Source organism: Runella sp. R5_40 (genome assembly GCF_057652295.1).
Window position 1 is genome coordinate 57,672 of sequence record NZ_JBYFCH010000004.1, and the last position, 115,343, is coordinate 173,014.

General features: G+C 44.4%; 82 protein-coding genes (2 of these 82 cut by a window edge). 33 read left to right on the top strand and 49 right to left on the bottom strand.

All coding sequences use genetic code 11. The features are described 5' to 3' along the window. On the bottom strand, positions 1-1,805 hold the 5' portion of the coding sequence (locus tag AC23N5_RS09620) for a hypothetical protein (protein ID WP_487755395.1). 94 nt of this gene lie to the left of the window's left edge; only the first 1,805 of its 1,899 coding nucleotides appear in the window; the start codon lies at positions 1,803-1,805; its stop codon lies off the left edge, out of view. Positions 1,806-2,266: 461 nt separating this feature from the next. Here AC23N5_RS09620 and AC23N5_RS09625 point away from each other — a divergent pair, with 461 nt between their 5' ends. Both AC23N5_RS09625 and AC23N5_RS09630 read left to right on the top strand, forming a co-directional pair. Continuing rightward, a complete protein-coding gene (locus AC23N5_RS09625) occupies positions 2,267-2,554 on the top strand; it encodes a hypothetical protein (RefSeq protein ID WP_487755396.1) in 288 nt (95 codons plus the stop codon). A 114-nt stretch (positions 2,555-2,668) separates the two neighbouring features. Continuing rightward, positions 2,669-2,791: a hypothetical protein gene (locus AC23N5_RS09630; RefSeq protein ID WP_487755397.1), complete on the top strand. Its 123-nt coding sequence runs from the start codon at positions 2,669-2,671 to the stop codon at positions 2,789-2,791. Here AC23N5_RS09630 and cas6 read toward each other — a convergent pair. From cas6 to AC23N5_RS09660, 6 genes are all read right to left on the bottom strand, one after another. Next, on the bottom strand, positions 2,772-3,587 hold the full coding sequence (cas6, locus tag AC23N5_RS09635; protein ID WP_487755398.1) for a CRISPR-associated endoribonuclease Cas6: 816 nt from the start codon (positions 3,585-3,587) through the stop codon (positions 2,772-2,774). The two genes, AC23N5_RS09630 and cas6, sit on opposite strands and share 20 nt — an antisense overlap. 317 nt (positions 3,588-3,904) lie before the next feature. After that, positions 3,905-4,375, bottom strand: coding sequence for a hypothetical protein (locus AC23N5_RS09640; RefSeq protein WP_487755399.1), 471 nt, complete (start codon positions 4,373-4,375; stop codon positions 3,905-3,907). Positions 4,376-4,426: 51 nt separating this feature from the next. Then, complete coding sequence (locus AC23N5_RS09645; RefSeq protein WP_183972699.1) at positions 4,427-5,521, bottom strand: AEC family transporter; 1,095 nt, start codon at positions 5,519-5,521, stop codon at positions 4,427-4,429. Between the two features lie 75 nt (positions 5,522-5,596). Further along, on the bottom strand, positions 5,597-6,778 hold the full coding sequence (locus AC23N5_RS09650; protein ID WP_487755400.1) for a pyridoxal phosphate-dependent aminotransferase: 1,182 nt from the start codon (positions 6,776-6,778) through the stop codon (positions 5,597-5,599). Positions 6,779-6,926: 148 nt separating this feature from the next. After that, positions 6,927-8,387 (bottom strand): SusD/RagB family nutrient-binding outer membrane lipoprotein, encoded by a 1,461-nt coding sequence (locus AC23N5_RS09655; protein ID WP_472493228.1) that lies wholly within the window; start codon positions 8,385-8,387, stop codon positions 6,927-6,929. 13 nt (positions 8,388-8,400) lie between these two features. Continuing rightward, positions 8,401-11,592, bottom strand: a complete 3,192-nt coding sequence (locus AC23N5_RS09660; RefSeq protein WP_487755401.1) for a SusC/RagA family TonB-linked outer membrane protein — start codon at positions 11,590-11,592, stop codon at positions 8,401-8,403. An 865-nt stretch (positions 11,593-12,457) separates the two neighbouring features. Between AC23N5_RS09660 and AC23N5_RS09665 the strand changes: the two genes are divergently transcribed. Both AC23N5_RS09665 and AC23N5_RS09670 read left to right on the top strand, forming a co-directional pair. Beyond that, the gene (locus AC23N5_RS09665) at positions 12,458-13,642 is read left to right on the top strand and encodes a pyridoxal phosphate-dependent aminotransferase (protein ID WP_487755402.1); all 1,185 of its coding nucleotides are present in this window, start codon (positions 12,458-12,460) and stop codon (positions 13,640-13,642) included. 6 nt (positions 13,643-13,648) lie between these two features. Further along, on the top strand, positions 13,649-14,554 hold the full coding sequence (locus AC23N5_RS09670; protein ID WP_487755403.1) for a Hint domain-containing protein: 906 nt from the start codon (positions 13,649-13,651) through the stop codon (positions 14,552-14,554). A gap of 86 nt (positions 14,555-14,640) precedes the next feature. On the opposite strand, the gene AC23N5_RS09675 is transcribed toward AC23N5_RS09670, so the two are convergent. Both AC23N5_RS09675 and AC23N5_RS09680 read right to left on the bottom strand, forming a co-directional pair. After that, positions 14,641-15,492, bottom strand: coding sequence for a ChbG/HpnK family deacetylase (locus tag AC23N5_RS09675; protein WP_487755404.1), 852 nt, complete (start codon positions 15,490-15,492; stop codon positions 14,641-14,643). Positions 15,493-15,549: 57 nt separating this feature from the next. Next, positions 15,550-16,542: a cyanophycinase gene (locus tag AC23N5_RS09680; protein ID WP_487755405.1), complete on the bottom strand. Its 993-nt coding sequence runs from the start codon at positions 16,540-16,542 to the stop codon at positions 15,550-15,552. A gap of 256 nt (positions 16,543-16,798) precedes the next feature. On the opposite strand from AC23N5_RS09680, the gene AC23N5_RS09685 reads away from it, so the two are divergent. Further along, positions 16,799-17,776, top strand: a complete 978-nt coding sequence (locus tag AC23N5_RS09685; RefSeq protein ID WP_487755406.1) for a DNA/RNA non-specific endonuclease — start codon at positions 16,799-16,801, stop codon at positions 17,774-17,776. Positions 17,777-17,781: 5 nt separating this feature from the next. On the opposite strand, the gene AC23N5_RS09690 is transcribed toward AC23N5_RS09685, so the two are convergent. The 16 genes from AC23N5_RS09690 to AC23N5_RS09765 form a co-directional block, all read right to left on the bottom strand. Further along, entirely contained in the window at positions 17,782-18,204 is a 423-nt protein-coding gene (locus AC23N5_RS09690) for a secondary thiamine-phosphate synthase enzyme YjbQ (RefSeq protein ID WP_487755407.1), read from the bottom strand. 122 nt (positions 18,205-18,326) lie between these two features. After that, entirely contained in the window at positions 18,327-19,226 is a 900-nt protein-coding gene (locus AC23N5_RS09695; RefSeq protein WP_487755408.1) for a helix-turn-helix domain-containing protein, read from the bottom strand. Positions 19,227-19,259: 33 nt separating this feature from the next. Next, positions 19,260-20,273, bottom strand: coding sequence for an aldo/keto reductase (locus AC23N5_RS09700; protein WP_487755409.1), 1,014 nt, complete (start codon positions 20,271-20,273; stop codon positions 19,260-19,262). A 115-nt stretch (positions 20,274-20,388) separates the two neighbouring features. Then, on the bottom strand, positions 20,389-22,284 hold the full coding sequence (locus AC23N5_RS09705; RefSeq protein WP_487755410.1) for a CocE/NonD family hydrolase: 1,896 nt from the start codon (positions 22,282-22,284) through the stop codon (positions 20,389-20,391). Positions 22,285-22,325: 41 nt separating this feature from the next. Continuing rightward, a complete protein-coding gene (gene mnmE, locus AC23N5_RS09710) occupies positions 22,326-23,675 on the bottom strand; it encodes a tRNA uridine-5-carboxymethylaminomethyl(34) synthesis GTPase MnmE (RefSeq protein WP_487755411.1) in 1,350 nt (449 codons plus the stop codon). Further along, a complete protein-coding gene (locus AC23N5_RS09715) occupies positions 23,675-23,875 on the bottom strand; it encodes a DUF4177 domain-containing protein (protein ID WP_122930634.1) in 201 nt (66 codons plus the stop codon). The genes mnmE and AC23N5_RS09715 overlap by 1 nt, the downstream gene beginning before the upstream one ends. Positions 23,876-23,914: 39 nt before the next feature. Next, complete coding sequence (locus tag AC23N5_RS09720) at positions 23,915-24,628, bottom strand: hypothetical protein (RefSeq protein ID WP_487755412.1); 714 nt, start codon at positions 24,626-24,628, stop codon at positions 23,915-23,917. Between the two features lie 10 nt (positions 24,629-24,638). Next, complete coding sequence (locus AC23N5_RS09725; RefSeq protein ID WP_487755413.1) at positions 24,639-25,400, bottom strand: LVIVD repeat-containing protein; 762 nt, start codon at positions 25,398-25,400, stop codon at positions 24,639-24,641. Positions 25,401-25,409: 9 nt separating this feature from the next. Then, positions 25,410-25,955: an LVIVD repeat-containing protein gene (locus AC23N5_RS09730; RefSeq protein WP_487755414.1), complete on the bottom strand. Its 546-nt coding sequence runs from the start codon at positions 25,953-25,955 to the stop codon at positions 25,410-25,412. Between the two features lie 14 nt (positions 25,956-25,969). Further along, complete coding sequence (locus AC23N5_RS09735) at positions 25,970-27,151, bottom strand: metallophosphoesterase family protein (protein ID WP_487755415.1); 1,182 nt, start codon at positions 27,149-27,151, stop codon at positions 25,970-25,972. An 11-nt stretch (positions 27,152-27,162) separates the two neighbouring features. Continuing rightward, complete coding sequence (locus tag AC23N5_RS09740) at positions 27,163-29,184, bottom strand: OmpA family protein (RefSeq protein WP_487755416.1); 2,022 nt, start codon at positions 29,182-29,184, stop codon at positions 27,163-27,165. A 97-nt stretch (positions 29,185-29,281) separates the two neighbouring features. After that, positions 29,282-30,547 (bottom strand): glycoside hydrolase family 140 protein, encoded by a 1,266-nt coding sequence (locus AC23N5_RS09745; RefSeq protein WP_221225579.1) that lies wholly within the window; start codon positions 30,545-30,547, stop codon positions 29,282-29,284. Between the two features lie 167 nt (positions 30,548-30,714). After that, positions 30,715-34,080: a transcription-repair coupling factor gene (gene mfd / locus AC23N5_RS09750; RefSeq protein WP_487755417.1), complete on the bottom strand. Its 3,366-nt coding sequence runs from the start codon at positions 34,078-34,080 to the stop codon at positions 30,715-30,717. Between the two features lie 115 nt (positions 34,081-34,195). Next, entirely contained in the window at positions 34,196-34,975 is a 780-nt protein-coding gene (gene trpA / locus AC23N5_RS09755) for a tryptophan synthase subunit alpha (RefSeq protein WP_487755418.1), read from the bottom strand. 3 nt (positions 34,976-34,978) lie between these two features. Then, entirely contained in the window at positions 34,979-36,172 is a 1,194-nt protein-coding gene (trpB, locus tag AC23N5_RS09760; RefSeq protein ID WP_487755419.1) for a tryptophan synthase subunit beta, read from the bottom strand. A 312-nt stretch (positions 36,173-36,484) separates the two neighbouring features. Next, entirely contained in the window at positions 36,485-37,207 is a 723-nt protein-coding gene (locus tag AC23N5_RS09765) for a hypothetical protein (RefSeq protein ID WP_487755420.1), read from the bottom strand. 153 nt (positions 37,208-37,360) lie between these two features. Here AC23N5_RS09765 and AC23N5_RS09770 point away from each other — a divergent pair, with 153 nt between their 5' ends. Then, positions 37,361-38,206, top strand: coding sequence for an MBL fold metallo-hydrolase (locus AC23N5_RS09770; RefSeq protein WP_487755421.1), 846 nt, complete (start codon positions 37,361-37,363; stop codon positions 38,204-38,206). A 13-nt stretch (positions 38,207-38,219) separates the two neighbouring features. On the opposite strand, the gene AC23N5_RS09775 is transcribed toward AC23N5_RS09770, so the two are convergent. Then, positions 38,220-39,479, bottom strand: coding sequence for a metallophosphoesterase (locus AC23N5_RS09775; protein WP_487755422.1), 1,260 nt, complete (start codon positions 39,477-39,479; stop codon positions 38,220-38,222). A gap of 156 nt (positions 39,480-39,635) precedes the next feature. On the opposite strand from AC23N5_RS09775, the gene AC23N5_RS09780 reads away from it, so the two are divergent. Further along, complete coding sequence (locus AC23N5_RS09780; protein WP_487755423.1) at positions 39,636-40,052, top strand: molybdenum cofactor biosynthesis protein MoaE; 417 nt, start codon at positions 39,636-39,638, stop codon at positions 40,050-40,052. Between the two features lie 18 nt (positions 40,053-40,070). Here the strand turns inward: AC23N5_RS09780 and AC23N5_RS09785 are convergent, their stop codons facing one another. From AC23N5_RS09785 to AC23N5_RS09795, 3 genes are all read right to left on the bottom strand, one after another. Then, positions 40,071-40,748 carry an SGNH/GDSL hydrolase family protein gene (locus AC23N5_RS09785; RefSeq protein ID WP_487755424.1) on the bottom strand — a complete coding sequence of 226 codons (678 nt, stop codon included), beginning with the start codon at positions 40,746-40,748 and terminating at the stop codon, positions 40,071-40,073. Between the two features lie 227 nt (positions 40,749-40,975). Further along, positions 40,976-44,833 carry an SNF2-related protein gene (locus AC23N5_RS09790; RefSeq protein WP_487755425.1) on the bottom strand — a complete coding sequence of 1,286 codons (3,858 nt, stop codon included), beginning with the start codon at positions 44,831-44,833 and terminating at the stop codon, positions 40,976-40,978. A 36-nt stretch (positions 44,834-44,869) separates the two neighbouring features. Continuing rightward, on the bottom strand, positions 44,870-45,169 hold the full coding sequence (locus tag AC23N5_RS09795) for a hypothetical protein (protein ID WP_164489956.1): 300 nt from the start codon (positions 45,167-45,169) through the stop codon (positions 44,870-44,872). A gap of 89 nt (positions 45,170-45,258) precedes the next feature. Here AC23N5_RS09795 and AC23N5_RS09800 point away from each other — a divergent pair, with 89 nt between their 5' ends. Continuing rightward, entirely contained in the window at positions 45,259-46,101 is an 843-nt protein-coding gene (locus AC23N5_RS09800) for a hypothetical protein (RefSeq protein WP_487755426.1), read from the top strand. A 4-nt stretch (positions 46,102-46,105) separates the two neighbouring features. On the opposite strand, the gene eat is transcribed toward AC23N5_RS09800, so the two are convergent. After that, positions 46,106-47,419 (bottom strand): ethanolamine permease, encoded by a 1,314-nt coding sequence (eat, locus tag AC23N5_RS09805; RefSeq protein WP_487755427.1) that lies wholly within the window; start codon positions 47,417-47,419, stop codon positions 46,106-46,108. A 45-nt stretch (positions 47,420-47,464) separates the two neighbouring features. Beyond that, a complete protein-coding gene (locus tag AC23N5_RS09810) occupies positions 47,465-48,190 on the bottom strand; it encodes an LOG family protein (RefSeq protein ID WP_122930653.1) in 726 nt (241 codons plus the stop codon). A 98-nt stretch (positions 48,191-48,288) separates the two neighbouring features. Between AC23N5_RS09810 and rpiB the strand changes: the two genes are divergently transcribed. Further along, complete coding sequence (gene rpiB / locus AC23N5_RS09815; protein WP_028525691.1) at positions 48,289-48,723, top strand: ribose 5-phosphate isomerase B; 435 nt, start codon at positions 48,289-48,291, stop codon at positions 48,721-48,723. Between the two features lie 147 nt (positions 48,724-48,870). On the opposite strand, the gene AC23N5_RS09820 is transcribed toward rpiB, so the two are convergent. Both AC23N5_RS09820 and AC23N5_RS09825 read right to left on the bottom strand, forming a co-directional pair. Further along, positions 48,871-50,109, bottom strand: a complete 1,239-nt coding sequence (locus AC23N5_RS09820) for a nucleoside recognition domain-containing protein (RefSeq protein ID WP_487755428.1) — start codon at positions 50,107-50,109, stop codon at positions 48,871-48,873. A 34-nt stretch (positions 50,110-50,143) separates the two neighbouring features. Next, positions 50,144-51,169 carry a hypothetical protein gene (locus AC23N5_RS09825; RefSeq protein ID WP_487755429.1) on the bottom strand — a complete coding sequence of 342 codons (1,026 nt, stop codon included), beginning with the start codon at positions 51,167-51,169 and terminating at the stop codon, positions 50,144-50,146. A gap of 143 nt (positions 51,170-51,312) precedes the next feature. Between AC23N5_RS09825 and AC23N5_RS09830 the strand changes: the two genes are divergently transcribed. Both AC23N5_RS09830 and AC23N5_RS09835 read left to right on the top strand, forming a co-directional pair. Next, positions 51,313-52,056, top strand: a complete 744-nt coding sequence (locus AC23N5_RS09830; RefSeq protein ID WP_183972628.1) for a DUF4290 domain-containing protein — start codon at positions 51,313-51,315, stop codon at positions 52,054-52,056. A 50-nt stretch (positions 52,057-52,106) separates the two neighbouring features. Beyond that, positions 52,107-53,351, top strand: a complete 1,245-nt coding sequence (locus tag AC23N5_RS09835) for a pyridoxal phosphate-dependent aminotransferase (protein ID WP_183972626.1) — start codon at positions 52,107-52,109, stop codon at positions 53,349-53,351. Positions 53,352-53,824: 473 nt separating this feature from the next. Here AC23N5_RS09835 and AC23N5_RS09840 read toward each other — a convergent pair whose 3' ends face one another. From AC23N5_RS09840 to gltB, 4 genes are all read right to left on the bottom strand, one after another. Further along, the gene (locus AC23N5_RS09840; RefSeq protein WP_487755430.1) at positions 53,825-55,360 is read right to left on the bottom strand and encodes a glutamate synthase subunit beta; all 1,536 of its coding nucleotides are present in this window, start codon (positions 55,358-55,360) and stop codon (positions 53,825-53,827) included. A 3-nt stretch (positions 55,361-55,363) separates the two neighbouring features. After that, a complete protein-coding gene (locus AC23N5_RS09845; protein ID WP_487755647.1) occupies positions 55,364-55,579 on the bottom strand; it encodes a type II toxin-antitoxin system RelE/ParE family toxin in 216 nt (71 codons plus the stop codon). 50 nt (positions 55,580-55,629) lie between these two features. Then, the gene (locus AC23N5_RS09850; RefSeq protein WP_487755431.1) at positions 55,630-55,869 is read right to left on the bottom strand and encodes a hypothetical protein; all 240 of its coding nucleotides are present in this window, start codon (positions 55,867-55,869) and stop codon (positions 55,630-55,632) included. 102 nt (positions 55,870-55,971) lie between these two features. After that, positions 55,972-60,549, bottom strand: coding sequence for a glutamate synthase large subunit (gene gltB, locus AC23N5_RS09855; protein ID WP_487755432.1), 4,578 nt, complete (start codon positions 60,547-60,549; stop codon positions 55,972-55,974). Between the two features lie 522 nt (positions 60,550-61,071). Here gltB and purL point away from each other — a divergent pair. After that, complete coding sequence (gene purL / locus AC23N5_RS09860) at positions 61,072-63,321, top strand: phosphoribosylformylglycinamidine synthase subunit PurL (protein ID WP_183972620.1); 2,250 nt, start codon at positions 61,072-61,074, stop codon at positions 63,319-63,321. A gap of 274 nt (positions 63,322-63,595) precedes the next feature. On the opposite strand, the gene AC23N5_RS09865 is transcribed toward purL, so the two are convergent. The 6 genes from AC23N5_RS09865 to AC23N5_RS09890 all read right to left on the bottom strand — a co-directional run bounded on the left by AC23N5_RS09865 (position 63,596) and on the right by AC23N5_RS09890 (position 69,462). Then, a complete protein-coding gene (locus AC23N5_RS09865; RefSeq protein WP_487755433.1) occupies positions 63,596-63,781 on the bottom strand; it encodes a hypothetical protein in 186 nt (61 codons plus the stop codon). Positions 63,782-63,922: 141 nt separating this feature from the next. Beyond that, positions 63,923-65,980, bottom strand: coding sequence for a BatA domain-containing protein (locus AC23N5_RS09870; protein WP_487755434.1), 2,058 nt, complete (start codon positions 65,978-65,980; stop codon positions 63,923-63,925). Positions 65,981-66,057: 77 nt separating this feature from the next. Continuing rightward, positions 66,058-66,993 (bottom strand): sugar phosphate isomerase/epimerase family protein, encoded by a 936-nt coding sequence (locus tag AC23N5_RS09875; RefSeq protein ID WP_487755435.1) that lies wholly within the window; start codon positions 66,991-66,993, stop codon positions 66,058-66,060. Between the two features lie 107 nt (positions 66,994-67,100). Continuing rightward, positions 67,101-68,060, bottom strand: a complete 960-nt coding sequence (locus AC23N5_RS09880; protein ID WP_487755436.1) for an alpha/beta hydrolase — start codon at positions 68,058-68,060, stop codon at positions 67,101-67,103. Positions 68,061-68,154: 94 nt separating this feature from the next. Further along, positions 68,155-68,661, bottom strand: coding sequence for a DUF2911 domain-containing protein (locus AC23N5_RS09885; protein WP_487755437.1), 507 nt, complete (start codon positions 68,659-68,661; stop codon positions 68,155-68,157). Between the two features lie 66 nt (positions 68,662-68,727). Then, entirely contained in the window at positions 68,728-69,462 is a 735-nt protein-coding gene (locus AC23N5_RS09890) for a hypothetical protein (protein WP_487755438.1), read from the bottom strand. A 150-nt stretch (positions 69,463-69,612) separates the two neighbouring features. Between AC23N5_RS09890 and AC23N5_RS09895 the strand changes: the two genes are divergently transcribed. From AC23N5_RS09895 to AC23N5_RS09955, 13 genes are all read left to right on the top strand, one after another. Further along, positions 69,613-70,221 (top strand): RNA polymerase sigma factor, encoded by a 609-nt coding sequence (locus tag AC23N5_RS09895; RefSeq protein ID WP_487755439.1) that lies wholly within the window; start codon positions 69,613-69,615, stop codon positions 70,219-70,221. A gap of 200 nt (positions 70,222-70,421) precedes the next feature. Beyond that, positions 70,422-71,528 (top strand): FecR family protein, encoded by a 1,107-nt coding sequence (locus AC23N5_RS09900; RefSeq protein WP_487755440.1) that lies wholly within the window; start codon positions 70,422-70,424, stop codon positions 71,526-71,528. Between the two features lie 209 nt (positions 71,529-71,737). Next, positions 71,738-75,316 (top strand): TonB-dependent receptor, encoded by a 3,579-nt coding sequence (locus AC23N5_RS09905; protein WP_487755441.1) that lies wholly within the window; start codon positions 71,738-71,740, stop codon positions 75,314-75,316. A 135-nt stretch (positions 75,317-75,451) separates the two neighbouring features. Further along, a complete protein-coding gene (locus AC23N5_RS09910) occupies positions 75,452-77,182 on the top strand; it encodes a RagB/SusD family nutrient uptake outer membrane protein (RefSeq protein ID WP_487755442.1) in 1,731 nt (576 codons plus the stop codon). A gap of 74 nt (positions 77,183-77,256) precedes the next feature. Further along, positions 77,257-78,429 carry a glycoside hydrolase family 88 protein gene (locus AC23N5_RS09915; RefSeq protein WP_487755443.1) on the top strand — a complete coding sequence of 391 codons (1,173 nt, stop codon included), beginning with the start codon at positions 77,257-77,259 and terminating at the stop codon, positions 78,427-78,429. After that, positions 78,426-79,448: a LacI family DNA-binding transcriptional regulator gene (locus AC23N5_RS09920; protein WP_487755444.1), complete on the top strand. Its 1,023-nt coding sequence runs from the start codon at positions 78,426-78,428 to the stop codon at positions 79,446-79,448. The genes AC23N5_RS09915 and AC23N5_RS09920 overlap by 4 nt, the downstream gene beginning before the upstream one ends. Before the next feature lie 59 nt (positions 79,449-79,507). After that, complete coding sequence (locus AC23N5_RS09925; RefSeq protein ID WP_487755445.1) at positions 79,508-81,427, top strand: glycoside hydrolase family 97 protein; 1,920 nt, start codon at positions 79,508-79,510, stop codon at positions 81,425-81,427. Between the two features lie 100 nt (positions 81,428-81,527). Continuing rightward, positions 81,528-82,406 (top strand): ROK family protein, encoded by an 879-nt coding sequence (locus AC23N5_RS09930; RefSeq protein WP_487755446.1) that lies wholly within the window; start codon positions 81,528-81,530, stop codon positions 82,404-82,406. A 57-nt stretch (positions 82,407-82,463) separates the two neighbouring features. Further along, positions 82,464-84,854: a heparinase II/III domain-containing protein gene (locus AC23N5_RS09935; RefSeq protein ID WP_487755447.1), complete on the top strand. Its 2,391-nt coding sequence runs from the start codon at positions 82,464-82,466 to the stop codon at positions 84,852-84,854. Between the two features lie 298 nt (positions 84,855-85,152). After that, positions 85,153-85,617, top strand: coding sequence for an IS200/IS605 family transposase (gene tnpA, locus AC23N5_RS09940; RefSeq protein WP_487755448.1), 465 nt, complete (start codon positions 85,153-85,155; stop codon positions 85,615-85,617). Positions 85,618-85,662: 45 nt separating this feature from the next. Further along, positions 85,663-87,240, top strand: a complete 1,578-nt coding sequence (locus tag AC23N5_RS09945; RefSeq protein ID WP_487755449.1) for a hypothetical protein — start codon at positions 85,663-85,665, stop codon at positions 87,238-87,240. A gap of 92 nt (positions 87,241-87,332) precedes the next feature. Continuing rightward, positions 87,333-87,773 (top strand): MarR family winged helix-turn-helix transcriptional regulator, encoded by a 441-nt coding sequence (locus tag AC23N5_RS09950; protein ID WP_487755450.1) that lies wholly within the window; start codon positions 87,333-87,335, stop codon positions 87,771-87,773. Between the two features lies 1 nt (position 87,774). Further along, entirely contained in the window at positions 87,775-88,932 is a 1,158-nt protein-coding gene (locus AC23N5_RS09955; protein ID WP_487755451.1) for a homogentisate 1,2-dioxygenase, read from the top strand. A 261-nt stretch (positions 88,933-89,193) separates the two neighbouring features. On the opposite strand, the gene AC23N5_RS09960 is transcribed toward AC23N5_RS09955, so the two are convergent. After that, entirely contained in the window at positions 89,194-89,616 is a 423-nt protein-coding gene (locus AC23N5_RS09960) for a GxxExxY protein (RefSeq protein ID WP_183972581.1), read from the bottom strand. 250 nt (positions 89,617-89,866) lie between these two features. Between AC23N5_RS09960 and fahA the strand changes: the two genes are divergently transcribed. Beyond that, positions 89,867-91,063, top strand: coding sequence for a fumarylacetoacetase (fahA, locus tag AC23N5_RS09965; protein ID WP_487755452.1), 1,197 nt, complete (start codon positions 89,867-89,869; stop codon positions 91,061-91,063). A gap of 61 nt (positions 91,064-91,124) precedes the next feature. On the opposite strand, the gene AC23N5_RS09970 is transcribed toward fahA, so the two are convergent. The 3 genes from AC23N5_RS09970 to AC23N5_RS09980 all read right to left on the bottom strand — a co-directional run bounded on the left by AC23N5_RS09970 (position 91,125) and on the right by AC23N5_RS09980 (position 96,511). Next, positions 91,125-92,621: a DUF1593 domain-containing protein gene (locus AC23N5_RS09970; protein WP_487755453.1), complete on the bottom strand. Its 1,497-nt coding sequence runs from the start codon at positions 92,619-92,621 to the stop codon at positions 91,125-91,127. Positions 92,622-92,686: 65 nt separating this feature from the next. Continuing rightward, the gene (locus AC23N5_RS09975; RefSeq protein ID WP_487755454.1) at positions 92,687-93,964 is read right to left on the bottom strand and encodes a nucleoside hydrolase-like domain-containing protein; all 1,278 of its coding nucleotides are present in this window, start codon (positions 93,962-93,964) and stop codon (positions 92,687-92,689) included. 102 nt (positions 93,965-94,066) lie between these two features. After that, entirely contained in the window at positions 94,067-96,511 is a 2,445-nt protein-coding gene (locus tag AC23N5_RS09980) for an outer membrane beta-barrel protein (protein WP_487755455.1), read from the bottom strand. A gap of 251 nt (positions 96,512-96,762) precedes the next feature. On the opposite strand from AC23N5_RS09980, the gene AC23N5_RS09985 reads away from it, so the two are divergent. The 6 genes from AC23N5_RS09985 (at position 96,763) to AC23N5_RS10010 (ending at position 108,289) form a co-directional block, all read left to right on the top strand. Beyond that, positions 96,763-97,791, top strand: coding sequence for a sensor histidine kinase (locus tag AC23N5_RS09985; protein WP_487755456.1), 1,029 nt, complete (start codon positions 96,763-96,765; stop codon positions 97,789-97,791). 75 nt (positions 97,792-97,866) lie between these two features. Further along, the gene (locus AC23N5_RS09990; protein ID WP_487755457.1) at positions 97,867-98,589 is read left to right on the top strand and encodes a LytR/AlgR family response regulator transcription factor; all 723 of its coding nucleotides are present in this window, start codon (positions 97,867-97,869) and stop codon (positions 98,587-98,589) included. Between the two features lie 159 nt (positions 98,590-98,748). Continuing rightward, on the top strand, positions 98,749-102,150 hold the full coding sequence (locus tag AC23N5_RS09995) for a transglutaminase family protein (RefSeq protein WP_487755458.1): 3,402 nt from the start codon (positions 98,749-98,751) through the stop codon (positions 102,148-102,150). Between the two features lie 29 nt (positions 102,151-102,179). Continuing rightward, positions 102,180-104,747 carry a circularly permuted type 2 ATP-grasp protein gene (locus AC23N5_RS10000; RefSeq protein WP_487755459.1) on the top strand — a complete coding sequence of 856 codons (2,568 nt, stop codon included), beginning with the start codon at positions 102,180-102,182 and terminating at the stop codon, positions 104,745-104,747. After that, positions 104,737-105,612: a transglutaminase family protein gene (locus tag AC23N5_RS10005; protein WP_183972561.1), complete on the top strand. Its 876-nt coding sequence runs from the start codon at positions 104,737-104,739 to the stop codon at positions 105,610-105,612. The genes AC23N5_RS10000 and AC23N5_RS10005 overlap by 11 nt, the downstream gene beginning before the upstream one ends. A 79-nt stretch (positions 105,613-105,691) precedes the next feature. Beyond that, the gene (locus AC23N5_RS10010) at positions 105,692-108,289 is read left to right on the top strand and encodes a transglycosylase domain-containing protein (RefSeq protein ID WP_487755460.1); all 2,598 of its coding nucleotides are present in this window, start codon (positions 105,692-105,694) and stop codon (positions 108,287-108,289) included. A gap of 88 nt (positions 108,290-108,377) precedes the next feature. Here AC23N5_RS10010 and AC23N5_RS10015 read toward each other — a convergent pair whose 3' ends face one another. After that, entirely contained in the window at positions 108,378-113,252 is a 4,875-nt protein-coding gene (locus tag AC23N5_RS10015) for a T9SS type A sorting domain-containing protein (RefSeq protein WP_487755461.1), read from the bottom strand. Between the two features lie 41 nt (positions 113,253-113,293). Next, on the bottom strand, positions 113,294-114,724 hold the full coding sequence (locus AC23N5_RS10020; protein ID WP_487755462.1) for a glycosyltransferase: 1,431 nt from the start codon (positions 114,722-114,724) through the stop codon (positions 113,294-113,296). A gap of 139 nt (positions 114,725-114,863) precedes the next feature. Here AC23N5_RS10020 and AC23N5_RS10025 point away from each other — a divergent pair, with 139 nt between their 5' ends. Then, a protein-coding gene (locus AC23N5_RS10025) for an aldose 1-epimerase family protein (RefSeq protein WP_487755463.1) crosses the window boundary here: on the top strand, positions 114,864-115,343 show its 5' portion. 393 nt of this gene lie beyond the right edge of the window; only the first 480 of its 873 coding nucleotides appear in the window; it begins with the start codon at positions 114,864-114,866; the stop codon falls past the right edge of the window.

The window sequence follows — 115,343 nt, forward strand, 5'->3', positions numbered from 1 at the left end:
GGTATCAAGTCACGGACATTGGTTCTAGTTTCATAGTCGAGCACTTCGGCAAAGGGTGTACGAAATTTCGTCGAAAAGTTTTCGTGTTTGTACGTATCAAATAATCGCGCAATTGCTTTATTCAATTCTTTGGACTGAACTTGCTGCATAAAAGGCTCTAAACGTTTGTAGCTGCGGTCAGCCGTCTTGCTTTTTCGTAGCAAGTAATAAATCACTTGCCCGACGGCAAAGGCGTATTGTTCGTCGTTTTCAATAGAGGCTTCTCCCTTGGCCAATTGCTTCATGTAAGCCCGATGAGCCTGTAATTTGCTTGCCATAGTTTCGGTAGTTAAAGTAAGTTGGTTAAAGTTTTCTGAAAGACTGAACCAGATATTTAGCTTCTGACGAATGCTAATATTCTGGCTATTAAGGTTATTTTTAAATTCATCCAAACGAATATCATCAAGAATGCTACTCAACATAATTTTATCAAATGTATGTTGGTTGATCGCTTCTCGTTTCGATTTATAGATAAAATCGTAGAACGCTTTCCGATAAGTCATTACCATAAGAAACGTAGCATCCGACTTACAGTATTTTGCATCTATATCATCAAAATAACGGTGTTGAAAGTCTCCTGTCTTGGTTTTAACAATCAGTGCATTGTTAAATACAGGTAGCAGGACGGCGTATTGAAAATCAAATACATTTTCAATGTGTCTCCGATAATTTATCTTAAATAGGTCTCTTATTTCCCAAGCAGCCCCTTTTTCGTCCTTCAGTTCATACTCAAACTTAGGGACAAAGTCAAAATCTTTAATTTCTCCCGCTTGATAGAAAAGCAGATAATAATTACCGAGTTGGTCTTTGTAATCTTTGTAGAGGTCTTCAATAATCTCTTTATAACCTCGCCGTTTTCCTAACGCTGCATCTTGCTTGAACAATGAAATAGAGGCATCTCGTATATTTTTCTTGCCTTCCGTTTTGAGTTCATCTTGATAGATAAAGATAGGAAGCGGACGCGGCAGAATATTACGTCCAATTAAGTCCTGAAACTCATACAAATGCTTCGCTTCCTGAGCTGAGATTCTACCCGCAATATCAAATACAGCCGATTGATGCGTTAAAAATGGCTTCTTAGTGGGATACCCATTAAAAAAATCGCTGGTACCAAAAGTTGTCTCTTCTACTATACGATTATATTCATTGGTATTGAACAACTTATCTGCCAAATAAACATCGTTCGCCTTTTGGTATTTGTCAACAGGTTCATCTAAATAAAAAATAACATATTCAGCATCTTTCATCTCAGAATAAACTGGAATATGGGCTAACCACGAGTGGAACGATTGCTCTGAATTCAATGCGTACTTAAATAATTCTACCCGCTGTTTATCTGTTTCATTTTGGAGCAAGTCCAACGCTTTACCAAAATATGCACTTATACGCTCATACACCTGAGATTTTTTCTCTCTGTGGTTTTTTACGTACTTTTCTCCGTTTACTAAGTTTTCCTTCTTAATAGCTAAACAATAAGGGGAACATGAGTGTATTGCTTTCGTCGGTAAGTCAAAACATTTATTTGTATTCACACACCAAGACAATTGAGCCAAAGAGGCACAACGTCCAAGCAGTACCTCTTCTTCTTGTTTTAGGTTTTTGCTCTTAGTATATACCCACCCCACCAAAGATGATTCATCCATAAATACACTATCCTCTTCTTGCCGAACTTTCAGCAGAACATGCAGCCCTTCTTTAGGCTTCACTCCTAGCCCCTTAAACTCAGAATCAAGGGCTTGTACAAATGTCGATAGTTCTTTAATCATGTGTTTTTAATTTTAATACAACAAAAATAATCATATTATATTAATTGTGAAGTACTGAACATTAATATTAGCCTTTTTATTTACAATTACTTGGTTTTGTCAGAGTTAACAACATATCTTTGTGATTAAGGTTGAACGCATTAAAACAAAAAGCTAGTACTTATTGCTCCAGAGGAGCTACATCTTAGTAGCAAAAATGAATCAGGTTTGCAATCAAGCCCCATCGGGGTGACCTCTTTCAGCGAGCATCGGTCGCCCTGAGGAGGGCTTAGAGATGGGTTTGTTTGCCTTTTTCTACTAAGATTTAGCCTCGCTGAGGCTATTTTGTTAATACGTTTAACCTGTTTGTGATTGAACTTGTTAGAAATAGGATTTGAAATTATTAAATTACCTGTGACGGACTGCGTCATACAATCGTACCACTTCTCAACAAGCTTTTTATTAACCAATAAAATATTCTTATGGAACAATTTGATTTTGAGTACGATTTTAACCAGTTGAAGATGCTGGAGCTGCAAAAAGACAAAATCAGCCATGCAGAAATCATCAGCGTTTTTGAAAATCATTATTCCTGTACATCTCCTATTAGTGGGTTTGAATTGCATGATTACTATTATTTTATGATTGGTTTTAGTAGTAAATCTCGCTTCTTGTGTTTAGCTTTGAATGTCGAAGACCATAAAATTATCTTTCTTCAAGTCAAAGTAGCCAATGAACAAGAAATCAGACAAGAGTACTGCGGTCAATAGCATCACAGGAAAAACCATCCAAGAAATGTCTTGGGAAGAAATTCGTGCCTTAAAAGGAAAATCGATAAAAAAAGACGAGTTCATAGCCAAAATAAAAAGTATCAAATAAGTTAAATGAATATATCTTTACCCAAACAACTTGGTCAATTTGCAACCATTGAGGAAGCATCACAGGCCAAAAACGCGGATTTACTTAAAACCCTCCAGCGCTTGAACATTAAGGTGGTGAAGCGCTAACCACCTCTACACACCCACATCCCATCGAACAATACTTCCCAAATCCTCCCAAATAGCCTACCTCGATGAGTTCGGGCGGGGCGGTTAGGGCAAACGTAAAATTGTGATAACCAATCACTTTTGTTTGCTTTTTCTCTTTGCCTTCTTTGGCCAGAAATCCTCGCTTTTTTATCCGTTCGGGGTCGCTTAACAACTCAAACTTGACCAGTTGCTCGGCAATCGCCGCATCCATTTCCATGGAAGGTTTCACCGAACGCAGTTTATCGACCAAATTCACCGCAAAAAATCGCCCAAAATCAGCGTCCGTTGGGGTTAAATATTGGTCCAAATCATCCACTTTTTGAGCCACAACCATCGGTGACAGCGTACGAAACGTCATCGAACTTTGCATCGCAGGCAAGGGGGCTGTCTCCACGCGTTCTACCACAAAATCGGCCCTACATTCTCGATTATAAATGCTCAGTTGCTGCTGTTGAAACAGCCCAACGATAAAATTTTCAGCCGCTTTGTCCACATAAAATGAAATATACAGCGTCAAAACACCCGAACGCAGCACCATATACGTATCTCCTTTCTTGATGGGTTCGATGATCGGTATTTGCAAAGCTGAAAAAGTAAAGTGCTTAAACGCCTTGCGACTCTCGGGCACTTGGTAGCCAAGTTCGTGCAGAAAACCCGCATACTCAGCGTCGGCATTGGCCAAGCGACCATAAATCCACGCTTGCAGGGGATATTGGTAGTTGAACAATAAACGCTGACGGTCTCGAACGGGGGTTAACGTGAGTTTGAATCGCATGAATTATGTCATTTAGAACGCTAATTTATGCCATAAGTTAGTTTAACGAGAACTTTACTTATGTTTTACTAAAAAAATAAAAAAACAACGCCGAGACGATTGCCTCGACGTTGTCAGTTCAATCATTGATTATTCAAACCCACCAATAATCTTTAAGTAGAGTGTAGTCAATAGTCCACGGTCGATGGTCAATAGTCCATGGTAGTTGAGTCATCCATAGTCCACCGTCGATAGTATCTGCTTTGATTAGACCATTGTCTATGGACTGTCAACTATCGACTGACAACTATGGACTGTGGACTGTCAACTATCCTCCACTAATTTGCTTGGAGACGCGCTAGTTTTGTGAACGCTTGCTCCTTGTATTTTCCAGTCAGTGTTAGTGATACAGTATTTCCAGATTTAGGGGCTGCTAGTCCAAATTCAGCCCACGTTTTTGTAATCGTTGCGCGGCCTTTGGCGTCGGTTGTCACGTCGGCAATTTTTGTTCCCGTGCGCGTCGTCAAGGCCAAACTCAACCCCGTAAGAGGAATAGAGTCAATGCCTTTTTTGTAATCCAAAATATTGGTTTTGTCCAATTCAAAAATTCGAACGCTGACCGTCGCTTGCGTACTTGTCGCTTTTGACGTGACGGTAGGCTCAGTTGTAAAACCTCCGCCATCGCCCACGGCATTGTCAAACACTAGCAATACGGGCGAAACAACTCTGTCCACAAAGGGGTCTTCTACTTTGCAAGATGCTGCTGCCAAGGCCGTAGCCACAAATAAGAATATTTTCAAAGTTTTCATTGGTTCATCAGTTTTGTTGAAACATTCATTGTAACAAGTGTTCGTCGTTTTTTATGCTTTCGACAAACGAACGGTTTTACGTCCCAAAAAAGTTGGAACAAAACCCACTAGCATCAAAACAATCCCCGAGATGGCAATGGTACTGGTATGGGCAAAAAACGTTCCCGTTGACAAAATCCCTAAAATAAGTAACGTAGAAAAAGGCAACGAAAAGGCCATGACCAACACCGCTAACTCGGCGTTAAACGTACGGCGTTCTTTTGGAATCTCCAGGGCTTCTTCGCGTGAGTTAAAAGCTGAAATGTGCGCAAATGGCCAAAAACTCGCCGAACTCAACGGAATGACGGTGGCCAACAAAATCATGGTTGGGTCATGAATGCCTAGCAGCGTAATAACAGCGGCGCTAAAAAGCATCGTTAGTCCTGCACGAAATACCAACAACGAAGCAATAAGTCTTTTTTTACGTTGTTTTAGTTGAACAGCTACCCCAATAAAAATCAACACCAACGGCGTCATCATCGCGCTTGTTTTGTCAAATACTTCCTGAACAATCATCGGAAGCGCTTTAAAATTTAAGCCTAGGCTCAACAAAACCGCCGCTGAAATAATGATGATGTTAATGGGTTCTTGAACGAGGTTCATCAAAAGACTTTTGATTTTTTCGCCCATTTTGGTTTCCTCCGATTTGGTATTTTTGAGGAACATGTTCATGGCGATAACGTACAAGAAAATCAATACAAAAAACTTGTTACCTACGTCGCCAAGCGCAGCCATGGCCACACTTTTTTCACCCAAAAATTCGGCAATAAACGGGAAACACGATAAGCCTGGTGCCAACGATGGCAATAACATCACCAACGTACGTCCCATCGAACTGTCTTTTTCGATACCAAAAAAAGGAAAGGCCAACGGTGCTGTGAAATACATAAAAAAGTTAAACAACAATGTTAACGCAGGAACTACAATCAGCTTGGCGTCCACGTCGATTTTCATCAAGGCAATAAAAATCGTAGCAGGAAGTGCCACCGAAAGCACCATTTCCTTGATTCCGTTGGTTTGTTCTTTGTTCTTAAACTTAGAACGTAATATAAGACCTAACCCAATCAACGCCAGAAGGGTTATGGCTTTTTGTAAAGCTTCACTCATAAGTAAATGTGGAAAAGTAACAATTCGTTGGGCGTAGGTAGGTTTGCTACCTACGCCGCTGTCCTTATTTCAAAATTAGCTTATCGCCTCAAGCGTACTTACAAACTGCTTGATTTCGTCCATCGTACCCATACTTACGCGGCACCAAGGCTTGCCCTGAATTTCGTATCCGCGTACCATGATACCTTTCGCCATCATTTTTTGGAGCAATTCTTTGGTCGGAATGTTGATGGGGAAAATCACGAAGTTGGTGTATGAAGGCACGTATTTGTAACCCAAACGATCCAAGTTTTTGCAAAGGTACATCTTCACTTCGTGGTTCAGTTTACGCGTTGTGTCTTGGAACTCTGCATCGTCCATACTTGCCACCGCTGCGGCAATCGACGTTTGGGTGATTCCCATTCCACCACGGGTGATTTTCTGAATTTTATCCAACGTTGCAGGGAGGGCCGCTACGTATCCTACGCGCAAACCTGCCATACCCATAATTTTAGAGAAAGTACGGGCGATGATAACGTTTTTCTTTTGTGCCAACAACGACACCATACTCTGAGTATCAGCACCTACGGCCAATTCGAGGTAGGCTTCGTCCACAAAAATGGGTACTTTTTCCGAAACACGCGAACAGAAATCCATCAACTCTTTGCCCGACGTGATGCTACCCATTGGGTTGTTAGGGTTACAGATATAAACAAGTTTTGTGTCCTTGTCGATGGCCGCTTCCATTGCTTTCAAGTCGTGCGACCAGTCACCTTTACACGGCACCGCCTTCCAAGTAGCTCCCGTCGCTTCGGCTACTTTTACCAATGACATATAAGTTGGGTCAGCCGAAACTACATTTCCACCTTTTTGGAAAAGTACGATGGCCACTTTTTCCAACAAATCCGACGAACCAGGCCCCATCATGATGTGGTCAGGAGTAACGCCTTCTTTTTTAGCGATTTTTCCAACAAGGTTTTCTAACTCTTTCCACGAATAACGGCTACCGCCCGCAACGGCATCAGCCACTGCCTTCCGAGCGCTCATTGGAGGGCCATAAGGGTTTTCGTTGGCATTGATACGCACGATGGTTGGGGGCGTTTTTGGCGGGTTTTCCAACACCGTTTCTCTGAGTAAAGGGCTATGAAATAAGTTACCGTTGGTGTCTATACGTGAAGGTACATTTGCGAAGGCACCTACTGCAGGCGCAGCGGCCATTCCTCCTAAGGTCATCAAACCTGATTTAAGTAAACTGCGGCGGTTGATAATCTGTGTCATGTGTTTGTGAGTTTTTTTTGAATTGGCGGTTTAGCTTGTGGCTTTTGTTGGTATTTTGTTATGGTGACTCTAAGTTAACTATTTTATTCACAACTACATAGCAAAATTGAAATTATGTATTTCTGTGAATAAAAATTTAACAAATGGGTTATTTTTCAACCCACCAAAGCTTGGTTTTCATGTTATCGGCACCGCCATTGAGGGCAATACCTTTTTCCAAACTAGCTTTGTTGAGTGAATATTCGGTACTTGGATACGGCAAACGCGTTGGCAACACACCATCATTTTCAAAAACGGCGCGTGGATCTTTGGCAGGCAATACGGGGAAACCTGTTCTGCGGTATTCGGTCCAAGCCTCTACCCCTACTCCGTAGAGTGCTATCCATTTTTGATCAAGTACTTTTTCGCGCGTTACGGCACCTACTTTGGTAAAATAATCGGCAGGCACTTTCAACCCGTATTGTTCAAAAGAAGCCGTAATCCCGTTTTCAAAGTACGTTTTGGCATCGCCTGTAATGTCTCCATCAATGGCAGCTTCGGCCAAAATCAGGTTCAATTCCGAAAGGGTCATAATCACACTTGGTGTTTCGGGGCGGGTGAAGTAGTTTCCAATCGTTGAGCTCGACGACAAGTAAGTCGTGGCAATGGCATCGGGCAAACCGTTGGGGTGTCCTACGTATTTTCCAGCTACTGGATTCGCATAAATCGTGATGCGGGTATCGCCCAAAGCGTTGAGCTTATCGGCCAAAGTGCTACTGATGTTCCAGTCAGTACGGCTACCGCGTACCATCACTTCGTGCCATTCGTTGTTGCTTGGGAGCGTTGCCGTATTTTTAATCAAGGCATTGTCATCGTTGCTCGTAAAAATGGGGTATTTTGTGGCATCGCCCAAAATTTCTCTCATAATCGCCCGCGACTCAGCCGACTTCTTCGCAGCCTGGCGATTGGCCAAACGCAAACGCAATGAATTAGCGAACTTCTTCCATTTCAGGATGTTACCTCCGTAAATAATATCCCCTTGAACGCCTGGCCCACCGACCACGAGTTTTTCGTTGGCAATTTTAAGGTCGTTCAGCAATCCTTCATAGATTTTATCTTGTGAATCATACGCAGGGGTATAGCTAGGCGACTCGGCTGTCCCTTTTAAGGCTTCCGAATACGGAATGGCACCCCAAAGATCCGTCGTCACCGAAAACAACCACGAACGCATTACCAAAGCCACACCTTCGTAGTTGGTGTTTGGCGCTTTGCCCGTTGGCGAACTATCAACAATGATTCGTTGGAAGTTCAACAAGCCATCGTTAAAGAAAGACGCCCAGTTATTGTTGTAAAATGCGGGTGAAAGTCCGTAGTTATCTCCTTCGTTTGAGTAAATATTTCGGGTAAAATACTGCATCCAAAGCATCATCCCGTCGATGTTCAAACGCTCAAAACGCGTGCTTCCTCCCCAGAATCTATCCACCGATTTTTCCATGGCGTAGGGCAGCAAATACTGCGGACCAATGGCCGTTGGGTTGTTGGGGTCGATGTTCATTTTGTCAAACTCTTTGGTACAAGAAGAACCCAAAAGAGCCGCCAACGTCAGCGAAAGTAATGTGTATTTTTTCATAGAGATAAGTCGTTTAGAATCCGAGAGATACGTTAAAACCAACACTACGAGAGTTAGGCAACTCGCCGTACGCAAACCCTTGACGGTTTCCACCGAAGCGGTCCACTTCTGGGTCGATGTGTGGTGTATTCTTGAACAAAATCGCAAGGTTACGTCCAACGATTGACACTTTGGCCGAGCGAATAAAAGAGCGTTTCAAGATGGCCTCAGGAACTGAATAACCGAAAGACATCTCGCGAAGTTTGACGTAACTTCCGTCATAAATAACGGCTTCATGATAACGACGTGGATTGTTGTACCCGTATAATTGATTGGCTGCCACAATGATGTCGTTTGGCGCATATACCGACGAGCCATCTGCATTGGTGCTTACCACTTTTACCCCTTTACCGATGATACCTTCTTCACGTCCAATCGCCGTTTCTTCGTACTGACCTGTCCAACGCGCCGTTCCCGTACCTTCATCGAAGAAATCGCCTCCTACGCGTACATCAATCAAAGCAGCCAAAGAGAAGCTCTTGTACGTGAAGGTGTTAGAGAAACCACCCGTCCAGTCAGGCTGGATATTTCCGAGCAAACGTGGTGTGGTTGAAACCACTGGCAAACCGTCTTTGTAGATAATTTGACCGTCAGGAGCTTTTTCAAAACCAATGCCGTACAAAGCACCATAAGGTTGGCCAACGCGAGCTTCCGAAGTCAATCCACGCTGAGTGTGTAACGTATAAGTAGTTAACCCTTCCGCAAGTGCGATTACTTTGTTGCGGTTGCGGGCAAAGTTAAAGCTCACATCCCACGTAAATCCGTTTACGGTTTTCAAAGGTGTCCCTGACAATACCACTTCAAGTCCTTTGTTGACAATTTCTCCCGCGTTTAAGATGCGACTATTGTAACCAGATGCTTTTGAGATTTCTACGCCAAGAATCTGGTTTTTAGACGATTGATTATAATACGTTACGTCCAATCCTAACTTACCACGAAGGAAACGCAAGTCTAAACCTAACTCAATTCCTGTTGTGATTTCGGGTTTAAGGCTAGAATTAGAGATGGTAGTATTTTCATAATACTCGGGCGTGCTACCATTCCAAGCACTGGCCGAGCGGAAGGTTTGAGCCAATTGATACGGTGAAGCATCGTTTCCTACTTGTGCCCAGCTAGCGCGCACTTTACCGAAAGTCAAAATAGAGCTTTGAAGATCCAACAAATCTGTCACTACTGCACTTGCCGAAACCGATGGATAGAAGTACGAGCGAGCATTGGAAGGCAACGTGCTAGACCAGTCGTTACGCGCTGTAAAATCCAAGAACAAGGCATTTTTCCAACCTACCTGTGCCGTTCCAAACACACTTTGCATTTCTGTTTTTTCGATGCGGCTCGACACGGTGTTCAAACTGGTTACGGAGTTTGATAAGTTATAAAGGCCATCTACCACCAACTCCCCAACTTGCGTGAAGTTACGTTTGAAATAATTGGTACGTTTGATAGCTCCCGCTTGAGCACTTACCGAAATGTTGTTGGTTACGTTTCTGTTGAAAGATAAAATGATGTCGCTGTTGGTTTCTTGGGCGCGTTGTACATCTTCCGAATATTGTCCAGGTGTACGGTTTCCGTTACGAACACGGTCGAAGTTGATGACGTTGATGCGCGTATCTGACCAATAGTCCGTTCCCGAACGGGCTAACACACTAAACGAAGGCGAAATTTTGTAGTTCAAGGCAATGTTTCCTACCAAACGGTCTTTTTCATTGGATGATGGCAGGTAGTCTTGCGTGTAGAATGGGTTGGTAAAAAACGTATGTTGCCAGTTAGGCGGGTCATTGTCTGGAAGGCGACCAGCCACTTTACGTTGAATATGCACCGCTGTGTAATCGGCATATTTTTTCAACATCGACCAATCGGTGTGGCGGTGTGCCCAAATAAACTGCTGACCTTCTTGGAAAGAACGGTTATCTGAGCCACTTTTTACGTATTCAGCTGATACTGTTGCGCTTAACTTTGAAGTGAAGTTGTAATTAGTATTCAATTTAAAGTTATTCCGCCAAAAGTCATTGTTGTACATAATCCCTTTTTGGTCCATCCGACCCATCGACAAGCGGAAGCTTCCTTTGTCGTTTCCTGCCGAAAGGGCTACGTTGTTGGTTGTAGTAGCACCCGTTTCCCAGTATCCTTCCCAGTTGTTGGGTTGAGGAGTAAGCGGCGCTACATCAGCTCCCGTGTACCAATGACGTACCAGACGGCCATCCAAAGGAGCACCCCAGCTTTCGTCCGTCCCTTCTGTTCCAGTCAAAGGTGCGTTAGGGCCATAGGCAGCGCGGTATTGTTGGATTTCGGTAGGATCAGTAATTGTACCCGACCAACCGTCATTATACCAAGTACGGTATCCGTTTCCTCCACCGTACATGTTTTGAAACTTTGGTTTGACCAATGGGCGCTCAAAAGTTGTATTGTGGTTAAACTCAATACCAATTCCTTTGGTACCCGCGCCATTTTTGGTGGTAATCAAAATAACCCCGTTGGCCGCGCGCGAACCATACAATGCTGCCGCGTTAGGGCCTTTTAGGATACTAATATCTTTGATGTTGTCGGGACTAATTTCCGACAAACCACCGCCGAATTGCTTTTCACCGCTGGTCATACGACTAGAGGTTGATTGGTCGATGGGGACACCGTCGATAACAACGAGCGGTTGGTTGTTCCCCGAAACCGACGAGCTTCCGCGAATCTGCACCGTAGAGCCACTTCCAGGCCCTCCGTTGCTCGCCACGCGCACCCCTGCCACGCGCCCCGAGAGACTATTGACAACGTTGTTGGAGCGAGATTCAGAAATTTGATTTCCTTTGATTTCTTGAACGGTGTAACCAAGGGCCTTTTTCTCTTTCTCAATACCAAACGCCGTTACTACTACCTCCTGAAGCGCTTTAATATCGGGTTGAAGCTCAATGTTAATGCTTGAACGCCCGCCTACGGGAATTTCCTGAATTGAATAACCAATAAAACTATAGACCAAAACCGCGTTATCGTCAGGAACGCTAATTTTGTAATTTCCTTCTGCATCCGTCACAACTCCAGCTCTCGTACTTTTTACGATTACGTTCACGCCAGGCAAAGCGCCTTCGTCTTTTGAAGTAACCGTACCCTTGACAAACCTTTGGGCATATCCAACCCACGCGATTGTCATTAATGCTGATAAAAGTAGATATTTTTTCATCTGGTAACAGTTTAGTTTTAGGTATTCGTGTGACTCCTTTCACGCATTGCACCGACTGAACAGTTGTTAATCTATACTGGCCGCATTAGCATAAACTAACCATCCGAACAGTCGGGCAAGCGTGGCCAAGCAAGAGGATTTTTCCTCCTTTATCTTTCGATTGAAAACAGCGAATGGAAAGAAGCTAAACTTCCCGTTCGGATTTCAATCTGATGCCATTTTGGAATTTCAAGTAACTGCGATACTCAGCGAGCAAACGTTCATAACCTCGTTTGCTTCCTTGCAAGAAATATGGTGGTCTGCACAGAGACCTTTCAATTTTTAGCGTTGAAACACCCCCTACAAGTGCGGCTCTGGAGCTATTCAACTAGAAGAAAATTGTACTATTCCTTAGTTTGTTGAATCGAAAGTATAGCATCATCTCCAAATTGCCAAATATATTTTAATAAATTTTGCAAAATATTTACATTTTACCGTTTTAATGCAATTATTTGTTGTTTTTTCATTATTTTATTCTATATTTTCAATCATTACCAAACAATTATTAACAACAAAATCACAAAAATAGCTTGTTTATCAAATACGTCATTTTGGTTACATTTTTGATTTTTTACCATTTTTTAGTTTAATTTTTGATGTATATACGCCAAAATTTTGATTTTTATCAAATTTTTGATTGCATATTTTTGAAATATGTATTGACATTAAATTATATTTTTCTAATTTTGCATCATCAAAGACGCAGTCACTTATTCACACCATTAGTATATATAGTAAGAATAAGTACTTCCGTTTTATCGCCGCCAAGCGAGAGTCCAGTTTTTCTTTTGGGAAACAAAACGAAAACCTTTTTACCGCTATCACTATGTCTTTTATTGTAAATCGTCGGGATTGGTTAAAGTCTGGGCTACTGGCCTCATCAGGACTTGCTTTGGGTTCAGCAACTACAGCTCAAGCGTCAACGGCTTATTCATCACTAGGAATTTTTGATGTATATGCCGAACGCGAACGAGAAATTGTTCAAGAGGCTCTGTTGGCAGCAGCACCCCAAGTACGGGCACGTTTGTCGTCCAATGAAAACCCTTGGGGCCCTGCGCCAACGGCGATTAAGGCCATTGCCGACAACGCACCAAAAGCCTTTTTGTACGCTGGTCCTGTAACGGCCGAACTCAAAAAGACGATTGCAGACATGCACGGCGTCACACCCGACCAAGTGATGCTGGGGGCAGGTTCTTCGGAATTGTTGATGGCAAGCCTTCTATTGGCCGCCACCAAAGGAAAAGTGATGATGGCCGAAACTTGCTACATCTCTGGACGCGATGCCCGCGAAGACGGCGCAACAATGAAAACGGAAAAAGTGCCTTTGACCAAAGACTATCAATACGATTTGGAAGCGATGGCAACGCGCGTAAATAGCGAAACTAGCATGATTTACGTGTGCAACCCCAACAACCCAACGGGTGTGATGTTGCCTTCGGCCAAATTAAAGTCGTTTTGTGATTCGGTTTCTCCCAAAGCAACGGTTTTGGTGGACGAAGCCTACATCGACTACGCTCCCAATCCCGCCACGGATAGCATGGTAGAATGTATTCGTAAAGGACAAAACGTGCTCATTTTGCGTACGCTTTCTAAGCTCCACGGTTTTGCAGGCTTGCGAATTGGCTACGCCTTGGGGCAACCAGCTTTGTTGAAAGATTTACGCAAATTCTGCTCGGGCGGCTTTACCGTTTCTACCACTTCGGCAGCGGCGGCAGTTGCGTCTTTCAAAGACAAAGCATTTCAGGACATGGTTTTAAAAAACACCATCGAATCTAAGAAATTCCTCTGCGACAGTCTTACTTCAATGGGATACAGTTATTTACCTTCATCAGCAAACTTCGTTTTATTTCCCATCAAAATGAAAGGGCCGATGCTCCTTCAAAAAATGATGGCTGAGGGCGTCAGTGTTAAAAGTTGGTTTTTTGACCAACAACACTGGTGCCGCGTAAGCATCGGAACCATGGACGAAATGAAAGCCTTTAAAGATGCTTTTGCAAAATCGGTCAGCTAAAAAGTCATGAGATTTATTCCCTTTGTTTTAGTCGCTGTCAGTTGGGCAACGTTTGCTCAGGAAAGGCAGCCAGGAATGACGTTGGCCGAATTTGACAAAGCAAAAGCCGTAGAGATTCGTAGTGGCTCCCCAAAACAACATTTTCGGAGCCACGGCCTCTCCTATCGTCAGCACGAAACCCCGCTGTCGTTTCAGTTTAACGATGGTGTAAAACACAAGGTGTCGTTTTATGACATTTCGGAACGTTCTGGCCAAAGCCCACTTGGACAACTGGTCGTGTATTCGTCGCAAAACCGCCTCGTAACGCTCGTTTTACCCAACGAAACTTCGCCCAAAGCTGTCAAGGATAATTTCGTAGCTGACTTAAAAGCCAAAAGCCTTACCAACGACGGACTGGGCATTTGCGTCGCGTTTGCATTAAGCCAAGCTCAACCGCACTCAAGGACTGTTTTAGCACATCCTCAGGAATTTTGCTTTCCTGCCGAAACCTTTGTCAACCTCGTGGATGGTACCGAAAAGAAAATTTCGGGCATCAAAGCTGGTGATGAAATTACGGGCATACGTGCCAATCGGGTTGAAAGAGTGGTTGTCAATGAAGGCGTTTTTTCGCTTACGCGCCTGCTTGTTCGCCCCAATGGGCAAGCGTGGGTAAGTACGCGCAACGAAAGTGGTTTACTTTCGTTGGAGGTGACGCCCAACCATCCTGTTTTGACACTTTTGGGTAAAAAACGCGTGGAGGACCTCCGCGCAGGTGATTGGCTTTTTGTGCGGGACGCCGTTACGGGCAGGTACCTTACTGCCGAATTGACCAACATTGCCTCAGCTTTCCGAACCGTTGACAAGGTCTATCATTTACAAACTGAAGGCGGCACGTATGAAGCCGAAAACATTGTCGTATTGAATAAGCACTAGCATTCCGAACCCTTCTATATACAAGAACTGTCTTAAAAAGAAAGGGCGCTCTCCAGCGCCCCCTTTTTAGACAGTTTCTTTTTTTATTACCTCCCCTGCATAGCTTCTTTGATGCTGACGAGCTTGATACCGCGCTCCGCAATGATTTTTTTTACTTCGGCACTCGTAAAAGCGCGCGTCACCCCTTCGCGGTCATAAGCTACATTTTCGTAGCCCACGTGTCCTACACCTTTCATATCTCCCGAATCGTAACCTGGGTGTTCGACCAAAAAGTGCGTTCCTGCGGGGAGGTTTTTGAGGATTTCGACCAAATCTTTTTCCTTTTGTTCGGGCGATTTATCGGCTCCACCAAACCCACGAACGTACTGAACGTCTTTGGGCATTTGAATCGGCAAATTATATTCTTTCGACAAACGCTCTACCATCGTTTTTACCTCGGGGGTAGCGTTGGTGCAACCCATGTGCGCCGATAAGTGACTTGCCCACGGCAAGTGCTTTTTGACGAGTTCGATTTGTGCCCGAAACTCGCGCTCTACTTCGGCGACGTTGATGGTTTTTTGAAGCAGATACGGGCTGTCTTTTAATTTTTTGTTTTCCCAAATAAACTGGGGAAAATACCCGTTGGCATCCGTCAAAGATGGTGCAGACGTCAAGGGACGCCATTTTAGGTTTTCCCACTCGCTCGTGAGGCATAAATGCACGCCGACGTCGTAATTGGGCTGGGTTTTAAGCATTTTCACGGCTTCCATAAACCACGGTGCGGTGGCGAGGATTTCTACCGAACGGCTGATTCCATCGGTATAGACTTTCATGCAGGCGGCGTTGGCCGTGTGACAAAAACCAATATCGTCCGAGCGAATAATCAGACGGATTTCGTTAGAGGTTTGGGCGAATAAGCCCTGAGTCAGGCATAATAATGCTAGGAGTATCTTTTTCATGGGTTTATTTTTTTCTCGCAGATGGGCGCAGATTAAATCCACGCAGATGCACGCTGATTATTCGGTAATGACGCCATCATTGGCAAACCAGTAGGTCCACGTTTGGCCTTTGGGGAGTTTCCAAGTGTTTAGGTCAAAGCGCCCGTCTCCGTTGAGGGTCGCGGGGATTTTATACACTTTTACGGCTTTTCCACCACGGTTCCACGTCAGTTTTTGTCCTGATTCGCAGCGCTCTGGTTTCTTTTTGTTGGCCATAATAAAATAAGCTGCTTGACTCCCAAAGACACGAGCGATGCCTTTTTCATCAATGCACACCGAAGTTTTTTCATCGACCCCAATTCCTTTGGCATTCATATCCCAATCTTGTTTCATTCTAGCCAAAAAAGCCAAGTGCCGCCCGTGCCGACTGCGGTTGCTGTAATGAGTATCGGTAATGGTGTTTTTTAGGATTGGTATATCAATAAAACCGCCGTTTAAAAGTGTCATTTTGGGATGAAAAGGATTCGATAGGGCTTCTTCCGAGTTGATACCGTCGTTGAGCGCGGCAAAACCTACTTCCCCCAAAATAGCACAACCCGCACTCGTTCCTCCGATAGGGGCTTTTTTGACGTGAATCAAATAGTTGATGGCTTCTTCAACGGGGGTATCTTGCCAAAACTTCACATAATTCCCTTGGTCACCACCCGCAATAAAAAGAAGTTCGGCTTGCCTAATTCGCTGTCCAACAGCAGGATTCATGGCCAATTCTCGATTATTAATAAGCAAGGTTTCTACCGAATTAACCCCTCCTAAACCATAGATAAAATCATTGTAGCCCGTAGCACCACTGGCCCGAATAATGACCACATCACCGCCTTTGGCACGGTCAATCATCCACTGCAAGGCTTCTTTGACGTCGGTACTTCCGCCGCCTAACACAAAGCCCGTTTGGGTCGGAACGGTTACATCGGCGGTGTAGCCCACTATCCCAATAGAAGCGGGCGTCATTCCCTTCGTTTGGGCAAATAGGGGGGTAATTTTTAAAAACAGAAGTAAACAAATCAAGCGCATTGGGATAGTAAGTTTAGATGAAGTGTACAAATAAAAGAGTTATTCATTCGTTTTTTGTGTGCCGTGAAAAAAATAACACCTTTGGAGCCAAATGTGAGAAACAGCCTGTTAATCGTCAACCGTTACTCGTCAATTGTAAAACACAGATTATCAACCCACTAAGTATTTTTTAGAATATGCTAGGACAAGACACTCAGTTAACGATTAACAGATAACTATTAACTTTGCCTCTGTACTTATTGTAAAATTTATTTGTATGAATCTTTTCCGTTCGTTGGCTGTCCTAGCGCTGGTAGCTGTTGTCGTCTCAAGTTGTGCGCCAGGTTACACGCCTGCAACTACTAATCAAAGCCCACATTTAGCCCTTGGAAATCCAAGTAATGCTCAAACCAATCCTTCGTCGTACGACAATTATTTATTGAACAAACCCCAATTTGCGCTTTCGTACAACCGTTCCAAAGGCCATGCCAACTGGGTAGCGTGGGAGTTGTCGCCAAAATGGTTGGGAACGATTGACCGCCAAAACGATTTCCGTCCCGACGAAGCTTTGCCACAAGATTGGCCTAAAATAAAACCCAGCGACTATTCAAGTTCAGGATTTGACCGTGGGCATTTGTGCCCGTCGGCCGACCGAACCAATTCAATACCTAGCAATTCGAGCACTTTTTTGATGACCAACATGATTCCTCAAGCGCCCGACCTCAACCGAGAAGCGTGGGAGCACTTGGAACAATTTAGTCGGGAATTGGTCGAGAAAGGCTACAAACTGTACATAACGGCAGGTGCCTATGGCACAGGTGGCGAAGGAAGCAAAGGCACCGCTACCAAACTCGACGACGTGGTCAATGTCCCTGCGCGGGTGTATAAAATCATTGTGGTATTGCCTGGGAATGCCTCGGTGAATGAAATCAACAGCACTACGCCCGTGATTGCCGTCGATTTCCCGAACAAAAACAGTACGGTCAAGAACACAAGTTGGATTCGCTATATCACAACCGTGAGCGAATTGGAGAGAAAAACAGGCATGGATTTTTTCAGCAGTCTCCCCTCTTCTACCCAATCGGCACTCCAAAACGCACGATTTGACTACCGCAGCACGTCCATTAATGTTGACACCAAATGCAGCGTTTATAACGGGAATGCCCTGTATATTGGCAAAAGTGGGGGCTGTTATTACCTCACGGCCAGCGGCAAAAAAACGTACGTTGACCGCGACTTATGCGACTGTAAGTAAGCAATTTACTCTCCCCACGCTGTTATCATAACTGTGCGAGCACCTCCATCGTTGCGGTGTTCGCACAAATAAATTCCCTGCCAAGTTCCTAACGCTAAACGCCCATTTCTTACGGGCATGAGCACCGAAGCGCCTAACATTGAGGCTTTTAAATGCGCAGGCATGTCGTCAGAACCTTCGTAATCGTGGCGATAATCGGGGTCGTTTTCTGGGACGGCCTTGTTAAAAAACATTTCAAAATCTTGACGAACCGTAGGGTCTGCGTTTTCATTGATGGTCAACGATGCTGACGTGTGTTGGATAAATACTTGGCACATGCCAACGGAAATTTCGCGCAGTTGGGGAAAAGCCTGCAAGACTTCGGAAGTTACGAGGTGAAAGCCTCGTTTGCGAGGTTTTAATTGGAGTTGTTGTTGAAAGAGTTTCACTTGATTTTTAGCATCTTAATATCGAAAATTCATGGCTAAAGCCTACGTATTATTGTTCCTGCTTGCATTCCCCAGCCTAAAGGCATGGGGTTAGAAGAGTCACGCCTTATGCGTCCTTCCCTCTACGCCCGAAACGCGGTAGGCGTCATTCCTGCGTGTTTTTTGAAGAAATGGTTAAAGTGGGCGGGTTCTTCAAACCCCAATGAGTAACTGATTTCTGACACATTCCGATGCGTGTGGCGCAACATCGCTTTGGCCTCTCCCATCAGTCGTTCGGCGATGTGCTCGGTGGTTGTTTTTCCCGTACTTAGTTTAATCGCCCGATTGAGGTGGTTGACGTGGACATTCAACTTTTCGGCGAAGTCTTTGGCAGAGCGCAATTGAAATTTTTGGGTAGTAGGTTCAACGGGAAACTGCCGTTCGAGCAATTCCATAAAAACGGTAGTAATGCGCGCATTGGCATCAATGTTCCGATACAGTTTTTCGGAGGGTTGGATTTTAAGCGCATTATGAATGATTTCCATAATGTAGTTCCGAATGAGGTCGTTTTTGAAACGATAATCGGACTGAATTTCTTCCAACATTTTTTCATAAATCACCCCAAAACTGCGAAATTGAGCCTCATCTAGCCTATAAGCAGGCTTTCCTCCAGGGGCATACATGGGCAATTCTCGCAAACTATTTCGGAGGTGGTCGCTAAAATATTCTCCTCTAAAAATGCAGAAAAAACCCGTACGCTCCTCCCCCAAGTGCTCCATGGTGTAGGGAACTTCGGGGTTAAAAAACAACAATGTCGCTCCGTTCACCTCCAAGCTTTTATCGGCATAGTGATAGACAAAATGCCCTTTTATCAGCGAAATTTTGTAAAACTCCCGACGCGCATACTTTAGCGGCGCTTTTTTAGTTGGCGCGTGGTCTTCTACCCGAAATACGTTAAAATGCCCAGGGTCGTTGGGGTCTATTTCAGGAAACGTCGCATATTTTTGCCGATAAAATTCTTCTAAGGTTTCGACGGTTGACATTGCTGTTTTCTTTAATTACTCAAATACAATGACTTATCGGCGGTCAGCGCCTTGGCGTTCAATCATCCACGCGGGGTATTCAGCGGGCAATTTGCTGATTAAATCCAAACGCGCCAATTCTTCGGCGGTTAGACTCACCTCGGTCGATTTGATGTTGTCGGCCAACTGTTCTGTTTTTTTTGCGCCAATGATTACCGTCGAAACCGCAGGCTGATGCAGCAACCAAGCAAGCGCAATTTGAGCTACAGTTACTCCTTTTTCGGTAGCTAGTTCGCGCATCACTTCAATGATGTCATAGGCTTTGTCTTTGTTGATAGGTGGGAAGTCGAAATTAGCGCGTCGAGCATCTTCGGGTGTTTCGTGGCGACCGTATTTCCCGCTTAATAAACCACCCGCCAACGGACTCCAAACCATCAAGCCCACTTTTTGGTCTTGGAGCATCGGAACAATTTCGCGTTCCAAATCACGGCCTGCAATCGTATAATAAGCTTGTAACGAAATGAATTTCGACCAGTGGTTACGCTCCGAAATTCCCAAAGCTTTCATGATGTGCCAAGCCGCCAAGTTGCTGCAACCAATGTAGCGAACTTTGCCACTTTGAACCAACGAATCCAGCGCCGACAAGGTTTCTTCCAAAGGTGTAACGGGGTCAAACCCATGGATTTGGTACAAGTCGATGTAGTCTATTTGGAGGCGTTTGAGGCTTTCGTCGGCTTGTTGCAAAATGTGTTTGCGGGTCAAACCCGTTTGGTTTGGCCCCGCGCCCATGCGCCCTCGTACTTTGGTCGCAATTACCAATTCATCGCGATTCAAGCCCAATTCACGAATAGCCTTTCCCGTCATTTCTTCACTAAGACCCTCGCTGTAAACGTTAGCCGTGTCAATAAAATTAATCCCCGCCTCTACCGAGGCTTTCACCAAGGCATTTACTTCGTCTTGTGGCAACGTGCCAATAGCAGTCCACATTCCTTTGCCTCCAAAGGTCATGGTACCTAAACACAATGCCGATACTTTCAGTCCTGTGTTTCCTAACAAGTTGTACTTCATAGCTCGTTTGTTTTTAACTTTTGATTGATCGTTAACAATGCAAAAGTAAAAGTTGGAGCCAAACCAAGGGTTGTTTGAATCAAACGGATGCTTGTAAAATTCAAACAATTAGCTTTTATTCTATTACCCGAACACCGACATACGAGGAGGCATTTCCCGAACAAAATATTTTGTGAGTTGCCTTTTGAAAATCGCTCGCGTCGGCTTTATATATATTCAAAAACTTCTGCGGATTGCGGTCAACCAACGGAAACCAGCTACTTTGAACCTGAACCATGATTTTATGGCCTTTTTTGAAACGGTGCGCCGCATCTTGCATATCGAACTTTACGTGTTCAATTTTGCCAGGCTTCATCGGTTCTGGAGTGGTAAAGCTATTTCTAAACTTAGCTCGCATTACTTCACCACGCACTAACAATTGAAAACCGCCCATCGCTTTTCGGGGATTCTCGGGGCTGTCGTTGGGTGCGTCGCCAGGATAGACGTCGATTAATTTTACAATAAAATCGGCATCCGTTCCCGTCGTTGACACAAAAAGGTCAGCAAAAACATTGCCCGAAATGGTCACATCATCGGTTAACACGTCTGACTCATACACCAATACATCGGGGCGTTGTGAGGCAAAACGCTGGTCTTCGTACATAAAATCACTACCTCTAATCACCCGAATCTCCAATGTATAAGGCACAGGCCGCGCTGGGTCGCTGGTGTATTCGTTAAACGCAGGTTCTTTTCCCTTTTGGACACTTTCTGGGGTTGGGTTAAACGAAAGTTTACCGTCGGGGTGGAAATACAATTTCTTTTCTACCGAATTTTTGGGCGGCCACTGGTCGTAGGTACGCCATTGGTTAGCACCCGTTTCAAAGATGTACGCCTCGGGCAATTTAGGATCAGGCGCGTCTTTCAGATGGTGATTGAAGAAAGGCAATTCAATGTTTTTTTGGTAAAACTCACTCGTCGCCGAGCCGAAGCGAATGTGTCCTAACGACTCGCCTTTTCCACGCGCCCAGCCTCCGTGAATCCACGGCCCCATCACCAAACGATTCGACGACGAGGGGCTATTTTTTTCGATACCTTCGTAGGCTTTCAATGGCCCGTACAAATCCTCTTGGTCAAACCAGCCCCCAACAACCATCACGGCAGGTTTTACATTTTTGAAATGCGGAACAGGCGTACGTGACTGCCAAAACTCGTTGTAGGTTTCGTTTTCCATCAACTGATTCCAAATGCGGTTTTCGCCTTTAAAAATCCGCTCATTGACGTTTTTGAGAGGACCCAATTTCATGTAAAACTCATAGCCATCGGGCGTACCATAGGCCGAAAACCCTGGACGTGCTTTGGCCGCAGGTACGGGACGCGGCGCGCCAAAACCTGAGATAAAGGCAAACGTTCCCATCAAAAAGAAAGCGCCGTTGTGGTGGCGGTCATCCCCCATAAACCAGTCGGTCACAGGGGCTTGAGGCGAGGCCGCTTTGAGGGCAGGATGGGACTCAATGGTCGTCATGGTAGAATAATAACCAGGCGACGAGATTCCCCACGTACCCACTTTTCCGTTGTTGCCTTCGATATTTTTCACCAACCATTCAATCGCATCGTAGGCATCGGAGCTTTCATCGTTGTCGGTCGCGTTTTTCTTATTTGGAATAAACGGACGGTACGCCTCAAAACTGCCTTCCGACATGTATTTTCCGCGGACATCTTGGTAAACAAAAATATACCCATCGCGCGCAAAGAGCATCGACGGCCCCAAGGAAGTTTTGTAGAGTGTATCTCCGTAGGGAGCAACGCTATAAGGAGTCCGATTGAGCATAATCGGGTACTTTTTCCCGCTTGCTATGTCTTTAGGAACATAAATCGACGTAAAAAGTTTGACACCGTCGCGCATCGGAACCATGCGTTCCATTTTGGTATAATGCTGACGTATATAGACTGAATCTTCATTAATTTTAGGGGTTTGCGCCATCGATAGCTGCACCAAACCAACCAGTAAGAGGGTAAACAAAAACTTCATTTGGGTCATGGATTATAGTGAAGTGTAAAATAGAAAAATTGTTACTTTCCAATACAAAACTTACTGAAAATATTGGCTAATAAATCATCCGTAGCGATTTGACCAGTGATTTCTCCTAAGTGGTGCAATGCCAAACGAATGTCTTGTGCCAAAAAGTCTCCCGTAATTCCTATCGCTAGGCCATTCAGAACGTCCGATAGGGCTTGTTGCGTTTTTACCAAGTGTTCATAATGACGCAAGTTGGTCACCACAGTATCGTCGGCGGCTTTGGCAGCCACTGCCACTGCGACCAATGCTTTTTTAAGGTCTTCGATACCCGTGCCTGTTTTGGCGGAAATGGGGATTTCAACCTCACCCCCTGCCCCTCCGTTGGGTGAGGTCAAATCCGCTTTATTCCTTACCCACAACACCTTTTTCCCTTCCTCTAGCCCTTCGGCCAACTGCTCCACTTCGGCGTAGGTTTCTGGACTATCAAACAACAGCACCACCACGTCGGCTTGGTTCATGGCTTTTTTAGAGCGTTCAATTCCAATTGACTCCACCACATCAACCGTCTCACGAATACCTGCCGTATCAATGATTCGGAATTTGATGCCATCTAGGTAAAGGAGATCTTCGATAACGTCGCGGGTGGTTCCTGCAATCGACGTCACAATGGCTTTTTCTTCGTTCAAAAGCGCGTTCAGCAACGTCGATTTGCCCACGTTGGGTGCCCCAATGATGGCCACGGGAATCCCTTCTTTAAGAGCATTTCCATAATCGAAGGAATCAATCAGTGGCGCGATGGTCGTTTGAAGATTAGTTATCAACGCCCGTAAATCGTCCCGATTGGCAAATTCAACGTCTTCCTCGCCAAAATCCAACTCCAACTCTACCATGCTGGCAAAATGAATCAGGTCTTCGCGCAGAAATGCCAATTTTTTTGAAAATCCACCCCGAAGTTGGTTCAAAGCCGTGCGGTGACTAGCGGCCGAATCGGCGGCAATCAAATCGGCCACTGCTTCGGCCTGTACTAAGTCAAACTGCCCATTCAAAAACGCACGTTGCGTAAACTCCCCTGGACGCGCCAACCGTGCGCCATTTTGAACTAGGAGCTTCAAAATTTGGCGAATGATGTAGTCTGAGCCGTGGCAAGAAATTTCGACCGTATCTTCTTTGGTAAACGAAGTTGGTGTTTTAAAAACAGCGATTAAAACTTCATCAATGATGTCGTTGCCCGAACGAATGGTTCCAAAATGAACCGTATGGGAATCGACTTTCGTCAGGTCTTTGCCTCGAAAAAGTTTATTTACGACAGAAAATGTCCCTTCTCCTGACACTCGAATCACCCCAATGGCTCCTACCCCTGACGGGGTCGCCAAGGCACAAATAGGTTCTTGCTGAAAAACCATTAGAAAGTCTTTGCCCGTTTAAAAATGAAAACAATTTTAGAAGTCATCCCTTCATAGGCATTCATATCCAATGAGTTCACCAACTCCCATCCTTCACTTGCCATGCTATTGAGCTTATCTTCAATATCTTGTGGGTCAAGTTTGGTTCCCCAGAAACCCCCAGGTTTTACCTCAATTACCTTGTATTCGTAGGTTTGCATTTTTATCCTATTTTATCGGTTAGCAGTATCTCTTTTTTGCTAACGCAAAGGTAATGCTTTCGGGTTTCGTTGTCCTAGAAGAATTCCTAAACTAAATCCGCCCGTAATAGACGGAATGGTTTCGTACCTGCCTGGCTGAAGGGTACGCAAATTAAAAATATTTACATTTCGCCACCAGTTGTTTATGCTTCCCTCCTCGGCATCGTTAGTGACCAAGAGGTTTCGAAATCCGCCCCCAAGGTACAAATCAATCACCAATCGCCTTGGCACAACCACCTGATAACCAGCTTTTACATGGCTAGCCGAAACCCGACGACGGGTTTTCAAAAATCCTTCTTCAAAATAAGCACATCCTCCTGTGGTGAGGTTGCAGCCTCTGCCCAATGCCCGATATTCTTTAATAAAAACCTCTTTTCGGTAATATTCAACGGCTAAATACCAACTCCCTCGTTGTGAATAAGGATCAGAAAAATAATAACGGCCCTGGGTTCGGAATCGGAAATTATTTTTGCTGGCAAACTCTTTCCCATCTTCCCAAGGACTCAGGGCTGCATTGCCCCAACCAGCTTCTTGATAGATACTCCAACGCGTTGCAATCGGTATCTCTGCCCCAAGCGTCAGCGTATTATCGGGGTCTATGAGGGTTGTGGGGACTGTTTTTAAGATTACTTTGGGACGAAGTGTATCTTGCGCCCAAAGCATTTTGCCCATTAAACTGAACAAAAAGAGCCAATACCATCTGTATTTTTTCATTCCGCAAGTGTTAAGGTTCAATGGCTAATTTGCTCAACACCTCCAGCTTCCCGCCCTCTTGCAGACCGTATTGAATCAAGCCGCCGTCGCCCGTCACTAGTAAACTTTTGCTCGTAGGGATCACATCGTAGGCTTTAATGTCTCCTATGACGTGTTTCAATTTCGGCTGTTTGGGGTCGGCTAGGTCAAAAATTTTCATCCCCCGATCTCCTTCGCAAACAAACAGTTGGTCGCCACTTACGCCCAACCCGTAGGGTGATTCCATCGTTTGGGAATTGATTAACCTTGGATTTTTCAAATCAGTCACGTCAACCACGTCCAGTGTACTTGCGGTTGCCATTCGTCGGCAGCCCGAGCCTCCACGAAGCGTAACGTAAGCATAGTTTCCTTGAACAACGACGGGGTCGCAGCTTTGAACGTGAAAATAGCTCGACAACAACACAGGGGAATCGGGCTGTTGGTTATCAAAAATGTACATCCCAGCATTTGCTCCGATGAAAAGGGCATTTTTGTAGGGAAAAATCGTTTCCAAACCTACCGTCAAAGGGATAGTTTTTGCCGACACAGGATTGGTTGGGTTAGCGATAGAATAAACCTGAAGCTTATCAGGCAAGACGCAATAAAGCACATCGCCCACAATGGCAAATCGAGCCATCGAACCGCCCGTACCCGTTTGGCTGTTGGGGTTTACGTCAGCACTTTTGTCGGTTGCACAGCCAAGAGCAAATGCAAAACAGAGCGCACAAAGGGTAGCTAAGTTAAAATTTTTCATAACGATTGCTTAACGAAAACATTTAGGACGATTCATTTTCACTTTTTCCCAACCCACCACAACACCTTTCGATGCCTCAACGCACTCAAAATAAATCTGATTGTAAGGAGGGTATGAAGGCGACGGAAACGCATTGGTGATTCGTTTTTCTACCTTCACTTGCGTAGGATCTGCAATGTTGAGCACCACAAAATCGGGGCCATTGTCGGCATACAAAAAGTTGCCTTTCACCGCCATGTCAACATTCCCCAAAATCTTGATGAACGAGATTTTTTTGGGGTTTCGTGGGTCAGCGTTGTCTATCAAATGAATCCCTTTGCCCTGTTCATTGATAAACAAATAATTGCCTCTAACGTAGATTTTGCCAGGTTTTTTCAGCGGCTGCGGCGCTTCGGTTGTCACTTGGTTCACCTCATTTTCAGAAGCATAAATTGGGCGATAGCCTTCCCCGCTGAACGCAGGTGCTCCCGCAGGTGGTTCGTTGACATCCACGCCAGATTGGCACCCCACTACCAGCCCTATGCCGATGAAAACGAGGTAGCTTAATTTTTTCATACGTTTTACAGTTTTTAAGTGATTGGCAAAAACTCAAGTTTACCTTCCTCAACTCGAACTAACTCCCTGTAAACCAGCGCATCGTTAATATCACGATACTCAATGGAAAGATGTTGTTGGTCGAAAGTTAGCCAGGCAAATCCGTTGAAACCAACATCAATGCGCCGTAATGTAGTACGTTTTCGTTGATCATAAAAGGCAATCGCCTCTTTGTTATTTTTCGGTAAATCAATTTCCGAAGGCATTCCTCCGTGGCCAATGCACCGACCATTAATAGTTAAGTTGGTGAGTTGTTTAGGATGATATACGACCATTCGGTGTTCGTGTCCCCATATCCATATAACAGGACGCACGGCATCGCCTAAAAGTTGGGAGAGCTGCTTGGCGGGCTCAGGAAATGACTTACGAAACGAAGAAAAAGGGGGATGATGACTCAAGAACACGATACCACGCTGATCGGCGGGGTTTCCTAATTGTACCTGTTCGCGCAGCCACGAGACTTGTTCTTTTCGTAAATGACAATCGGGGGGAGAGAGCACTTCTAGAAATGGACGTTCGACCGAGGTATAGCCCGTATCCAGTCCAATAACGCGCCAGTAATCATTTTCCAAACAAAAAAAACCTGCTTTTTGAATCCGCACCGAATCGCCTTCTCGAACCCCCATCGTGGGGAGTAAATACTTGAAAAAAGCATCGCCGTTGGAATACATTTCGTGGTTTCCCGACAAAGCCAAACTGCCCCATTTCCCGCGCGGCCACGATGCCTTGGGGCTGGTAAAATTGGCGGCTACTTCGCTGGGCGTTCCGACAAAATAAATATCGCCCAAGTGAATTGAATAATCGGGGGAATGCGATGCCACAACTGCTCCCACTGCGTCGGATTCGGGGGTATCGGAAGCCCAATCTGAAAGCAACGCAAGTTGAGTTACGCCATTTTTTCCTTCCATTTGGAAAATCCCGTTATCGTCTCCTTGGGGATAGCTTTGGTAGGGATGGCGTTTCCCAAAACGGCTTTTGAGGTAATGGTAAGCAAACCCAAAGACGTTGAACCACAAAAACTCCGTCAATTTACGGGTAGTATCGGAAGAAATGGAGGGTTGTTGGACCTGCGACTGTTGGGTTCGGAAGTGGTTTTCGGCTTCGGTATGGCCAATGGCGACATACTCTTTTAATTCACGTTTGGGTGGCTGAGACATGCAGGGCAAATTCAGACCTTGAGAATCGTAAATTCTACTCGGCGGTTTCTCTTACGGGTTTCTTCTATTTCGTTACTGGCAACGGGCTTGGTAGAGCCCCAACCTTTAATTTGAATGCGCGGTTCGGCAATTCCTTTCCCCATTAAGTACTTCTTTACCTCTTTCACTCGATTATCCGACAGTTCCATGTTGAGGTTAAAATCGCCTTGGTTGTCGGTATGACCTTCCACCAAAATTTCCATGTTGGTATATTTATTCATCATTTCGGCGATGCGGTCTAAATCGGGCAATGACTGGGGTACAAGCTCAAATTTACTTTGCTCAAACACCACCGTATTGAGCGTAATCTTTTTTCCTTCTTTGATGGGAACCAATAAAATATTCCGTTTGATGTCGCGGTAGCGTTTGTCTTTGGAAAGGTCAACGATTTCGTCCAACGGAAAAAAACCATCTTTCACCGCGCTCAGTCGATAAGATTCTTGCACAGGAAGCAAAATTTTATACTCTCCCGTTTCGGGGTCGTACTCTACTTTCGACACGTTCGAGTTGTCCTTCATCAAGTTGGTCACCACTTCCGTTGTTACGGGTTTTTTCGTATCAGCATCCAACACACTCCCCGAAATCATGGCTACGGGTTCGGGGCGAATGGCAGAATATACCTTGAAACGGAAAATATCTTCGCCCCCCATGGAATTTTGCATCGAGCTGACGTAGGCATAGTCACCCGACGCAGGAATACTCAAAAAGCCGTCCCATTGAGGTGTATTGATGGCTGGGCCCAAGTTTTCGGGTTGCGACCATTTCGTCCAGCTTTCGTCTAATCGGCGCGTGATAAAAATGTCACCTCCGCCGTAGCCCGCGTGGCCGTAGGACGTAAAGTAGAGGGTTTTGTTGTCGGTAGCAATAAAAGGCGCACTTTCTACGTCGGCAGTGTTAATGACGCTTCCCATGTTGAGAGGCTTGCTCCACGTGCCGTCGCTCTTTAAAAATGACACGTACAAATCACGGTCGCCGTTGGTATCTTGCCGCTTGACCGACATAACCAAGACATTTCCTTTGGGGGAAAGCGCAAACTCGGTGTTATTTCGTTTATCAAGGTTGTAAATATCTTCAATTTTACACTCCACAGGCGCATTCCACCCTGATTTAGAACGAGTTGACTTTGACAAACCAAACGTCATCGTTCCATCGGGGCGATAAACGTTCATCAGGTACAACGTCTTTCCATCGGGCGAAATACTCACGATGGCATTGTTGTCGGCATTGTTAATTGGACTTCCCATATTCTGGGCTTCCCCCCACAGTTCGCCTTGGCGGGTGGAGAACCAAACATCCTGATTTTCGGCGCCACCAATATTTTTCTCAAATTTCCCCCTGGTAAAAAATATCGTTTTCCCATCGGGCGAAATCACAGGCGCTACTTCTTGGGCCTTGGAGTTGACCCCCACGCCCAAATTTTCCTTGATAATTTCTTTGGGGGCATCTTTATACACATTGATTTTAAGCTCAAAAGGTTTAGAAGAGGCGTTTAGGCCGATGGCGTCAATCTGATTGTACCCTTTTACCCGAATCGGATTCAAAACTACTTTAATGGAACTAACCACAAACGTAGTATCGGGCATATTGAGCGATAACACGCGGCCTACATCCGACAGTACGGGCATCCCATTGTCGAGCACCGAAACCTCTTTTCCAGCCGCATCGTAAGCAAAAACTTTGGTGATGCAACCTTGGTTAAAATTTTCAACAATGACGATTTGGCGCGCTTTTTGTGGTGAATCAAAACCGACCTTAATCCATTCTTCAACGTTAGAATCGGCATTGTAAGGCGACCAGGCACAGGCGGTTTCGCCAAAAGGAGGTATCGAATTGGGATACCCCAACACTTGCACAGCCCTGTATTCTTTGCCCGTTGACTCTTTGATATATTCAGAAGAAAAACCCTGTAACTTACTGGCCCACTGCACCTCTTGTGCGCGGCAAAGACCCACAAAACCCAAAAAACAGTACAACCAACACGTTATCTTGGTCATTACAGCGATGAAGTAAGTTCTATTTTATGTGTTTATTATTCGGTAAAAATAAGCAAAAATCGTTCCAAAAACACCTTCTGGTACAGATTTGACAGATTTACTTTCGGCCTACATTGCCTAGCAACAGCAACCAATCTTCATCCAAGGTAGGTGGCGTAAGTTCCCTGATTCCCTGCGGTTTAAAATAGCCACCAATGAACCGTTTGTTGGTCTGGGGATTAATCCATAAAGCGCGAATATTTGTACCATTTATTTTACCAACATTCACTTTTAATGTCCTACTTGTGGGTATATAAATGGCCGCCATGCGGTTGTTGGGCAACACCGACACAATCCCGTAATCATCATTTCCGTACGTACCTCGCCCTTCTACCAAAACCTCATCGGTGGTATCGGGTCGAAACAAGTACCACGGCAATCCGCTAAAAATTTTAAAATACAGCTCCATATCCTGTGCGCCTCGAAGTTGGATTTTTTGCCGCCAATCGTCCCCAAAATCAGCGACTGAACTTCCGTAACAATGCCCACTTCCACCACTTAATAGCGACCAATACGCCTGCCGACGAATCACTTGGGCATTTCCATCTTTTTCATCCTCATACTGTGATTCACCTAAAATAAATACCTTTCGGGGATTCTTGTTATGTTCGCTCAATGAGGCTTCATAGACTTGGGGCATTTCCATGGTCCAAGTACCCGTCTTTCCCCGAAAATACGTGTATATCATACTAAAATCCAGCCAGGCTTCTTTGCCTGCCACATCCGTGCTGGAATGCGAGCTTGCCGCGTGGTAGGTCATCAGGTGATGCGGCGCTTCGGCTTTGATGCCCTCGGCCATCGCCCGCTGCACGATTTCCTCCTGTTGGGGATCACGGTCGCCGCCCATTACCCAGAGTATATTTGAAAATTTATTAAATCGTCTTCCCAAATAAGCACCATACGTGCGGCATTTGTCGGTGCCATTTTTTCGCTGCACCTCATCCCAATTCGTTTTACAACACCCTAGCCAAGCGGGTGCAAGCGCCACCACAATTTGCAAATGAGACGCATAACGAACTACCTCTTCCACGTATTGGAAATACTTTTCGTTAGGATTGGAAAAGTCGCCTTTGGACGCAAACGGAAACTGACCATACGCGTTTGCATCGTCGGGTTCGGTTGGGAGCAACTGGACAAAAACCGTATTGAATTGCTGTGCATTACGGGCCGACAAATACACTTTTGCCTCTTCTAGTTTAAGTTTAGCAAGAAGATTCCAGCCCGCATCTGCATTTAGCAAAAAGGGGCGGTTGTGTTTGTCGGTAAGATAACGGCCATTTTTACTGACTTTCAACGGAAAAATGCCTTGGCTAACTACGGTCACTGGCGCCTTCTTTTTTCGAGAAGACGATCTTCGTTTTTTCTTTTGGGCAAAGAGCGTAGTTGTCGCAAGAAGCAACAGTAAAATCACACGTAACGTTTGGGGCATAACAAAAGAGTCAAGAAGGTTAGGAAAGGGGCAAAACTAATAAAAAACGAAGAACTACCCACCTACTTCACCGTCAGTTCTTCCAAGACCTTGCGTAGCTCAGGCAAGCTCCTAACGTCGGAGCAAGTAAGAAGCAATTTGTTTTTAAGGTCTTTGAGCGCAAAACGCTTGGGATTGCGTTGGATATGACTGAGGATATGCCCAAATTTTGGAGACTGGAAAAACGAATCGTTGCCAGTTGAAATAATGTAGCCTTTGAGCGTATTATTTTTGAGGGTCAACTTATCCATAAAAAGCGCTTCGGCCATCCACCTGATTCTCACCATCTCAATCAACCACGTTACTTCCTCAGGTAAAGGACCGAAGCGGTCTGCAACCTCATCACCAAAAGCGCTCAATTCTTCTTCACTCTTGAGGTTGTCCAGACGAGTATATAACGACAAACGTTCCGAAATATTTTTTACGTAATAATCTGGAATCAAAATCGACAAGTCGGTTTCAATCTGGCAATCGACCTGAATGGCCTGTACCGCCTCGCCCAAATCAAACAAATCCTTGAACGTCGTTTGTTTTAATTCTTGCACGGCTTCGTCCAAAATCTTATGGTACATTTCATACCCAAGGTCATTGACAAAACCACTCTGCTCGGCGCCCAATAAATTTCCTGCCCCCCGAATATCAAGGTCACGCATTGACACTTTGAAGCCATCGCCTAGCTCCGAAAACTCTTCCAACGTTTGAAGTCGTTTGCGGGCATCGGTGGTCAAGTGGGAAATGGGCGGCGTCAACAAATAACAAAATGCTTTTCGGTTGGAACGTCCTACCCTACCCCGCATTTGGTGAAGGTCTGACATCCCAAAATAATGAGCTGAATTGATGATGATGGTATTGGCATTTGGTATATCAATCCCTGATTCGATGATGTTGGTACTTACCAAAATATCGTATTCGCCCTCGATGAAGCGCATCATCACCTTTTCCAGTTTATCGCCTTCCATTTGGCCGTGCGCAACCCCAATACGGGCCTCTGGAACCAAGCGCAAAATCAAGTTGGCAATAGACTCAATGTCGTTGACACGATTATGGACAAAGAAAACTTGCCCACCGCGGTTAAGCTCATAACTTACCGCATCACGAATAAATATTTCACTAAAGACCTGCACCTCAGTCGTTACTGGCTGGCGGTTTGGTGGAGGCGTCGCAATCACCGACAAGTCACGGGCGCCCAAGAGAGAAAAGTGGAGCGTTCGCGGAATCGGGGTTGCCGTCAGGGTCAGCACGTCGATATTGACACGCATTTCTTTTAATCGGTCTTTGACCTTTACCCCAAACTTTTGTTCTTCATCAATAATCAACAAGCCCAAATCTTTGAACTTGATGTCTTTATTGACAATGCGGTGCGTACCTATCAAAATATCCACCCTTCCCGCTTCTACCTCCTTCAAAATCTCCTTGATTTGTTTTTCAGATTTGAAGCGGTTGATGTACTCAACCCGCGCAGGGAAATCGGCCAAACGCTCGCTGAACGTTTTGTAATGTTGCATGGCCAAAATCGTCGTCGGCACCAACACAGCCACTTGTTTGCTATCGGTTACGGCCTTAAACGCCGCCCGAACGGCCACTTCTGTTTTCCCAAAACCCACATCACCACAGACCAAACGATCCATCGGATGCGGTTTCTCCATGTCCTCTTTCACATCCGCCGTTGACTTGGCTTGGTCAGGCGTATCTTCGTACAAAAACGACGATTCGAGTTCGGCTTGTAGGTAGGTATCTTTCGTAAAAGCAAAACCTTGGGCATTTCGGCGTTTGGCATAAAGTCCAATCAACTCCTGCGCAATGTCCTTGAGTTGTCGTTTTACTTTTGATTTTTTGTTTTCCCACTCTGGCGAGCCCAATTTACTCATGGTCACTACGCCGCCTTCTTTGCCTGTGTATTTCGCGATTTTGTGCAAACTGTGGATACTGACAAACAAAATGTCATTGTCGCGGTAAATCAGGCGAATCGCTTCTTGGTCTCGCCCCCCTACATCTACCTTTTCCAAGCCCGCAAAACGCCCAATTCCATAGTCCACGTGGGTTACAAAATCGCCCGTTTTCAACGATTTCAACTCCTTCAATGTCAAGGCTTTTGACTTACTAAATTTCTCCTTGACGTGGTATTTGTGGAAGCGTGAAAATATTTGGTGGTCGGTATAACAAATCACCTTGAGCTGGTCGTCGATGTACCCCTCTCGAAGCGAAATATTCATGGGGCGAAACTTGACATACGGGTCAAGCTCATTCACTATTTTCTCCAAACGTTCCAATTGTTTGGCCGATTCCGCCACAATCACGTTGGTGTAACCTTGGTGCTGGCGTTCGGACAAATCATCAATCAATCGTTTGAAATCTTTGTTAAAAGAAGGCTGCGGTTTTGCCCCCCATGTTTCTCGAAAAGAAGCATTGTTTGTATCGCTTTTTGGGCTAAATGGGCCATAAAAACGCCTTCCAAACTCAATCGTTTTGAAGGTTTTTATTTGGTTCAAAAACCCACGGCGCGTTTCAAAAATCTCGTTCGGGTCAGATACCAATTGAATATCGCCACTTTTAACACCAGTCAGGGCATTTTCGGCCTTTTCAAAACATTCTTCAATCACCTCAAGGGTCAACTCTACGTCTTTAAACCACAAAAGGGCATTGGTTGGAAGAAAACTCAAAAACGACTCACGGGTTTCGAGCGTCAATTTGTTTTGAATATCAGGAATAATGTTGACGTGCTTAACCGCCTCTACCGACAACTGCGAATCGGGATTAAACGATCGAATACTTTCTACTTCATCCCCGAACAATTCGATGCGATAGGGGTATTCACTGGCATAAGAAAACACGTCAATTATCCCCCCTCGCACCGAAAACTGACCCGCTTCAAACACAAAATCAGTTATTTCGAAGTCGTATCCCAACAAAAATTCACGCAAAAACTGCGCATCTAACCGCTCGCCTACTCTTACGGTGAAGGTATTGGTAAGCAATGATCGTTTGTTGATTACTTTTTCAAAAAGCGCCTCTGGGTAAGTCACCACCAAAAAATTATCAGGTACGGCCACGTTGAGTTTATTCAAAATCTCAGCGCGCATGAGCACGTTGGCATTCTCAATTTCCTCGTAGTGGTAGGGGCGTTTGTAGGAGGTTGGGTAATACAAAACTTCTTTGCCAAGTAAATTTTGCAAGTCGTTTTGTAGGTAAGCGGCCTCTTCACGGTCGCTGGCTACGAACAAGCCCAATCGAGGCAAGCTTTGATGTACCGCCGCCCCAATGACAGCATCCAAGCTCCCAGCAAGCCCCTTGAGCTGGACGTGCTGCTGGGCGCTTGAAATCTGATTTACAATGACTTGAACGAGGCTGTCGTTGGCGTATAACTGAAGAAAATCGTGGGTTGAAAGCATTATCTTAATTCTAAAAAGCCACAAAAGTAGGTTGTTTTTTCAACCAATTTTGGCATTATTTATACAACAAAGTTAGGAAGAAATTGATTTAATTTACCTCACAAACCGATGCACTTCAATTAAGTCTTAGCTCTTTCACAAAATCTTCAACCGCCTTTGAAGCGTCAGTTTGTTGTAGTTTTCGGATAAACGCCGAGCCAACAATCGCTCCTTGGCCGTAACGATGCGCAAATTCTACCTCTTCACGGGTTGATATATTAAACCCTATTGCCTTGGGATTTCGCAATGGAAGTGCCTGAATCCGTTCCAAATACGCCTTACTATCTGACAACGTTTTGTTGGCAGCACCCGTTGTTGAACTCGACGACATGACATACAAAAAGCCGCTTCCTTCGGCGTCAATTTCCAGCAATCGCGCCTCGCTTGTACGAGGTGTAACCATAAAAATGGGGGCAAGGTGGTATTTTTGGTACAATGTCTTGAAATTCTTCTGGTACTCCGACAAAGTCAAGTCTGGAATCAAAACTCCATCAATACCAACTTGGTGACAACGTTCGCAAAAACGTTCTACCCCAAACTGAACAATTGGATTGAGGGCACCCATCAACACCAGTGGATACGAAATTTCGGAACGAACCGAATCAAGTTGCTCCATTAAAACCTCCAGCGTCATTCCATTTTCAAGGGCAACTTGGTGGCTATGCTGAATCGTGGGGCCGTCCATCAAAGAATCTGAAAACGGGAGTCCAACTTCCACAAAATCAATATTTGCTCTTTGAAGCTCTTTCAACAGCACTGTCGTGTCGGTCAATTTCGGGAACCCTGCCGTTATGTAAAGACTTAACAAAGAAGGCTTTGACTGAAATGTAGTTACAAGTCTATTGCTAGTTTTCATGAATTATAAAGTGTTTTGGGTAGAGCGATAATTGATGTAAGTCTCTAGGTCTTTGTCACCCCTGCCTGATAAGCAAACCACCACCACTTGAGCAGGTGCCAACGAAAGTTGTCGCAAGGCCGCTATGGCATGAGCCGATTCTAGCGCGGGTATGATGCCTTCTATTTTTGAAAGTAATAGGGCCGCATCGAGGGCATCCTTATCGGTTACTGCCACAAACTGTGCGCGTTTTTGGTGGTGTAAATACGCCAATTGTGGCCCAATACCAGGATAGTCCAGTCCAGCCGAAACCGAATGCGCCTCCTTTACTTGTCCGTCGGGCGTTTGCATAAAAAGAGTCTGTGTACCGTGCAAAATTCCTTGTTTTCCCAAGAACGTAGCCGCCGCCGAATAATCCGTTTCGATGCCTTTTCCTGCTGCTTCGGCCGCAATGAGCTGCACCGAAGGTTCGTCTAAAAAATGGTAAAAACTACCGATGGCATTGCTCCCACCTCCCACACAGGCAACGACATAATCGGGCAGTTGCTGCCCCGTAATGGCGGGAACTTGCTCACGCAATTCTTTGCTTATAACGGACTGCAAACTGGCGACCATGTCGGGATAAGGATGGGGGCCAAACACCGAGCCAATTACGTAAAAAGTATCTTCTGGTTCATTTATCCAAGCTCTAAATGCCTCATTGACGGCATCTTTCAGGGTTTTACTTCCCGACGTGGCTGGAATCACCGTGGCTCCTAACAAGCGCATTCGTTCTACGTTTGGGTGTTGGCGTTGCATATCAACTTCCCCCATATAAACACAACATTCCAAGTTCAACAACGCACACACCGTCGCCGTCGCGACTCCGTGTGAACCCGCCCCTGTTTCGGCAATGATTTTCCTTTTGCCCAGTTGTTTTGCCAATAGCACTTGTCCAAGTGTATTGTTCAATTTGTGTGAGCCCGTATGACAGACATCTTCTCGTTTCAGAAATATTCTTGCACCGATTTCTTCCGATAACCGACGGGCTTCATACAAAGGCGTGGGCCTTGCAACAAACTGAGAAAGCAGCGTTTCGTATTCTTTTTGAAAACGTTCCGAGCGTAATATATGCTGGTAATGTTGTTGAAGTTCTTCGATATTGGGGTACAGAACTTCGGGTACGTAGGCACCTCCGTAAGGGCCATAAAATCCGTGTTGGTTTACTTGATATGACATTTTTGTAAAAATTGGTTTGGCAGAAGAGAAAAAACGAATGGGGAGGGCCGAAAACAAAAAAAGCCACCTGTAAACAGGTGGCTTCATGTATTTTTATACAATACCCTCTTAAAGGACACGCCATGACTGTTCACACTTTCTCCGTTGGAAAGTGCGCCACCAGCAAGTCGTATAAAGGGCTGAATTATTCATGCCGTAAATGTAGGAAAACTTTTTTATTTATGCTCTAATCGTATTTTTTTGACAACATCCAGCGTCACGTCGGCCAAACCTGCGATTTGAGCATCATCAAAATCGGTGTTAATAATTGCCCTAAAATGCAAATCGTAAACCTCCAGTTACATTGACGACTCCTACATTTTGCTGAATATCTACCGATTGCGTAACGGGAGGAAAACCCGTCGTTGTTACTTTATTATTTACACCCTTAAAGGTTGTGCTTATCAAACTTGCATCGGCATTGACCACAAGCGCTACTCCGCTAAAAAGCCCAATATGAAACGTAGCCCCTGCACCGTATGCTAAATCTGACGCCATTTGGCTCGAAGTTTCTACGTTGATGTTATAATTTTGAAAAGCACCCGTTGTTACAAACATCGGACTGTTCACTTTGGCATAACCCACCAATAGTCGCCCTTCTAATCCAAGACGACTACCGCCTAAGCGCAATGTAGGTCCAATCATCGCACTCAATACATCCCATTCTTTTGCTTCTACCACCACTGGATTAAGGATGCCATATTGATTTAACGCAATCTTCTGAATTCCTTCTTCCCTAGTTTCGTTTTTATTGTAGGAAACCCTGACCGCTAACCCAAGACGTTTGGTCGGATAATAGCTGGCCACAAATTGCGCACCAATACCGTCTCCCGCAATTTCACCACGCGTTTCTCCAAAAACTTTGGTAGCAAGTTCCCGAACAGACAAACTTTTGCCAGCCGCAATGTTCAAGGTGAAACGGTCATAATCTTGTGCAAAACCAGTTGATATACAAATAGCAACTAAAAAAAATCCCAAAAAGCCAGAACGTATCATGGGTAGTTAATAAGGTTAATAAATAAAGACGGCAACAAGACGCTAATTACGGTCGAAAGTCTTAAAAAACGAAATTATAAGCGATTAGATTATTTTTCGGCGGTATTTTTCGTCGTTTTTTGGCTTTTGCATAACAAAGAAAATGGTTATAACATGGCCCTGATTCAAGCGTTTCAAAAAGACGAAGCACTCCTTGCTGATATTAGAAAAAGCCAATCAAATCCTTCAGGTTTTCGGACATGGTGGCTGGGGCAAAGTGGTTTTTTGATTCAATGGCAAGGGAAGCATTTATTGTTTGACCCCTATTTGTCCGATTCGTTAAGCATCAAGTACGCCCAAACCGACAAACCACACGTTCGTATGAGTGAACAGGTGATTGCGCCTGAATTGCTTGAAGGTATCGACATCGTCACGTCGTCGCACAACCATACCGACCACCTCGATGCCGAAACGCTTTTACCTATTTTTGGCCAAAACCCATCCATCCAAATGGTCATTCCTGAAGCTAATCGGGCATTTGTGTGCCAACGATTAGGCTGTTCTACTACTTGGCCAAAAGGAATAAACGACGGAGAATGCCTTGAAATAAAGAACTTTACACTTCATGGCATCCCCGCCGCCCACAACACGGTTGAGCGAGACGACCAAGGCCGCTGTAAATTCATGGGCTTTGTCGTTGAATTTGGCTCCTATCGGGTGTATCATTCGGGCGATACCCTTTGGTTCGATGGTTTGCCCGAACTTCTCTCACCTTACCAAGTTGACGTAGCATTTTTACCTATCAACGGCAACAAGCCTGAGCGGCGGGTAGCAGGCAACCTCAATGCCGAAGAAGCAGCCCGCCTTGGGAAGGAGATTGGTGCCAAATTGGTTATTCCTCATCATTACCATCTATTTGAATTTAATACAGCCGAACCAAGTGAATTTGAACACTTTGCTCGGCTGTATCACACTCCTTATAAAGTTTTACAATTGGGAGAAGGCATTGACATTGAATAACCATTTTGGTTGGTTATGCCCTCACTAATTCCATTAAAGTAATTTCGGGCAAAATACCGACTCGACCAGGGTAGCCAATATACCCAAAACCGCGATTGACGTATAAATGTTGGTCGCCTTGGGTATATAAACCACCCCACTGTTTGTATCGATACTGCACGGGGCTCCATTGAAAACCGCCCACTTCTACCCCAAATTGCATTCCGTGGGTGTGCCCCGCAAAAGCAACGTCAATGTCCTTAAACTGCGAAGTTACTTGGGCGTTCCAATGGCTTGGGTCGTGCGACAGAAGTAATTTGACGGGAAAGTCATCGGTACGTTGGTGGGCTTTTTCCAAGCTTCCGTATTTGGCAAAACCACCCATTCCCCAGTTTTGAATCCCTAATAAACCAATTTGCTCGTTGCCCACTTTAATGGCGCGGTGTTCGTCAAGGAGTAAATCCCAGCCCAACAAACGGTGCGCATCTTTCAAATCATTGAGATTTTTTATTTTGGCTTCTACCGAAGGCCATTGGTAATAATCGCCGTAATCGTGGTTACCCAACACCGAAAATTGACCCAAAGGTGCTTTTACTTTTTTGAAAATATCAATGTAATTTTTTACTTCATCGGCGGTATTATTGACCAAATCTCCTGTAAAGAAAAATAAATCGGGTTTTTCGGCCATCAGCATATCGACACCGCCTTGAACGGCTGTTTTGTTAAAAAAACTCCCCGAGTGAATATCCGACAACTGAGCAATTTTTATTCCTTCAAACGCTTTTGGCAGGTTTTTAACTGGCACCCGAACGCGGCGAATGCGGTAATCGTGCGCTCCCGAAATGATACCATAGGTAAATCCCGCGACTGTCGTACCTGCCACGGCCAAGGCAGATTTCATCAAAAACTCCGAACGAGGAATTGTAGGGGTGTCCACGACGGGGGTTGTTGTAGGTGGCTGTGATTGAAAGAGACTGACCACCCATTTTCCAAAACGTACGACATCGTCGATAAGGAGTAAAAACATGCCAAAAAATTTGGCAAAATAGGGAATCAACAACGCACTCCAGATGAGTTGACGCGTGGTTCTCGAAAGGGAATCGGGCGGAATGATGAACTGAGTGACAATCCAAACCACTAAACTTGCCACGGGAATAGCCCAATAAATGGTTGAAATGAGTCGGCGGGTTTCTAGTGAACTAGCGCGAGAAAGGGTTTTTACGGCCTGAAAAACATACAAATCCAACAGAAAAAAAAAGCCTATTGTGAGGAGAATGGCTGGTAATCGGTTCATAAAGCTAGAAGGGAAAATTACAATTTTGACAATGGATGAGTAACAAAAGACGCTTTAAAAAAGTGTTTTTCTTGGTCAGAATTGTGGGAAACGGCAAATAGTTGGGATGAACTGACTATTTTTGAGGCCGAGTAATTTTGTTAAGCTTTTCACCCAATGATAGATATTCAACTCACCGACGCGCCACTTTCACTTGATGCCTGTTATCAATACGTTCTTTCTGACGATGCAGGGGGACTTGTCACTTTTGTCGGCACGGTTCGTAATCAAACCAAAGGGAAGCGGGTATTACGGCTGGAATTTGAGGCTTATGCCCCTATGGCCATCAAAGAAATGCAGAAAATCGCCGAAGAAGCGGTGCGTCGCTGGCCAGTGTTAAAGATTTCGATTCATCATCGCGTAGGCGTGCTTGCCATCGGCGAGGTTCCAGTCATTATTGCCGTTGCCTGCGCCCACCGAAAGGCTGCCTTTGAAGCGTGTCAATTTGCGATTGATACCTTAAAAGAAACGGTACCGATTTGGAAAAAAGAATTTTTTGAAGACGGCGAAATTTGGGTCGCCGCCCACCCATAAGAGCACTCGACATTCCCTCTACATTCCCTTCAACACTTTCCACATTTCGTCTGCTACGAGCTGATTTCCAGCATCATTGAGGTGAACGCGATCGGTTGTGAGGATATTTTTTTCGTCGTTGGTGGCGTTATTTTTTAGGTTATAGTCTAAAAACGATTTACGAAGGTCAATCAAAGGCAGCCCTTGCTTTTTGGCCAAATCCCGAATTAGCTGCGAATAACGGTTCAAATCTCCGTCTTGTTGGTTGGAGAAATCAGTGCGCTCACCAATGACGGCGGGTGTACACATAGCCACCCGAATGTTGGCGGCTTTGAACTTCTTCAACAATGCTTCGTAGAAACGAACAAATTTATCAGGGTCAGTACCTGTTCCCGATGAGGCTTTGTGCCAAACATCGTTTACCCCTACGTAAATCACCACAATATTGGGTTGTTTTGCTAACACATCGTCTTCCAAGCGCAAGTAAAGGTCATATACTTTATTCCCTCCAATTCCCGCTCCAATTAGCTCATATTTATCCTTTAGTCCTTGTTTTTCAAGCATTTCACCCATTTTAACGATGTAGCCACCAGGTTTAACGGCAGCTTGGGTAATCGAATCGCCAAAGAAAACAATTCGGAGCGGTTTGTCTTGCTGAAATGCCAACAAGGGAATGGCCACAAGGGCTAATTTGAGGTAGTGAAAAATGGATTTCATTGAAAAGTGTGTAAAAATTGATTCGTTTAGAAAAGCAGTTTCTTCCTTCATTCTAACCCTAACAACCTCAAAATGCCGAAGGTTTACTTTCTTTGAGTTGTGAGCAACCCACTTCCACTTGTTCTTTCTATGCGGCTGGTTAAGAGTAACCAGCTGCACATTTTACTTCCACTTGTTCTTCCAATGCGGCTGGTTAGGAGTAACCAGCTGCACAGGCACGGCAGGTTTTAACTAAACAACTGCAAAATATCGTCTTTATCCAGCTTTTTCAAGAATCCTGCATCGGTCGAAATCAAATCATCGGCCAAGGCGCGTTTTCGTTCTTGGAGTTGCATGATTTTCTCTTCAATGGTGTCTTTGCAAATCATCCGATAGGCAAAAACCCGTTTGGTTTGGCCAATGCGGTGAACGCGGTCAATCGCCTGTTGTTCCACGGCGGGGTTCCACCACGGATCTACGATATACACATAATCGGCTTCCGTCAAATTCAGCCCAACGCCCCCTGCTTTTAGACTCATCAAAAACACCCGACAGGCTTCATCGCCCTGAAAACGATTTACCCGTTCGGCACGGTCGTTGGTCTGGCCGTCTAAGTATTCGTAAGGAATTCGGTCGCGTTCGAGCTTAACTTTGATGAGGTCAAGCATTTTCAAGAACTGACTGAAAATGACAATTTTATGGTCAGAAGCATTTTCTTCAATTTCTCTCACAATTTCGTCCAGCTTCACCGAATCGTTGCCATAATCTTCATCATCGGATAGCAAGGCGGGCGAATCACAAATTTGACGTAGTTTTAATAATCCTTCCAAAATCAAAAACGACGCCTGTTCACGCCCTACTTCGTCCATTTTTCCCGCAATTAAATCACGGTATTTGTCCTTAAAGGCATTGTAAACTTTGCGTTGACGTTTGTCCATTTCGCAAAACAGCACCGTTTCTGTCTTTTCTGGCAAGTCTTTGGCTACCTCTTCTTTGGTACGTTTTAGCATGAATGGATATACCATTCGGCGTAGCTCCGCAGCACGTGTTTTGTCTTGGTATTTATCAATTAATACTGCGTATTCGGCTCGGAAGAAATCTTCTGCCCCCAAAAAACCAGGATTTAGAAAATCAAATTGGGAGTATAAATCAAAGGTGTTATTTTCGACGGGCGTCCCTGTCATCGTCAAGCGGTTTTTGGCATTAATCAATTTCACCGCCTTCGCAATCATCGAGTCAGGATTTTTAATGGCCTGTGCTTCGTCCAAAATCACGTAATGAAACCGAAAATCCTGCAACAACTCTATGTCCGAACGTACGGAGCCGTAGGTGGACAAAATGATGTCGTATTTGTTAAAAACGCGCGTATTTTTGGTTCTTTGTGGCCCCGTATGGACGTACAAACGCAATTCAGGGCAAAATTTAGCGGCTTCGGCTTGCCAGTTAAAAATCAAGGTTTTGGGCACTACCACCAAATGCACCCCTTTCGGGAAACGATTTTTTTGTTCTTGCAAAAACGTCAGCATCTGCAACGTTTTCCCCAATCCCATGTCATCAGCCAAGCAACCTCCCCAGCCAAATTCATCCAAGAAATTGAGCCATTTATAGCCTTCTTCTTGATAAGGGCGCAACTGAGCTTGCACATTTTTAGGTAATGCAATGTCTTTTATAGCCCTAAAATCAAGCAACTTCTCCCGTTTATCGTCTAGTTCACGTAGCAATTTCGGATTTTCGATATACTCTTTGTAACGTTCCAAAATTGTAAAATGCTGTTTCGACAAGCGGAGGGTGTCTTTTTTGTCATCCACTTTGCCAAAACGAAACAACTGGGCGTACTGCGCAACCCACTCATCGGGCAATAAGCCAAACGAACCGTCTTTTAACTCAACGTAATTTTGTTTCTTTAAAATAGCTTTTCGTACTTGGGCCAAGGAGACAACCTGTTCGCCAAACGAAATTTCTATCTGCAAATCAAACCAGTCGATACCCGACGAATTCTTGATTTTGAAGGTCGCCTTGTTGGGGTTGTATCGGAATTTTTTGAGGTTATTGAAGCCAAAAAGTTTGGCGCCATGTTGGTTCAAGGCTTCATAAAACTGAAACAACCAGCCATTTTCCAACACCGAATCGGCAGGCAAATAAAAATATTCGTCCGTTTGATGGGCAAAATCAGGATGTTGGCTTTGCAAAAATTGCACAAACTGTTCTTCCGCATCTCGGTCACGCCGCTGAATTTGCACGGTATTTTTATAAGCATTTACGCGTGCTTGCCGAAAATCTCGCGGCAATTCTATCGACGCTTCATCGTCGCTGGAATAAATAAAAGCGGGGATTATCAGCAAATTATCTTCGACTTCCTTCAAATACACCCGACCTTCTTGCCATTCTAAATCGGCCTGGGTAATGGATTGACCTTTGTCAAATTCCAACGAAAACTGGTCAGCCAGTGGAATCACAAACCCATTAAAAAAGTCATCGTCTCGTACACTTCGTAGGCGAATAGCTCCGCCCAATTCCAAGAAATGGCGTGCTACTTTGGCCGCCGCCGTTGACCGAAAACGGCACAATAAATTATCAGGCAGCACAACCAGCCAGTACGTTCCGACATCTTGTAATTGTTGGAAAGAAATTTGTTCTCCCGTTGGAAGCACCACAAACGCCTCCAACAAAGTCTCCTGCCCCGTCCGAGAGAGTTTAAAATGCAAATCAAGCGGTGTTTCTGTCACCTTTACCGCATGGCCTGTATTTCCGTAACTGTCATTTTTTTTGTTGACCCGAACCACTTTTTCCACCAACATCGGAAACAACTTCTCCAACACCTTGCCCGTAATTTCCAAGGCTTCGTCGATGGCTTCGCTGGTGTAGTTCAGGTTCCAAGAATTGGCGGAGATTTTATGCCCACGTTGGCGAAGGGTTTCGTGCAAAAACTCTTGTTCCAACAAACGGCTGGTTTTGATAATTTCTAAATCTTCCGTTTGGGTAGTTGGTCGTTCTTTGTCGCCCCACGTACTTCGAGTGACATTCGTTACTTTACCTGATTTAGCATTGAGGTTTCCTTTGGCAATTTCCAGGCGCATAAAGGGCAAGGTTTTTACCGAAAATTGCTCAAAAATATACACGTAAACCAACCGCTCTTTGCCCGCATTTACGGGGACAAAAGGGCTATTGGGCTTCACAGGCAGGGTATTTTTCAGAATATTGTTCCATTCCACCCCCTCAATGGGCTGAATGCTTTTGTCCAATAAAATAATTTCTAACTCCCCTTTTGGATTGAATTTAAAATCAAACTTTCCCTCCAAATCATCTTCCAAGGTGTATCCATAACGCACCAATAAAGCGTTCTTTTCGGGGCTCCAATCCCGCAACGATTCGAGGTAATGAGCACCGTATTGCATTTTTAACCAAACCAATGCCCCCATCATGTGTTCGCACAAAGGCGTGCGAAGCTTTTGCTCACAACTGCACGACAGATGGACACGCCCTTTTTCCAAACGCTTCACCGTCACGGCATATCGTCCGTCTTTTTTTACATACACATCCAGCGTCTCAGAATCGTTTTCTTTCAAAACCGAAAACACATTCAAATAATGACGCCGCCCCATCCAGTGTTGTGGAGAACAATGCCGTTGAATATAATGCTCCTCCAGCGACGGCATTTCGAGGGTAATATCCGCCATAGAGTGTACCCCTTTCTCCTGAAATTCAATCACTTTGGGCGCTTGTGGGCGTTTACCATTGGTCAGGTCAATGATTACCTTTTGAAGGTCTTGCACCGACGCTTTCGGTTTTTTATTGTCACGCTCAAGGTACTCATCTAACGCCAATGACGCCGCCACGGCGTGCTTGCAAGGATAATGCTCTGAGGGACAATCGCAATAACTTTGAACGCCCTCGGCATCGTCGAGGTTGACCAGTTCTAATTCATATTTTTCAAAACTAGACTGGCTTTCAACTTCAAATTTAGCCCCATAATAATCCCCGTTGAAGGACGTCATTTTCACCCCTCCATTTCGGTAAATATCATTCCCTCGCTGCCGCACTGCCGTCGATGCTTCTCTTCGTAACGCTGCTAAACTCTCAAAAATAAGTCCTTTATAAAAAGCCATGAATCTTGTAATCTCGTCTAAACTGTACTGTTTTTTCTACCCACATTCTTCTAAATACGCCTCGGGCAAATCATAAAGTTGATTTTCAACTTCTTTCATTTTGGGAAAATTGGTTGTATCAGGCAATACTCCGTAGCGAAACGTAAGCTCCGCCAATTCATACTCAACATTCGCTTTGGTCGCCGAGAGCAATGGAAATGCCACCCGAACTTGATACACTGTCCCTTCAATCACCTCGTAGGGTGGTTTTTTGTAGAGGGTCACGATATGAACCCGTACTTTATCTCCTACTTTGAACGGAGACACTATTTCTGTTTGTGGAAATATCACTTTCATAATTGCGCGAATAACGATAAAACAACCCACCTTTGCAACGAAGTTCCGCACGGAATCGTAATATTGTACAACATCCATCAACGAACCAAATGCTGCGAACTCTATTCTTTGTTTTGTTTTGGGCAACCTTCCCTTATGCTTCTTTTGCACAAATCGAAGACTATTATACCCCCCGAAGAAAGAGTACTCCTATGATCTTCAACCATCCTGATTTGATAAAAGTTGACAACCATTGGTACATGGGTCTCGAAGGGGGAGGAAAATGGATGGGAACTAATCTCAGTAGTTCGTTGACAGGGCTTATTGGGTTTCAAAAATCGGTCATTGATGGATACGCGGCGGCGCAATTTGGCTACTTAAACCACCTCCAATGGGGTATCGAAACGGGTTATATTCGCAATCCTTCGCGCATGGTATTGGCCATCAATAGCGCGCGTCCTTTTGTTTATCGAATAGAAGATTTACAACATAGCATTCCTCTCCGCTTCAAGTGGCGGGTTTTTCGACTTGGCAGAATCCAAAAAAAATCGGGCATGTACGTTGGGACTGGATTCGTCTGGACACCCACCCGAAATCGTACCCAAATCAATCAGTTTGATTTGGCAGGGCTGGCGCGGGTGAGTGGTTCGCGAACCCAATTTGATACGCTAATCGTTGAAAATTATTCTTACACGACGGGCAAAGCCAAACTCGAATGGGAAGGAAATTTGGAGTTTGTCGGACGAATTTCTCAGCATTTTGAGATTGTTGCCTACGGTCGAGCTACCCTTGCTCCTTCCTCAAGTATTGAGTCACGCACCGAACTTTTTGTCAATCGTATTGCTCAAAGTACTTCCGTTGCCGCATTAAAACCAATGACGTACCAATTTGGCATTACTTTTCGGTATTTATACGGCTTTATGAATACCTACCGAAGCGAGTACGAAGAATAAAACGCTACTTATTCCTTTTGCGCGTCCACATAAATATACCCAACGCAACGGCAAGCATCCCCAGAAACAGCAAGCTTAGGTACAGGTTGTAATACACAATGGCGACCAAACAAAGCACCGCAAGCCCCAACGCCAATAGAGGTACCCACGGATAAAAAGGTGTTCGGTAGGGCCTTTCCAATTGCGGCTCAGTTTGTCTCAGCCGAAACAAACTCAGTAAACTCGTCAGGTACATCACCATTGCCCCAAGTACTGAAAAAATGATGATTTCGTCCGTTTTACCGACAAAAAGCGCCACCAAGCCCACAACTCCACCCGCTAATAATGCCCAGTGGGGGGTTCGGAAACGTTGATTTAAGGTGGCTAATTTTTGAGGCAAATAGCGCTCACGCGCCAGCGCATAGATTTGGCGTGAATAGCTAATCGTATTGCAGTGAAAGGAAGCCAGTAGTCCAAATAGCCCTAAACTTGCAAAAAGCTTAGTCCACGCGTTATTTCTCCCCAAAGTAATGGAAAGCGTCTCTGGCAATGGATAATCCATGTCAATCAACGTCCGCCAATCGGTAGCCCCGCCACTCAACACCATCGTCCCCAAGGCCAGAATAACGAGCGTCAGAATACTCAAAATATACCCTTTGGCAATGGTTCGTTTGGGGTCTTTTACTTCTTCTGCGACCATGGCAACGCCCTCGATGGCAACGTAAAACCAGATAGCAAAAGGCAAGGCTTCAAAAACCCCTCCAGCAGTAATTGGAGGATTGTGCGCCAAAAAATTTTCGGTTTTGTAAAACGGCCAAACTAACCCCATAAACACGAGCAATTCCACTACTGACAACGCCGTGATAATCAAAGAAAAATTGGCCGAATCGCGCATTCCGAAGAGGTTGATTGCGATGAATACAACGTAAGTGCCAACAGCCACGCCCATCACCGACAAATCGGGGTGTAAAAAATGAGCATAACCACCCAATGCAAACGCGATAGCAGGAGGCCCCATGACAAAATCGACCAACGTTGCAAACCCCGCCACAAAGCCCATGACAGGGCCAAATGCTCGAAAGGCATAACTAAATGCCCCACCTGCTTCGGGAATGGCGGCAGTGAGTTCGGTATAGCTAAAAATAAACGTTAGGTAAAAAACGGTGACGATGAGCGTTGCCACCAAAAAGCCCAACGTACCTGCGACGGCCCAGCCGTAATTCCAACCAAAATAAACACCCGATATGACCAGCCCAACGGCAATGGCCCAGAGTTGGGGCGTTGTGATGACTTTTTGAAGCGTAGGGGTTGGTTGGGGCGTTGGCTCGGGAATGGGCATAATAAAAAAATGGTTCTGTGGGTAATCCACAGAACCAAAGTAACCCTAAAAGTTAGGTTTGAGCAAGTATTTAGCGTAGAAATCGTCAATGACTTTCACTGCTTCTTCGGCGGTATCCACCACGCTAAACAGTTTTAAGTCTTCAGGATTAATATTACGTTCGGTTTCCAGCATGGTGTCTTTTATCCAATCAATCAGTCCCGACCAATAACTTCTTCCCACCAACACAATCGGGAAACGCCCAATTTTCTTGGTTTGAATCAAGGTCAAGGCTTCAAAAAGCTCGTCCAACGTCCCGAACCCTCCAGGCATTACCACAAAGCCCTGAGCGTACTTGACAAACATCACTTTGCGTACAAAAAAGAAATCAAAATTGATGTTTTTGTCGGCGTCGATGTACAAATTTGAATGCTGTTCAAATGGCAGTACGATGTTCAATCCTACCGACTTTCCACCTTGTTCAAACGCCCCTTTGTTACCCGCTTCCATGATACCCGGGCCACCGCCTGTTATCACACCGTATCCGTGGCGCACCAATTTGGCCGCGATTTCTTCCGTCATTTTATAATAAGGATGGTCGGGTTTGGTTCGGGCCGAACCAAAGATTGACACACATGGACCAATCTTTGCCAACTTATCAAAACCTTCTACAAACTCGGCAAGTACCTTAAATATTACCCAAGAATCGGCTGTTTTTATTTCGTTCCAATTGCGATCTTCAAATGCTACACGAATCCGATCTTCTTCATTCAATGCTTCAAATTCTGACATACTCATTTTGGTTTTTTAGGGTTGTTCTTAATGAAGACATCCGTACCTTTGCGGTAGGGATTACAATAACGAAAACTTTTCTAAAAATAGTTCTATAAATGGCTAAAAAAATTGCAATTGGAGGCGACCACGCAGGTTTCCCCCTAAAACAACCGTTGGTAGATTGGCTTATTCAACAAGGATATGAAGTAAAAGATTTTGGTACATATAGTGCCGACTCCGCCGACTATGCCGACTTTGCGCACCCTGTCGCACTCGCTGTAGAAAGTGGTGAATTTGAGGCAGGTGTACTTGTCTGTGGCAGCGGACAAGGCGTGGCTATTACGGCCAACAAACACCAAGGAATTCGTGCGGCATTGGTGTGGGACAAGCCTTTGGCAGAACTTGCACGTCAGCACAACGATGCCAATATCATTTGCCTTCCTGCGCGTTTTATCAGCCAGGAAGTCGCTTTTGAGTGCGTTAATCTCTTTTTAAATACTGCGTTTGAAGGTGGTCGCCACGCAATTCGCGTTGGGAAGATTTCTTGTTAAGAGTGCAGGATATGTGTGTCAGGTTGCTCACAACCTGACTTTTTTTATGATGGTATCAACCCATGCTAAAAAGACTCGTCGGGGTGTGAGCAACCCGACGCACGCAATATGTGTGTCAGGTTGCTCACAACCTGACTTTCATGTCATTTACTCATAGAAGAACAAATAGCCAAGTAATATCCCCGCAATGACCCCTACAAAATCAGCGATAAGCCCCGCGACAATTGCGTAGCGGGTATTCTTGATTCCTACGGATCCAAAATAAAGGGCAACGATGTAAAAAGTAGTATCGGCCGAGCCTTGGAAGATACACACCAATCGCCCAATGAACGAATCAGGGCCAAATTGCTTCATGCTATCAATCATCAACGCCCGTGCACCACTTCCGCTTAGGGGCTTCATCAAGGCTACTGGCAAAGCGTCGGTAAAATCAGTATTTACTCCTGTTAACCCAATTACCCACTTGAAACCTTCCACCAAGTAACTCATGGCACCCGCATTTCGGAAAGCGCTGATAGCGACCAACATTCCGACAAGATAAGGCATAATTTTAACGGAAGTTTCAAAGCCTACTTTTGCCCCTTCAATGAAGGTGTCAAAAATATTGACTTTCCGCACCATCCCTCCCACGAGAAACGAAACAATAATTGACATCAAAATCAGGCTTCCTGTTATCTTTGAAAAGGTTTCAAGCCCTTCTTTCGACAGGCCTGATAAATACCAAAGAAGCAGGGCAATCGCAAACGTAATTCCCCCTAACCAACCGATGACCGTTCGATTCCATAGGTTGATTCGTTGGTAAGAGCCTACAATCAAGATACTCACCAGCGTCGTCACGTACGTACCAATCAAACACGGGATAAAAATATCCGAAGGGTCTTTCGCCCCCAAAATCGCCCGCTGCGCCATAATCGACAACGGAATGATGGTCAAACCAGAGGTATGCAAAACCAAAAACATGATTTGGGCATTGGAAGCCGTGTCTTTGGACGGATTCAGCTCTTGCAAGCTTTGCATGGCTTTGAGACCAAAAGGCGTAGCGGCGTTGTCCAGCCCCAGCATATTGGCCGAAAAGTTCATAATCATCTGCCCATTTGCGGGGTGATTTTTAGGAACTTCGGGAAACAGCTTATTAAAAAACGGCCCGATGATACGCGCCATGAAGTTGATGGCTCCCGCTTTTTCACCGATGTTTAAAATCCCCAAAAAGAAGGTCATCACCCCCGCCAATGGCAGCGCAATGTCCATCACGGCCACTTTGGCCGAGTCGAACATCCCCTCCACCATGAGTTTGAAAATTTCGGTGTCGCCCAAAAAGATTAATTTTAGCAACGCCACCACGAACGCCACGACAAAAAATGCCGCCCAAATGTAATTCAATGCCATAGGTATAGGGTTTAGGAGAAAACAAAGTCTATTATTATGACTTTCCGATTAGTTTTTTGGCAAAGCCATAGGTATGTATCAATCCGAGCCACGACTTGCGTTTGAACAAATCATAGTAGTACGAAATCGTCACTGCCGAACTGAATTGTATCTGTCCAAACTTCTCATTGATGTACTTTTCGGCATTTCGTTCGGCATTCCAGTACGTTTCTGAACTTGAATTGGCCTTGGTTCCGCTCCCTGTGGTATCAAACGCCGCGTGACGTGTGTAATCTTCGAGGGTTAAATGACGAAACGTATATCCACGCTTAAACATATCGTGCGACCATACCGTAGCCGTATCAACCCCGTTCCAACCTCCTCCATAACACCCAATATCACCATTGGGAAGTGTTTCTTTGCGGTATTTTTCAAGGTCAATCATGGCACAATATTCGTTCAAACGACACTCGGGCAGAATGTGCGTGCGGCCATTGCGAATTACTTTCAGTTGAATATCGCGGCGAGGCGTAGCGTGAGCTTCGGCCAAGGCAATAGCTTCTTCGGTCGTTGGCACATATTGCTCAAACATCTTTGAGTTACACTTATTGCCCCAATCAGGTCCAGCAGGACAGCTCCAACACTGACCAATAGAGCCTACGCCCGTCAAGTTTTTTGGCCCGTTCTCAAATTCTTTGAGCATATCGCCAATCATATCCCCGTAAAAAAGCATGTCGTTGTGCATCACGACCAAGTACTTTTTATCGGACACCTCAAGTGGATATTGGTACATGATACTCTGGCGAAAACGGGTATCCACTTTGGCCCGCTCGTGGTCGCGTACACCCAATCCTAAAAAATAATGCGGGTATTGCACCACTAATTTGACCGATGGGTCGTTACGGAAATAATCAATGATTTTAAAAATTCCCACGTAGTCGTCGTGGGGTTGGAGTCGCTCGCGGGAAAGGTAAATTTTATCAATGTGCTGACCACTGTACTGCATCAAAGTTTTAATAGTGACAATGGCTTGGTAAGGCTTGCCGTAAAAGGCTATGCTTACATCTACTTTTTGACTCATTCGGGAGGAGTTAGAGGCGGTTTTCGACCGTTGATGGTTAAAAAATCAAAAATCTAAGTTCCAAAATTACGACGACGGCGTGATTTTGCCAAAGTAACTTGATTTTTCATAACTTTGTATGTGATTTATAAACTTCAATACCCTTGAAAGAATACGGTAGTAACGTCCAAAAATTAGCCGATTATCTCGTTTCCATTCCTGAACGTGATAAACGAACCCTCCAAGCGCACGTCTTGGTGGAATTAATGCGTCAAATCCACCCCAATATGCGTGATGGCCAAGATTATTCTCAAAAACTTTGGGATGATTTGTACATCATGACCAACTTTAAATTGGACATTGACAGTCCTTTTCCTCCTCCATCGCCCGATGCCGTTGGGAAAAAACCGCTCCGAGTTCCTTACACCCAAGAGCATATTCGTTACAAACAATACGGCAAAAACCTGCTTTTACTCGTTGAAAAAGCAATCGCTTGCACCGACCGCGAAGAGAAGTTTGCATTTATTTCGTATTTGATTCGTCAAATGCGCACTTTTTACAATACTTGGAACAAAGACAACCCCGAAGACAACGTTGTATTTACACAGCTCGATGAAATTTCGCAGGGGCGTCTAAAAGAAGAATTGGCTTACCTTCGCCAAAACGGATTGGTGGACTCGACACCTCGCGACAAAGGAACGCACGTTGAACGCTATCAACGTAACTTGCAAAACAATCGCGGAAGTTATCAAAGCCACAATCGCGACCGTAGCAATAACAACAATAACCGTAACAACAACGGCAATAGCAATAATAACAACAATAATAGTAACAACAACGGAGGAGGTAGAAGTAATAACAATAACAACAATAAGTTTCGGAACAACAAGAACAACCGAAGACGCTGATTTAGATCGTTCGAGACGGTACAAACGCCGTTTCACAATTCATTACTGACATGCAAATTCAAAAAAGCAAACGCCTTGAACATCTACGGTACGATATTCGAGGCCCCGTTTACGAAAAAGCGCTAGAGCTTGAAAGCCAAGGGTACAAAATTGTTAATTTGAACATTGGAAACCCCGCCCCTTTTGGTTTTGACGCCCCCGATGAAATCATTCACGATATCATCCTCAACATTCGTAACGCCCAAGGGTACGTTGACTCTCGGGGATTGTTTGCCGCCCGCAAGGCAGTAATGCACTACACCCAAACCCAAGGAATCAAAGGAGTCGAAATCAATGACGTTTATATCGGCAACGGCGTAAGCGAGCTTATTGTGATGGCCATGCAGGCGTTGCTAAACGAAGGTGACGAAATCCTCGTTCCATCCCCCGATTATCCTCTTTGGACGACTTCAGTTGCCCTTAGTGGCGGAAAACCTGTTCACTATATTTGCGACGAACAGAGCGATTGGAATCCCGATTTGGAAGATTTGGAGAGCAAAATCACACCACGTACTAAGGGGATTGTGATGATTAATCCCAACAACCCGACGGGTGCCGTCTATGAAAAAGAGGTCATTCAGAAAATCGCCGAAATCGCCGAGCGTCATCAGCTGATTTTGTTTTCTGACGAAATCTACGACAAAATCCTATACGATGGGGCTAAACATTACCCCGTGGCCACGATGGTTCACGATACGCTTTGTGTCACCTTCGGAGGACTTTCCAAAAACTACCGTGCGGCTGGTTTCCGTGGTGGTTGGTTGATTTTGAGTGGGGCAAAACACCGTGCCAAATCGTACATTGAAGGCTTGACATTTTTGGCGAGTATGCGTTTATGTGCCAACGTTCCAACGCAATACGCCATTCAAACCGCTTTGGGAGGATACCAAAGTATCCAAGACTTGGTGCTTCCGATGGGGCGTCTTCACAAACAAATGAACTTGGTCTATGACCGACTAACCGCCATTCCTGGCGTAAGTTGTGTAAAGCCTAAAGGTTCTTTGTACGTTTTCCCTAAAATCGACCTGCGTAAGTTTGATTTTCAAAACGATGGGGATTTTGTCTTTCAGTTACTTTCTGAGCAGAAAGTACTTGTTGTGGCAGGTACAGGGTTCAATTATATTCACAATGACCACTTCCGAATTGTATTTTTACCATCAACCGACGAGCTAACAATTGCCATGAATCGGATAGAGCTGATGCTCGATGAACACCGTATTCATGCCACCAAGTCGGTGGAAGAGTATTTGGTTTGACAAAAAAGCACAAAAAAAGCTTCCCTTGAAAATTACGTTTTCAAAAAATCCACTCCAAGTTGAGTGGATTTTTTGCTTAAAAATTACCAAATTTTAAAAACAATACCATTTGTGACCAAACTCAACGGGTTTATTCTCCTCCCCCCTAATTGAAGGCCTACTATATGGTTTATAAATACCAATAATTCTATCCCTTATTTCAGCTTTTGGATTATCATCGTGATGCTTTTGTTGTTGATGTAGTTTCAAAAATTGAGATTCTTTTGTGCACCATTCTGATGCCTTGTCACAAAAACAAAATACACAAAAACCCCGAAAATTGCCAAATTTGGCTTTTTTCGGGGTTTATTTATTTGTAAAAATTGTAAATCAACAGGTTAAACCTAAAAAGGGAAACCTATTTTTTATCGCCTTTAAGTGCTTGCGCACACGAGGCCTAGAGCGGTTAACTGTTAACAATTAACAGTACCTACCTAAGCGTGCGAGAAGACAGGATTAAACATGCCCACTTCTTTGGCTTCCAGCATCGACTCGCCCATCAAGAACTCATCTACTTTGCGGGCTGCTTCGCGGCCTTCTGAAATCGCCCAAACAACCAACGATTGTCCACGACGACAGTCACCTGCGGCAAAGACTTTGTCAATCGAAGTAGCATAATTCCCTTCCGAAGCTTTGATGTTTTTACGCATGTCCGTTTCGATACCGAATTGTTCGATTAAATACTGTTGAGGATGCACAAAACCCGCCGCAATGAGTGCCAAATCGCAGTTAACTACGCGTTCGTTTTCAGTAATTGGTGCTTTGCGACCATCTTCCAACGTGCGCTCACCCGTGATGTCAGCAATACGCAAACCTGTCAATTTTTCGCCATCGCCAACAAACTCTTGCACGGCAATCGCCCAAAAACGGTCACAACCTTCTTCGTGCGAAGTTGACGTCCGTTTGGTCAAAGGCCACTGCGGCCAAGGCGTTTTTTCATCACGAACTTTATAAAAAGGTTGAAGTTTATCGTCGTATTTTGGCGCAGGCATTACTTCCACTTGCGTAATAGTCGCCGCTTTGTGGCGGTTTGACGTTCCAACGCAGTCAGAACCCGTATCGCCACCACCAATCACTACTACGTGTTTGTCAGTGGCCAAAATTTCGCCATTCACGTACTTATCCCCACGGTGGTCAACCACCCGCGCGATGTCAGACACCCGTTTATTTTGCTGGCTCAAAAACTCCATTGCAGGATGAATCCCTTTTCCGATGTATTTGTCCCAGCCAGGAATACGAATATCACGAGGCTCCGTTGAACCAATAGCGAGTACCACCGCGTCGAACTCACGCAAAATTTCTTCTGCCTGAATATCCACGCCAATATTTACTCCCGTCTTGAACTCAACTCCTTCTTCGGCCATTACAGCTGCGCGACGTGCCACGACCGTTTTTTCCAATTTAAAATCAGGAATACCATAGCGAAGCAACCCTCCTACCTCGTCGGCACGCTCGAAAAGCGTCACCAAGTGTCCAGCATAGTTAAGCTGAGCAGCTGCCGCCAAACCTGCGGGGCCAGAGCCAATCACGGCTACTTTCTTACCTGTGCGTTTGGCAGGAATGCGTGGTTTTACGTAACCCTTCGCAAAGGCCGTTTCGATGATGGATTTCTCCACGTACTCAATCGCAACGGGTGGTTTATTGATACCCAACACACATGAAGCTTCGCAGGGGGCAGGGCAAATACGACCCGTAAACTCTGGAAAGTTGTTGGTACTGGTCAATAATTGGTAAGCATATTCCCAGTTTTCTTCGTAAACAGCGTCGTTAAATTCTGGGATAATATTTCCTAGTGGACAGCCATTATGGCAAAAGGGAATACCGCAATCCATGCAGCGAGCTGCTTGTTTTTTGGCATCATCCGTTGTCCCTAGCAATTCAATTTCTTTATAATCTAAGCGGCGTTCTTCTACACTACGCTTACTTGGCAACTCACGGCCAAATTCAATGAATCCAGTGGGTTTTCCCATGATTTACTTTCCTTTTTTGTTATTCAGCAGGTTTACAATTACAATTTCGTCACGTAGAACCATATAATAGAGTCCATATTGTCGAGTAACCGAAATTCTACGGATAGAACTCAATTCCTTGGTTGCCATTCCAATATAGGGGTGATTCTCTAAAAGATTCAACGTCTCAAATAACTGGTCTGAAAACATTTCCGCAAAGTTATCAGCCCACTCGTCCATTAAATAATTTAGAATTAGCCGAAAATCTTCTTCGGCATTTGGAGTCCACACTATTTTGAAAGCCACTGTTTCACATTATGTTTTACAGTTTCGTTTTCAATCAGCTTTCCGTTTTCAATTTGCGACATAGAGTCTTGAAGACGCTTTAGTTGCTCTTCAGAAAGCTGGAATTGTGTATCGTTATTCAAAGCAAAATCTGCTATGCAATCGTATAAATTTCGCAGCATTCGCTCATCCTGAATTTGATCAATCAAGTGATGAAAGCTAGATTTAAGTTCTATAGTTGACATACTACCTTTAGTTTTAAAGCTTTCACGAAGATAATCATTTTTTTCAAAACCCTACAGGCAGGAAAACCTGCCTGCAAGGCCGAATATTAAGGGATGGGCTAATTATTGGGCTACATCAACAACGATGTCTTGATAGACGACGTTTTTATCAGCAATCTGTTGCGAAAGGCTGATTCCACGGCTTGCCAAGGCTTTCTTGAAGTCGTTTGGCAATACCTTCACAAACTGACTCAAGTACGTATCCCAGTCTTGGGTCATCATAAATGCCACATTACTGGTGGTATATTGGAAATGTTTCTCTACAAAACCTTTCACAATCGTTTTGTCTTCGTCAGTCAAGGCATCTACGCTTACCATTTCAGGATTTACTTTTGGTGCAAAGTCGGCGTTTTTATCCCAAACATAAGCAACTCCACCCGACATACCCGCTGCGAAGTTTCGTCCAACTTCTCCGAGGATAATCGCTACACCACCTGTCATGTACTCAAGACCGTGATCTCCTACTCCTTCTACGACTACTTTTGCGCCAGAGTTACGCACGCAGAAACGCTCTCCAGCAGTTCCGCGAATATACGCTTCTCCCGAAGTTGCTCCGTAAAAGGCTACGTTACCGATAATGATATTTTCTTCTGGCACAAACGAAGCTTCACGATCTGGATAGACGACGAGTTCAGCCCCACAAAGCCCTTTTCCGAAATAATCGTTGGCATCTCCTTCTAGTTCGAGGCGTACGCCCGATGTATTAAAGGCACCGAAGCTTTGTCCTGCCGTTCCTCTGAATTTAAAGTGAATGGTTCCGTTTGGTAACCCGACGCCACCATATATTTTCGATATTTCGTTGGAAAGCATGTTTCCTACCGAGCGATTGAGGTTATTGATAGAATATTCTCCGTAAACCTCTTCTCCTTTTTCGAGTGCTGGTTTGGCGGCTTCCATCAATTGCCAGTCAATTACTTCTGCAATTCCGTGGTCTTGTTCCTCTTGTTTAAATTGCGCAACATCAAGGCTTACTGGCTCTTTGAACAACATCGCGTTGAAATTCAATGCTTTGTATTTCCAGTGTTTTATATCATCACGCATTTCGAGGTATTGTGCTTGTCCCACCATTTCGTTGATGGTACGGAAGCCCAACTGCGCCATAATTTCGCGCAACTCCTGTGCCATGTACGTAAACATGTTCACGACGTGTTCTGGTTTTCCTGTGAAAAGTGCGCGCAACTCTTTGCGTTGTGTAGCAACTCCCACTGGACAAGTATTCAAGTGACACTTACGCATCATGATACAGCCCGTAGCAACGAGTGCGGCTGTAGCTACGCCAAATTCTTCGGCACCTAATAACGCCGCAATCGCTAAGTCACGACCTGTACGCATTTGGCCATCGGCCTGCACAGTCACTCGTCCGCGAAGTTTATTTTTCACCAACGTTTGGTGCGTTTCGGCCAACCCAAGCTCCCAAGGAAGACCTGCGTGGCGAATGGAACTCAACGGAGACGCCCCCGTTCCTCCATCGTGGCCCGCAATCAAAATATGGTCAGCGTGCGCTTTGGCAACCCCTGTGGCAACCGTTCCTACGCCTGCTTCAGATACCAATTTCACGCTGATACGTGCGGCACGGTTGGCGTTTTTAAGGTCATAAATCAATTGAGCTAAGTCTTCAATTGAGTAAATATCGTGGTGAGGTGGCGGCGAAATCAAGCCTACACCTGGCGTCGAGTGACGCGTACGTCCAATCCAATCATCGACTTTATGCCCTGGTAACTGCCCTCCTTCTCCAGGTTTTGCCCCTTGGGCCATCTTAATCTGAAGTTCTTGGGCATTTGATAAGTAATGGCTCGTTACCCCAAAACGTCCCGATGCCACCTGCTTAATGGCTGACGACATAAAGTCACCGTTTGGAAGCGGTTGATAACGAATCTCATCTTCGCCTCCTTCACCTGAGTTTGATTTGCCCCCGATGCGGTTCATAGCAATGGCAAGCGTTGTGTGTGCTTCCCACGAAATTGAACCAAACGACATCGCACCTGTAGCAAAACGCTTGAAGATACTTTCAACAGGCTCTACTTCGTCGATTGAAATCGCTTTTCCTTTCTTGAAACGCATCAAACCGCGAAGCGTAAGAGCCTTTTGGGTCTGATCATCAATCAATTTCGAGAATTTCTTGAAAATTTGATACCCTTCTTCTCCACCTTTGCGGGTCGATTGTTGCAAAAGGTGAATTGTTTGCGGGTTAAAAATGTGTGCTTCTCCGCGTTGTTTCCACTGATAGAAACCACCCACTTCTAGGTGCGGATTTACCATCGGCGTTTCTGGATAGGCTACTTTATGGCGAACCAATACTTCACGGGCGATTTCTTCGATACCCATACCGCCAATACGCGAGATGGTTCCTGTGAAATACTTGTCTATCACGTCTTTGTTGATACCCAAACACTCAAAAATCTGCGCTCCTTGGTACGACTGAAGCGTCGAAATACCCATTTTAGAGAAAATTTTGAGCAATTCTTTATCAATCGCCTTGATGTAATTAGCGTAGAGTTTTGTATTTTCAAACTCTCCATTAATCATCTTTTGGCGGTTCATGTAAGCGATGGTTTGGAAGGCCATATACGGACAAACCCCCGCAGCGCCATAACCAATGAGTGTAGCAACATGGTGCGTTTCAAAAACATCTCCTGCCTCTACAAGGATACCCACTTTACCACGTAACCCTTTACGAATCAAGTGATGGTGAACCGTGGACATGGCCAACAACGACGGAATCGGTGCGTGGTCAGAGTCAATGGCACGGTCAGACAAAATAATGATTTCAAAACCGTCTTCAATCGCGTCTTCGGCGTAGGTACAAATACGTTCCAACGCACGCGCCAGCCCTTTTCCACCTTGGTCGGCACGGAAATAGGTATTGATTGTTTTGGCCTGGAAATGGTCTTTGTCAACCCAACGAAGTTTATCAAATTCTTCGATGGTCAAAACAGGTTGTTCTAATTCAATCTGACGACAATGCAGCGGCGATTCGGTCAATAGGTTTTCGGTTGAACCTACAAACGAAATCAAAGACATAATCGAGCGCTCCCGAATAGAGTCAATCGGCGGGTTGGTTACTTGTGCAAAAAGTTGCTTAAAGTAATTAGAAAGGTGCTGACTTTGATCCGATAATACCGCTAATGGTACATCGACTCCCATCGAACCAATCGCCTCATAGCCTGTTTCAGCCATCGGCCCAATCACCATCCGTAGGTCTTCGGAAGTAAAGCCAAACGCGATTTGACGCTTTAGTAAAAGTTTATCGTCATACGGAGCAAACGGACGTTGTGAAGGTTCGAGGTCAGAAATTTTGATTTTATTTTCATCCAACCATTTTTGATACGGCTGACGTGAGCAAATATCGGCTTTGAGCTCTTCGTCGGGGATGATACGGCCTTGTTCCATATCCACCACAAACATTTTACCCGACTGCAAGCGACCTTTGGTCACTACGCGCGCAGGGTCGATGTCGAGTACCCCTGCTTCCGAGGCCATAATAATGGTATCGTCGTCCAACACCCAATAACGCGAAGGACGCAAACCGTTACGGTCGAGGGTAGCACCGATGATTTTACCATCCGTGAATGAAATCGACGCTGGACCATCCCAAGGTTCTTGAATAGCCGCGTGGTATTCGTAGAAAGCCTTACGTTCTGGATCCATGGCCTCGTTGCCATCCCAAGCTTCAGGTACGACCATCATCATTACGTGTGGCAATGAGCGACCCGACAAATACAAAAGCTCGATGGCGTTGTCCAAGTTGGCCGTATCTGAGTTAGTTAAATCACAGATTGGCAACAACATGTCCATTTCTTCTTTGGTGAAGTGCTCTGTCCAGAACGACTTCTCGCCAGCACGAATCCAGTTGACGTTACCACGAACGGTGTTAATTTCACCATTGTGAGCCACGTAGCGGAAAGGCTGTGCAAGTTTCCAAGAAGGAAAGGTATTGGTAGAAAAGCGCGAGTGAATAATGGCAAAAGCCGAAACGACTGATTCACTGTGCAAGTCTGGGAAGTAATAGTTCAATTGACCTGTTGTCAACTGACCTTTATAAGAAATAGTACGGCACGAAAGCGACGAGAAATAAAAATGCGCTTTGGCACCCACTACAGTATCGTTAATTATACGAGTGGCGTATTGACGAAGTACAAACAACTTACGCTCAAAACCCAACTCATCCGTAACTGAATCAGGACGTTTGATGAATAGTTGTTCAACTTGTGGTTCTACCGACAAGGAGCCTTCCCCCAAAACATCGTTGAGTGTTGGAACGCGGCGGTAGCCTAGCAATTCCATGCCCAACTTTTTGATTTTTCGGTTAAGGATATCGCGGCATTCACTGCGAAGCTTTTCATCTTTAGGGAAGAAAATCATACCAACACCGTACTCACCCGCAGCTGGGAGGGTAATGGCCAATTTGGTACATTCTTCCACAAAAAACTCATGAGGGATTTGAATAAGAATTCCAGCACCGTCACCCGTGTTAGGATCGCAACCGCAAGCACCGCGGTGATCCATACGTTCGAGCATCGTAATCGCATCAGCGACCATCTGGTGAGACTTGCGACCCTTCATATTGGCGCGGAAACCAATACCGCATGCGTCATGTTCAAACTCGGGGCGATATAACCCCTGTTGGGCAGATTCTAACATGGTTTTGTTGTATATTGGGGGTTGGTTGACTTCCGATTCGTCACTTTGTTGCCTAAGTACTTCTACGGAACTTTAATCTCACGCAAGTTACACAAAAATTTATTTGGTACAACAACCTTTTTACCAAATATTGTATCTGTATTTTTAAAATATTGAGAATATATCAAATTATCTTGGAATTTTACAATTTCATAACACCAAAGATTAATATTTCATATTTTCGCAATAATATCTAGTTTCATAAGATATTTTTCAAAAAAACCTCATTTTCATTAACAATTCATCAATTAGAGTTGCCTATCGGGACTCAGTTTTTGCATTTTTGCAATCAAGCCCTGTTTTTCGACTTTTTCGACCAGTTTACATGAGTATTCTTTGTAAAAAGAAGTGAGTATTTCCTGAAAAAAGACGCTCAAATAGGCACGCAAGGAAGAAAATATAAAATAATGTTAGAAAATAGGTGCCGTCAAAGTTAACTTTGCGCCTTTAGTACAAATCACCAATCCCCCAACTCCTCCGCTCGTGGAACACGTAGAACAACTACCAACCGTCGAAACCGCCAAAAAACTAGGTATTCTTCCCGAAGAATTTGAACAAATCAAACAAATACTAGGCCGCACGCCCAACTTCACTGAGTTGAGCATATTCTCGGTGATGTGGTCGGAGCACTGCTCGTACAAAAACTCAATCGTTTGGCTTAAAACCCTCCCCCGCGACTCTGACCGAATGCTTGCTAAAGCTGGCGAAGAAAACGCTGGTCTGGTTGACATTGGTGACGGCCTTGCATGTAGCTTTAAAATTGAATCTCACAATCACCCTTCAGCCCTTGAACCTTATCAAGGCGCGGCAACGGGTGTCGGCGGTATCAACCGTGATATTTTTACGATGGGTGCGCGTCCCATCGCTCAATTAAACTCTCTCCGCTTCGGAAACCCCGAATTGGCCAAAACAAAATGGCTCGTAAAAGGGGTAGTAAAAGGCATCGGCGACTATGGCAATGCGTTCGGTATCCCAACAGTAGGTGGCGAAGTTTTCTTTGATGATTGTTATAACACCAACCCACTCGTCAATGCGTTTTCGGCAGGAATCGTAAAGGCGGGTGAAGTAGCTCGCGCCATTAGCTATGGTGTAGGCAACCCCGTATTTATTGTTGGTTCGGCAACGGGCAAAGACGGTATCGGAGGAGCAAGTTTTGCTTCGGAAGATATTTCTGAAAAGTCAACCGAGAAATTGCCAGCCGTTCAGGTGGGTGACCCTTTTATGGAGAAACTTTTACTCGAAGCTTCTCTTGAAATCATCCGTACAGGTTATGTAGTGGGTATTCAGGACATGGGGGCTGCGGGTATCATCTGCTCAACCTCTGAAATGAGTGCCAAAGGCGAACACGGGATGATTATCGACCTCGATAAAGTACCAACGCGCCAAGCCAACATGAAAGGCTGGGAAATTTTGCTTTCTGAATCACAAGAACGTATGTTGGTAGTGGTTGAAAAAGGCAAAGAAGATGTCATCAAAGGTATTTTTGATAAATGGGATTTGCATTGCGCCCAAATCGGTGAAGTTGTTGAAGGCGGACGTTTGCATTTCTTCCAACACGGCGAATTGATTGCCGATGTTCCTGCTCACGATCTAGTACTAGGTGGTGGTGCGCCTCAAAATCACCGCGAATACCGCGAACCTGCTTATTTCCAAGAATTTAAGAAATTTGATATAAATTCGGTGGCTGACGTCAACTCAGCAGCTGAAATTGCAGCTGTAACGCGTCACCTTCTTTCGCATCCAAACATCGCTTCTAAGAAGTGGGTGTATGAGCAATACGACTCGATGGTAGGCACAGCCAACCGCTCTACTAACCGCCCTTCGGACTCGGCAGTGGTTCGTATTCGCGACGTAGAACGCCCCAACTACCAAAAAGGCATTGCCATGACGGTTGACTGTAACGCTCGTTACGTGAATGCTGATCCGTTTATTGGTGCACAAATTGCGGTTTCGGAAGCAGCTCGTAACCTCGTTTGTACAGGAGCTGAACCGTTGGCAATTACCAACAACCTTAACTTTGGAAACCCGTACGTTCCTGAAGTATATTGGCAATTTGTTCATGCCGTTAAAGGAATGGGCGAAGCTTGCCGTAAATTCAGTACACCTGTGACGGGTGGTAACGTGAGTTTCTACAACCAATCATCAGACGACGGACCTGTGTTCCCAACTCCAACGATTGGTATGATTGGTTTGATGGAAAAACCTGAAAGCCAAATGACGCTCGACTTCAAAAACGAAGGTGACTTGATTTTCTTGGTTGGTCAACCTAAAAATGACATCGCATCATCAGAGTACTTGTATTCATACCGTGGTGTAAAAGCCTCTCCTGCTCCCGCGTTCGACCTCGACGAGGAGTTTGAATTGCAACAAGCCGTAGCACAATTAATTTCTAATCAGTTGGTTGAGTCAGTTCACGACGTTTCTGACGGTGGTCTGATGGTCGCTTTGGCCGAGTCTGCCTTGCCTCGCGGATTTGGTTTTGAAGTTGCAACCCAAAGCCCGTACCGCGCCGATGCGTTCTTGTTTGGCGAAGCACAAAGCCGCGTGTTGGTCAGTGTAAGCCCTGACAAGCAAGCTGAATTCCAAAAAGTACTTGGTGCTGACCTTAAAATCACGCACGCCTTGCTTGGTAAAGTAACGAAAGAAGGCTTTGTGGTTGATAAACAAACGGTTATTTCAGGAGCAGAAGCTAAAGATTTATATGACAACTCATTGGGTAAAATCATGAGTTAGTCTGGTTGAGTTTATACCAATAAAAAACGCCGTCAGTGAAAATTGACGGCGTTTTTTTGTAGTTGATCGTTTTAGCTACATTGTCCTAAAACATACCAAAGGACTAAAAATATAACGACTGTGCTTACACAGCCTCCTCCTAATTTTTTTGCGCCGTAGCCTGCTAATAATCCCCGTATTAAGTCATTCATGTCTATAAAGTTTAGAGTCGTTTGTTGCAATTTATCAAAAATTTGAACCAAACGTATATTTTACAAAACGGGAAAACTTTTCCTCAAATTGGGGTGAAAAAAAATGGCGTTTCATTCTTGGACAAGGTTTTGAGAAACCTTTTGCTCATTCTGCATCTGCGCTGGTTTTGAGAAACCAGCAGCACCTGTTCGAGAAACTCTTTGCTCATTCTGCGTCTGCGCTGGTTTTGAGAAACCAGCAGCACCTGTTCGAGAAACTCTTTGCTCATTCTGCGTTTACACTGGTTTTGAGAAACCAGCAGCACCTGTTTGAGAAGCCTTTGCACATTCTGCGTCTGCGCTGGTTTTGAGAAACCAGCAACACCTGTGTGTGCCTCTGGTTTCTGAAAACCAGAGGTAGAAGAAACTCTTTATTTTATCAGGCGAATGACTAAGATTTCTAAAAGCAAAAACGCCAATGCCGCCCACAAGAAATAGTTCCAAAGGCTAACACCAATGTTTTGTTTTTGAAACTCTTTCACAAAATCACCGTCCGCCACGTGGTCAAACACTTGTACGTTGGGCTGATTAGCGAATAGTTTCCGAAGTTCATCGGGTGTATAATAATCTAATTGCGATTCTTGGTTGTCGTGATTCAGGGCCAGCAATTGAACGGTTTGTCCGTCTTTTTGCAACTCATAATAACCCGACTCCATGTCTTGTTCGGTAGTCAATTGATTGCTCTTCGGTAATTCGAGGGTCAATTGGTTTCCATTCAAACGTTGAACTGGAATCAACTCTATTTTACCTTTTTTGAGTTTAAAAATCGTGTTTTGTGGTAAATCTGGAACAGTCAGTGCGATGTTGTTTTCATCAAACGAATAGGCCGCGCGCTGTTCACGTACACTTTGCGCGGCGATTTTGTACATCACAGGCACAAAAAGTGCATTTTGTGCAAAGCTTCCAAATGCTTCCGTAAGCGGATTTGCCAAGACGTAAACCTTGCCCCGCTGAACAGCCGACTGACTCAAAAAAACGTCTCCACTCCGCAAACTCAACAACTTAGCCCCACCTGCTTGCCATTGCCAAACGGGCTTTGAGACTGGCAATTCAAGGTTCTCTTGGCGAATGGATTGCTCAAAAACATCACTAAAAAACGGACTTTTCCGCTCAGGATTGGTCAATGGAATGGGCTCGTTGGACGTTCGTTCACTCAATGAATTTACACCAAGGGCACTTAAAAAACCTCCGTAAGAAGCTATATCGGGGTTCGATGGGGGAACAACCAAAATACTTCCTCCTTTACGGACGAAATTTTCTAATTCGGTGCGCATCGCTCCTTCTACCCGCTCCACACTTTCTATAACGACCAAATCGGTCTGCTTCAATAAGCCAATATCGGCATTATTGGCGTTGAGGCTACGCATGGCAAACAGGCTGTCGTTGGCAAAAACATTTTCTATCGAACGGTTGGGGTTGGCTTGTCCGTACAAATGCAAGACGCGAATGACGGGTGAAGCGTTTAACACAAAAAAGTATTCGTTGTCAAACGTAATGGGCAAATCATCAAACACAATTCGGCCGCGCTTGAAACCTTTCCCGCGAACATTAAAATTGAAAGAAGCCGTCGCCGAGCCTTTTGGGGCAAGGTTGACGGGTGCAGTCGAAACTTGAACATCGTCCAAAAACAATTTGACAACCAAGTTCTGAACGTCATCATTGCCCGAATTACTCACCCGAACGTACAAAATATTGTTCTGAAACTCCCTCACAAAAGGCGTATTCAACCACACCGAATCGACATACACATTTTGGTTCGCAACGGCTTGCACAGGCACAATAAACAACCGATTGGTAGAATCAACTTTAAGACTTGCTACGTCGCCAACGGTGCTTTTTTGAAAGTCAGAAAACCAAAAAAATTGATTTTTTCCACTCCCTGCGTACCTCGACATCAAATTCACCTGACGTTTGTAAATACTTGGCAGTGACCGTGGTGTGTGCGAAAGCTTGAGGGTAGTCAAGCGGTCTTTGATACGATCCGTCGTTGTGAGTTGTTGTTCTTGGGCATCAAAGTCATTGGTAATCAACTGCAAACGAGTGGCATTTCTAAACAGCGTCAATAATTGATCGAGCTTTCCTGTGGCAATGTCAAAAAAACGTTGGTTATTATCTTCGTTTTGCATCGAGAACGAATTGTCCAAATAAACACTCGTCACACTTTGGGCATTGGTTCCAGATTTATTACTACTCGGAAGATAGGGCTGAGCAAATGCCAACGCCAAGGCCGCAATGGCAAGTACCCGGGTTGCCAATATCAAGTACTGTTTCAAACGTCGAAACGAACTTGTTTCCATCTCAACGTTTTTCAACAACGAGACATTAGAAAAGTAAATACGGCGGGTGCGGCGAAAATTGAACAAGTGAATGGCAATTGGAATCCCCACTGCCAGTAAACTCCACAAAAAGGTCGGAAAAAGAAATTGCATTCAGGTTTGGTGTTATCGGTAGTCGTTAGAACTCTAAACGCAAATATCGTGCAAAGCGTTTAGATTCTGTACGAAAATCAAATCCCCGCGATTACTTTATTAATTTTTGCCAAGCCCATTTTGGCAACTTCAAGGGCATCTTGGGCATAATAGGTCTTATTAAATACTTCCAATGAAAGCACGATGGGCCGCTCTGGGTTTTTGATGGTCTTCAAAATTTGGCCAATGGGCGCAATCCCATCACCTGGGTACACGCGGTCTGCATCCACGATGGTTTCTTTCGGGAAATTTGCGGGATAATCATTGATATGGAAGATTTCAACACCAGGTTTACCCACCAACTTGAGGGTATCCAAGCTCGAACCGCCTTTGAACAAATGATATACATCCAACAACAACCGCGCCGACGGGTGGCCACTTTCCACCGCCACATACATCACTTCACTGAGTTTGTTGAGGTTTTTTGAAAAGCCCCACAGTTCCAGTTGCGGAATTACCTTGGTCTGATCGCTTATTTCAAGGATGGTACGGTAACGTTCGGCCGCTTTTTGAAGGTCGATGCGGGGGGCTTGAGGGGCTTGGGCGCCAACGGGCGGGGTTGCTACGCGCATACAGCCCACTTCTACCAACAGTTCCATTTCACGTTTAAGTTGGTCCACTCCTTTGGCTCTTGCGGTTTCATCGTCAACAATCCAAGCCGCAAAACCGATGGCATTTTCGAGCTTTATGCCAAAATCCGACGCGACTTTTCGAGCTTGTGCGGGAGTATTCCCGTTTTTTATAAATTCTTGGAGGGTGTCCATCCAAATTTCAACCGAACGAAACCCTGCTTTGGAAGCCGTTTCTAGTTCTTTGACGTATCCTAATTTTTGTCCTCGAATGGTGCTCATGTTCAGGCAAGGCACAAAAGAGGCTGATTTGGCAGGCTCAACGGCTTGCGAAGTTTCTGGCAACATACTCATTCCTGTGGTAGCGGTGAGTAAAGACAAAGTCTGACGACGGGTAATTTGCATAAAAACATGGGTTTATCTGCTTAAAAGCCAAAAACGACCCAAATTTATTGTTGTCTTGAAAACTTTCTTTTGATGTAACAGCACTCAATAATGGTTTAGAACACAATTCATGGCTGTAACACATACGTTTTGTCAAGCCATTTCGCAATTCCCTCCCAGCTTTCAACGGGGATTTTGGCGTGGGTGGCATTTTTCATAACGTAAAATTCTTTCTTGTTGCCTGGCACGAGATTATAAAACTCTTTGACCTTATCAATGGCAAATAATTCATCTTTGTCCCCTACTCCCACCAAAACGGATACATTCAACTGCGCAGGAAGCCGAAGCTGTTTTACATCCAGCATTGTCACAAATCTTGGGGTATAATGAAAAGTAAACAAGGTATCAGGCGTAACAGTCATCCCTTCACGATAATACTCCACCGACTGGAACGAAGGGCGAAATACCGCGCTTGCGATGATTTTGGCTTTTACAAACGGATTCATCGGCTTGTTAAGCCCAGGCCGACTCTCGTATGCACCCGAAAGAAGTACCAACCCTGCCACTTCATTGGGGACAGCATTGGCCGCGCAAATCGTTGCAGCCACCCCTAAGCTATGTCCCATTACTACGACTTTTGCAAATCCCAATTTCTTGAGGTAAACGATTGCTTCTGCCAAGTCGGCAATCCATCTCTCTTTGTTTGGGCTATCGCCACGGTTTCCGCCCGATAGCCCGTGGCCTCGGTAATCAAGGCCAAATGTGGTATAACCGCCCTTCGAAAATGGAATGGCCGCCATGCTATAAGGACCGCTATAAGCCGTAAAACCGTGAAAAATGAGTACGGCAATATTCTTTCTAGCAGGAGTTAGCGAATCGGGATTCCAGCGCCGTAGAAAGAGGGTTTCGCCATCCGAAGTTTTCATCAAATGATGTGGTCCTTCGTAGTTTTGGCGTAAAGAAGTGGCTTGTTCTGGGGTAATACCTTTATTATCAATACGCCATTTGTTGGGCCAATACGCCAAGGATAATCCCGCCAAGCACACAACAAATACTAAAAAAAGTACGGCATACAGAAATCGTTTCATCGGTTGAGAGGTTAAGGAAGTTTCAATTTCTAGCAATACTACAAAAAAAAAGCCCAACCAAATGGCTGGGCTTCTAAATGTATAAATAGCGTTATTAAAATTTCACGGGTACCGAGAAACCTGCAGTGTCCCATCCCAATACAATTGCGTTGTCTTTGGCTTCGATGGTAAGTTTTTCAACTGGCTCTTTTGAGCTTGTAGCAGGTACAGTCACGCGAAGTACGTCTTTGTCTTGCTTATAGTTGTAAGCGCCCCACTGTTTTACTTCACTGTTCAAAATAATTACCCATTCTTTCTCACCAGGAATTGTAAAGAACGCATAATCGCCTGCTTTCACGTCTTTACCACCTAGCTTTCCGTCTTTCTTGAACGTAATTACGGTCGCTTCGTTGGCGCCTGTACGCCATACTTTACCGTATTTTTCTAAGCTTTGGCTTCCTTCAGCCCCAAAAATCACGCGACCTTTTTTTGAAGGTTGTCCATAAGAAATTTTAATGTTACCGTTTTCGGCAGTTACACGTGGACTAGCAGGAGGATTTTGGCTGTAAGCAAATGTGAATGCAACAAGGGTACAGAACAGAGTTAAAAATAAATTTTTCATGTGTTGTTTGTAAGAATAAATGATTAGGTTGAACTACTAAGAAACGGAACTTCTTTGAAAAAGTTGTCAAAGCGGGTTGAAATTTTTAACGATTTCAATCATACCCTTTTCGGTCGTCGGCGTAAGTTGGCGTTCTTTAGCAAACATTTCCATTTTTTTTGCTTGATTTCCAAACAGTTTAAAAAAACGTTTACCAGTTGGAATGCCCGAAAGTTTACCATCTTCGTACCAGTAATATTTCGTCGTTTTGATAAATTCTCCCTCATATTCACTCTCACTCCCCGATGCTTCGTAACCAGTAGTTTGGGCACTACTCTTGGAATGTAGCAAACATTGGTGTTCTTTCAAAATCATCGTTTTCCCCTCATAAATAGGTTCATAGTATTGATTTTTGAGTAGTACAAAACGGTGGTTTTGAAGAACAAACTCGGTAGGCTTCATCATAACTGCCTCCAAAAGTGGATTAGCCATGACGTGAAGCACGCCTTTTTGTTGGTTATAAGCCATCAAATACTCGGCCTCGTGCCCATTTTTTTCAACCGTTTTCCCCTTGAACCACCCGTTTTTAAAAAAAGGCGTTCCTTTATAGACTTTTGTAAAGGTATTATTGGTCTTATTAACTCCCTCTAATGCTCGATAGAAAGCCACCAAAACGGTATCCCCTTTTTGGTTCACTTCGATGCGGGCATCTTGGTCGGTCATTTTGGTCTCAGGCAAAAAGTAGCTGTACGCATTTTTATCTTGGGCTAAACCGTGTAAACAATACCCAATGAAAAGCAGGCTGATAAATATCTTTTTCATCGTCTTATGGCTAAATTGTTTGCTAATGAACCTAAAAATAACACAATTCATTCAAAGAATGTCTTTATTTTTTTACCCAGAAAATAATGGAAGGAATTAGCTATATTTCAACTGACCTCGTAATATTGTGCTACCACTTCCTTTTTGTATATGCCAGTACCCGTCGATGAGCCTTTGTTAGCCGAATTGTGGAGCCGCTTTAAAACAGGGGATGAATATGCTTTTGACCAGCTCGTTGAATTACGTTATCGGGTGTTGTTTAATTACGGTACCCGTTTCACCAAAGACCGCGATTACATCAAGGATTGCATCCAAGATTTGTTTTTGGAACTTTGGGAACGACGCGAACGACTCGTTGACACACCGTATGTGACTATTTACCTCATCAAAGCCCTTCGAAACAACTTTGTTCGTCAGCTCAAGCATGACAAACCTTGGCTAAATTCTCAAGGTGTTGAGGAAGATACCTTGGTTGAAAGCGCTAACATTGAAATTGATTTAATCAACGCTGAACTGCTATCGGAACAAGAGCAGGCTCTTCGTCGGGCCATTGAACAACTGCCTCCACGTCAACAAGAAGTTATTTTTTTGAAATTTTACGAAGGGCTTTCTAACGAAGAAATTGCCCAAATTATGGATGTAGAGCGACAAACCGTTGCTAATTTTTTGTACCGTGCGCTTTCCCAAATGAAAAACTTACTACCCGCACTGGTTGTGTTTTTACCCTTTTTGCTTCGACTCTTCAAAAAACTTGCCTAAACGTTTAAGCTACCTCTTCGGTGATAGACTTGACCTAACAATCCAAAGCTATAAACTTTAACACACTACAAATCAATCGTTTATAGCGTGTTAAATTCTTTTTTCAAAAAAAATCGAAAATTTTTCTCCAAAAAAGGGTATTCCTTCTTTGGTAAGTACTATTTCCTTACAACACACCTTCAGATGTGAAAATAAAATCTATGAAAGATTACAAAGAATATACCGTTACTGAATTTGTCTTGGATGATTCTTTTAGGAGGTGGGTACTTAAAAACCTACCAACTGATAGTTCCTTTTGGGAAAAATGGGTACTGGAAAATCCATCGAAAAACGAAAGCGTTACCCAAGCCCGCGCGTTTATTCTCAAAATGAACCAAACACACGAGTTACTTTCGGAGAATGAGCTAAAACAAGCCATTTCTAGTCTTTCTGAGGCACGAAACCGCGAGGAAGTTTTTGTTAAACCTTTGCTTAATCGAATAAGCTGGTGGAAACAAGCCGCTGCTGCGGTCGTTGTGTTAGGAGTTTTAGGTGCATTTTATACCGTTTATCAATCAAAAATCAACCCAACGGTTGTTTATGAAGTACGCAAAAGTCAACTGGGTACTCAACTCGTTGAGGTAATCAATGACGATAAGGTCGAAAAATTGGTTTCTCTTCCCGACGGCAGCCAAGTTCGGCTCTCGCCGCTTAGTCGATTAAGTTACCCCAAAACCTTTGCTTCTACGGTTCGCGAGGTGTATTTGAGCGGCGAGGGCTTTTTTAACGTGACCAAAAATCCACAAAAGCCCTTTTTGGTGTACGCCAACGAACTAGTCACCAAAGTACTGGGAACCAGCTTTTTGATTCGCGCCTTCGACAAAGCCGATAAAGTAGAAGTGATCGTAAAAACGGGAAAAGTAGCAGTTTATTCTGTCAAAGAAGAAGCGAGTAAAACACCTACTACTGAGCTTACTGGAACGATTCTGACCCCAAACCAACAGGTCGTTTTTGACCGAAAGGTAGAAAACATGGAAAAAACGTTGGTCAGCATTCCTACACCAGTTCTTGCCATGGCCGAACAGACCAAGGTGGGTTTGTCGTTTTCAAATACACCCGTCGAACAAGCCTTGGACGCACTTAGCCAAAAATACGGTATCCCAATTGTGTTTGACAAAAATATACTGAAAGCTTGTGAAATCAGTGCCGAATTTGCCGATGAAAGTTTTTATGAACAACTGGATTTAATCTGTAAAGCGATTGGGGCAACGTACCAAGTGGTGGACGCTCAAATCGTGATTCAAGGCAAAGGGTGTAGTACAAATTGATGATTCAAAACCCAGACAATAAACCCCAATTTTTTACATGACATAAAAACCTACTAACTCCTCCCTTAAAAAACGAAATCGGAAACGCGCCAACGTTCCCGATTTCAGGTCAGTCCCCGCAAAGTTTCTCAGGCTTGCTGCTCTCCGACAGGACGTCGGACAAAGGGACTTTTTGTCTCAAAAATTAACATTGAAAACGTTTCAAATGTATGAAAAATGGTTCTAAAACGCTAACGGTTTGCCTAAAAATCATGCGTCTTTCTTTCTATCAATTTTTATTATCGGTCTGGACCTGTACTTGGGTATTGGCCACCAATGGCAACGCCCAAGAGCTGCTCAACCGACGTTTATCGGTTTCGATTGAAAATCAGAACGTTGAATCTGCCATCCGTACGATTGGCAAGGTGGCCTCGGTACGGTTTGTGTATAGCCCACAGCACATTCGGGCTGAACGTAAAGTCAGCTTAAACGCTCAAAATCAATCACTTTCCTACGTGCTTGAAGAGCTATTTAAACCCCTCGACATTGCGTATGAAGTAAAGGGTTCACAAATTTTACTTCGGCACATCACCCCTTCTGAAACAGCGGTTGCAGCGCCTCAAGTCGTGGATATTTCTGTCAGCGGAACGGTAAAAGATGAAAAAAATGAGCCGATGCCTGGGGTCAACGTGACGATAAAAAACACCACGCGCGGCACAACCACCGACCCCAACGGTCGTTTTATTTTGTCCGTCCCAGACGAATCAGTGGTGCTCATATTTTCATTTTTAGGGTATGAAAAACAAGAATTGGCCCTTGGGAACCGCAAAATTATCACTATTCAGCTCCGTCCCGACCCCAAAAGCTTGCAAGAAGTAGTGGTGGTAGGCTATGGCGAACAGCGTAAAGAAACCCTCACAGGCTCCGTAGTGAGTGTCAACGACCAAGTGTTTAAAAACCGTGGCCCCGTTGCCAACCCGCTACAAGCATTGCAAGGTCAGGTTCCTGGGGTAGTAGTCACCCGGAACTCAGCCCAACCAGGCCGCGAACAGTGGAATTTCCAGATGCGCGGTGCGTCTTCTGTCAACAATAGTGAGCCTTTGGTGATCATTGATGGCGTGCCTGTTCCAAGCACCAACGCCCTTAATTCACTCAATCCTAATGACATAGACAATATTTCATTTCTAAAAGATGCAGCGGCGGCTATTTATGGCTCACGTGCAGCAGGCGGGGTGGTTCTAATCACGACCAAAAGAGCAAAAAATGGCAAACCAACCGTTGAGTACAGCGCCGCTTTTTCTCAGAAAAAAATAGGATTACAACCCAATTTAGTTCGCGTCAATGATTGGTGGCCGCTCATTCGGGAGGCCCGAGGCAACGATGGATTTGCCCCAACCGATATTTGGTACAATTTGACCACTGTCATGGAAAAAGCCCTTGGCCAAGGAAAACAATGGCTTACGCCCGCCGAATACCAAGCCTTGAGTGTGCCAGGTGCGGGGCTTTTTGGGGATGTGAAAGACTTCCCTTTCTTTGACCAAACCATGCAAGATGTATTGTGGGGAACAGCCCAATCTCAAGAGCACCAATTGAGTGTTTCTTCCCGCAGCGAGAAGTCAGGGTATCGGGTTTCACTTGGGTACCTCAACGACGGTAGCTTGTTGCAGTGGGGAAACAATTCCAACAAACGTTACAACCTTCGTCTGACCCACGACTATAGTTTCTCCGAAAAACTCAAGTTGGCGACCAATATCTCTCTCGAACGTCAGCAAATTATTCAGCCGACGCGTTTGGGCGATATTATGAACAACGGTATTCAGCAAGGGCTTCCGTTTTTCAACCAAAAAGGACAAGCCTACGTGTGGGGGTCGGGCATAGCCAATGCTTCTCAAGTGTCAATCGCGGCATTTGGTGGCGACAATAAAGAAACAAACACCCGTGTGAATACCAACTTATCCCTTAAGTACAACCTACTTCCCAACCTCAAGTTGGTCGGAACGGCGGGGTATTATTTGCTGAATACCGATTATCGAACTTTCGAGAACAACATTCCTTTTTATGATTATACGGGTGCGAATTTGATTGCTTACTTACCAACGCGTAGTTCGTATCAGCGAGGCAACAAGCAAGAGGCGTTTTACAGTGCCAATGCGTTTGCCGAGTACACCAAAAGTTTACGGGAAATCCACCAGTTTAAACTGACGGCGGGAGTTCAGTACGAGCGTCAAGAATACAACCGATTCATTGCCAAAACCTTAGATGCGATTCCTGATGTTCCTAACTCGTTGTCATTGAGTACGGGTGACCCCACGACCAAAACAGTCGCCGAAGCCCAAAATCACTACGCCATCGGCGGATATTTCAGCCGTCTCAATTATTCTTTCAAAGATAAATATTTGCTCGAAGCCAATGCCCGTTACGATGGCTCGTCAAAATTTGATGCTTCTAACCGATGGAAAGGCTTCTGGGGCGTATCGCTGGGATGGCGCATTACCGAAGAAAGTTTCATGAAACAATTGTCGTTCGTTAATGACCTGAAGCTTCGAGCATCATACGGGCGGGTTGGAAACCAGAACGGAATCGGTTTGTACGACTATATCCAATTCATGAATATCAATTACTCTACAGGAGCAACCGCCGCAGGTTTCCCGATTCTTGGAACCAGTCCAGCAGTAAGGGTATCGCCAAGTGGAACGTTGGTTGCCCTCGACCGTACTTGGGAGGAAATAATCAACCAGAATATCGGACTTGACTTTGCCTTTTTGCAAAATCGCCTGTATGGGACCGTTGAATATTTCAAGAAGAAAAATGATAATATGCTCATCGCCCGTACGTACCCCAACGTGTTGGGGGCCGCAGCTCCTGATGGGAATAATGGCCAACTCGAAACCAAAGGTTGGGAGTTTTCGCTTGGCTGGCGGGATAAAATCGGGCAATTGAGTTACCACATCGCAGGAAATATCTCCGACAATACCAACTTATTGACTAACTACGGCGGACAAAAAATTATTAATTCTACCAATCGTGGCCTTAACGGTGCCGTGGAAGGTTATCCGCTCAACACCTATTTTGGGCTGGTTTATGACGGACGGATTCAAACCAATGAGCAACTGGAAGCCTACCGTAAATTTATTGCGGGCAACAACATCGGAATCCCCGCTGGCGTAGCAACTGCCCAAGCCAACTCACGCTTGAGTCTGGGCGATAATATGTTTAAGGACGTAAACGGCGATGGCAAAATTACTTGGCCCGAAGATGCAGTAGCTCTTGGGCGCGATGACCCACGCTTTGTATATTCTTTCAACGGAGGTTTAGAATGGAAAGGGTTTGACTTTAACGCCATTTTTCAGGGAGTGGCTAAACGTACCATCATCCGCGACGGCAACTGGCGGATTCCTGCGGCAGTGATTTTCCAAGCTCAAAACGAAGCATTTTTGGGTAAAACTTGGTCTCCCACCAACACCGAAGCTTTCTATCCTCGACTCTCCACGACGGGAACTATCAACAACTACAACTACTACCAATCTGACTGGATTGCCGAAAATGGCGCGTATATCCGTCTTAAAAACTTGGTGGTAGGCTATACCTTACCCACTAATTTGACCCAAAAAGCCAAAATCCAACGGCTTCGGGTCTATTTCTCGGGAAGCGACTTGTGGGAAAAGTCAAAAATACGTGACGGATGGGATCCCGAATCAACGCGTTCGGTTTCTAACTCGGGCGACTCAGAAAACAACAACGTAAGCACCTTTAGCCAGCGTTTTCCTTTTTATCGGTACATGACGCTCGGATTGAATTTGACGTTTTAAGTGCTAAAGCAACAGTTAACTGTTATTCGCTCAAACTTTTGCTTTGTTAATTGAGATTAACACTAATCAACTGATAATCAAAACGGTTAACGATTAACCGCTCGGGATTTCCATGATTCAAACATTCAAATAAAAATGAAAGCACAAAAAATATATACCATTTTGGCCTTCACAGGAACATTGTTTCTGAGTGTTGGCTGTAACAAACTCGTGGACATGAAACCTCTGAACGAGATTTCGGATGCGAGTTATTGGAAAAATGCCGACCAGTTCAAATTGGCAGCCAATGAATTTTACACCTATTTACGGAGCTTCGGGGATATTTTGGACAATAACCCCCACTCAGACCGACGCAGCGACATTATTTTTACGCGCGACGGAGCCAATACTTTTAGCAATGGCACCAATACTGTCCCCAATACCGACGGCAGTTGGAGCGGTGCTTACTCCCGCATCAGGGCTATAAACTACTTACTCACCAAATCAGAAGGTTTTTCTTCTCCTTCCGAAATTGAAAAATATGTAGGCGAAGCCAAGTTTTTCAGGGCTTATTTGTACTTCGATTTGTTGCAGTTATTTGGAGGTGTTCCAATTGTTAAAACCCTTCTCTCAACCGAATCTCCCGAATTGCAAGCAGCCCGCAACACCCGCGACGAAGTGATAGACTTTATTATTGCCGACCTCGAAAGTGCCATTGCGGTATTACCCCTCGAAAGCGCCATTGCCGCTTCCGACAAAGGACGGATAAGCAAAGGCAGTGCCCAAGCATTTTTGAGTCGAGTGGCATTGTACGAGGGCACTTGGCAAAAATTCAGAAACAACACTGCCCGCGCCAATGTATTGTTGGACAAAGCAGCCACAAACGCCGATGCGGTCATTTCGAGTAAACAGTATGAACTTTTTGCCCCAGCCGCTTTGGGTGACTCTTCCCAGAAATACCTTTTTATCTTGGAAAATCAGCAGTCGAACCCCGCCAACATTATCAAATCGGCCAACAAAGAGTACATTTTAGCGAATCGTTACGACTTTGCTTCTCGTCAAATTCGGATAAACATTACCCACCAATTGCAGGGAAATATCCATTGGGGTGCTAAAAAATTAATGGATATGTACCTCTGTCAAGACGGCCTACCGATTGAAAAATCAACACTTTTCAACGGCTACAAAACAACGCTTTCAGAGTACGACAATCGTGACAATCGCATGATTTATACCTGGGGACAAGACGGAAAGTATTATTGGAACAACGAAAACCCAGGCGCACGAACTACCTGGAAAGGCGATGCGGCCGACATCGCTAGTTCGGGTGGTAGATACAGCCCAGCGGGTGGAAGTGGCTACGCGCCCCAAAAATTTGCTACCGAACGCCGTCTGCAAGATGCCGAGGAAGGCTACGATTATCCCGTTATTCGCTATGCCGAAGTACTTTTGAACTATGCCGAGGCAGTTTTCGAGAAAAATGGAACGATTAGCGACGCGGATTTGGACAAATCGTTGAATTTGGTTCGGAATCGTATCAACAAAAAAATGCCCAAGTTGAGCAATAACTTGGTACAAACCAATGGATTAGAGATGCGTACCGAAATCCGTCGAGAGCGTACGTTGGAGTTGTTTTTAGAAGGATTCCGCCGCGATGATTTGATTCGCTGGAAAACGGCCGAAGTCGAAATGCCCAAGCCCATTGAAGGCATTGTGTGGACGGGAACTGCTTACGAAACCCGTTGGCCTGGCATCAAAAATCAGGTAGTGAATGGCAATTATCGTTTGGAGGGCAATCGCCAATGGAGCGAAAAACATTACCTATTGCCAATTCCTTCGCAACAAATTCAACTGAATCCCAATCTGGTTCAGAACCCAGGCTGGTAAAATTAGATAGGTTAAAGTGAATCAATCGTAGTGGCAGCAACTGTTGCCACTACCTTTCCAGCGCATCCAATCTTATGAAAAATACTTTTTATATCCTGATTTTTAACCTGCTCTGCCTCACATCAAACGCCCAACCGTTTGTTAACAATAGTCTGGACTACTCGGTAAAGCAAGTTGAAAAAACCCTCGCACTCATTCCTGACAAGACCAAAGATATTCCCCGAAATATCAATCATGACTCGACCAAGTGGCGGTTTGTAAATTTTCGCGATTGGACAAGCGGTTTTTGGCCAGGGACGTTGTGGTATTTGTACGAATATAACCATGACCCAAAACTCAAAACCGAAGCTGACCATTTTTCACATTTATTGACACCCCTTTCCAACGAACCTGCCTTTGACCACGATTTGGGCTTTCAAATTTTTTGCAGCTTCGGAAATGGCTACCGAATCACGAAAAATCCAGAATACAAAAAAGTGATTTTAAAAACGGCCGATGTATTGGCGACCTTGTATAACCCCAAAGCAGGGACGATTTTGTCGTGGCCGCGCGAAGTAAAAAAGTTTGGCGGGCACAATACCATCATTGACAACATGATTAATTTGGAATTGCTCTTTTGGGCGTCCAAAAATGGGGGAAGTAAAAAGTTGTACGACATCGCCGTCAAACACGCCGAAACCACCATGTATAACCACTTTCGTCCCGATTTTACATCCTACCACGTAGTGGTTTATGACACACTTACAGGCAAACGTACTAAAGCCGTCACCCACCAAGGCTATGCCGACAACAGTATGTGGGCGCGTGGCCAATCGTGGGCAATTTACGGTTTTACGATGTGTTTCAAAGAAACAAAAAAGCCTGAATTTCTGGATTTTGCGCAAAAAGTAGCCGACGTCTATTTGAAAAACTTACCCGCCGATTTGATACCTTATTGGGATTTTAATGACCCTAAAATTCCGAATGCTCCACGGGATGCTTCCGCAGCGGCAGTAACCGCTTCCGCTTTGATTGACTTGTCTAACTACATCAAAGACCCTGCGAAGAAAAAGCTGTATTTCGACAAAGCCAAAGCCATGTTGGAAGAGCTTTCAAGTCCACGTTACCAAAGTGGCGACAAAAACAGCGCGATTCTCCTGCATTCAACAGGGCATCATCCCAACGGCACTGAGGTAGATGCCTCTATCAATTATGCTGATTATTACTATGTGGAAGCATTGATGAAGTTGAGGAAAAAGACAAAATGAAAAAGCTCTCTATCAAAGCCATTGCCGAAACCCTGCAAATCTCTACCGCCACCGTTTCGTACATTCTCAACGGCAAGTCCAAAGAGAAGCGAATCAGTGACGAATTGACCCAGAAAGTGCTGGCTTTTGTGGAGAAAACAAACTTTAAGCCGAATCACTTGGCCAAAAGTTTACGCACGGGGAAAACCAATGTCATCGGTCTGATGGTAGAGGACATTGCTGATACGTTTTTTTCGAGTATTGCGGGAAGCATTGAAAACATCGCCTACGAAAACGGCTATAAAATCATTTACAGCAGTACCAAAAATAGTCCTCAAAAAGCCAAAGAATTGATAACGACTTTTCGGGAACGAAACGTTGACGGCTATATTATCACGCCCACTGAAAGCATCGAAGACGACATCCGTGACTTGATGCAAAGCAACTTACCCGTTGTTCTTTTTGACCGTCAGTGCAAAGACGTAGAGGCCAGCTACGTCGGGATGAATAATTTTGAAAGCGCCTACAAAGCCGTTGATTATCTTTTTGCCCAAGGTTACCGTCATATTGGCTTAGTGACCTTGGACTCGGCCCAAGCCCAAATGATTGACCGATTGCTTGGCTATCAACGCGCTGTTTTTGAACACCGTAGAGATACCCTCATGATTAAGTTTGATTATCTGACGGCCAAAACGACGGATATTACCAATGAAATTGAGCAGTTTTTACGAAAACATCCTCAGCTCGATGCGTTGTTTTTTGCTACCAATTATTTGGCTATCAGTGGCATTGAAGTATTAAGTCGTTTAAAAACAAGCATCGGTAGCGAGTTTGGCATTGTCGTGTTTGATGATAACGATTTGTTCCGCATTCACCAACCCACTATTTCGGCCATTGCCCAACCTGTTCATGAAATGGCCCAACAGCTCATTTTGACACTACTGGACCACATGAATCGTCGAGCGGAGGATTATTTACCCCAAAAACACGTCTTGCCCGCAACACTCATCAAGCGATTATCCTCTCAAAAACAACTTTAATGGCACCCCTTCCAAGGTTTGAAACCTTGGAAGGGGTAAACCAAAAAAAAATTAAAAACATGGCTCAAAAATCAACTCTCTTTCTTTTCTTAACCCTTCTGCTCCACCAGATGGCGTGGGGTCAAACGGGAGTGTTAGAAAACACCCGAACCACCATTCATTCGCCCGATAAAAATCTAAGCTGCCACGTATATCAAAAACAAGCAAGCGACGGACGGCGAAGTATTTTTTACACTGTGACGTACAAAAACCGTTCGGTTATTTCCGAATCGGCGTTGGACATCCAGCTCGACAACCACCTTTCTGAATTGGCGATGGCCTTGAAGGTGGACAAAACCCAAAATTGGTGCGAAGACCTTACGTTTATCAAAACTGAAACCTCCAAACAAGATACCACTTGGAAACCCCTTTATGGTGAGCGTTCTGTCGTTAAGGATCATTTTGAAGCGGCGACCCTGTCATTTCAAAAGGCCAGTAATGCCGATTACAAAATGCAAATTCAAATAAGGGCCTACAATGAAGGAATTGCGCTGCGGTATTTTTTTCCTGAAAATCCCAAAGGGAGCTATTACCAAATTAAAGCCGAGAATACGGAGTTTGCGCTTCCTTCTGGCAGTATCGCCTACTATACTCAATGGGCACAAGGAAAATACAGCTCACTTCCGTTGAAAGATTGGGTGGATGATTGTGAACGCCCTTTGACCCTAAAACTCTCCGAGGGTCTGTATGTTAGTCTGGCCGAGGCTGCCATGACCGACTACTCACGCGGGAAATTCAAATTGCACCCTTCCAAACCCAATTCTATTTTAGTTTCCCTAGACGATAAGGTCGATGCCATTACCTATTTTGGCACGCCATGGCGAGTGATAATGGTGGCCGAAACGCCAGGAAAATTGATTGAAAACAACGACATTTTACTGAATCTTAATCCCCCCGCTTCTAATGATAAAAGTAAAGGCTGGGGAGATTGGTCTTGGGTAAAACCTGGTAAAATTATTCGAGAAATGACCCTGACCACTGAAGGAGCCAAAACAGCCATTGATTTTGCTCAAAAACGCGGGCTTCAATACATTTTGTTTGATTGGAAATGGTACGGCCCCGCCCTGACGTGGGATTCGGATGCCACCCAAGTAAAAGCCCCGATTGACATGCCTGCCGTGGTGCAGTACGGAAAAGAACGAGGGGTTGGGATATGGTTGTATGTGAACAAACAAGCGCTGGTCAAACAGTCAGACGAAATTTTTCCGCTGTTTCAGAAGTGGGGCATCAAAGGCGTAAAATTTGGTTTTGTCCAAGTGGGAAGCCATCGTTGGACGGTATGGGTGGAAGAAATGATTAAAAAATGTGCCGAAAATCAACTCATGGTCAATGTCCACGACGATTGGCGACCAACGGGTGAGATGCGGACGTTTCCCAATCTAATGACTGCCGAAGGCATTCGCGGAAATGAAGAGATGCCCGATGCTACCCACAACGTCACGCTGCCATTTACGCGCTATATCGGTGGAGCGGCCGATTACACCATTTGCTACTTTGACAAGCGCATCAAAACCACCCATGCGCATCAATTAGCCATGGCAGCCGTTTATTACAGCCCGTTGCAAACGTTGTATTGGTACGATAAACCTGCCTTATACGAAGGCGAACCTGAGCTAGAGTTTTGGAAGCAAATCCCTACGTCTTGGGATAAAACCCGCGTACTGCAAGGCGAAATTGGTCAATACATTACCACTGCTCGCCGAAGTGGCAACGACTGGTTTATTGGCACGATGACCAACAATGACGCCCGTAGTTTGGAGATAAAATTTGATTTTCTTCCCAAAGGAAAAAAATACCAAGCTCGTATTTACTCCGACGATGACAGCGCTCCGACCAAAACCAAAATTGGCATTCAAACACAGGAAATAGATGCTAAAAGTGTGTTGAAAGTGAATCTTAAAGCCTCGGGAGGGCAGGCCATTTGGTTGAAAGAAATGTAAAATAGCCACGGAGTAACACAAAGTTTTTCACAGAGTAGCACTGCTTAGTGAAACTCCGTGTCGAACTCTGAGTAACTCTGTGTCTTCAAATCAAATTCAAATGAAAACGTACATAGGCGTAGATATTGGTGGGTCTCACATTACAGCGGCCGTCGTTAATCTTGTCTCAGGAACAATCAATGAGGCATCTCTACGACGTATGCCCGTTGATTCGCATGCTTCCGCTGACGAAATATTGACGACATGGGCAACGACGGTTCGGCAAACTATTCAATCCGATAACCTTGCCAACTGCCAAATTGGTATTGCCATGCCAGGACCGTTTGATTACGAAAACGGTATCTGTTGGATGAAAAACGTCAACAAATACGACCAACTCTACGGCCTTGACATTCGTCAAGCATTAGCAGCACGCCTCCACATTTCGCCTGCTCAAATCTGTTTCAGAAATGATGCAGAAGCGTTTTTGGCGGGCGAAATGACGTTTGGGGCGGGAAAAGGATTTACTAAAGGACTGGGCATTACGCTCGGAACGGGCTTAGGTACGTCGTTATTTGAGAAAGGGAAAGCCTACGATTTAGCACTTGGCATCAACCACCCACTGCACGAAGGCGTAGCCGAAGACTACATTTCAACTCGGTGGTTTATAAAACGTTACTCTCAGCTCACGCAGCATCCCATTGCAGGAGTGAAAGAGTTGGTCGATACCTACGAGACTAATCCCGCCGCACGGCAAACTTTTGATGAGTTTGCGCAGAATCTAAGTGTGGTTATGGAAGAATTTGTAGCGCTTTATCAACCCGACGTCATTGTTTTTGGGGGAAATATCGCCCAGTCCTCTGCATTATTTTTCCCTGTTATTAATGCGCGTCTCATGGCCCAAGTAATGCTACGTCAATCGGCACTAAACGAATACGCTGCTTTAATGGGGGCAGTCAGCCATTGGGTTTTACCAAAGAATTATTTCCAACACGTTTAGATTCCTTAAAGCTGGCAATGTTCGGCAAAGAAATCAAGAAATAACCATTTCATTTCCATGAAAAAACAGTTCTTTTTTGGGCTTTTAAACTTACTATTTTTTGCCGCGCTGGGCCAATCAAAAAAGGCACACCCCTATCTTTTTTATACCCCTGAACGCATTAAAATCACCAAAGAACGCCTCCAAATCGACACTTCGCTGGCTAAAGCTTGGCAAAATATGCTGCAACGCACCGAAAAATCCCTTGAAGCGAAAGGGGGAAATTTGGAAAACTTGACCTTAGCCTATTGTATGACAGGCGACATCAAATATGCAGAACGTGCCAAGCTTTTGCTGCTCGAATGGGTAAACCGTACTCAATGGGACGGGATGGACGACCGTACTCCACGGTGGAACTCAGGCCTTGGAACGGCCCGTGGCTGTTTTCAAACCGCCATTGCTTTCGACGGAATTTACAATTACCTCACTCCTTCCGAACGAAAAGAAATCGCTAATAAAATTATCAGGCTGGGCATTGAGCCTGCCATCAACGATTGGGTATCGGAAGATAGTCGCATTCATGCCCTCAATTCAATGGGGCACAATTGGTGGTCGGCGGTGGTGTACCAAGCAGGGATTGCCTCCATGGCAGTGCTTAACGAAGAACCCCAAGCCAAAGTTTGGGCCGAGGAAGTAATGCGAGCTTCCAAAGAATGGTTTGCGTTTCAGGGAAGTGTGTTGGAAAATAAGCCCTCCAATTTTGACGCTAACGGAGGTTTCTACGAAAGTGTGAGTTATGCCAACTTTGGCGTTTCAGAATACCTTACCTTTCGATTGGCGTGGACCAACCTTTTCGGAAAAATCACAATGCCCTACGATGCAACACTCCAAAAAACAGTCGATTGGTTTATCCACGCCTCCTACCCTACGTCCAAACACCGAATGATGTCACTCAACTTTGGTGACTCCAACGACCATGCCAACGGGGAACGTCCCGCTAAGTTAATGATGGCGTTGGGAATGGGCAATCCTCATTATTATTGGTATTTACAACAAATTGGCAACAGTGAAGGGCGAGAAGACATGAATCTTGCTACTCCGTTGGGGCTGCTGTACCACCCTGCAGAAATACGAATTATGAATGGTGAATTACGAAAAGGCAATCCCAATTCGACACTCTCCATTCTAAACTCGACACTCCCCAACCCTCTTCCTACCGCTGCCATTTACAAAGACATGGGTTGGGGAATGCTGCGCTCGTCGTGGGACAAGGATGCGACCCTTTTAGGAGTAAAATCGGGTTATACTTGGAATCATGCGCACGCTGATGCAGGTTCGTTTGTGTTGTACCACAATGGCCAGTACTTACTCATCGACGGCGGGGATGTGGGCTATGGTTTGCCTGAATACAGCGGCTATTTTGTTCGAAGTGAAGCCCATAACGTTATGTTGTTTAATGGAAAGGCGCAAGACCCGCAAGACCAATATCATGCCGTAAAGACGTCGGGCAGTTTGCATCACCTTATCAATGGCCCATCGCTAAAATACCTCATGGCCGATGCCACTGGCCCCACTTCTCGTTACTTTTTACGGAATTACCGCCATTTTCTGTGGCTTGATAAAGTGATTTTGGTCTTGGATGACGTAAAAACGTACGAAGCTGGCAAATTTGAGTTCTTGTTGCATTACCAAAATGAAGCCAAGAAAAAAGGTCCCGACCTCGAAATTGGCCAAGGAGAAGCATCTATTTTGTTTCGTCCGCTCTACCCAGAAACATTGCCTTTAGGGTATCCGCACGATTTTCCCGAAAAAATGAAGTTGGAAGAACGATGGGGCATCAAAGACCGTGACGTCAAAACGAAAATCCCTTATTATGCCATTTCTCCCGCCGAAAACTCACGACAAACAAAGTTTTGGAACGCCATTATCTTATTAGACAATAACAACAAAGCCGTCGAAACCTTTGTGGGCTCGTCGGGCGCAAACGGAGCCGCAGGGCGTACCAATTTGCCCGTAATCGAAAAAATAAGCGGTGATAATTGGCAGGGAGTACGGATTACCCAAAACGGAACGATAACGGAAGTGTATCTCAATCTGCTCGCCGATGGCCGCCTCATGCACCGCAACGCCAATGCGGTTATCAATGGCTGGGAAACCGACGCCTATTTAACCGCCATTACTTTCCCCGAAAAAGCCGACCGTACTAATCCAGATAACCTTACCTCCTTTTTTGTGAGCAACGGAAGTTATTTGCGCAAAGACGGCAAAACGTTTTTGCATTCGCTTTCCAAGGTTTTTATGAATGCTGATTATTCTAACAAGCAATTGAAAATACAAGTAGATGGTCAGCCGTTGATGCGTATTTCCTTGCGGGCTACCGAAAAACCAAACGCAATGATTATCAACGACAAAACGATAGCACCTGCATGGAAAGACGGTAAGGTAACAATTGACGTGGAAAACAAATGATATGATACGTTTACAAATAGGTAGCCCCTACGGGGCAATGATAAACGAAACATCTATCAAAAATGCTACAAACAGGTAACCCCTACGGGGCAAGACAAACGAAACGTTTGTTAAAAACGCCGTAAAAACTGCCCCATCGGGGCTACCTATTTGTAGATAAAAAAATGATTCGTGACAAATTGGGAATGTGCCCCATCGGGGCTAACCATTCAAATTTCTGGACGAGAAGTATCCTTTTTCTTTAAATCGTGTCTTAAACAATGGAAAATGAATCAACTTATCTTTATTGTTTTAAGCCATGGCCAACACATATTCCCAACTTTACATCCATTGCGTTTTCGCCGTAAAATACCGAGCAGCCGTTATTCACCCCGACTGGGAAGATATATTACACAAGTACATTACAGGTATTGTACAACACAACGGTCATAAGCTATTAGCAATCAATTCTGCGTACGACCACATACATCTTTTCACTGGCCTCAATCCCAAACAATCTATTTCTGAACTAATGCAATTGGTGAAAGGTGATAGTTCTGAACTCATCAATAAAAAAGGCTTGACTAGCCAAAAATTTCAGTGGCAAGAAGGGTACGGAGTTTTTAGCAACAGTCGCTCCCAAATTGATTCGGTTGTCAAGTACATTCTTAACCAAAAAGAACACCATAAGAAAAAAACATTTCGAGACGAATACCTCAAAATGTTGAAAGATTTTCAGGTCAATTTCGACGAAAAATACATCTTTCAAGACCCCATTAATTAATATGCCCCTACCGATGGGGCAACCCACTTCTCGATCAGAATCACAATGAAATACAAACCCCTACTTCTGTTACTCTTCTTTTCTTCACCCCTTTACGCTCAAGTTTGGCAATGGTCGGTGAAAGTCGAAGGGTACAAACACCCTGAAATCAACGATAATCCCACGGCTTTTCTCTGGATTCCTGAAAATTGTAAAGAAGTTAAGGGCGTGGTAGTTGGAATGCACAATATGATTGAAGAAGGAATTTTAGAAAATACAAAATTCCGTCAATCCATGCGTGATATTGGGTTTGCAACCGTCTGGGTAACGCCAGGCTTAGACATGGTTTTTGATTTCAATAAAGGGGCAGGCGGCACTTTCGAAACCATGATGAAGCAATTGGCCGACGTATCTGGTTATCAGGAGATAGCAACTGCTCCTGTTGTCCCGATTGGGCATTCCGCCCATGCTTCCTTTCCTTGGAATTTTGGCGCATGGAATCCCGCCCGAGCCTTGGCGATTATATCTATTAAAGGCGATTCTCCCCTAACGCACCTCACAGGAAGCGGCAAACCAAACCCTGATTGGGGCACTCGTACGGTGGAAGGAATCCCAGGTTTATTTATCATGAGTGAAGTCGAATGGTGGGAAGACCGTATTCAGCCTGGTTTTAATTACGTCAAAAAACACCCCAAAACCCCCATTACTTTTTTTGCGGATGCAGGTCACGGCCACTTCGACTACAACCAACGTATGGTTGATTATATCGCATTTTTCATCAAAAAAGCGTCCAGTTATCGGCTTTCCAAAAACGGACTTCGTTTCATTGACCCGCAGCAAGGGTGGCTTATCGACCGCTGGCGACCCAATGCCCCTCCAACTGTTTCACCTGCCCCGTATTCTCAATTCACGGGCGATAAAAGCGTGGCTTCGTGGTGTTTTGATAGAGAAATGGCGCAAGTCACCGAAGCCTATTATGCTCTTCCACGAGGAAAGAAAAATCAATACTTAGCGTTTATCCAAAACGGTGATACCTTAAAACCCTCCAAATCACATGGTCAATTCAGCCTCACGTTTAAACCCGCAAGCGACGGAATCACCTTTTACTTAAACTCTTTTTTTGCCGATACTTCTAAACTAAAACCCGCTTCACAACACGCAACATCTTCCTTAGCCATTGACCGTATTTGTGGACCAGTCCAAAAAATAAACGATACAACTTTTCGGCTAAGTTTCTACCGAATGGGATTTTTGAATCCTAAACGAAGCAATGCCATTTGGCTCTTGGCGCACAATGAAGGTGACGAACGCTTCAAATCGGTGATTCAGCAGATTGAACTCAAATTTCCAATAAAAAATACCCAAGGCGCCGCTCAAAAAATTGATTTTGAAACCATCCCCAACCCATCCAAAACACAAAAATCAATTCCATTACACGCCAAAAGTTCAGCCAGTTTACCTATTTACTTTTACGTAAAAGAAGGCCCTGCTTTCATATCTGGAAATCAACTGGTATTCACAAAAATCCCTCCCCAAACAAAATACCCCGTCAAAATCACTGTCGTAGCGTGGCAATACGGCCAAAGGGGTCAAATTCAATCCGCCGAACCTGTTGAACAATCATTCCTTCTCCATCAACACTAATTCTTATTTTCAAGGATTATTAATTATTTTTACCAACAATTGATATATCAACTATTGATTTTAATTATATTTGTCACAACAATTTAAAATCAATGAAAAAATTAACGACCTCCTTTTTCTACAATTTAGAAAAAACCGTCAAAATCTATCGTCAGTTTTTTCAAAACCAATTCAAAATCAATGGGTTTGACATTACCCTTGACCAATGGTTGATTTTAAATACAGTCGCCGAACACCCCGATTGTACCCAAAATGACATCGCCGAAAAGGTGTTCAAAGACAAAGCTTCGGTGACACGGATTATTGAATTGTTGGTTCAAAATGGTTTTTTACTGCGTGACATTCATCCCACCAATCGGCGGATGTTTCAACTCACCATTACCGAAAAAGGACTTGAAACCATCGAAAAATTGACGGAATTAGTACCCCAAATTCGCCAAAAAGCACTCGAAGGAATTGAGCCAGCGTCGGTTTCGGCCGCCCAAGAAATGCTAGCAATGATTGTTCAGAACTGTATTCCAACTTCATCATAACATGCCTATTTACCACAAACTTGGAAAAATTCCTCCCAAACGGCATACGCAGTTTCGTAAGCCTGACGGCGGGTTATATTACGAGCAATTGTTTGGCACCATCGGTTTTGACGGGATGTCGGCGCTGATGTACCACGTGCATCGGCCCACGATGATTCGCGAGGTTTTGTCCGAAACCGATGTAAATCCCAAAATTGCAGTTTCAAAAAGTATCAAGCCTCGTCTGTTGAAAGGCTTCGAACTCGCGCCCGAAGATGATTTTTTGGCAAGTCGAAAGGTGTTATTGGCCAACGCCGATATTCACATTGGTTTGGCAGCTCCACGTCAATCACTGCGTTCGTATTTTTACAAAAATGCCGATGCCGACGAACTACTTTTCATCCACCAAGGCACGGGAACCTTACGGACGCAACTTGGAAATATTCCGTTTGAGTATGGCGATTATTTGGTCATTCCAAGAGGTATGATTTACCAGATTGATTTTGATGGCACCGACAATCGGCTTTTGTTTGCCGAATCGTTTCACCCCATTTATACCCCCAAACGATACCGAAATTGGTTTGGTCAATTGCTCGAACATTCGCCTTTTTGCGAGCGGGATTATAAACTCCCACAAGACCTCGAAACCCACGATGAAAAGGGGGATTTTGTCCTAAAAATCAAAAAACAGGGCGTTTTGTACGAACTCCTCTACCCTACACATCCGTTTGACGTAGTCGGTTGGGATGGGTATAATTTCCCCTATGGCTTTTCGATTCACAATTTTGAGCCTATTACTGGACGCATCCATCAACCGCCGCCAGTGCATCAAACGTTTGAGACGAAAGCATTTGTGATTTGTTCGTTTTGCCCGCGTCTGTACGACTATCATCCGCAGGCCATTCCTGCTCCTTACAACCATTCAAATATTGATTCGGACGAAATGCTTTATTACGTTGATGGTGATTTTATGAGTCGGAATAACATTGAAAAAGGGCACATTACACTCCACCCTGGAGGAATCCCGCACGGGCCAGCACCTGGGGCGTACGAACGCAGCATTGGCAAAACTTCCACGGAAGAATTAGCAGTGATGATTGATACGTTCCGTCCCCTTTCGATTACGGAAGAGGCGTTGAAATTAGACGATGGGAAGTACTATCAAAGTTGGATTGAGTAATTTTTGGGCTATGTGACCCTATGTGTAAATCCTATGTATCTATGTGTTTAATTTTTTTTTACCACATAGTAAACATAGAAGTTTTCACAGTAGAATACATAGAAAACGCTATGTAAAACTATGTATAAATCCTATGTATCTATGTGTTTAAATTTTTTTTACCACATAGTAAACATAGAAGTTTTCACAGTAGAAGACATAGAAAACGCTATGTAAAACTATGTATAAATCCTATGTACCTATGTGTTTAAATGGTTTTCACTATGAATCAGGCAGTTCTCGAAAATATTCATTCACAAACGTTTTTTGTCCATTGTTGAAAATGTTCAAAACGTGAAAGTTGATTAGGATGCCTTTAGGAATTTTCAAATGTTTCATATAGGTTAATAAGGTTGCTTCAAAAATAGGGTGCATATCTAAAACCGCTTTATTTTCTACTATCACTAAGTCTTCGACAAGGATGTCGTACCTAAGTTCACAATCAAGCAAAATTTCCTTGTAAGGTACCTGAATTGTTTGTTGACTTTTTGTGTGTAACCCACGAAGCGAAAGCTCATGAATTAATGCCTTTTCGTAATTGCTTTCTAAAAGGCCAGGACCAAGGACTTTATGAACTTCAATGGCAGCTCCAATGATTTGGTAAGTCAGGTCATTGATTATCTTTTTTGTGATTATTTGACTCATGTCTCTATATGCTAGTTCTTTCTATAAAGACTGATTTTTTTGCTTTTAGATACAGAAGAGTCGCTACCTATGTATTTAACCTTTTCTTTTACCGCATAGAAAATCCTATGTGAAACTATGTGTAAATCCTATGTAACTATGTGTTTAACCTTTTTTTACCACATAGTAAACATAGAAGTTTTCACAGTAGAATACATAGAAAACGCTATGTGTAAATCCTATGTACCTATGTGTTTAAATAACATCTAAAATGAACTTTTCCCTCGATACCATCCCTTTTGGCATTTTCTCGGTTAAAAATCGCCGTAAAAAAGTAGCAACAATTATTGGAAATCAGGTCGTTGATTTGGCAGAATTAGCCCATTTAGGGTACTTCGATGGCCTTAAAATCCCCAAAAGGGTTTTTACAAACGACTACCTAAATGATTTTATTTCACTAGGTAAAGCGAAAACCAACGCTGTTCGAGCTGAACTTCAAAAACTCTTAGCTCAACCTAATCAGCTACCAGAATCGGTCTTTCATGAAGTGACAAACGTGCAGCTTCATTTACCCGTTAAAATTGGAGACTATACCGATTTTTATTCCTCCGAACAGCACGCCACCAACGTAGGCATGATGTTTCGCGACCCCGACAAAGCACTATTGCCCAACTGGAAGCACCTGCCAGTAGCGTATCACGGACGAGCCAGTTCGATTTTTGTGTCTGGTACCAATTTTCATCGCCCCAAAGGCCAACTTTGCCCCGACGAAAGTCAACCTCCTTTTTTCTCCCCGACTAAACGCCTTGACATAGAACTTGAAATGGCCACGGTCATCGGCAAAGCCAATCCGATTGGACAGGCCATTGATGTGGACCAAGCCGAAGAATATATCTTTGGTTTTCAATTATTTAACGATTGGTCTGCCCGCGATATCCAAAAATGGGAGTACGTTCCCCTTGGCCCTTTTTTGGCCAAAAATTTCTTTTCTTCGGTGTCTCCTTGGGTCGTACCAATTGAAGCTTTAGCTCTTTTCCAAGTGGCTGGTGAAGAACAAACTCCTCCAGTATTGTCCTACCTTCAAGAAAAAAACAGGCACTTTTTCGACGTAGAATTAGAGGTAATTTTACAAACGGCTTCGGGAAATGAAGTGAAACTTTGTCATTCCAATTTTAAAAATTTGTACTGGACAGTCGCCCAACAAATTGCCCATCATACGGTGAACGGTTGTAATTTAAACGTAGGAGACTTACTTGCATCAGGCACCATTTCGGGGAAAGAACCCAACAGTTTTGGTTCTTTGTTAGAACTTACTTGGGGAGGCAAAAAACCGATTTTGTTGCCCGACGGCGCAGAACGACGCTTCTTAGAAGATTTCGATACCATCATCATTCGAGGCTACGCCGAAAAAGAAGGAGTTCGAGTTGATTTTGGAGAAGTTAGAAATACGGTGCTGCCTGCTGTTTAATATTTTAGACCTTCCAAGTTTTAGAAACGGGGACGCCCAGTCTTGGAAGGTCTTCACTCATTTATTTGACTTTCAAAATCACTCGCTGATACCTCGTTAATGCTGGCGTGCCATTGTCTTCGGCTTCGACGATGATGTGAATGGTATCGCCGCTTTTAGCTGAGGTGTGAACTGTAATTTCTGCTTTATTTCCATTTTGAGAAATCAATGCTTCTTCTTTACAAGTACCTACTTCCTTGTATTGCCAAAATTTCAACGAAACGTTGTTGCCGTCGGGATCAGAAGTAGTTGGTTTTAACATAATTTTCTGCCCACGAGTAACTGATAACTGTTTACTGGCAACTGACACCTTCGGAGCATGATTCGCTCCTTTGAAATCTTTGATGCACCAATCGGCCCGTGCGGCAAAGTCGTTTTGAATCGCTGGAATCCAGCGAGTTTGAGCAAAAGCATCATCCATTTTTTTTGTATAAGGATTAAAGTCTGCGGCTGCTTTACCATCTTCCCAGCGACTCGGTGTAACCGTAGATTGCACCAAACGCCCGCCCCAACCACCAACTTGTGGGTTTTCGAGGTTATTCAAACCCACGTCTATCAAGTGTAAAAACGCTGGAGAATCCCCCTCCGAAATAAAATCATACTGGCCAAAACTCCCCCATTGGTTCTTTTTGGCCTTTTCCATACTGCTGTAAATGTCTTCAATTTCACCTTTGGGAGGATTCCCATCGCCGTAGCTGTAGTACATTTTGAGGAGCGGGCCGTGGTTATTGATGATATTTCCCATAAACTTACCCTCTAAATATGGGTGAAGCTGCTCGGGCACAGCTCTTTTCCAAAAGTAGGCAAAACTCCAAAATTGGCTTGCATTGTAATACACTTTGAGGTCTTTCCAATTGGGTTCGATGTATTTTTTGTACGTAGCATCTTGGTCAAGAATCGCGTAAAGAATGGCTTTTTGGCAAACTTTACTATAAATTTTATCCCATTGTGACGTATTTTTATAGGTATCTTCAATGCTTTTCAACGCCCGAGCGATGGTGTTTGTCCCGCCCCACACCTGTAAGTAAAGCGGTGTCATGTCATCATCCAGTAGTTTAGCTTTGATAAAATCCGACCCTGGGGTCTCTTTGGCCATTTCTCCTTCAAAATCAATATTCCCAATGCGGATTCTATCTCTCAAATACTTATGGGTAGGAAAGTCCTTTGAATGTTTGATAAGGTTTGGGTACACTTTTCCGTAGGCGTCCACCAAATCGTAAATCCATTGTTCGCCTGGCCAACGAAGTTCGGTACGTTCGCCGTAGAGTTTTTGGGTCATCTCCATTTCGGACGTAAACTTCGTTCCTTTGCCATCGCCTTTGTAATGCCACTGTGAACTACTGACAATCAAACTTTCCACCTTGTATTCATTAGAATAAAGCAACATTCGTATAAACGAATCCACATCATCCAGTTCTCCGTCGGTGGTGACGATGGTGCGCGGTTTGGAACTTTGAGCAAAACCTAAGTTAGACACCCAACCACAAATAATACACAAGAGCAAAATCTTTCTTTTCATTGACTTTGGTTTTTGTTATTTTTTCTTTCTTTTACTTAGAGAATTATTTCGCTCATTTTCTCCACTTACTTTAACCATGCCCAGCGTTTTGCCCAATCCGATAGATACGCTTCACGGTATTGGGAAATGGTTCGTGCCCCTTGTTGTTCTCCCAAAAACAAGGCAGGATTTGGTAAATCACTGTACCAATTTTTACCAAGCGGATAGTCGTCTTTAGTGGGTTTGCCAGGCCAAGGCACGGTGCTGACATACGCTCCCTTTTGTCCATCTAACTCCTTGATTGTGCTGTGGAGAACGTAATTTCCAACTTCAGGTTTTTTCGACGAATAACGTACTGCATACACACCCTTCCCTAAATAATACCCAGGCCATTGCTGATTCTGCGCCTCCAACGTAAAACAAGTTGAGTCTTTAGAAATAGGCAACACAGGCCCTTTGAAGCGCCATTCTAAGATTCCGTAGGCTGGAATGGAGTCAGCGGTGGTAGTATTTCGTTTAAAAATAGCTCTTGAACTTCGGCGAATGGAAACAAATCTACCTCCCCAACTTTCCCCCTCAGGGTTTAGTGGGTTTCCAACCATTAAGTAGGCCAACGATGGCGTGTCTCCCATTTTAACGTGGCCTTTATAATGATTCACAAAATCAGCACCCATCGCCCCATACCCTTTCACAAAGTTCTCATAATAAGCACCTCCACTCATATTTTTAGGCGCATTTTCGTCTTCCATAAACCAACCACGATAAGTAGCGTTGGCCTCAATCATCCACATATTCGGGTGGTGTTCTACGATGTAGGAATACGCATTTACGCTCCATTTTTTATTAGGGCCACCAATCCAATACACCTTTATTTTTTGTTCAATTTCGGGGGCGTCGTGCAGCGCTTGCGCAAGATCTTCTAAACCACCCCATACCAGTACCCAAAGCGGTTGTTTGCTTTTCTTTTTTGCACATTTCACAATCCATTCCGACCCTTCAGTTGAACTCGAAAAGCCCTTGTAAGGTGCTTCTGGAACGGTTCCTTGCTTGCAAACTTTGCGAAGTTGGTCTGGCGTTGCTAAGTTTTTATTGTGAGCAATCAATTGAAAAAAATCCTTCTCATACAAGTCAATCATACCCAACAAATCTTTCTTTCTTCCTTTTCCAAACGGCGATGAAATCAGTCCTTCAATTTGAAACAAATCGGAATACATCATCAAGTGTATCATCGACTGATTGTCGTCAGGGTCAGTTCCACCAATGTCGGTGCTAACAATAATGCGTGGCTTTTCTTTCGGCTGTGCCCATGCAAGTTCAAAAAGGCTTATTCCTAAAAGAAACAAAAACAGGATAAAAGTGCGCATCAAATTATCTTTTAACAGTATTTTTTTGAAATAATACGCAATTATACATACAAAAAAGAAAACTATCGAAAATATTAATAAATTTTCGATAGTTCCCCTAACTCATTGTACCCTTCCTTTTTCATCGTCGGCGGCATTGTCGTTGTGTCGTCGCTTGCGGGCAAAAGTATCCTTTCCAAAGCGATACGAAAAAGCAATTCCTATTCGCTGGGTGTCTGATTCATTGGTCTGAAAAAACTGAGCTTGCTTGATTCCTACCGAGCGGTTGTGGCGTACCCAAGAGTGAAATACATCGTCGATTGTAAGGCGAATGCTGGCTTTATCTTTCCAAATTTTCTTCTGAACTGCCACCCATACTCGGTACATTCCATCGGTATAGGCTTGTCCATTTAGGTCTGAACTAGCATAATATCCTGACAAATCGGCGCTCCATCCTTTGGCGAATCGAAATTGTTTGTAAACCTCAAACCGCGCGATGTAAACCGTTAGATTCAATTTTTCGGTATAACTCATACCATTAAGGCCCAGTTTCGATAATCGCAACGTGTAAATCAAATTCCACCATTTGGCTGGCGAAGCAGACACCGTGGTGTTCAGCAACAGCATAGAGCCCTTGGCAACGTTGTTGGGACGAGTAATAAAAATCGTGTCCACCGCTTCTGTCGTTTGAAAAATAAGGTTGGTAAAATGATTGTAACTCAACCCCATTTGTAGCCAATGTTTGTGTTGAAATTTCAACTCAAAGCGATTTTGGTACTGAGGCAACAGCAACGGATTACCAGCGGTATAAGAATATTGATCTCTAAAAAAAACAAATGGATTAAACGACTGGTAGTCAGGGCGATTTATCCGACGCGTAAAACTCAAATTCAACGAATTTATATTCAAACTATCCAATTTATAGTTGATAAAAACCGCAGGAAACAGCTTTGTATAATTTTTGGTAAACGTACTTCCTTTCACTGCTTCATTGCCCAATTGATTGCCCCACGCTTGGGTCGTTTCGGCGCGTAGCCCAAGCTGCACTCCTACCCGTTTCCACTCTTTTCGGGTATTCATGTAGGCTGCATGGATGTTTTCGCGGTATTTAAAATGATTCGATTTCGTGTTGTCGATGCGTTGGGTTAGGCCAATGATGTCAAAATAATCCGAACGATTGTCGTTATCAATCACACTCGATTTGACGCCAGCCTCCCAACTGCCTTTGTTCTTCAGGGGGTGTATATAGTCCACTTTGGCAGTATAGATTTTGATGTTACTGGGTACTAGGTACAGAAATTCTTCGCTATCGTTCAACGTACCTTCGGACCAGTAACTAAAATTCCAAACCCGTTGGTTGCCATTAGAAAGGTACGTAAGGTAGTTCAAATCCGCCATCAATTCGCGGCCTTTGGTGTTGAATTTATGCTGAAAGTTAAGATTACCACCCACATTTTTTCTTTTGTCGTTAATTCCAGTTACCCCATCCCCTACTGCATCAAGCAAGCGAGCGGCATTGTAGTTATTGCTTTGATAATCAGTCACTGAACTGCGATTTCCACCATTTACGTTCAACAAAAATCCGTACGTATTTTTTGAACTTGCAGCATAATCTAACCCCAAAATCCCATTCAGGCTTTTGGCATTCGTAACCGCATTGTTAAGCAACTCAACATTAGAAAGTTGCTGCCCCACTGCCGAGTAAAAGCGTCGATCAAATACATCCAGGTTATAGTTTTTTTCACGGTTGGCTCCCAAGTTGGCAAATACATTCAGCTTTTTATGATTGTAGTTTAGGTTCATTGCACCGTTGTTTCTGCCATAAACTCCTTGGCTAGAAGCCATTGAAACGCTTCCCATAAAGCCGCCTACTCGGTTCTTTTTCAAACGAATATTAATGATGGCATTGCCCGCCGCGTCGTATTTTGACGACGGGTTGTCCATCAATTCAATTTTATCCAACAAGCCCCCTGGCAGTGATTTCAGATACGCCGCCAAATCTTGCCCCGACATGTACGTAGCCCGACCATCAATCAGCACCAAAATGCCGCTTTTCCCGTTGAGGCTAATCTCGCCATTCATTCCTACCGTCACCCCAGGTGTTTTTTCCAGTACTTCCAACGTGTTACTTGTAGCGCTGCTAATCATGGATTCGACGTTGACAATCGTCTTATCAATATCTTGTTCAATCAACGGGCGTTTGGCCTTGACGACCACTTCTTTCAATTCAATGTTTTTGGCGGGTAAAAGCACGATGATAGGCAATACTAAGGCAGTTCGACTATCATCTAGCGTCAATATTGTACTCATAAAAGGCTTTTGCCCCATGGCCGTAATGGCCAATAAGTAGGCACCATTGGGTAGTTTATTGAACTGAAACTTGCCATCCGAATTGGTAATTTCTCCCAAAATCATGGTCGAATCCGAGGCTTTTAAAAGTTTAACTGTAGCTCCAGGAATGGTTTCATTCTGGGCGTCTTTTACCGTTCCACGGATGTTTCTGGAGGCCGTTTGGGCGAAGAGCGTAAAGGACAAAAAGGTCAAAAACAAAATGGCTGCTGATTTCATGTAGGTGTTTTTTAAGCGTTGGTCAATTTTGACGAAGCAAATTTGCGCTGGCAGTTTTGCGTGCTAAAAAAAACCTGTTGTATCTTGCCAAAAGTCTGACAGAATACTGATTTTGGGTGTCGAACTGGTTGGTGGTCTTCCAACAGGTTTCCGTCAGCGTTTTGGAAGTGTTCGTCCTGAAAATAGCCTTGCATTTCCCAAAATAGTCAACTTTGCTGCCAGTTCAATCAACACACGTAAACAGTACGCCCATGAGTACTCCACAAAGTCACTGGCTCACTTCTTTTTTCGGGAAACAGCTCTATATTTACCTATCGCTTCTGTTCAGCGTTCCTTTATTTTTGATGATTGAAGTCTATGTCAGAAACGTAGGAATCCACGAAGATGAAGCCACGGCCTCGGCCATTACGTTTTTATTTGTAATAGGTGTATTTACGGGGAGGTATCTTTCTCAACTCTGGATTTCTCACCAAAAACCCATTGATAATGAATACGTTATTGCGATAATTCTATTGATTATTGGGTGTATTATCGCGGTATTTGTTCTTCCGTTTCAAGGAAATCGGCTCATCAAATTTTTATTTTGGATTCCCCTCGTATTTATCCCCTTGCTTTTGGGTGGTTTGATTAAAATAGTGAGGCACAATGTTCAATTTCAATTGCGCGAAGCCCAAACGTCGGCAGCCCACAGTAAAAGTGAATTGCAGCTGCTACAGTCCCAGCTAAGTCCCCATTTTTTGTTCAACACGCTCAATAATTTGTACGGATTGTCGATTACCCAGCACGAAAAAATCCCACCGCTTTTATTAAAATTGGCCGATTTACTGCGGTATTCGGTCTATGATACCAAAGAAGTATTTGTTCCGTTGAAGGACGAACTGACCTACATCAACAATTACATTGATTTTGAGAAAATACGCATTGGAGAACGGCTAATGCTTACCGGCGCGTTCGAGTCACTTCCTCGACCCGACATCAAAATCGCCCCCATGTTGCTGATTGTATTCATCGAAAATGCCTTTAAACATTCCAAAAACACCGCTGAAGAGCATATTTTTGTAGAAATCACCCTCAAAACCTGGGCAGATTCAATTCTGTTCTCAGTCAAAAATTCATTTAGTCTGCCGCAAGAAGGCGAAAATGTGATTGACAAACACAGTGGTTTTGGTCTAGCAAGTATTAGAAAACGACTAGAATTGCTTTATCCTAATGAACATGAGTTGAAGATTGAAGAGACTGAGGGTTTTTATCAGGTCATGTTGCAGCTGAAGATGAAGTAAATGATGAGCGATGAGTTAGGAGATATGAGTAATTTTCGATTTCTTACCTTCTAATTCTTACTTCCTAATTCAATTATGTCCCAACTCCATTGCCTGATTGTTGACGATGAACCCATTGCGCGGGAAATCATCAAAGCGTATTGCAGTCATTTACCGATGCTTCACATCGTAGCTTCGGTGGGCAATGCGCTGGAGGCTAAAACGATTTTGCAAACTCAACAAATCGACCTTCTTTTTTTGGACATCAATATGCCCGTTTTGAACGGCATTTCATTTTTAAAAACCTTAAAAAATCCACCACAAGTCATTTTCACGACGGCCTACAAAGAATACGCCGTCGATGCGTTCGATTTGGCAGCTTGTGACTATTTGCTAAAACCCTTTTCTTTAGAACGCTTTATTGTGGCAGTGGATAAAGCATTGGAGAAAAGCCCCCTAACCCGCGCAGCGGACCGTCCCAATGGAGGCACTATTTACTCTGAGAAAACGGAGGATTATTTATTTCTGAAGGCAGATGGCAAAATTTTCAAAATCATGCACGACGACTTGCTGTTTGCAGAAGCACAGGGAAATTATACGAAGGTTGTCACCACGCAACATACGCTGCTCCCCAGCATGACTTTTTCAAGTTTTGAGGAATTACTTCCGTCAACGCACTTTTTACGGGTGCATCGTTCTTTTTTGATTAATAAAGCTAGAATCACCCACATCGAGGGAAATCGCGTTTTTATCCAGTCCCATGAGGTACCCATTGGTAGTAGTTACCGCGAAGGATTTCTAAAAACGCTGGGACTTTGAATGATTGGCCTCCAATCGCTTATTACTCCTCAAAGGAAAAGTATAATTTTTCAGGTCTGGGCTTATTTTATCCAACATTTTTTGCTTTTTTTACATAGAACGTCTTTCGACGGTTTCTTGTCAACCCACTGTTAACTTCTTAACTTTTCGTTGCTGGCTATGTCAATAAAAGTTGCTATTTCCCACAAAACCAAGTACATCTTCGACCGTAGCGTAAGCCTTTCTCCTCACGTATTTCGGTTACGGCCAGCGCCCCACTCACGGACGCCCATCGAAGGGTATTCTTTCAAAATTTCGCCAAAGAATCACTTTATCAATTGGCAACAAGACCCTTTTGGCAACTACCAAGCGCGGGTTGTTTTTCCCGAAAAAACCACTGAGTTAAGCGTTGAAGTAGAGGTCATTGCCCGAATGCAGGTCATCAACCCATTCGATTTTTTTGTGGAAGAGTATGCCACAAAATTCCCATTTAAGTACGACGACCTTTTAAGTAAAGAACTACTCCCCTATTTAGAAGCGCGCGAGTCAGGGGCATTGCTGGTCGATTGGATTGAGCAAAACAAAATCACGACCGATATAAACACCGTTGACTATTTGGTACACCTCAATCAACGGATTTTTAGCGACTTGTTTTACAATGTACGCATGGAGCCTGGGGTACAAACTTGCGAAGAAACCCTTACCAAACGCAGCGGTTCTTGCCGCGATTCGGCTTGGTTGTTCGTCCAAGTACTTCGTCATTTGGGCATTGCAGCGCGGTTTGTATCTGGTTATTTGGTGCAGCTGACCTCAGATGTCAAATCGCTGGATGGGCCTTCGGGACCTGAAAAAGATTTTACCGATTTGCACGCTTGGGTAGAAGCCTATATTCCTGGGGCAGGCTGGATTGGGTTAGATCCTACTTCGGGGCTGTTTGCCAGTGAAGGGCACATACCACTTTGCTGTACGCCAGACTTTGCAAGCGCCGCTCCAGTAACAGGGGCCACTGACGTTTGCGAGGTTTCGTTTGAATTTGACAACCAAGTGTTTCGGATTCACGAAGACCCACGGGTTACTAAACCCTACAGCGAGGCGCAATGGGAAGCCATTATGCAAGTCGGAAATGTTGTCGAAAAAGACTTACAAGACGGCGATGTACGGCTCACAATGGGTGGCGAACCTACCTTCGTTTCAATTGACGATTATGAGTCGCCCGAATGGAATTCCGCTGCTGATGGCCCACTCAAGCGCAAATTGGCGTACGACTTGGCCTTGCGCTTAAAAAATCGCTTTGCCCACGGTGGTTTGTTACATTTCGGACAAGGGAAGTGGTACCCAGGCGAATTATTTCCGCGCTGGCAATATGCACTTTACTGGCGGAAAGACGGCTTGCCAATCTGGAAAAATGATGCGCTGGTAGCCAAAGAAAATGAAACAAATTATACGTTTGAAGATGCCCATATTTTTGCCCAAGAACTAACAAAATACCTGGGAATCAATCCTCAAAATCTAAAGCCAACTTACGAAGACCCGATTTATTGGGCGCTTGAGGAAGGCAAACTGCCTGTCAATCTTGACCCGCTTGAGGTGAATCTCAAAGATTCGATTCAGCGGCAAACAATGGCTAAAATTTTTGAAAAAGGCTTAAACAACCCAACTGGTTACGTATTACCCCTCAAATGGCAGTATGAAACCAACGCTTGGACGAGCTGTTTGTGGGAATTTAGAAGGAAGCATGTCTTTTTAATCCCTGGAAATTCTCCCGCTGGTTTGCGTTTGCCTTTAGAATCTTTACCTAAGGTTGCCAAAGACAAAAAAGAGCCCATCGTAGAACGGAGCCCTTTTGAAGAATTGGATGACCTAGGAACCCACCATGCCACTGCCGAAAAAAGATTCGGAACCATTGCACCTGATTATCAACTACCTACCTCCTCCAAAAACGAGTCGAAAGAGGAAGAAGACAAATCCATTCTTTTTGAATTGAATACTTTCACCACTGCCTTGTCGGTGGAAGAAAGAGATGGAATTATTTACGTTTTTTTACCCCCAACCGATTATTTGGAGCACTACCTCGATTTGGTAGCTACGGTAGAAGTAACGGCCGAGAAATTACAAATGCCTGTGCGAATTGAAGGCTATACACCGCCTTCGGACTACCGTATCCAAAAATTGATGGTTACGCCTGACCCAGGGGTAATTGAAGTCAATATTCACCCCTCTAAAACTTGGCAAGAACTTGTTGACAACACAACCGCCCTCTACGAAGAAGCCTTTCTAGCGCGCCTTGGCACTGACAAATTTATGGTGGACGGCCGTCATACAGGCACGGGCGGTGGCAACCACGTGACCATTGGTGGCGCCAAACCTGCCGATAGCCCCGTGCTTCGTCGGCCAGATTTGCTGCGTAGTTTGCTTACCTACTGGCAGCATCACCCCGCGTTGAGTTATTTGTTTGCGGGGCCATTTATTGGCCCTACCAGCCAAGCGCCACGTTTCGACGAAGGCCGCGATGAGCGTTTGTACGAAGTTGAAATTGCCTTCGATCAAATCCCTGAAAACGAAGACGTTCCGTTTTGGATGGTGGACAGGATATTTAGAAACCTGTTGGTGGACATCACAGGCAATACCCACCGTACCGAATTTTGCATTGATAAACTGTACTCGCCCGACTCTTCTACGGGACGCTTGGGGATTCTCGAATTTAGGGCATTTGATATGCCTCCCCACAAGCACATGAACTTGGTGCAAAACCTCTTGGTGCGGGCGTTGATTGCCAAATTTTGGAAACAACCTTACAAGAAAAAACTCATTCGCTGGGGTACGGAGCTACACGACCGCTTCTTGCTGCCTCACTTTGCTTACCTCGACATGGTGGATGTCGTCAATGACTTAAAAGACGCAGGCTATCACTTCGACATTTCGTGGTTTGATGCCTTCTTTGAGTTCCGCTTCCCGCATTATGGCACTATTTCTGTCGGGAATATTCAGCTCGATTTGCGTCTTGGCATTGAGCCTTGGCACGTCTTAGGTGAAGAACTTTCCAGCGCTGGCACGGCTCGTTTTGTCGATTCGTCGCTCGAACGCCTTCAAGTCAAAGTAAGTGGTTTTGTGGAAGAACGTCACATCCTGATTTGTAATGGCTGCCGTGTGCCGTTGCGCAGCACAGGCGTGAAGGGAGAATACGTCTCAGGTATTCGCTACAAAGCCTGGAACCCACCGTCGGCGTTGCACCCTACAGTTGGTGTGGATGCCCCCTTGGTATTCGACATTGTGGATACTTGGAATAACCGCGTGCTGGGAGGTTGTACGTATTTTGTCACTCACCCGGGCGGCCGCAGCTTCGATACCTACCCTGTCAATAGTTATGAGGCCGAATCGCGGCGAATTAGTCGTTTCTGGGATTTTGGGCATACGCCTTCGGCCAAGCAAGACGCCATCGAAGTAATTACAAACCAAGGCGGTTCGGTTTCGCGTTTTATGGCCGAAAACAAAAAAGACCTCAAAATTGACACACCTATTGAACTTATCAATCCTGAATACCCAACGACGCTCGACTTACGCCGTTTTTGGCGAGCGCGTTAGTAAAAACGTTTTTCTAAATACCCTATTTGATGCTGACTGATACCCAAACTAGCCTCCTCCAATCGTATCGACGCGAAATAAGTACGTATGATGAAGTCATTGGGGCCGATGGGCTGGTGAAGCCCCATTGGAACAAACTTTTTGCATCTTTAGAAAAAATAGGGTTAAAAGAACTTGACTATCGTAACCAAGAAATAATCAACAGGTTACGAGAAAATGGCGTTACGTACAATGTCTATGAAAGTGCCGATGGGCTCAATCACCCTTGGCAACTAGACCCCATCCCCTTTTTAATTGAACAAAAAGAATGGGAACAAATTACGCTCGGTTTAAAACAACGGGCGCAGGTCTTGGACTTGGTGCTGCGGGACATTTATGGCCCGCAACGCCTTGTCCATGAAGGCATACTTCCGCCCGAGCTTATTTTTGACAACACAGGATTTTTCCGCCCTTGTTTTGACGTAAAACTTCCTTCCGAAAACCAGCTGTTACTTTACGCAGCTGACGTCGCACGGGGCCCCGACCGTCGAATGTGGCTGGTTGACAACCGTACCCAAGCGCCTTCTGGAGCTGGATATGCCCTCGAAAACCGCCGAATTATGAGCAAACTCCTTCCCGAACTCACGGAAGGGATGTACGTTGGGCGCTTGTTTCCTTTTTTTAATACCATTCACCAAACAATTCTCCGCCTCGCTCCTCACACCAAAGAGAACCCCAATGTGGTGTATCTTACCCCGGGTCCAAACAATGAAACGTACTTTGAACATGCCTATTTGGCCTCTTACCTTGGCTATACCTTAGCGCAAGGCGATGACTTGGTAGTGCGGGATGGCTATGTTTGGTTAAAATCTTTGGAAGGGCTGGAGAAAGTGGATGTTATCATTCGGCGGGTTGACGATGATTGGTCTGACCCCCTCGAACTCCGCGAAGATTCTCGACTTGGTGTACCTGGGTTGCTGCATTCGATTCGTTCGGGGAAAGTAGCTGTTATCAACCCTCCTGGTGTCAGTGCGCTTGAAAACAGCGCTTTGTTGTCCTTTATGCAATCTTGTTCTAAGTTTTTCTTGCAACAAGACCTTCTCATGCCCTCTATTGCCACTTGGTGGTGTGGACAACAGAAGGAATTAGGGTATGTGTTGGACAATTTGCACCGACTTATCATCAAAAAAGCCAATCGAAAACAAAAATTTCGGTCGGTTTATGGCAAAACATTGTCCAAAGAAGCCTTAGCACAGCTTCGACTTGAAATCCTGAAAACGCCCCACGAATACGTGGCGCAGGAGGAGGTAAGCTTGTCCACGACGCCGTCGTTGGTCAATGGAAAAATAGAACCCCGCTTGGCCTCTTTGCGGGCTTATATGGTATCCAACGGCTCCGATTATTGCATGTTGCAGGGGGGCCTGACGCGGAGTTCGGCCGAAAAAGACCGCTACGTTATTTCTAATCAGTACGGCGGAATTTCAAAAGATACGTGGATTGTTTCGGATACGGTGGCCGAGACGCCAAGTCGAATGACCAACACGGTCAAAAATACGGCTACGCCACACAGTACTTTACCCAGCCGAAGTGCCGAAAATTTATTTTGGGCAGGGCGTTATGCCGAGCGAACCATGTCGCTCACGAAGTTTCTTCGGATTGTAATCAGTGCCATCAACGAGAACGTGGACTTTCGCGGGTCGTTTAAGTTGGAATACATCGACATTTTGCTCAAATCAACCACGCACCTTACCCTCTCCTATCCAGGGTTTACGGACGAAAAAAATGAGCAGATTCGCGAAAATCCTTACAAAGAACTAGGTGAGTTGGTAAAAAACAGTCAAAAATCAGGAACTGTCGCCTCCAACGTCCAGTCATTTTTAAATAGTGCATTGGCCGTAAGCGACCGCTGGAATCATGATACCCGTCGGGTCATAACGCTGTTGGAAAACAGCTTGAAGAAAACCAAGAGCTTGGACATTCACAACCACAATTCCGTCCAAAATTTGTTGGACAAGCTCCACGGCAGGGTATTTACCTTTTACGGAACTCTCTCTGAATCAATGCCCCGCGACCATGCCTATCACCTCTTTGAAGCAGGCAAGTTGGTGGAGCGACTTCTGGCCAAAATCAGTGTATTACGTTCATGTTTTAGTTTCAAAAATGACGTTAATACCGAAAACGAACTGATTGAAGCCGTATTGACCAATCATTACCTATTGGTACATTACCGTCAGCTATACAAAAGTAGTTTTAACCTCGAAACCATGCTCGATATGGTGTTGATGGACGACAAAATTCCGTATTCGATTGCCTACCAGCTTGATTTGTTGGCAAAATGTCTGGCCCAACTACCCAACGTTTCGCCAACTATCCGTTTAAACAAAGCGGAGAAAGCCGTACTAGAAGCAGCAACCCAAATGAAATTAGCAGATGTTTCGCGGCTTGTTTTGGGGTCTCCTAACAAGCCTTTCCGAAAAGATTTCGACCAGCTTTTGTCGCGCGTGGCCAACCTCATTTCCTCTGTCACGGTGAGTCTCACCGACACCTATTTTACCCATACCTTTATTCAGTCTGTCTTGGTAGAAAAATCTGTAAACGACGCTACTAATGAGGTATAAACTTACCCACCGAACCAAGTACAACTATTTTGGGTCTGTCTCTACCTATCATAGTTTGGTGTGCCTGCAACCACGCCAACTTGAGGCGCAGATTTGTCGCCACTTTGAATTACGGATTTCGCCAGCTCCAGCCGAAATAGTCACCCGAACCGACTATTTTGGCAATACGCTCCATTATTTTTCAATTGACGTTGCTCACAAAGAATTGATTGTGGTTGCCGAAAGCGATGTAGAAAGTTTTGCCAAAGAACCCGTCAACGAGCCCCTTTCGATGACCTGCCAAGCAGCCAAAGAACATATTTGGGGTACGCGCGCCTTGAAGGTGGACTTGCTCCAATACCTGCTTCCTAGTCATTTCATTGCTTGGGACGACGAAATTACCGCCTTTGCCCAACGCTTTTTTTTGCCCGACAAATTGCTTTACACCTGCGTCAAAGACCTTTGTCACGCCATTTTTACCGAATTTAAGTTTGATTCTAATTTTACGACCGTTCAAACGCCCCTGCAAACGGTGCTCAAAGAAAAACGAGGTGTTTGTCAGGATTTTTCACATTTGGCCATTGCCAGTTTACGAAGCATGGGTTTTCCAGCGCGCTATGTAAGCGGTTATCTGGAAACCCTACCACCTCCTGGCAAAAAGAAACTCCAAGGCTCGGACGCTTCCCATGCTTGGGTATCGGTCTATATTCCGCCTTTTGGTTGGTGCGAATTTGACCCTACCAACGACATGATTCCGCAAGAACGCCACATTGTGACGGCCTATGGGCGCGATTACAGCGACATTGCTCCCCTAAAAGGTATTATTTTTAGTTCGGGACGGCATACATTATCGGTAGCCGTTGACGTCATTCCCAAAGGTCGATAAATAATTGGGTCAAACATCATTTTTTGATTTATCCCAATAACCCTATCTTTGACCCCAAAACTCATTCAGAATATCAGATATGCAGGATTTTTTGGAGAAAATAGGAGCACTTTGGCAGAAAATCACCACGCCTTTTCGAAAATTCGGGAAATGGCTCGGAGCTTTACTGTACCAGATGCTCGCCAAAATCGTGGGACTCGATCGTCTCAACGAATGGACCAACCAATACCAACAGCTTACAAAACGACTCTGGGATTACTACTACGCACGCGTTGATGTAAATTCACCCTACTACAAACCCGTCGTAACCGCCTGGAAAACATTTCTTTACGGATTTGGTGCTTTTGTTTTTTACATTTTTTGTGTCGAAACAAACTTCTTATGGCTCTGCGGAAGTATGCCGAGCGTCGAAGAACTACAAAACCCAAAAGTAGCGCAGGCTTCGGAGATTTATTCGGCAGATGGCAAACTTATCGGAAAATTATATACCGAAAATCGTACTCCCGTTGATTTCGATAGTTTGTCGCCCTACCTTGTTAAAGCCCTCATTGCGACAGAAGATGCTCGTTTTTATGAGCACTCGGGCATTGACTCCCGCGCACTTTTTGGGGTTGCCGTCGGAATTTTAAAAGGTGGCGAACGTGGAGGGGGTAGTACCATTACCCAACAGTTGGCCAAAAAGCTTTTTCGCACACGCCGTAAGTCGGCACGGGGGTTGCTTGGCAATATTCCTTTGATTAGAACGGTATTGTACAAAACCAAAGAGTGGTTGACGGCCATTCGGCTCGAACGGAATTTCTCCAAAGAGGAAATTTTGACGATGTATTTTAACACCGTTGACTACGGCAACAATACGTACGGAATCAAAACAGCCGCTCGTTTTTATTTCGATAAAGGGCCCTACAACCTGACTATTCAAGAAGCCGCCGTGTTGGTAGGGCTTCAAAAAGGAACAACCCTTTACAACCCCGTTAAAAACTATGACCGTTCGCTTATTCGTCGGAATACAGTGATGAATCAGATGGTGAAATACGGGTACTTAAAACAGACGACCGTCGATTCGCTATCTAAATCGCCGATTGACCTCAAACTGACTCCCGAGCGCTTTAACGACGAAAATAACGAATACGCGATTTATCAGTATTTCAACGGAAGTGTGGAAGATTTTATGGAAAAATGGGGGGAAGAAAACGATTACGACCCTTATAAAGATGGCCTTAAAATCTACACGACGATTGACTCACGGATGCAGAAATACGCCGTAGAGGCTACGTTTGAACGAATGAAAACACTCCAACAAACGTTTGAAAATCACTGGTTAAATCAAAATCCTTGGCGCGACGAAAAAGGGGTAGAAATTCCTAACTTTCTTACGGATGTAGCCAAGCGTACCGACCGTTACAAAGCCCTTTCCAAACGTTTTTCCAAATTAGACTCGACCGTCCGTCAGGATTCCATTTGGTATTATATGAATAAAAAAGATACCATGACCATTTATGATTGGAAAACGGGACGGGATAAAAAGGTCGTGATGAGCTCGATAGATTCGCTTAATTATTACAAACGCATTTTACGGGCGGGCATGATGGCCATGGATCCTTACACGGGTCAAGTAAAGGCTTGGGTAGGAGGTTTAAATTACAAATTTTTCAAGTACGATGCGGTTCAGCAAGGAAAACGCCAACCAGGATCCACCTTTAAACCGTTTGTTTACTGCGCTGCCATCGACAGTTCGGCTTTTAATCTTTCTCCTTGTGATAAAATGAAAGACGAACCTTTTGAGATTGAAGTTCGGGAGAAAGTCAAAGGCAAAGACACAACCCGCATCTGGCGACCAAAAAACTCTACGGGTGGTTTTACGTACCAAGAACTGACGCTTCGTAGGGCATTGGCTCGCTCCATTAACTCCGTTACGGCGCATTTGACCAATCGGATTGGGGCGCAGGCCGTTGTTAAATATGCCCAAAAACTAGGAATAACCACCGCACTAAAACCCGTAGCTTCTATCGGACTTGGTCCTTTTGACGTCTCACTTTTCGACATGGTAACTGCCTACAGCGTTTTCCCTAATCACGGCAAACACACAGACCCTATCGTGGTGGCTCGTATTTTAGATTCCAATGGCAGTGAAATTGCAAGTTTTGCCCCAAAAAGTAAGCAGGTTATCAGCGAAGAATCAGCATTTTTGATGGTTCACATGCTCAAAGGCGGTATTGAAGAACCAGGTGGAACTTCGCAAAATATGTGGACTTTCGGTAGTTTATTCAAAAAAGGATTTGAAATCGGTGGTAAAACAGGTACTACTTCCAACAACTCTGATGGCTGGTTTATGGGTGTCACCAAAGACCTTGTGGTAGGTGCATGGGTAGGCGGCGACGACCGAAGCATCCACTTCCGCAGTACGAACCTGGGCGAAGGGGCCAAAACAGCCCTTCCATTGGTGGGACGGTTCTTGGAAAAAGTCTATGATGACCCTAATATCGGCTACGTTCGTGGACCATTCCCTAAACCAACCATTGCCATCCTGAAAAGTTACCGTGATTGTGCGCCATCATCACCGATTGAAAACTTAGCTGACTCGACTAGCACAGTTAATGATACGTTGGATATGTTACCAACATTTGATGAAAGTGACCACGACCCTCAAGTCCCCGTGGATACGACAAATTCTCGTTGATAATCGGTCGCAAATAACCTCCAATAATGCAAAAACCCCGTTTAACTTTAAGGTTAAACGGGGTTTTATTATAGCAGAGCGACCAATGTTACTTACTCATTTTTAGCACTTTCAAGGTTGTTTGCTTAGAGCCCGCATTGATCCGTAGGAAATACATTCCGTTGACCATTTGACTCACATCAAACTCCTCTTGGTGCTGGTTAGATTCAGGAACAAACGAGCGTCCAAGCACTTTTCGACCAGAAATATCCATTAAATCTAGGTTTACCGAAACACCTTTTACATTTTTTACCTTCAAGTAAAGGGTCTGAGAAACAGGGTTGGGCGCGATTTCGGCGAGTTCATTTTGTTCTACTGTCGCCAAGCTTTCAGCTGCTTCTCTTGCAGCTCCTACGCCAATTCCATCTTTCGATTGGATTCTAAACCAGAATTCTTGATAGGCAAGCACATTTCCTTGCGCCTGACGAGTAGAAGGGTAAATACTTCCCCATCCTTTCATATCCCAGTAGCGAATACCAAGTTTATAAGAACCTTTGGGCAAGCCTACATCATAGATATTCCCGCCGCTACCATTGTCAAGATAGAACCCATAAGCAGGGTGGTTTTGTGCATAAAGTTCACGGAAACCATCACGGTTTGCATACATAAAATAGGGAGCGTTGTTTTCGTGGGTATTGTATGAACGCACCACGCCCGTTTCGGGAGCCGCCGACATATTATAGGTTATTGAACCGTCAGTGCCTAAATTACAGGTTTCTACTTCAATCGTCCAGTACCGAGGAGCAATTTTGTTTACATTTTCTACAAAGTAAACCGTTGGGTTGTTTTGGGTGCTTTTTTCAAGGCTTGGCCCCGCATCTGGTGTGATAAAATTGGCACTCCAATCTGATTTCGTAACCACAGCTCCCGACTTCACACCCGATTGTGAACCACCTACATTATAGACCGTTAGGCTAAATGCCCGCCAGTTTATTACTTTAGAAGCACTCATTGGTGTCTCACAACCGCCCGCCAAAACACATTTGGCACTGTATGACGCCGTTGACATAGAAGCAGAACTTACTTCTAAAGTCGCTCCGTTTACGTTTGTATTCCAAACCACTGTTGAGCCAGCAGGGCAATTGGTTGTCAAACGAGCCGTTTGGCCTGCACACAGGTTATCATCGCCAATAACCGACACTATTGGAGCTACGCCTGCTTGATAAACAGTGAAAGTAACCACATCACTGGCTTCGCTCATACACCCACCCACACTTTGGCATTTAACGTAGTACGAAGAGGTCGTTGTTGGCGTTTGACTTGGTAAGGTTACAGGTTGGTTCGTTGCTGCATTGTACCAAATTGTCACGGTATTTCCACAACTAGCATTGGATAAAAATGGCACAGATGCGCTTGAACTACAAATACTTAAAGGTAAAATTGTTGCAGTTGGCTTTGGAAGAGCTGGGTAAATTCGCAGTGACATAGCACCAGATTCTGGCCCTAAACACGCTTCAATACCTGTCCCTGCTTGGCAACGTACCCGATAATTGTGATTGTTCCCATCCACCATTTGGGTTGGAATTGTTGCCGAATATTCAGCACCATCGACAGAAATCAATAGCTGTTGACCGCTTGGACAAGCACTAGAAAACGTAATATCTGCGCCTACCAAATCACAAAAACTAGCCGATTGTCCAACCGTAACCATTTGTCCGTCGGCCGTTAAACTAACGTTTGTTGGTGTACTTCCCACTGGTAAAGCTGTAAAAGTAATTTTTGCGCGTTCAGCACTTTCACAACCCGTCAAGACGTCTTTACACGCTACGTAGTAATCTTTTGTCACCAAAGGTGTCTGATTTGGCACCAACACCGTACTGCCACCCGTTGGAGCATCGTACCACATCGCTGTTTTATCAGTACCACAGCTTACCGTTGAGTACATAGAGACAGGTTCTAACACAGGACAGCGGCTACTAGGTACCAGCCCTCCTGTTACTGTCAGCGTAGGCAATGCTTTTACTTGAACTGAAGCTGTCGTAGAAGTTGAACAACCGTTATTGCTCACCAAATAAGTAACTTGAACAAAACCCGCACTTACGCCTGTTAGTTGACCCGTAGTAGGATTAACGGTTGCTACTGCGTTATTATTTCCGCTCCAACTACCACCACCTAAACCATTGGAAGTAAGCGTTATGGTATTACCAGCACAAACTGACAATGGAGAAATCGTTCCTGCGTTTGGCAAGGCTTTGCCCGTAATGGTTTGATTAACTGTAAACGAACAGCTAGGATTAAGCGCATAAATTGCGGTAACCGTAATAGCTCCCGCTCCCGTAACCGTTAATAAATTTCCAGAGACCGTAGCTGGGCCAGTTGCAGAGAATGTTACTGCACCACTTGCCGAAGTAGTGAGGGTACGGGTTTCGCCTACGCACATTGCTGCATTGCTACTCGTCATCGCAAACACAAACGTTGTATTGGTGCCAGCGACATTGAAAGCATCGGAGTCTTGGTTGGTAATTGTTCCCGTATTATTAGAAATAGTACTCGCTGCCGTAAAACCATCTTCTTGTTTGGTAATAGCCCCTTCATTGTTAAACGTACCAGAAGTGTTAACAATAGCGGGTCTTGATTCTATTGTGGCACAGGTTTGATTGGTAAACGTTCCTTGGTTATCAATCCCTTTCGCCGTACTACTTGCAGCCCTCAGCGCCATCGTAATAAAGATTTGCGAATTGGGCGCATTGGTAAACGTCCCTGTATTTAAAATTCCCTTTTGTCCAGCCTTGCCAATCCGAATCAATTTATTGTTGATAAAAGTAGCCGCGTTGTTAATCCCATTGAAGGCTAAGCTATCGGTTTGGGCAATGAGAATTTCTCCATTATTGGTAAAAGTTCCAGTTGAGATACCTATCCCATCGGTAGTTATCATATCAAGGAGAATTTTTCCAGTAGCGGTGTTAGTAAACGTTGAGTTTGTTCCAAATTGGTCTATTCCCTTTGATCCCACAGTATCGATTTCTATAACGCCAGCATTGACGATGGTACCACCATTATTGTTAATGCCAGATTGATGACGCCCACCTTCCACTCGACCGTTATTGTAAAACGTTCCTGTATTGTTTAGCAATGGGCTACCAAAATTAGAAAAGACCAATGAAGCATCATTCTGAATCGTACCTGAATTAATGATTGGTGACCCAATATAGACAGCATTAATGCTGAATGTACTAGGCAAAATTAATTTACCAGAATTTTCAATTACATTGTTTATACTGTGAATTTTATGCTCCCCATCAATTGTCATGTAACCAGAATTTTTTATAAAAAAATTGGTATTAAACCATGCCCTAGCAAGAGCTGAACCCACGATAAGCGTATCGCTATTATCGAAAGCTCCACTGGCAGTAGTCCCAGAACTTCCAAAAGTTACTGGGACATTGATACTCATGTACTTCTCATTTTTGATAAATGAGGTAATCCCTTCCGCCGAAATAGAACCATTCAGGTACGTAAAGCGTCCCTTATTTAAGATAAGAGGGCCTCCCAAATTTCTAAACGACGTGCTACAGTTGTTTACAAAGTAGGCATTTGGCTCATTGAGAATGGAGGAACTCCCTGTTGATATTTTTAAGGTGCAACCTGTGGCGGTCATAAAGGTGTTTAGGTTCTTTATGGCCGAGCCACCGGTTGCTGAAATATCAAAGGTTGCCGAACCACCCAGCGAAATAGTTCCTTGGTTAACTATAGCAAATTCATTCCCCTGCACTGTCCATATTCCATTATTAGTAATACTCCCTGTAGTTTTGTTTACGACAGCGCTATCTGCGTTATAACTCGTCTCAAACAGATTGTTATTTTCAATGACTCCCTCATTTCTGAGATTGGTTGTTGTGGTACGAGTAATCCAAAAGCTACCAGTAGCCGTATTCAGCAATTTCGCACCATTTCGGTTATAAACCCCTCCCTTATTTCCTCCACTCTGCACCCTAAATGTGCCTTCATTGAGCAGGTATTTTTTATTGTCAAGCAAAATCCCATCTTGGTGATCTCCAATTTGAAACGTTGCTCCTACTCTATTAATCAGCGAATCTGCATTGATAAATTGCGGCCCAGTAACTCCCTCTCTTACACTCATTGTACCTGCATTATCAATTTTACCTTCATTAGAAACCCCACCGTTTTCTGCACTTTCGACGTTAAAAACGGCCGTTGAGGTTGTGTTCAACAACTTAGCCCCTGAATAATTATAGAAGCCCAACGACAACCCTCCAAAGACATTGAAAGTACCTGAGTTAGTAATCGTGCTCGAATTTTTAAGACGACTTCCTGTACCCTTGGCGACCGAAAAAGTAGCAGTGTTTACTAACGACGCTCCCGCTTGGTTAATAAATCCGTCACGAAAAGCAGAATCCAGCTCGGTTGTGCCATTGTTGGTAAATGTTCCTCCGTTGGTAACACCATCGACGTCACTCCCTGAAACCCGTAGTTTTCCGCCGCTGGCCACAGTGACACTCGCGCCCGCGGCAATCGTAAGAGAACGTGCGCCCGCGTTGGCTGTCACTACTGGATATCGTCCATTTCCAACCACTGGAATTTGAACATGGTTACCTATCAAAAAACCAAAATTTGGTGTACCCGTAGCCACGGCACTATTCACCAGCCAGTTGCCTGCCGTATGCCAATCGGTGCTAATAGCACCTGACCACACATAAACATCCAAAACTGGTGGATTCGTCATTTTTTTGACCGAAATGACTCCGAAAGTTTCGGGTACAATCGTACCGCCCGCAGTGGGAGCAATCAAAGCCCAAGGCTCATTATTAGAAACTTTCACTTCGTTTCCTTTGAGCGTATAGGTACCGTTTTGTTCCTTTAATGAAACCTTTCGGCGCGATTTGTTGGGAGCAGACCACGCTTGACCAGCTGCCCAACAGAGCAAGACAAGCAAATACAGAAGGCGTTGTTTAGAAATAGACATTTGACATGTGGGGATTTATTAATTTGGTAATAGAGTAAAATTCAATACGTTGTAAAGATTTCCTTTTCTGAGCGTATCGGGCTGGATTTTTCATCTTCAAGGTGTTCGGTTTTGTGCCAGTACAAGGGAGAAATTAAGTACTCGGCATACGCCTTCACCCCCGATGCTATATGAAGAATTAAGTACAAAAACCAATCCTTTAAAATACGCAGCGGCGAAACTTCAATGCCCATGCGTCGGTAGGTCAGGTAATTTATGGCACAGGTGAAAACTAGATTGAACGAAAACAACCCCCAAAGCGCCACGCTCATGATATAGACATTCCAAAGGGAAAGATTGCCCCACGTCATATAAATGGGAATATATAGATTAAAGAAAGGCACCAGGGCCGCCGAAATCATGGGCAACCAAAAACTTATCCATGCTTCTCCCCGCCAGCTATCACTCATAAACGTACGCCCCAAATGCACCAATTGCGTAATAAACAGCCCTTTGTTCCAACGCGTACGCTGGTTTATCCAGCCTTTGGGCGTATCTGGACAGGTTTCGGTCGTGACAGAATCGAGGATTTGGAGTTTAACTCCGTTCTCTGATAGTCGCACACTCAGGTCGGCATCTTCGGTCACGTTGAAAGGATCCCATGCGCCTGCCTCTTCAAGGGCTTTTTTGGAGACAAAAAACGAATTTCCCCCGAGTCCAAAGGGTAAACCTTGCGCCGATAATTCGCTCAAATGCCGTTCGTACCACTCGTAATATTCCCCCGCAAAGTTTCGGGTGAGCCAGTTTGTACCTGCGTTTGAAATACGAATTTTCGACTGAAAACATGTTTCTTTCTTAGCCTGTAAAAGAGCAGTTGCCGCCACTTTCAATTGACTAGGCTCTGGCCTACTTTCGGCATCATACACCGTGATATACGTACCCGTAGCCTCGCTTAGTGCGTACAGCAACGCCCGCCCTTTGGTAAAAGGAGGAAGCTCAGGTATGTGAATAATCCGAAAAGAAAATGGCAAATCAATTTGAGCCAGGCTGCGTTGGGTAACCACATCGGTATCTTCCACAACAATCAACACCTCTTTTTGGTCGCTAGGATAATCTAAATTTTCAATGGCTTGCAGGGTCGCATGAATTACTTCGTCTTCGTTTTTTAGGGGTACTAGAATCGAAAACTTCGGCCATTCATCCACTCGTAGCGAAGGTGTTGTGCTTTTTTTTGTTCGGCGATAAAAGTTGTTACTTACCCTAAAACTCAACAGCAAGATGTAGTTGAGAAAACCTAAGCCAAAGAAAAACAATCCCAGTGTTTGCGAGAAGAATACGCCCGTTATGATGACAACAACAACCAACGACAATAGAAGAATGCGCGTACGTTTGCCTATTTTTAGGAGAGCAGTTTTATCGCCAAGTAACGACAACTGAAATTGCGCACGTGAGTCCATCAAACGGCTAGAGTTAAAATAGAGTTTTTGTAACATGAGTAAGAGTCTGAAATTATGTATTTTACTGCTTCAAGTCAACAATTTATTACTTTATTTGCAACAAAATCAACTATTTATGCCTTATTATAAAATTTATTAAAAGATTCATTTTTTGCCATAAACTAGTCATCTATTAATGATACAACTTAAAAATACCCACCTCCAAGTTCAGATTCATCCCAAAGGAGCAGAACTTCAACAACTGTTTCATGTACCCTCGCAATCAGACTATCTCTGGAATGCACAAGCTGTTTGGGGCAAACATTCACCTGTTTTATTCCCCATTGTTGGAAGCTTAAAGGGCAATACCTATCGTTACCAGAAAATTGACTATCAGCTACCTAGACATGGATTTGCTAGGGATAAAGTCTTTTTAGTCGAAGAACAAACCGAAAATAAAGCCACCTTTTTACTTACCCAAGATGAAAGCACTTTGGCCAATTATCCGTTTGAATTTGAATTGAGGCTTATCTACGAAATTGTGCAAAATCAATTAAACGTTACGTATCAGGTTCATAATCCTGCCGCAAATCAATTGTGGTTTTCTGTGGGAGGCCACCCTGCTTTTCATGTACCTTTTGATAAGAGAAGAACGTACGACGACTATACGTTAGAT

Coding starts and splice junctions, on each gene's coding strand:
- AC23N5_RS09700 (WP_487755409.1), bottom strand. CDS start 20,273: ATGAAGTACAACTTGTTAGGAAACACAGGACTGAAAGTATCGGCATTG.
- AC23N5_RS09715 (WP_122930634.1), bottom strand. CDS start 23,875: ATGCAAACCTACGAATACAAGGTAATTGAGGTAAAACCTGGGGGTTTC.
- AC23N5_RS09910 (WP_487755442.1), top strand. CDS start 75,452: ATGAAAGCACAAAAAATATATACCATTTTGGCCTTCACAGGAACATTG.
- AC23N5_RS09825 (WP_487755429.1), bottom strand. CDS start 51,169: ATGAGTCAAAAAGTAGATGTAAGCATAGCCTTTTACGGCAAGCCTTAC.
- AC23N5_RS09945 (WP_487755449.1), top strand. CDS start 85,663: ATGAAATACAAACCCCTACTTCTGTTACTCTTCTTTTCTTCACCCCTT.
- AC23N5_RS09980 (WP_487755455.1), bottom strand. CDS start 96,511: ATGAAATCAGCAGCCATTTTGTTTTTGACCTTTTTGTCCTTTACGCTC.
- mfd (WP_487755417.1), bottom strand. CDS start 34,080: ATGCTTTCAACCCACGATTTTCTTCAGTTATACGCCAACGACAGCCTC.
- AC23N5_RS09835 (WP_183972626.1), top strand. CDS start 52,107: ATGCAAATTCAAAAAAGCAAACGCCTTGAACATCTACGGTACGATATT.
- AC23N5_RS09915 (WP_487755443.1), top strand. CDS start 77,257: ATGAAAAATACTTTTTATATCCTGATTTTTAACCTGCTCTGCCTCACA.
- mnmE (WP_487755411.1), bottom strand. CDS start 23,675: ATGGTTTTTCAGCAAGAACCTATTTGTGCCTTGGCGACCCCGTCAGGG.
- AC23N5_RS09880 (WP_487755436.1), bottom strand. CDS start 68,060: ATGAAACGATTTCTGTATGCCGTACTTTTTTTAGTATTTGTTGTGTGC.
- AC23N5_RS09920 (WP_487755444.1), top strand. CDS start 78,426: ATGAAAAAGCTCTCTATCAAAGCCATTGCCGAAACCCTGCAAATCTCT.
- AC23N5_RS09975 (WP_487755454.1), bottom strand. CDS start 93,964: ATGCGCACTTTTATCCTGTTTTTGTTTCTTTTAGGAATAAGCCTTTTT.
- AC23N5_RS09955 (WP_487755451.1), top strand. CDS start 87,775: ATGCCTATTTACCACAAACTTGGAAAAATTCCTCCCAAACGGCATACG.
- AC23N5_RS10010 (WP_487755460.1), top strand. CDS start 105,692: ATGCAGGATTTTTTGGAGAAAATAGGAGCACTTTGGCAGAAAATCACC.
- AC23N5_RS09900 (WP_487755440.1), top strand. CDS start 70,422: ATGAAAGATTACAAAGAATATACCGTTACTGAATTTGTCTTGGATGAT.
- AC23N5_RS09685 (WP_487755406.1), top strand. CDS start 16,799: ATGAATCTTTTCCGTTCGTTGGCTGTCCTAGCGCTGGTAGCTGTTGTC.
- AC23N5_RS09645 (WP_183972699.1), bottom strand. CDS start 5,521: ATGAGTGAAGCTTTACAAAAAGCCATAACCCTTCTGGCGTTGATTGGG.
- AC23N5_RS09810 (WP_122930653.1), bottom strand. CDS start 48,190: ATGTCAGAATTTGAAGCATTGAATGAAGAAGATCGGATTCGTGTAGCA.
- AC23N5_RS09875 (WP_487755435.1), bottom strand. CDS start 66,993: ATGCAAATTACCCGTCGTCAGACTTTGTCTTTACTCACCGCTACCACA.
- AC23N5_RS09925 (WP_487755445.1), top strand. CDS start 79,508: ATGGCTCAAAAATCAACTCTCTTTCTTTTCTTAACCCTTCTGCTCCAC.
- AC23N5_RS09740 (WP_487755416.1), bottom strand. CDS start 29,184: ATGACCAAGATAACGTGTTGGTTGTACTGTTTTTTGGGTTTTGTGGGT.
- AC23N5_RS09870 (WP_487755434.1), bottom strand. CDS start 65,980: ATGCAATTTCTTTTTCCGACCTTTTTGTGGAGTTTACTGGCAGTGGGG.
- AC23N5_RS09985 (WP_487755456.1), top strand. CDS start 96,763: ATGAGTACTCCACAAAGTCACTGGCTCACTTCTTTTTTCGGGAAACAG.
- AC23N5_RS09950 (WP_487755450.1), top strand. CDS start 87,333: ATGAAAAAATTAACGACCTCCTTTTTCTACAATTTAGAAAAAACCGTC.
- AC23N5_RS09720 (WP_487755412.1), bottom strand. CDS start 24,628: ATGAAAAAATACAGATGGTATTGGCTCTTTTTGTTCAGTTTAATGGGC.
- AC23N5_RS09655 (WP_472493228.1), bottom strand. CDS start 8,387: ATGAAAAAATACACATTACTTTCGCTGACGTTGGCGGCTCTTTTGGGT.
- AC23N5_RS09630 (WP_487755397.1), top strand. CDS start 2,669: ATGAATATATCTTTACCCAAACAACTTGGTCAATTTGCAACCATTGAG.
- AC23N5_RS09660 (WP_487755401.1), bottom strand. CDS start 11,592: ATGAAAAAATATCTACTTTTATCAGCATTAATGACAATCGCGTGGGTT.
- AC23N5_RS10015 (WP_487755461.1), bottom strand. CDS start 113,252: ATGTCTATTTCTAAACAACGCCTTCTGTATTTGCTTGTCTTGCTCTGT.
- AC23N5_RS09930 (WP_487755446.1), top strand. CDS start 81,528: ATGAAAACGTACATAGGCGTAGATATTGGTGGGTCTCACATTACAGCG.
- rpiB (WP_028525691.1), top strand. CDS start 48,289: ATGGCTAAAAAAATTGCAATTGGAGGCGACCACGCAGGTTTCCCCCTA.
- AC23N5_RS10020 (WP_487755462.1), bottom strand. CDS start 114,724: ATGTTACAAAAACTCTATTTTAACTCTAGCCGTTTGATGGACTCACGT.
- trpB (WP_487755419.1), bottom strand. CDS start 36,172: ATGTCATATCAAGTAAACCAACACGGATTTTATGGCCCTTACGGAGGT.
- AC23N5_RS09625 (WP_487755396.1), top strand. CDS start 2,267: ATGGAACAATTTGATTTTGAGTACGATTTTAACCAGTTGAAGATGCTG.
- fahA (WP_487755452.1), top strand. CDS start 89,867: ATGAACTTTTCCCTCGATACCATCCCTTTTGGCATTTTCTCGGTTAAA.
- AC23N5_RS09800 (WP_487755426.1), top strand. CDS start 45,259: ATGCTGCGAACTCTATTCTTTGTTTTGTTTTGGGCAACCTTCCCTTAT.
- AC23N5_RS09820 (WP_487755428.1), bottom strand. CDS start 50,109: ATGGCATTGAATTACATTTGGGCGGCATTTTTTGTCGTGGCGTTCGTG.
- eat (WP_487755427.1), bottom strand. CDS start 47,419: ATGCCCATTCCCGAGCCAACGCCCCAACCAACCCCTACGCTTCAAAAA.
- AC23N5_RS09785 (WP_487755424.1), bottom strand. CDS start 40,748: ATGAAATCCATTTTTCACTACCTCAAATTAGCCCTTGTGGCCATTCCC.
- AC23N5_RS09695 (WP_487755408.1), bottom strand. CDS start 19,226: ATGTCAACCGTCGAAACCTTAGAAGAATTTTATCGGCAAAAATATGCG.
- AC23N5_RS09905 (WP_487755441.1), top strand. CDS start 71,738: ATGAAAAATGGTTCTAAAACGCTAACGGTTTGCCTAAAAATCATGCGT.
- AC23N5_RS09865 (WP_487755433.1), bottom strand. CDS start 63,781: ATGAGCAAAGAGTTTCTCGAACAGGTGCTGCTGGTTTCTCAAAACCAG.
- AC23N5_RS09705 (WP_487755410.1), bottom strand. CDS start 22,284: ATGAAGTTTTTGTTTACCCTCTTACTGGTTGGTTTGGTGCAGCTATCG.
- AC23N5_RS09890 (WP_487755438.1), bottom strand. CDS start 69,462: ATGAAAAAGATATTTATCAGCCTGCTTTTCATTGGGTATTGTTTACAC.
- AC23N5_RS09670 (WP_487755403.1), top strand. CDS start 13,649: ATGAGATTTATTCCCTTTGTTTTAGTCGCTGTCAGTTGGGCAACGTTT.
- AC23N5_RS09650 (WP_487755400.1), bottom strand. CDS start 6,778: ATGACACAGATTATCAACCGCCGCAGTTTACTTAAATCAGGTTTGATG.
- AC23N5_RS09895 (WP_487755439.1), top strand. CDS start 69,613: ATGCCAGTACCCGTCGATGAGCCTTTGTTAGCCGAATTGTGGAGCCGC.
- AC23N5_RS09735 (WP_487755415.1), bottom strand. CDS start 27,151: ATGTCTCAGCCACCCAAACGTGAATTAAAAGAGTATGTCGCCATTGGC.
- AC23N5_RS09790 (WP_487755425.1), bottom strand. CDS start 44,833: ATGGCTTTTTATAAAGGACTTATTTTTGAGAGTTTAGCAGCGTTACGA.
- cas6 (WP_487755398.1), bottom strand. CDS start 3,587: ATGCGATTCAAACTCACGTTAACCCCCGTTCGAGACCGTCAGCGTTTA.
- AC23N5_RS09795 (WP_164489956.1), bottom strand. CDS start 45,169: ATGAAAGTGATATTTCCACAAACAGAAATAGTGTCTCCGTTCAAAGTA.
- AC23N5_RS10005 (WP_183972561.1), top strand. CDS start 104,737: ATGAGGTATAAACTTACCCACCGAACCAAGTACAACTATTTTGGGTCT.
- AC23N5_RS09995 (WP_487755458.1), top strand. CDS start 98,749: ATGTCAATAAAAGTTGCTATTTCCCACAAAACCAAGTACATCTTCGAC.
- AC23N5_RS09730 (WP_487755414.1), bottom strand. CDS start 25,955: ATGAAAAAATTAAGCTACCTCGTTTTCATCGGCATAGGGCTGGTAGTG.
- AC23N5_RS09725 (WP_487755413.1), bottom strand. CDS start 25,400: ATGAAAAATTTTAACTTAGCTACCCTTTGTGCGCTCTGTTTTGCATTT.
- AC23N5_RS09840 (WP_487755430.1), bottom strand. CDS start 55,360: ATGGGAAAACCCACTGGATTCATTGAATTTGGCCGTGAGTTGCCAAGT.
- AC23N5_RS09675 (WP_487755404.1), bottom strand. CDS start 15,492: ATGAAAAAGATACTCCTAGCATTATTATGCCTGACTCAGGGCTTATTC.
- AC23N5_RS09765 (WP_487755420.1), bottom strand. CDS start 37,207: ATGATACGTTCTGGCTTTTTGGGATTTTTTTTAGTTGCTATTTGTATA.
- AC23N5_RS09970 (WP_487755453.1), bottom strand. CDS start 92,621: ATGAAAAGAAAGATTTTGCTCTTGTGTATTATTTGTGGTTGGGTGTCT.
- AC23N5_RS09885 (WP_487755437.1), bottom strand. CDS start 68,661: ATGAAAAATTTATTTTTAACTCTGTTCTGTACCCTTGTTGCATTCACA.
- AC23N5_RS09640 (WP_487755399.1), bottom strand. CDS start 4,375: ATGAAAACTTTGAAAATATTCTTATTTGTGGCTACGGCCTTGGCAGCA.
- AC23N5_RS09665 (WP_487755402.1), top strand. CDS start 12,458: ATGTCTTTTATTGTAAATCGTCGGGATTGGTTAAAGTCTGGGCTACTG.
- AC23N5_RS09770 (WP_487755421.1), top strand. CDS start 37,361: ATGGCCCTGATTCAAGCGTTTCAAAAAGACGAAGCACTCCTTGCTGAT.
- AC23N5_RS09960 (WP_183972581.1), bottom strand. CDS start 89,616: ATGAGTCAAATAATCACAAAAAAGATAATCAATGACCTGACTTACCAA.
- AC23N5_RS09845 (WP_487755647.1), bottom strand. CDS start 55,579: ATGGACGAGTGGGCTGATAACTTTGCGGAAATGTTTTCAGACCAGTTA.
- AC23N5_RS09935 (WP_487755447.1), top strand. CDS start 82,464: ATGAAAAAACAGTTCTTTTTTGGGCTTTTAAACTTACTATTTTTTGCC.
- trpA (WP_487755418.1), bottom strand. CDS start 34,975: ATGAAAACTAGCAATAGACTTGTAACTACATTTCAGTCAAAGCCTTCT.
- AC23N5_RS09850 (WP_487755431.1), bottom strand. CDS start 55,869: ATGTCAACTATAGAACTTAAATCTAGCTTTCATCACTTGATTGATCAA.
- AC23N5_RS09780 (WP_487755423.1), top strand. CDS start 39,636: ATGATAGATATTCAACTCACCGACGCGCCACTTTCACTTGATGCCTGT.
- AC23N5_RS09680 (WP_487755405.1), bottom strand. CDS start 16,542: ATGCGCTTGATTTGTTTACTTCTGTTTTTAAAAATTACCCCCCTATTT.
- AC23N5_RS10000 (WP_487755459.1), top strand. CDS start 102,180: ATGCTGACTGATACCCAAACTAGCCTCCTCCAATCGTATCGACGCGAA.
- AC23N5_RS09775 (WP_487755422.1), bottom strand. CDS start 39,479: ATGAACCGATTACCAGCCATTCTCCTCACAATAGGCTTTTTTTTTCTG.
- tnpA (WP_487755448.1), top strand. CDS start 85,153: ATGGCCAACACATATTCCCAACTTTACATCCATTGCGTTTTCGCCGTA.
- gltB (WP_487755432.1), bottom strand. CDS start 60,549: ATGTTAGAATCTGCCCAACAGGGGTTATATCGCCCCGAGTTTGAACAT.
- AC23N5_RS09990 (WP_487755457.1), top strand. CDS start 97,867: ATGTCCCAACTCCATTGCCTGATTGTTGACGATGAACCCATTGCGCGG.